We start from the raw sequence: 115,343 nt of genomic DNA, 5'->3' as shown, positions 1-115,343 counted from the left end.
TTAGATCAAAAATCAAAACGATTAGCACAAGAAAATAAAAGTGCCTCTAAGCGTCAAAAAACATTGGAGCGGGAGCTAGAATGGGTACGTCAAGGTGCAAAAGGACGTCAAACTAAACAAAAAGCACGTTTAAAGAATTACGATAAATTATTAAGCCAAGACCAAAAACAACTTGACGAAAAGCTGGAAATTTATATTCCTAACGGCCCACGTTTAGGAACTAACGTTATTGAAGCTAAAGGCGTAAGTAAAGGGTATGGTGATAAATTGTTGTACGAAGATTTAAACTTTAACCTGCCTCAAGCAGGAATAGTTGGTATTATTGGACCAAACGGTGCCGGTAAAACCACTATTTTTAGAATGATTATGGGTGAAGAAACACCAGATAAAGGTGCTTTTGAAGTGGGGGAAACTGCAAAAATAGCTTACGTAGACCAAAGTCACTCTAACATCGATCCCGAGAAAACCATCTGGCAAAACTTTAGTGATGAACAAGAATTGGTTATGATGGGTGGCCGACAAGTAAATTCAAGAGCATATTTAAGCCGATTTAATTTCTCTGGGAGTGAGCAAAACAAAAAGGTTAGCCTGCTTTCAGGTGGTGAGCGTAACCGTTTGCATTTGGCTATGACATTAAAAGAAGAAGGTAACGTATTATTACTTGATGAGCCAACAAATGACCTTGATGTTAATACTTTAAGAGCCCTAGAAGAAGGTTTAGAAAACTTTGCGGGTTGTGCAGTTGTGATCTCCCACGACCGTTGGTTTTTAGATAGAATTTGTACGCATATTTTAGCGTTTGAAGGCGATAGTCAAGTGTATTTCTTCGAGGGGAGTTTTAGTGATTACGAAGAAAATAAAAAGAAACGTCTTGGAGGCGATGTAATGCCTAAAAGAATAAAGTATAAAAAATTAGTGCGATAAATAAATAAAGCCTGTCTAAAAAGTCACATTGTTGTCAATCTGAACTTGTTTCAGATTCTAATGTGTTTTGAAAATCTATTTTTTAAGATTCTGAAATAAATTCAGAATGACAGATTTTACACTTTTTAGACAGGTTCTTTTTTTATTTGTTTATTTCAAGTTTTAATTTTAATACTTTTAATTGTTTTTTAAGTTTGTAAACTTTTAATAAGTTTATAACAAGTAAGGCTATTAAAGTAACGGTTACTACAGATAAAATGCTAATAATAGTTCCTAAATTATTGGTGTGATTTAAAGTGTTCAATTTTTCAAGTGTATTCAAATCCTGAAGTAAAGATAAAATTATTGTCATGTCTAAATGCTTTTATATTTTTTAGGAATAGAGATGATTATTACTTAGTTCAAAATTATTTTTTGAGATAATGTCTTCAATTTTTTCTAAGTTTTCTTCAAAGTTATCAAGTTTTTTTCTAATAGCCGCGTCGTGCTCGTGTATATATATAAAACGTTTGCTTTTAACGACACAGGGAATAAAAATTAGAAAGAATATTAAAAATGCTAATTGTATCCATAGATCAACCTTTTTTAGGTTCTTGATGGTTACCACCATACAAATGACCTTCTGTAAAATCTCGGTAAGGTTTTTCACTTTCTTCTTCAGCAGCATTGTTTAGCGCTTCTAGTCGGTCGTTTTCCTTCTTTAATTTATACGATTTTAATACACCTAAAACCAATAGAGTTGCAAAAAAAAGTCCAACTACAATTAGCGTAACTGATAGAAAACTCATTTGGTTATCAAAAAAAAGAGGAAAAACTAGCGTAAACATAGTGTTAATTAGCATAAAGTAGGTTGCTATTTGGGATTGTAGCTACACAAATATAATATAAATTCTTATGGTTAAAAAATATTTTATGGTTTTGGGTACCAATCTAAAATAGTTACTTTAATATTAGTATTATCTTCGGTAACAATGGTTTTAAATTTTTCAACATCGCTAAAACCATTAGAGCCTCTAAAATGATATGGGAACACCTCCTTAGGCTTAAATTCTAAAACAGCGCTTGCTGCACTTTCAACTGTCATAGTGTATGGTAAGTTCATACAAACAAAAGCTTTATCTATATTTTTTAAAGCACGCATTTCTGGGATATCTTCTGTATCACCCGAAAAATAAACACGTTCGTCACCAAAAGTAAATACATAACCATTACCGCGACCTTTACTATGAAATTTTAAAGCCTCTTCGCGTAAATTATACATCGGGATAGCTTCAATTTTAAACGTTTCAAAATCTTGTATTTCGCCATTGTTTATTGTTTTAACCTGTAATCCTTTTGGAAGTTTTTCAGCAACAGCTAAAGGTGCAATTATGGTGGTTTCTGATAAATCGAGCGCTTTTAAAGTTTCTAAACTTAAATGATCGCCATGAATATCTGTAATAACAATAAAATCTGGAGATTTAAAAGATTGATATTTCAATGCATCACCCGTTGGATCAAGAAATATTGATGTATCGCCATAAACAATAACAGTACTCGCATGTTCTATGGGTGTAATTTTTAATTCAGGAGTTACTGGAGTTTCTGTTCTTACTTCAGAAATTAATGGTGTTTTTTTCGACTGTTTACAACTTAAAAATAAAGCGGTTAGTAAAATTAAGGTAATTTTTGCCTTCATATTATTCAATGAATTTATAAAATTAGAGTTTAAAACAGTGTAAGGTTTTCACTTTAGCATCGCGTTGATACCAATCGTTATACACTAATTCTAGTTGATTTACAGTAAATTTACCAAAATTGTGAGTTTTATAAGTTTCAATTTTGTTAATAAAATCGGTTTTATTGTTAAAATTATGTCTTAGTCTAAAAATTGTTGAGTGCGCTGTTTGTATGGCATATCGTTTATCAATAGAGTGTTCTAAATTGCTGTTTTTGAAATGATTTCTTAAGTTGTTTCTTATAAGTTTTAGTGTGTTATCGTCTAAAAAACCTTGAATCATTAAGCAGGAAGGAGACGCGGTAAGCCCTTTAAATTGAATATTAAAAGAAGCGATGTCAACTAAGCTTTTTTCAATTATGGCAATGTATTCTTCTAAATTTATATTAGAAAGATTAAAGTCATTATAGCACGAAATTATTGACATTACGGTAATATGAATATCGGTTTCAGGATAAAAATACTGGTTTGATTCAATGCGTTTTAGGTCGTTTAAGAAGCTAGAAATTTGTGCCTTAATTTCTTTTGGAGGCCTAATTAGTAAAGTAATACCGTAACGATTATCTAATTCAGAATCAATATTATTGTCAACCTCGTAGGTGTCATTTTTATATACTGAAATGGCATGGTTATAAAGGGAAAGGTAGTGGGCTTGTAAATTCATTAAAACTAAATTGTTAAGGTAAAAGTAGAAATACCTAATTATAAAACACCTATCTTTTTGTTAAATGTAACATTTTTAAAATTTGATATACTAACAAGTGTAAGCAATAATCGAAAACACAAAAACTTAACTTTCTTTTACTTTTAGAAACCATTTTTTTTATCGAAATTGCTTGTCAGTAAAATTGTTCAACTTAAACACTAACCATTACTATGTCTGATGATTTTGATTTATTAGAGACCTCTTCCAACGAAAAAACCGAAAAAGTAGATGTTAATTGGGGAAAAGCCATTGACACTATGAAATCTAAACTATCGCAAGAAGACGATCCAGAAGTACGCCAAAAAATACTAAATGCCACGCTTGATGATGTGGTACATATGGCCGAAAAGGATAGAACTACGCTTCTTGATGCGATAAAGGATTTAACCGATTATCAGGATGAAGTAGGTATTATTTTCGAAAAATTTTCATCATTAAATGCTACCGAGCAAAAAGTTATAGACGATGCGCAAAAAGCCCTAGAGCGTGCTAAAATTGAACTTGAAGATGCCGAAGCGAAACCAGACACGTGGTGGAATAACCTTTGGGGAAGAAAAAGTAAAATAGCAAAAGCGCAAGAAGCCTTATCTGTTGCCGAAAAAACACGTGCTGCTGCCGATAATAAAGCAAAAGCGATGTTTCAAGAGCGTATTGAAAGTGCCGATGTACAAACCTTGTTAAGCGAGTTATCATACAAATCGCAAGCTGCTGTAAAACGCTTGAAAGATCGTGAGGTTGAAATTAAAGAAGTAGAAGATAAGCTGCAAGATGCCATTGTTGAAGCGACTAAAAATCACACAAAGGCTTTAGAGAAGAAAAAAGAAGTTGAAGTGAAGCTTGAAGAGCAATATGCATTGTTAAAACAAGCGCGTCAAGAACTTGAAGATATAGCCGATAAACAATCGGCCGATTATGCGCAAGCCATTGGTAAAGTTACAGAACTTGAGCAAAAAGTTGAAGAGCTTGAAGGTTTAAAAAATGCCTACACCACGTTAGCTGCCAGTAAAGATAGCTTTGTACACAAACATAATTTAACAATTAAAGTATTAACCTCGTTACGTAGTAATTTACAAACGCATCGTGCGAAATTAAAAAGTGATACCGAAGAGCGTTTGAAATATTACGATGGTTATGTGGTAGCTTTAAAGGCGAGAACCGACCAAGAGTTTGCTGCTATTTTAGAGCATTTAGGTGTGAAAACCGATGAGCACATTGGTCAAACTTTAGCATCAATGCATACGGCAAGTGCTAAAGCGCGTCAGGAAATGATGGACAACATTCCAGTACACGAAAAAGTGATGAATGGTGTTTACAGCAGTTATGCTGAAGCGTTACAAGAAATTCGTGCTAAAGATGGCGAAATACAAAAGAATTTTGCTGAGCGCTACGGTATCGATATGAAAGAAATTTTTGAAGATTACTATAAAGCGGATGCTACAAAACCTTCTGGCGATAGCGAACCCGTTGGAAAACCAAAACCAACTGCAACCGACGATGATTTATTAAGTTAACGTCATTGCGAGGAGGTACGACTTGGCAATCTCTTAATTATTTATTGCCACGTTTAAATTAACTTGTCTTTGCGTTAGGGATTGAAGCGGCATCCTTTTTATGTTTGTTCGAGTGATGCGTAGCATTATATCGAGAACACATAAAAAGATATAGCGAAAAGCCCGACCCTTTAGGGTAACGCCCAAAATATGCATTAAATAAAAATTAAAAGGAATACTTTTTAATGGCTTTAAACCAAATTGTAACCCCTTTAGATTCGGCAACTTTAGATTCTAAAGAGCAATACGAATTTTACCATAACATGATAGATTTTGCTTTTAAACAGCTTATTGTGGCTGTGCAAAGGCAAGCGATTTGCAACAAGCAAGAAGTGTTGCTTTTTAAGCAATATTGCGATTTGTTGTTGTACTCTATTGATGCGATGCGTATAAAGTACAAGTATGACGAGGAAGATAATATGAAGGTAGATTTAACCGATTCTGGTTTTCCGAATTATTTGGAGTTTCGCTATTTGTTTAACGATTTGGAGCTGCGTGGTGAGTATTTGGATAAATTAACGCCTATTGACGATTTAAAAGCTGAGTTTTTACATACGCTCATGCACAAAAAGCAGGCTGTAAAACAGAGTAAGTTATTTCAAGCGGCGTCGATTGTGTATTACTCGTCGGTTAAAAAACAGTTCATTTTTAATCGTTTTGTTCAAGGGAAAATTATTAAAAATGAAGGTGATGCTCAAGCTAATTATGTAACCAGTTGGAGTTTTTACGATGTGTCGCATAACCGTCCGTTTATCTGTTTCATGTATTTTAATTATGATGGAAACGATGCTAACGATTATAAAACCGAGATTTATGAGGTTTTAAAAACCGTTGCTGATCGTGATATGAGTCTAGATATGATGTCGCATACTATAGACAGAAAATTGCCAAAAGTATTACCAAAGCTTATAAAACGTATCGATTTAGGACCAATTCACAACGTTTTTGCAAAGGATGAAAATCAAATTACACACGCCATTTTACAAGGTATTGGTAAAAAGGAAATCGCTTTAGAGGCTTACGCTATTTCTTTGAAAATAGACGAAGTACAATCGGAAAATGAATTTAAAGAAGGCGGATTTTTCAGCAAGCAAACCCTTCAAAAATGGGGAGATGTTTATAAAAAACGTTACGTTTTTGCTCCGCATAGAATCATTCAGTTATTGCATAACAAAACCCCCGAAGTTTTACATAAATTAGAAAAAGCGCCTATTGAGGTAGCGGAGTTTAAAATTGACATAAAAAAGTAAACAGTCGCAGTCACGGTTTTCAGTACTGCTTACTGAGACTGCGACTGAAAACTAAAAAAAATGGAACACAACACAACATTCCCTATAAAACAAAGTGAACTCGATGTATTGCGTGATGAAGCATCATCGTATTTAAAAAGTGTACAATGGGAGCAAAGCGCTAGAGCAAAAAATAGAGATAAAGATGGTAAAGACGAGTCTATTTTACTGTATTTATCACGAGCAAATAACGGTAGTAATGTAGAAATTACATCGGTTTCTAAAACTATTTTAGCTTTAAAAAAACGATTATTGCCCGATTCGGTAGCTATTCCTATGTATTTAAATCAGACGCTTTATGCGGTTCAAGAAGGTTTAACGCTTGGGATTTGGATTAAAGATAGCTACTACGATTCTTCTGGATTAACCAGTTTAAATCAGAATAAATCCGCTTTAGATGCCAACGGAAAACGCGAGTACGAAAGCAAAATGCACACGGCCACAGCTTATATGCTTTTTGCGACTGCCTATAAAATTTTAAACGATTTAAAACCACTTGCTTCAGACGATTTAAGTGTTATGAAGCAAAAGTTTGCAGGCATTCCAGAAGTGTCTTTATTGTCGCCTATAAAAGGTATTTCTTGTGCTTTATTTTATTTTGATAAATATTTAGGTCATCCAGAAATTGTAAAAACCGATAAGGATGTTATTGATTTTTCGGTGGTGTATTTCGAGGCGTTGATTGATGAAATTCAGTTACGAAAAAGCACTCTAGAATATACCGAAACCATTGAAGACAGAACCTATAAACTAGAAAACTCAGAATTTGCAGTTTCAGGTTGGAACAATATGTTTCAAGGTACAGCGAAGAGCGTTGAGTTTAATAAAATTCAGTTTGAGCAAATTGTTGGTAACCGCGATGCGAAGCACTTTGCACGTCGATTAACCGAACGTATGTTAAGCTACGATTTTGAAGCTAAAAAGAATCCGTTTCAAGAATTAGGCGGGTTTATGCCTGTGTTTATGGGCTACGGCATTCCAGGAACAGGTAAAAGTATGCTTATTGCGGCCATTGCTACGCGACTCAAAGAGCATTGTGATACCTTGGATATTCCATTTTTGTTTCACCCGATGCCAGATACGTTAATTAGCACGTTTCAAGGTGGTTCTGCCGAAAAAATGGTAGAATGGATGAAGCCTATGCAAGATCCAACAAAGCTCATTTTTGCCCCTATTGATGATGCTGAAAATAATCTACAAGAGCGTACAGCGCAAGGTGTTTCGGCAGGTGTGAAAGAGGTTATTGGCGTGTTTTTGCGCTATACCGAAGGTGCTTATGCGGTAAATTATGGTAACAGTTCTATTGGTTTATTTACCAATTTACCCGAAATGCTTGATAAAGCTGTGATTTCGCGTGTGCAAGGGCGCTTCAAAATTGATGGTGCAAGAACAGAGCACGATTTTTTAGATCAAGATCATCTGTGGTGGCGCAAATTAGACGATACCATGCCCGATTTTGTAAATATGCAAGGGCCAGAAAATTACAGCTATCTTCAAAATCAAGGATTGGCTAAAAATATGGGCGAAATTTTAAATCAGGTAGAAAAGCCTTCTGAAGCTCGTGTTCATGCGATTTATGATGAAGTTGAAAAAAATTTCAGCACTAATCAGCATTTATTCTTTGCGAATTTATACAAGGCGATGCAAGATGCTTTTCCGTTTTTCTCGTCGCGTGATGTAAGAAACATACAAAGTGCTATTTCGTTGCGTTTAACCGATTTTGATTTGGAAGAAGATTGGTTTAGTAATCCCGAAATTTATTTTAAAAAGGATTACGACACCAAATTTAATATGTTGCAAGAATTGATGCGAGCCAATATGAAAGGTTTAGATTTTTCCGAAATTCGCCGTCAAGAAGTGGTACGCTATTTAGATAATGTGGCCACTATTGCCGATACCGATTTTAAACGTAAAGTTGATGCACGAGTAAATCAATTAAACATTGAAACCGCTGCTAGAAAAACTTTTGAAGGTTTGTAAATCAAATAGAGTAAATTTAACGTGTAAATTTTAAAATTTAAAATAGAAGTTTCTTGTAAAAAGGAAATGAGATTAACATGGAAGATAAATTAAGAAACATACAAAAAAACATATTAGCAAACGAATGGGCAACCTTATATCGCGTAGATTACGATTATAAATTCGAAAATGGCGATTGGCGTACCTTATCGCGCGAAAGTTACGATCGTGGTAATGGCACAGGAATTTTGTTGTATAATAAATCGAAAAAAACGGTAATTTTAACCAAGCAATTCCGCATGCCTGCTTATGTAAATACACCTGCCGATGGTATGTCTATTGAAGTTTGTGCGGGCGCATTAGATAAAGATGAAGCACCCGAAGTTTGTATTATTCGTGAGGCAGAAGAGGAAGTAGGCTATAAAATTGAAAGTGCTAAAAAAGTGCTAGAATGTTACACATCGCCTGGAGCAGTAACCGAAAAAATGTTTTTGTTTATTGCCGAATATGATGATAGCATGAAAATAAATGATGGAGGCGGATTAGAAATTGAAAATGAAGAGATCGAAGTGTTAGAACTTCCATTTGATAAAGCTATGGAGATGATGCATAATTTCGAAATTATTGATGCAAAAACAATTATGTTATTGCAGTACGCAGAGATAAATAAATTAATTCCTGCGTAGGAAGGAATAAGAAAAATGAACAAACTAAAAACAGCCAATTTATACAGAAGTGAACTTATTCCGGTAAGCGGTAAGTTAGTTGAGCGTTACAATAAATGCTTGATTAAACTTGGGTTTACCGAAACTAAACTCAAAACTTTTAGTATTGATGGTGTAGGCTGGAGTCCAGAAATAGCCGAAGAAAAAAACGATCTAAATTACTTGAATAATGGTGAAGCAAATCCGCATGGTATTTTAATTTCACCACAACAAAAAGGGAAGCCTGTGTATTTACCGTTTCATACCTTCGATAAGGATATTATGAAACAAGTTTTTAAAATCTATGGCGAACAAATTAAAGATATTACTCGCGATTCTGCGCTGTGTCTGGATTTCGATCAAGGTATCGACGCGTTTTATGAACCTTTGGATGTGCTGCGATACAGTAAATTGCAAGTCCATTTTCATTTAATAGATAATCTTAAGAGCGTTCAACAAGAACAACTTGAACTCATCGAGGTTTTTAATCGTGGTAATAATTTTATCGATGAGTCTATTCATAAGAAGTTGCTCGATTCCGCGAAAGCGTATGGCGATTTAAGACATAGAAATTTAAACTTACCACCATTAGAATATCAAACTAATTCGTTTTATACCAGGGCATTTGGAGGTGTTTATGTGTTACGCGATTTTATATCGCCAATTGTGGTATTTGAGGATGAAAAATGGCACAAAGAAGGCATAAAAGATACCAATTACGATGTGTTAATTTATCATATAAAACAGCCAGAATTAATGGATAAATTGCGCGACCACATGATAATTGAATGTCATTTAGAAGATGTTGTAAAAACCAAGCGTTACGACCGCATAAAAAAGTTTGAAATGGCGCAACTTTTAAAGGAAACACAACACCCTATAAAAGATATTCTAACCGATTCTATTTTAACAAAAAGCTATTTAAATAAGCTAAATATTGAAGATAGAAAGCGTTTAATGAGCGTAGAGCGCTACCTTGAAAAATTGGAAGTAAGTAACCAATTTAAACGTGCTGATGTGGTTGATGATGCTCTTTTTGAAGCCCTACACAAACCACATTCCTCACTGGAAGCTGCGCATCAAGATTTAATATGGCAATTACTGGTTAATGTAGCACCAAAAGATGTGTTGTTTTGGTATTGGTATGATAAACCGGCATTTTACAAAGTTTTCGAGACTTGGGATGAGTCTTTTAAAGATTGGGTGATTGAAGTGATTAGTAACAATATTGAATAATTGGAGACAAATAAGTAAAGTATAATAAATTTTGAGATCTTGAAACGAGTTCAGGATGACAAACCATAAAGCGCAAGGTAATTTAACAAACGTTAAACTTTAAAACCATGACACTAGAATTAATAATTTTCATTGCTTCCATTTTATTTGGAGCTTTAATTTACTGGCGCGAATCGCATAGTAATAAAGTGTACCGATTTTTTAATAAAATCATGTATTCAAAAGATTTACAAATGAAAGCTTCCGATAAAAAGGGCTTTGTGTATCAGCAAAAATTTATTGTCCGTTTGTTGTTCTTAGGATTTTTATTCTTGGTAGGTATTGTAATTGTTCGTTTTTTAATTCCTATAAATTTAGCTACCATTTCGTTATTTGCATCCATGTTAGTAGGAACTTTAGCTGGAACGTATTTGGCGAATTTTATCTTTAAATCTTCCGAAGTTATTGAAGAAAAAAGCGACTCGCTCGAAGATATGGTTCAGGATACCATCGAAAAAGGTAAAGACTTTATCGAGGATCTAAAAACCAAAGACACAGAAGCTACTGAAGAAATAAAAGAAGCACCAAAAACTAACGAAAAAAGCGCAAGAGAACGCTTAAAGGATAAGGGGTTGCTTTAATATTGTCACACTGAGCGCAGTCGAAGTGTCTTGAAAATGAAAATTAATTTAAAATGATTCCTGGTCTTCTCAGGAATAATAAAAACATGATAAAAAACTACTGGAAAAAAGGAACCAAACAAAAAGTAATTACCATAATTATTGCTTTAATCTTACTTATTGTTTTGTTTGTATTACGAGACGATTATCAACCTGCGTTGTTGTTTGTTCGCAAATATATTTTTGTAATTCTATTAAGTGTTATCGTATTATTTTTAGGCTTGCGAAAATTTAGAAACAGCGCCAGTACAGGTAGTCGTTTAGGTATTTTAGCATTATCAATTGTTTTCTTCGGATTGCTTTACGTTGTAGGTTGGCATTTTAAAATGTACGATTACATGAAAACGTACAATGTATTTAATCATTTAAATAAAGTAGAAATCCACGAATTACCACTTACGCAAAATGAACGTATTCAACCGTTACGAAATGTGTTTTCAATGGCTAATGAAAGTGTAGGCGAAACCAAAGATGTTTCGTTACCGCATTTAGTGCGTATTGGAGATGAAAATAAATGGACGATGGCCATCCAGCCAACCGAAAAATACATGTGGCAAGGTATGACTGATAATACCGAAGAAGTTTTCGCAGTTTCAAGTACCACACCATTCCCGAGATTTTCCAACGAAAACCGAATTTCGGTAACATTTTCTATTGGAGAATCTTTAAAATTCAGCAGAAACACCTACAATGCCGTAGTGCAACGTTTCAATATTTTTCAACTGTTTACCATGGAACCTAGCGACACCTATTACATGAAAAACGACGCTGGAAAATGGGTAGAAGTGGTAAGTTTAATTAAATGGAAAGGCTTTTTATTTCCGTATCCAACCTTTGGTGGTGTAATGGTTATTGATAGCGGCGAGCATGACGTGAATGATTATATCGAACGTATTTTAATAGGAAAAGGTACGTACGTGAGTCCCGAAGAAATGAAAAATCATGAGTATTTAACACGCCAAAATACATTGGCAGAATCGGTGTCTCGTTTACAAGCAGAATCATTAAAATTTTTAGGCGGATTTAGCGATCCGTTGCCATGGAATATGGAAACCGCGGTTAAAATTCCAGAAATGCCAAAAGATCAAAATCAGCAACCCTACGTTACAGATTTCGATTTCACTGAAACTGAAACAGGAGCTTACAGTGGTTTATACCATTGGTTTGGTTTAGAACCCGTAGGCGAGGAGCGTACCAGCTTAAGTTTTAGTGTGTTTGTACCTGCCGATGGTACCGATAAGTTATACTATTACAATCATGCCGCAAAAAAACAAGGTTACGCAGGTGTTTCGGCAATGCCTTTAAAAGTGCAAGAATCGCGCAAAGAGTACGATTGGTCTGCAAATACACCGGTGGAGTTTCGTCCGTATATAAAAAATATAGCAGGAAAAAAGCGTATGTTTTTCATGGGTACGGTATCCTCTATAAGTGATACCAATTCTAAACAATTTGATGGTTCGGCAACACCAGATTTAGTTTTAATAGATAGCGAATATCGCGATGTTATTTGGATAGATGTAAAACATCCAAGTCAATGGGATAGAACCGTCTATGATCAATTAAACGAAGCGTGGCGCGCTAGCGAAGGCATTGGTTACTATTATGCTGAAGAGAAAAAGGAAATCGATATTGCCGAGGCGGTAAAAGATTCCATAAGTAAATTAATTCCTGTGCAGGATGATAAAGCGGCACTTCTAGAAAAGCTTCAAAAGCAAATTGATTCATTAAAGGCAATATCAAATTAATTTAATTAAAAATTGAAATTTAACAAAATTTTAATCAACCTGTAAATTATTGATATTTATGGGTTTGAGGAGAAATAGTAGTCTTTTTAAACATCGATATAATTAATTGTAACATCTAATTATTTTAAGTTGACGTATATGTTGTAAATGCTTAAATATAAAATTTGTTGCAAAAATGTAGATAAAAAGATGGTTTTTGGTAACTTTTTTAACTTTTTTCAAATAAATTAAGGTTATTATTGAACTTCTTATATTTTTGTGACTTATAAAATGTATTTAGCATCAAATCAAATTATTAAAACGGATTAATAGAATTAATTATGGAAAACAAAAGTAGCAAAGGACTTAAAATAGCATTAGGCTTAGCCGTTGTGTTATTTCTAGCAACTGGTTTTTATGCCATGAATCTTCATAAAAAAGCCAGCGACGAAAAAAAGGAATTAACTGAGCAAAAGCAGTTAGTTATGAACGATTTAAACGCGATGGCCAAACAATATGATGAAGCCATTGGTGAAAACGAAATTAAAAACAACAATTTAATTGAAGCAAGAGCGCGAATTCAAGGTTTAATAGATTCGCTTAAAATTTCTGAAACAAACGTAAAAAGTTTATGGCGTTACAAGCAAAAATATGCTTCTTTACAGAAAGAAATGGATGTTTTACTAGCTCAAAACGATTCTTTACGTATTGAAAACTCATATTTAGCAACGTCATTAGACAGTACTCGAATCCGTTTAGAAGAGCGTGCTATGTTTACCGATTCTTTATTAGTACAAAACAATGCTTTAGCCGAAGTAGTATCTGACGCATCTGTATTAAGTGCGGTAGATTTAAAAGCTTCAGGAGTTATTGTTAGAACCTCGGGTAAAGTTATTCCAACAGAGCGTGCAGGACGTAGCGATAAAATTAGAGTATGCTTTATTGTTGCAAAAAACAAATTAATACAGGCAGGTGAACAAGAATTATATGTTCAAGTTATAGATCCTAAAGGAAATACATTAGGTTTAAATGAACAAGTAACTTTTGATGAGAAAACCATCGGATATAGTTTAATAAGTAAATTTAACTACGAAAACGCCAACTTAAATATTTGTGAGTTTGTAAATGCTGCCGAAGATGTAGATTTTGAAAAAGGTAGTTATATCGTAAATGTTTTTAACGAAAAGGACTTGGTATCTACTTCAGAATTTAGTTTAAGATAATTTTTTTTAGAACTATAAAACTTTTTAAACCTTACTATTTAGTAAGGTTTTTTTGTTTTAAGGATTGTTTTTCTTCAATTAAATAAGAAGAAATTAAAGAAGCATTTAAGTTTATTTGTTAATTAAATGTTAAATCGTATATTTGGATTCTAACTCTATACAAATAAAGAATAGAAACTAACTAACTAAAAAAAGCAGGTATTTATTTACCTGCCTTTTTATTTACTTATAGTAAGTAATTATTCTAACTATTTTAGGCTTCCTACCATGTCTTCAGGTTTAACCCATTCGTCGTACTCTTCGGCAGTAACATAACCTAAATTTATAGCTTCTTCTTTTAATGTCGTGCCATTTTTATGAGCTGTATTTGCTATTTCAGCAGCTTTGTAATAACCAATTTTAGTGTTTAAAGCGGTTACTAGCATTAATGAGTTATTAAGTAACTTGGTAATTACTTCTTGGTTAGGCTCAATTCCAGCAGCACAATTTACTTCAAAGCTCACACAAGCGTCACCAATTAACTGTGCCGATTGTAATATGTTTGCGGCCATTACAGGTTTAAAAACGTTAAGTTCATAATGTCCTTGTAACCCTCCAACAGAAACGGCTACATCGTTACCAATAACTTGGGCACAAACCATAGTTAAAGCTTCACATTGCGTTGGGTTTACTTTACCAGGCATAATAGAACTTCCTGGTTCGTTTGCAGGAATAATAATTTCACCAATACCACTTCGTGGGCCAGAAGCCATTAAACGAATATCATTAGCAATTTTATTTAACGACACGGCAAGCTGTTTTAATGCACCGTGAGTTTCAACTACGGCATCATGCGACGCCAAAGCCTCAAATTTATTTGGAGCCGTAACAAAAGGTAATTTTGTAAACTCAGCAATATATTCCGCAACGCGTTTGCTATAACCTTTTGGGGTGTTTAATCCAGTACCAACAGCTGTTCCTCCTAAAGCTAATTCGCTTAAATGAGGTAAAGTGTTTTCTAAAGCACGTAAACCATGATCTAATTGAGCCACATAACCCGATAATTCTTGCCCTAAAGTTAAAGGTGTTGCATCCATAAGGTGCGTTCGTCCTATTTTTACCACATTTTTAAAAGCTTCGGCTTTTTTGTTAAGTGTATCGCGTAATTGCTTTACGCCTGGAATAGTAACTTCAACTATTTTTTTGTACGCTGCAATGTGCATACCAGTAGGGAAGGTATCGTTCGATGATTGCGATTTGTTAACATCGTCGTTAGGTTGAATAGTTTTTTCGCCTTCACCAATTACTTTTCCAGCCAATTGATGTGCACGGTTTGCAACCACCTCGTTTACATTCATATTACTTTGCGTACCCGAGCCTGTTTGCCAAATCACTAATGGAAATTGGTCGTCGTGTTTGCCTTCTAATATTTCGTTACAAACATTGGCTATTAAATCGCGTTTTTCAATTGGTAATACACCTAATTCGCAATTTGTGTAAGCCGCTGCCTTTTTTAAATAAGCAAAGCCATAAACAATTTCTAATGGCATAGAGGCTGGTGCTCCAATTTTAAAGTTATTTCTAGAGCGTTCCGTTTGCGCGCCCCATAGCTTATCGGCAGGTACTTTTACCTCGCCCATAGTATCTTTTTCTATTCTAAAACTCATGTTTAATGCATTTTAATTGTAATACAACAAAGTTACTGTTTACTCTTTTTTCTATCTATTATTTTGTTGACTTTTTTAACAGATAAATAACAATAAATATTTTTTAAAACCTATTAAATCTATTAATTTAGTAGGGGTAAAAATAACTAAGATAAATATATATTATGGCAACAATAAGATTAGGAGATGAAGCTCCAAATTTCAACGCAAATTCCACCGAAGGAACTATAAATTTTCACGATTGGTTGGGTGATAGCTGGGGGATTTTATTTTCGCATCCAGCTGATTACACACCAGTTTGTACAACAGAATTAGGTACGGTGGCAAAATATAAAAGTGAATTTGAAAAACGTAACGTTAAGGTAGTCGCTTTAAGTGTTGATGGGTTAGAATCTCATAAAGGATGGATTAACGATATAAACGAAACTCAAAATACTACAGTAAATTTCCCAATTATTGCAGATGAAGATCGTAAAGTTTCAGAATTATATGACATGATTCACCCAAATGCAGATAGTAAGCTTACAGTACGTTCGGTTTTTGTTATAGGTGATGATAAAAAAGTGAAGCTAATAATTACGTATCCAGCATCAACCGGAAGAAATTTTGATGAGTTGTTACGTGTTATCGATTCGTTACAACTTACAGCATATCATAAAGTAGCAACACCAGCTAATTGGAAAAACGGAGAACATGTAGTTGTTAGTCCAGCAATTTCCACAGCTGATGCTAAAAACATTTTTACAAAAGGTGTAGAAGAGGTGAAACCTTATTTAAGATTAACACCACAACCTAATTTAAATTAGTTAAAAACTCTGTTAATAATTTTTAATTTGATATTGTTTAAAAAGTCTCTTTACATTATCTTTGCGAACAGTTATTAATAGAAGACACATATAAATTATGTTTGATTTTGACCAGTATTTAGGCTTTTTAGCATTTTTAACCATTTTAACCATTGGGTTTTGGTTAATGATATTTTTATTAACCTTCGTTATTCCTTACTGGATTGGAGGTGCTTTAATTGAAAGATTAAAAGAAATTAAAGAAGAGAAAAAAGCAAAGCGTAACGCCAGCTAATCAAGCTTAATTTAAAAACAAAAAAAAGGGAAACTATAATATAGCTTCCCTTTTTTTTGTGTTTTATTTTTAATTTGATAATTTAAAAATAAAAAAAGCTGCTTAAAGAGGTTAAACTTTAAACAGCTTTAAATTTTTATTAAACAAGTGTATTAGCCTTCAAACTCAAAATCGTCGTCACCACCACCTTGATTTTCGCGTTCGTTTTGTTTTTTGTGATGCTGATTAAATCTGTAACGTAAAGACAGGTTAATTTGGCGTTGTCTCCATTGAAATTCGCCATAGGTTTCGTAACTATCTGTAAATGTTGTCGATTTACGTTTTCGCGAGTTAAGTAAGTCTCTAACATTTAACGAAATGGTTGCATTATTATTAAACAATTCTTTACTAAAAGCTAAATCTAACGAAAAAATGCCATTGTCTTCACCTTGAGCGTTCTGTCTTGCTCCTCTATAAAAAGTATTTGTTTGCCAATCGATTTTCGATGGTAAGGTTACTTTACTACTTAAACGAGCAAACCAACTGGTGTTTTTAGCACTATAGTCAACACCATTAAATTCTCCATTAGTGTTAAATTGAAAAAAGTTAAAACTAGAATTTAAGCGTAACCATTTTACTGGATTATAAAGTACGCCTAGTTCTGCACCAGTACGCTCGTTTGTAGATAAGTTTACAGGAACGGTTCTAATAATATCGATACCATCCGATGTTTGTCCGCCAGTATTTTCTTGAATTCGCTCAAAAGAATCGGTTTCATGTTGATAATAAACAGATGTTGTTAACGTAAGTTCGTCCCAACGTTTTAAATAACCCAAATCGAAAGCGCTGGCAAAAGCAGGTTGTAAATTAGGGTTTCCTTGAAATACATTTGTACGACTTGAACGCGATGGAAACGGATTAATAAACCAACCTCTAGGACGATTTATTCTACGATTGTAACCAAAAGTAATACTTTCTTCAGAATCTTCATCATCACCCGATAAATTGTAAATTACGTTTACAGTAGGGAATATACCGAAGTAATTATTATCGAAATCGGTATCAATTGGGAAACCATAAAATTCCTCTAATTCTTCAGGAGTTAATCTCGATTCTATGTTTCCTTTTAATTGAGTGTTTTCTAAGCGAAGTCCTAATAAAAATGAAAATTGGCCAAATTTAGTACCATATTGAGAATATAATGCATTAACATTTTCGGTATAATCAAAAATATTTGATAAGGCATCATTTACTTCTAAATTTCCATTATCAAGGTTTTCTTGCTCTAATAAATAATCGGTAATAGAATTTTCAAAATTTCCTCTATATCCAGCTTCAAACCTTGCATTCTCACCAATAGGAAGCACATAATCTATTTGGAATAATGATTCGTTTTCATCATCATTTTGCGTAATGTTTTCAATTTGAAAAGGGTCGGGATCAACTTGATTGGTAAAATTATAATCTTCATTATAGTAGGTAAACTGTTCTTCACTTCCTGTTTCTATTTGAATGTCGGCAGTAAGTTCATGACCATTATCATCGAATTTTGTAATATAATTTAATGCAAATTGAAAGTTTCCACCATCTTCATTTTGTTTTTCAATACGCTGGGTTTGCTCTACATGATCGGCATCAATGTAGCGATCACTAATATTTAAACCAGAATCTCTGTCTTGTCCGTAACGATAAAAAACGGTTCCTGTTAACGAGGTTTTTTCCGAAAGGAAATACTCCATACCCAAACTAGCGTTATAATTTCTGTTTAAACGTTCTACTTCGGCATCTTCGCGCACTCTATTAACTTCATCAGGTTCAGTATCAAAATACTTCGTGTCACTAAAGCTGTTTCTTGGAGAGTTAAAATAACGAAATCCTAAATTTGAAAAGAGATTAAATTTTTCGGTGCGGTAGTTTAAATTTGTCGAGAGCCCTAAGTTATCGGGATTTCCAACCGTTGCATTTATAGAGCCGTTAAAACCTAATGTTTCTTGTTGGCGTAAAATAATATTTAATATTCCGGCAGTTCCTTCGGCATCATAGCGTGCCGATGGAGATGTAATAACTTCAACACGTTCAATGGCCTCGGCAGGTAACTGACTTAACACATTGGTGTCGCCAAAACCAGCCATAGCCGATGGTTTTCCGTTAATTAAAATTCTAACATTTTCGTTTCCACGTAAGCTAATAGCGCCTTCAACATCAACCGAAACCGATGGTACATTGTTTAAAGCATCGCTTACCGTACCGCCAGCAGTTGTTAAGTCTTTACCTATGTTGTAAACTTTTTTGTCGAGTTTAATTTCAACTGTAGTTTTTTCGGCAATAACTTGTACGGCGTCTAGGGTAGCCATATCTATTGCTAACGCAATGGTTCCTAAATTTTCGTTGCCATCAATTTTACGATCATTATACGTAATGGTTTTATACGAGATATATTCAATTGAAATGTTGTAAACTCCCTTACTTACAGAGATATTAAAGTTACCATTAGTATCGGTAATACCGCCTTCAACTATTTTATTTTCAGTTTTACTAAAAAATGAAATTGTGGCGTATTCTAAAGGGTCTTGCGTTTCGCTATCTATAACTTTTCCTGAAACCAAAACAGCTGGTTGCGATGCAGGTTGGGCGTAAACTAATATTGAAAATAGCAATAAAAAGGCTAATGAAAGGTTTGATTTATTCATTAAAATATTTTTGAGTTGATTTGATGTTTAGACCGCAAAAATATAGTTTGGTTTAGCCTTTATTGGTTAAAATTGTGTTAATAGAAATTTTATTACGTTAAATGATGTCTTTTATAAGCTCGGGCGGTCTGCCAACTACTGCTTTTTTGTTGTTAATAACTATTGGCCGTTCAATGAGTTTAGGATTTTGAACCAAAGCTGAAATTATTTGGGAATTTGATAACGTTTTACCTTTAAAATTATCTTTCCAAATGGCTTCATTTTTTCTAACTAAATCAATTGGTGTAATATTTAAAAGCTGAATAATTTCAAGTAGTTCTTCTTCAGTTGGGGTGTTTTCAAGATATTTAACAATTTTAAATTCTTTCCCCGATTTTTCAAGTATTTCTAAACCTTCACGCGATTTTCTGCAGCGATTATTGTGGTAAATGGTTATCATATTATGTTTATGTTAAACGGTTTTAGTTGCTCAATTAATTTTTCGGGCGATTCAAAATGAATCCCATTAATACCTAAATTATTCGCAGCATTTATATTTCTATGGTTGTCGTCAATAAAAATGGCATTTTCTGCTGTAATGTTGTAACGCTCTAAACAAATATTGTAAATATCATCAAACGGTTTACGTGTTTTTTCATCACCAGAAACCACAATGCCTTCAAACCATTGTAAAAATTCATAACGTTGTAAAGCAATAGGGAATAATTCGGAACTCCAATTGGTTAAAGCAACTACTTTGTAATTTTCGTTTTTTACAAAATATTCTAAGATTTTTACTGTACCTTCAATTGGCCCAAGAAGCATTTCTTCCCAACGCCCGTAATACTGTAAAATTTCAGTTTTGTACTCAGGATATTTGGCCGTTAAAACTTTATTGGCTTCTTCAATGGTTCGTCCGGCATCTTGAGCTTCGTTCCAATCGAGTGTGCAAATATTTTGAATAAACCACTTGGCTTTTTCGGCATCGCCATTAAAAACTTTAGTAAAAACGTGTTCGGGGCTCCAGCCAATTAAAACGCCTCCAAGATCGAATATTATAGTATTTATTTGTTTCATAATTGATTGTTGTCTTCGGTTTTTTGCCCCATTAACATTAAATACGATTTTAAAAAGGCATCAATATTACCATCCATTACGGCATCAACATTTCCGGTTTCGTAACTAGTACGCACATCTTTTACCAATTTATAAGGGTGCATTACATAATTTCGAATTTGGCTTCCCCATTCAATTTTCATTTTACCAGCTTCAATATCTTCACGTTGGGCTAATTGCTTTTGTAGTTCTATTTCATATAACTGCGATTTAAGCATTTGCATAGCTCTGGCGCGGTTATCGTGTTGAGATCGGGTTTCGGAACATGAAATTTGAATACCTGTTGGTTTATGCGTAAGCTGTACTTTGGTTTCAACTTTGTTTACATTTTGTCCACCAGCTCCACTAGATCGTGCTGTTGTAATTTCAATATCGGCGGGGTTTATTTCAATTTCAATAGTGTCATCAACTAGCGGGTAAACATACACCGAAGCAAAACTTGTATGGCGTTTGGCATTGCTATCAAAAGGGGAGATGCGTACCAATCGATGCACGCCATTTTCACCTTTAAGCCAACCAAAAGCAAAATCGCCTTCAATTTCTAGAGTAACAGTTTTTATACCAGCAACATCGCCTTCCTGGAAGTTAAGTTCTTTTACTTTAAATCCGCTTTTTTCGGCATACATTAAATACATGCGCATAAGCATGCTTGCCCAGTCGCAACTTTCGGTGCCACCAGCTCCAGCTGTAATTTGCAATACGGCACTTAGGCTATCGCCCTCGTCGGAAAGCATGTTTTTAAACTCCAGTTTTTCTATGGCTTCAAGTGCTTTTTGGTAGCGACTTTCAACATCTTCGGCAGTGGCTTCGTCTTCTTTATAAAACTCGTAAATTACTTCTAAGTCTTCAGCTAAAGTTTTTGAAGTGTCGTAGTCTTTAACCCAACTTTTCTTTTCACGAAGCGATTTCATTACCAATTCGGCTTGTTTAGAGTCGTTCCAAAAATTGGGGTCGAAGGTTTGTTCTTCTTCGTTTTGTATTTCTATAAGTTTAGCTTCTATGTCAAAGATAGTGCCTTAGTTTGTCAAGGCGGGTGTTTAGATCTTTTACTTGATCGAGTGTAATCATAATCATTTAAAATTTGCTATAAAAATACTATACTTTTTATAAAAAAAGCTATGATTTACCTTTTATTGTTGTTGGGAATTTTGATGACTTTTAGAATGATAATTATTTGAAGAAATTAATGTTTTTACAGGAAGACAATCGTTAAAAGTTGCGCCATGAGAAATTTTAATATAATTGCTGTTAATACCTGATTTGTTAATAACATCGAAACCAATCCAACCAAAACTAGGTAAGTAACAGGTTGCCCAAAAATGAATTTTAAAAGAGTTGTTTTGATGAAAATAGCCAGAAACAAACCGTGTTGGGATATGGTTTAATTTTGATAGATAACAGAATTGTTTGAGTTTTTCTTCTGAAGATTTTAATGCTTTAGAGAGATTTGTTGCGTGCATTAAGCTTTCTAAATTTTTAAAAATAGATATGTCTTGGTTGAAGCTATAAGTCTCATTATTTAAAGATTCTTCAGGATTTAAATTTAAAAAAAGTTTGAATTTTTGCTTAAAAGCTTCCGATGAAATGGTTTTGTAATTTAAAGCTATTTGTTTAGTTGTAAATTCAAAATTATGTGATAATTTATTCTTTATTTCAACTTTAAATTCAGCTTCAAAATTTAAATAACTCACCATTTTATTAGGTTTTATAGTTATTGTTTTATGTTTTGAATTATTAAAGTCTTCTATTAAATTTTTATTAATAATTACTTTAAAATGACTCGAAATTAATTTTTGTGTGTTGTTATTTTCAGGTGTTACTAAAAACGACCAAGCAGCTCCAGAAACGGGCTGCTTGAAAGTTTTGGCATAAGCGTATGTTATGGTGTAAATTGTTTTCACACCTAATTGGTTTTAGTAGTTAAAGTATTCTTCTTCTAATTTAGAGCTTATATTCATTAAGCATTTTAGCGTATCATCTATAAATTTACCTACGTTACTTTGTATTTCATTAATAGTTTTAAACTCGTAGTCTGCGCGCATTTTACCTATTAAAAATGCAGCAGAATTAACGGTTTTAACTTTGCTTGCATCTATATTGCATATATGAAAGTAAGTTTGGTTTAAACTATTCATTACCGATCGTGGGCAATTAGGATTTAATATTAAAAAGTTTAGCGTATTTAACTGTGCAGGAGATTTTCTATATAAACTACGCATCATATCATAAGACTCTGCACATTTAAGTAAAGTAGTCCATTCGTAACTGTTTCTAATAGGTTTAGAATAGCTACTTATAGCTTTTTTGGCATCAAATAATTTTGTTTGAATAATTCTAGTTATTTGTGTAGCGCGTTCTATATTAATACCTAACATGATTAAAGCAAAAATATCGTTATGCAATAATGTGCCTCGTATTTTACCACGTAAAATAGCCGTGTTTTCGGTAACGCTGGTAGTAAAGTCGTAAAGTCCATTTTTAACAAATCTATCCTTAGGATAATTCATTACAAAATGATAGAATTTATTGATGGCTTCGTAAAACTCTGTTGAAATTAAATCGCGTGCGTTACTGGCATTTTGTCGAGCTATTTTTATACAGCTTAAAATGGAATACAATTTATCTGGATTTAGGCCTACATTGTAAAGTACTTCTTCTTCAACTAATGTGCTTTCGTCTTCAACACGATCGTCTACCATTCCGTAAATAGAATTTAGTACAAATGGTCTAGACTGCGATAAAATATTGGGCGCATCGAGCGAAGAAAAATAGTTAACATTTAAAAATCGTGCCGTATGTTCGGCACGTTCAATATAGCGTCCCATCCAGAACAAATCGTTTGCAACTCTTGCTAGCATATAATTTTGTTTATTTTTTTAGTACCCAAGTATCTTTAGATCCGCCACCTTGAGACGAATTCACTATTAAATTTCCTTTTTTTAGCGCTACTCTAGTTAAGCCTCCTTTTAGCACAAATTCTTGATCTTGCCCTAACAAGGTATATGTTCTTAAATCTACATGGCGTTGCTCGAAAGAAGAGGAGTCTTCAATATAAGTGGCATGCACAGAAAGCGACATAATAGGTTGTGCTATATATTTTCTTGGGTTTTCTTTAATTACAATTTTTACTTTTTCTATTTCGTCTTTAGTAAGTTTACTTCCTATAGAAATGCCATAGCCTCCAGCTTCATCAACAGGTTTTATTACGAGTTTATCAATATTTTCTAGAATATATTTTAAATCGTCTGGCTTGCTACAATGATAGGTGTGTACATTGTTTAAAATAGGTTCTTCTTTTAAGTAATACCTTATAATTTCAGGCATGTATGTATATATGGCCTTATCGTCTGCAACACCAGTTCCTGGAGCATTTGCTAAAGTTACATTACCATTTATATAGGCTGAAAATAAACCTTTTACACCTAAAACAGAATCTTTATTAAAAACATCAGGATCTATAAAATCATCATCAATTCTTCTGTATATAACATCAACACGCTTTGGGCCGTAAATTGTTTTCATGTAAACAAAATCGTTTTCTACAAATAAATCACGCCCTTCAACAAGTTCAATGCCACTTGTTTTTGCTAAAAATTGATGCTCGTAATACGCAGAATTGTAAACACCAGGTGTTAAAATAACACAAGTAGGCGAATCTACGTTTTGTGGTTTTACAGATTCGAGCATTTCTAGTAAGTTTTCAGAGTAATCTGTAACGTTATGTATTTCATAATGATTAAAAACACCAAATAATGCACGTTTTAAAGCATTTCTATTTCCAACCACATAACTCACACCCGATGGGCAGCGAATATTATCTTCTAAAACATAGTATTTTCCATCGGAATGTTTAATTAAATCGGTTCCAGATATATGGTTATAAATTTTATTTGGCGGTGTAAAATTCATCATATCTTTAAGGTAATTCCCTGAAGAATTTATAAGCTCAATAGGCACAACACCGTCTCTAATAATATTACGATTATGATAAATATCCCATAAAAACTTATTTAGAGCTCTACACCGTTGTAATACCCCAGATTCGATAGTTTCCCACTCTTTGGCTTCAATTATTCTTGGGAATAAATCGAATGGGAATATTTTTTCTTGCGCTTTTTCGTCGCTATATACTTGAAAAGTAATGCCTTGATTGAAAAAAGAAGCCTTAGCTTTTTCGTTTAATGCAGCAAAATCTTGAATTGAATGATCCTTATATAAATCTAGAATTTTTTGATAAGTAGGCCTTACTTTATGATTTTTATCAAAAATTTCATCAAATAATGCCGTATTATTTTGATAGGAAGAAAATATAGGATTTGTAATCATTACGCTATCTAATTTATTTTTACCAAATTACATAATTATTACATTTTTAGAGATGATAATTACTTATTAATATGATTATTTTGTTATTAAAATATTATTTTTTTGTATTCAAAATTGTCATAATTTTAATTTGTAGTAAAATTATAGGTGAATTATTGACGAGGTTTTAATAAACTTAAGTTTTAAAGTCTTAATAAACAGTTTTTTATGATTATAGATTTAAGAAGCGATACGGTTACAAAGCCATCTAAACCAATGCTAGAAGCTATGCTGCAAGCGCAAGTAGGCGACGACGTTTTTCGTGAAGATGTTACTGTAAATAAATTAGAGCAAAAAGTAGCTTACCTATTTGGTAAAGATGTGGCCTTGTTTTTTCCAAGTGGCACTATGGCGAATCAAACAGCTATGAAATTGCATACAAACCCTGGTGAGCAAGTTATTTGTGATAAATATGCGCATATTTTTAATTACGAATCTGGTGGTGCATCATTTAATAGTGGTGTGTCCTGTAATTTGTTGGATGTGAATAATGGTTTTTTTAAGGCTGAAGATGTGGAAAAAGCTATTAACCCCGATGCCTATTATTACAGTAAAACAAGCTTAGTTGAAATTGAAAATACAGCAAATAGACGAGGAGGATCGTGTTGGGACTTTAACGAAATTGAAAAAATTAAAACTGTTTGTAAAAACCATAATTTAGGTTTTCATCTTGATGGAGCACGTTTGTGGAATGCCTTGGTGGCTAAAAACGAAACCACAGCCCAATACGGAGAAGTTTTCGACACCATTTCGGTGTGCTTAAGTAAAGGTTTAGGGTGTCCTGTAGGCTCGGTTTTAGTTGGCGATGCCCATATTATGAAGGATGCGCTTAGGATTCGAAAGGTTTTTGGTGGTAATATGCGACAAGCTGGTTATTTAGCTGCAGCCGCTATTTATGCTTTAGATAATAACATAGAACGGTTAGCTGATGATCATAGAAGAGCCAAGGAAATAGGGGACGTTTTAACTAAATTGACAGTTATTAAATCGGTTGAACCTATAGAGACAAACATTGTGATTTTTGAGTTGAATGATGATGTAAACGAAACGGAGTTTGTTAAGAAATTAGCCAGCAATAACATTCACATTATAAGTATGGGCGGTAATAAACTACGAATGGTAACACATTTAGATTATACCGATACAATGCATGAGGAAGTAATACAAGTACTTAGCCAATTATAATGAAATCAAAAAAAAGAGCATTCAAAAATAAATGCTCTTTTTATATTCTATTTAAACAAATCCATTCCAGGAATATTTGGCATCCCTTCTTTAGCTACAGCAGCGAGTTCTGCTTCATTTATTTTTGTAGCTTTTTCAATGGCCTTATTTAAGGTAATGATTAAATAATCTTCAAGTTCTTCTTTATCTTGCAGTAATTCATCTGCAATTTCAATAGATTTTATCGTTCTGTTCGCGGTTAAAGTGATTTTTAATTTATTATCGCTACTACTTTCATCAACTAAAACCGTATCAAGTCGTTTTTTCGTGTCTTCTACTTTTTGTTGGGTTTCTTTAAGTTTTCCCATCATATTCATCATATCTCCAAACATGTCATTTAAATTTTATATTTCGGTTACAAAACTATTTAATTTTTCTATTTTTGAGGGCTAAAATTCTAAGATTTATTTCCTTTTGAAAAAAGATATTCAAGCTCCTGTAGCTAAAAAAATAGCGAAGTCCTTACAAATTCATAACGATGTTAGAATCGATAATTATTATTGGTTAAATGAAAGAGAAAACCCAGAGGTAATCAATTATTTAAATGCTGAAAATGATTATACTAAAAGTATGATGGCGCATACCGAAGATTTTCAAAAACAATTATTTGAGGAAATGAAAGGTAGGATTAAAGAAGATGATGCTACAGTACCTTATAAACTTAATGGTTATTGGTATATTACACGTTTTGAAACAGGTAAAGATTACCCAATTTATTTACGTAAAAAGGAAACGCTTGATGCTCCAGAAGAAATACTTTTCGATTGTAATGTTTTGGCAAAAGATCATGCCTATTTTAACTTAGGTAGTATTTCGATTAGTCCAGATAATACCATGGCAGCTTTTTCAACCGATACGGTAAGCCGCCGACAATATAACATTCAAATAAAGAATTTAGTAACAGGCGAAATTCTTGATGATAAAATTTTAAACACCACAGGTCGTGCCACATGGGCGAACAATAATAAAACTTTGTTTTATACCAGAAAAGACGAGGTAACCTTACGGTCGCATAAAATTTATAAGCATAAATTAGGTGAAAATGTAGCAGATGATCAAGAGGTGTTTTACGAAACCGATGAAACCTACAATACGTTTGTTTACAAAACAAAATCGAAAAAGTACATTATCATAGGTTCATCTAGTACGCTAACTACAGAGTATCGTATATTAAATGCAGATACACCCGATGGCGAGTTTAAAATTTTTCAAGAGCGTACGCAAGAATTAGAATATTCTATTGCGCATTATAAAGATAGCTTTTACATCATTTCTAATGCAGATGGCGCTCAAAATTTTAAAGTTTCTAAAACTAGTGAGCTTAATACGGAATTAAAGTATTGGGAAGATGTAATTCCACATCGTAAAGCGGTTTTAATTGAAGATTTAGAGATTTTTAAAGATTATTTAGTCATTAATGAGCGTGAAAACGGATTGAACAAATTACGAATAATGAGCTGGAATGGTGACGAAGATTATTATTTACCATTCAACTCAGAAACCTATACCACATATATTGGTAATAACCCTGATTTTAATAGTAATGAGTTACGCTACGGGTACAATTCGTTAACGTCACCAAGCTCGGTAATCGATTATAATTTCAAGACTAAAACGAGCGAAATTAAAAAGGAGCAAGAGGTTTTAGGCGGTAAATTTAAAAAAGAAAATTACGAGTCTAAACGTATCTGGGCCACGGCACGCGATGGTGTAAAAGTACCTATTTCGTTGGTTTACAAAAAAGGTGTGAAGCTAGATGGAAGTAATCCGTTGTTACAGTACGCTTACGGATCTTATGGTTCGACTATAGACCCGTCGTTTTCAACCATTCGTTTAAGTTTGCTCGATCGCGGATTTATTTATGCCATTACACATATTCGAGGTGGAGAATATCTAGGGCGCGATTGGTATGAAAACGGAAAATTATTAACCAAAAAGAACACGTTTACCGATTTTATAGATTGCTCAAAACATCTTATTCAACAAAATTATACATCAGCTAAACATTTATACGCTTATGGAGGTTCTGCTGGCGGATTATTAATGGGAGCAGTCATTAATATGAACCCTGAATTGTACAATGGAGTATTGGCAGCTGTACCTTTTGTAGATGTGGTTACAACCATGTTAGACGATACAATTCCTTTAACCACAGGAGAATACGACGAGTGGGGAAACCCCAACAATAAGGAGTATTACCATTATATGAAGTCATACTCACCTTATGATAATGTTGAAGCTAAAGCTTATCCTAATATGTTAGTTACTACTGGCTTACATGATTCGCAGGTGCAATATTGGGAACCCGCAAAATGGGTGGCTAAACTTCGAGAGTTGAAAACAGACAATAATAAATTATTACTGCATACCGATATGGATTCTGGTCATGGCGGTGCTTCAGGACGTTTTGAAAGCCTTAAAGAAGTGGCTTTGGAATATGCCTTTTTGTTAGATTTAGAGGGAATTTATGGTTGATAAAAAAAAAAGTTATACTTTTGTCGGGTTATAAGCTGCTTTTTTTACACTTATTAAAAGTAGCTTAAAAATAACTTTTATGAAAAACAGAAATCAAGTATTTGATAATGTATTAGATTTAGTCGGTAATACACCACTTGTAAGACTAAATAAAATTACTTCGGATTTTGAAGGAGATTTTTTTGCAAAAATAGAATCTTTTAATCCAGGTCAATCATCAAAAGACAGAATAGCACTTTATATTATTGAAGAAGCCGAAAGAAAAGGTATTCTTACTCCAGGCGACACTATAATTGAAACAACCTCAGGAAATACAGGCTTTAGCATAGCTATGGTAAGTATTATTAAAGGTTATGAGTGTATTTTAGCGGTTAGTTCAAAATCATCTGCCGATAAAATAGATATGTTAAAAACCATGGGTGCTAAGGTGTATGTGTGTCCAGCACATGTAAGTGCCGACGACCCAAGATCGTACTACCAAGTTGCAAAACGTTTACACGAAGAGCGTAAAGGTTCGGTTTATATCAATCAGTATTTTAACGAACTAAATATAGAAGCACATTACCATTCTACCGGACCTGAAATATGGAATCAAACAGGTGGAGAAATTACACATTTGGTAGCTTGTAGCGGTACTGGTGGAACAATATCTGGAACAGCGCGATATTTAAAAGAGCAAAACCCTAATATTAAAGTTATTGGTGTTGATGCATTTGGTTCGGTAATTAAAAAATATCACGAAACTAGAGAGTTCGATGCCAAAGAAATTTATCCTTATCGCATTGAAGGTTTAGGAAAAAACTTAATTCCTTCAGCTACAGATTTTGATGCCATAGATGAATTTATAAAAGTAACCGACGAAGAAAGTGCGCATACAGCAAGACAGATTGCAAAAACCGAAGGAATCTTTGCAGGCTATACATCAGGTGCTGTAATGCAGGCAATTAAGCAATTAGGTGAAGCAGGTAGGTTTAAAAAAGGTGATAAAGTAGTCGTTATTTTTCCAGACCACGGCTCGCGATATATGAGTAAAGTTTACAGCGAAAAATGGATGAGCGATCAAGGATTTTTCGATAGCGTTAACGAAGCGTCTACTCAAAAAATTGAGTATATAAAATAAAAAGATGCATTTTATTGCATAAATGGTGTTTTACCTAAAAGTAGAGCACCATTTTTTGTTTATTTTAAGAATAATTGAACCTTAAAAATTATGTTCAATACTTTAAAATATGTAATTTTGCGTCCACTAAATAAAAACGATTTCAATATTTTATGTCGTAAAATTTGAATTGTTTTAGTTATAACTTTAATAGCCATAAGAATTAATTAATGAAAGATTTATTTGATAAAATTTACAGAGATAAAGGGCCTTTAGGAAAGTGGGCTTCTCATGCTGAAGGATATTTTGTGTTTCCTAAATTAGAAGGAGAAATTTCAAATAGAATGAAGTTTCAAGGTAAAGAAGTTATAACATGGAGTATTAATGATTACTTAGGGTTAGCTAACCACCCAGAGGTTAGAAAGGTTGATGCTGAAGCTGGTGCAAAATACGGTTCGGCTTACCCAATGGGAGCTAGAATGATGTCTGGTCATACCGATTTACACGAGCAGCTTCAAAACGAACTAGCAGCTTTCGTTAATAAAGAAGCTGCTTATCTATTAAATTTTGGTTACCAAGGTATGGTGTCTACCATTGATGCCTTAGTATCAAAAAACGATATTATTGTTTACGATGTCGATGCACATGCCTGTATTATAGATGGTGTTCGTTTACATCACGGTAAGCGTTTTACTTATAAGCATAACGACGTTGAAAGTTTAGAAAAAAACTTAGAGCGTGCTACTAAAATGGCAGAACAAACTGGAGGAGGAATTCTTGTAATTTCTGAAGGTGTGTTTGGTATGCGTGGTGAGCAAGGTCGTTTAAAAGAAATAGTAGCCCTTAAAAAGAAATTTAAGTTTAGATTATTTGTTGATGATGCTCACGGTTTTGGTACACTTGGCGCAACTGGCGCAGGTGCAGGTGAGGAGCAAGGTGTGCAAGACGATATTGATGTGTACTTTGCAACTTTTGCTAAATCTATGGCAAGCACAGGTGCATTTATTGCCGCTGATCAAGAAATTATCGATTATTTAAAATACAACTTACGTTCGCAAATGTTTGCTAAATCGCTACAAATGCAATTAGTAGTTGGGGCATTAAAGCGTTTAGATATGCTTCGTACTATGCCTGAATTAAAGCAAAATTTATGGACAATTGTTGATGCGTTACAATCTGGATTAAAAGCACGCGGTTTCGATATTGGAACTACACAAAGTTGTGTAACACCAGTATATTTAAAAGGAAGTATTCCAGAAGCTATGGCATTGGTGAAGGATTTACGTGAAAACTATGGTGTATTTTGTTCTATTGTGGTGTATCCTGTAATTCCTAAAGGATTAATTTTATTGAGAATGATTCCTACGGCAACACATACATTACAAGATGTTGAAGATACACTTAATGCTTTCGATGCTATTAGAGAGCGTTTAGATAATGGTACTTACAAACGTTTATCGGCAGCTGTTATGGCCGCTATGGAAGATAAATAGTTTTAAAAATAAAATATATAATTTCCTGTTTGATTTTTTTAGTTGTCATTCCGAAACAATTTCGGGTTGACAAATAAAAATCAAACAGTTTTTTTATAACATCTTTTTATAAGTACGTCGGCGTTTAATAATCTTAGGATTAAAGTTTTTCCAAATATTTTGGATGGCTTTATTGTCTTCTAATTCTGGAGTTCTGTGGCAATTTTCAACGCCTCTCGCTTTAAAAATAGGGTAGTAATCGTTAAATAAAATGGCATGAACGCCTTTTCCTTGAAAATCTTCACGAATACCAATTAAATAGAAAATAACATCTTTACTGTGCTTTTTGGCGTGTAATAAATGCCTAAATCCAAATGGAAATAACTTACCGTTTGTTTTTTGAAGTGCTTCGGAAAAAGAAGGCATAACAATAGAAAAACCTACTAAATCTTTATTTTTATCAACTACAAACTTTATATATTCTGGGTTTATAAAGCTGATAAATTTTTTCTTAAAATAATTCTTTTGTACATCATTTATAGCTACAAACGACGATAACTTAGCGTAAGTTTCATTAAATAAATCGAACATTTTATCGACATGAGGCATCAAATCTTCAGTTTTCGTAAAATTTAAAGCCTCTAGTTTATAGCGGCGTTTTATTAGGGATTGAATTTTAGTGAAATTATCTGGATCTACATCTTTAAAAGAAAATACACTTTCAATATATTTTTTTTCGGTGCTATATTTTGCGGCTTCGTAATGTTTAATATAATATGGATGGTTGTACCAAGTTATCATGCTCGAAATGGTATTAAAACCTTCGCTCATTACACCAACTTTATCTAAATTAGAAAAGCCAACAGGTCCTTCAGTATATTCTAAATTGTGTGCTCTCCCAATTTCTTCAACTTTATTTAATAGTGTTTGCGACACCTCTAAATCATCAATAAAATCGAACCAACCAAAACGCATTTTTTTCTGGTTTAGCTCTTTTACTTCTTTCCAATTTACAATGGTAGCAACGCGTCCTACAAGTTGGTTGTTTTTATAGGCTAGAAATAATTTTGCTTCGGCATCAAGAAAAACAGGGTTTTCTTTGGTGTCGAACGATTTCATTTCTTGTTTAATTATAGGCGGTACCCAATATGGCGAGTCTTTGTATAGTTTAAACGGAAATTTTACAAATGTTTTTAAATCTGTTTTAGTGCGAACTTCTTTAAGTATAGTTGTATTCATATAATTGTTAAGCAAAAAGGCTTATTTAGAAATCTATAGATTGTTTTTGTCTACGTTTTGGTGCTGTATCGTTGGTTTTACTTTTTTTGTTTTTTGATTTGCCACCGCGTCTTTTCATAATATCTTTTTTGCTATTTCCATTATTTATCTCTTTATCACGATGAAAATCTAATCGATACGATGCTCCTATGGTGGCATTAAAAACCGATGGTGTGTCTTTCATATTTAATGTTACCGCTGTGTCTAACTGAAAATTTTTACTTAACAGGTAAGCGCCACCAGATCTAAATAAATTATCGGCGTAAAAATCGCTTTTAATGCCTTGGGTTTCAATAAAAGCAACCCATTTAGGGCTAAATGAACGAGTTAAAGTTAAAATGTATTGAAAATCGGATTGATCTGTGCCAATTCTATCTTTAATTAAATTCATTACAAAAACAAAGCCGCTAGTAAAATTATGTTGGGTAGCAATCATTATTTTAGGGCTAAAACCTTCAACACCAGCTGTAATATAAGGATTGTCTTCTGTGTCGTAATTAGCTCCTACATACACCGATACTGCTGGGATTAGCGATTTCCAATCGAAACGTTGGTTGGCTTTCCAACTGTATAAATTAGGCTTCTTGTCTTCAGCATTTTTATATGGGTCGTAAACCAAATATTTTGCACCAACCGCTAAAAATTTAAAATTACCTCGTTTATCATCGGTTGCAAATTGCGATTCAAATTTTTTGGTATCGCGTTGAAAAGTACCTTCAATATTTAATTCTAATTCTTCCCAAAGCAAACCATAACGCGCAGCAAAATCAACTCCAAACCCCGAGACTTTATAGGCAGGCGAAGGTGTGCGTTTTTCGTTAACCATATACGGGCCAACCTCAAGTTGTGCCACGTTGGTGCCTACCGAAAAGGCACTTCTCGAAACACCTGGGCGGTTAGAGTTTATAACATCGGTGTACTGGCTATAGCTTAAACTACAACAGCAAACCAGTAAAAAAAATAAGATAGATTTATTTGGGCTCATAATTAATAAAAAGGTGTAATTATTGGTTGTGTTCTTTATAGGTGCTTCAAATATAGAGATTTTATAAATTTTTTATCATTTTTCACCGTTTTTTAAATATTTAGAATTGTATTTTTGTTAAAAAATTAGTTTTATGCAATACGCATCTGTAGTTGGTTTAGTAAGAACGTTATTAATTATTCTATTGGTATACTTTGGAATAAAAATATTAGCGCGTTTATTTATGCCGTTTTTTCTGAAATTTGTAGCAAAAAAAGCCGAAGCTCGTTTTGGTGGACAATTTTCGCAGTATCAGCAACAACAACGAAATCAACAAAAAACAACAAAAGAAGGTGAAGTAATTATCGATAAAATACCAAATACTAAAGCTTCGAATAAAGATGTTGGAGAATATGTAGATTTCGAGGAAATTGATTAATTTTCAAATCCATATACAATTTATCTAAATGACCTTTTCTTTTAAAAAAATCCTTCCTCATGTATTAGTTTTAATTGGATTTGTAATTGTTTCGTTAGCTTATTTTAGTCCGGTTTTACAAGGTAAAGCGATTTACCAAAACGATATTGTGCAGTATATTGGTATGAGTAAGCAGCAAACCGATTTTAAGGCAACTACTGGCGAAGAAACCTATTGGACAAACAGTGCTTTTGGCGGTATGCCAACCTATCAATTAGGAGCACGATACCCTCATAATTATATTAAAAAACTCGATTTAGCACTACGATTTCTACCACGACCAGCCGATTATCTGTTTTTATATTTAATTAGTTTTTATGCGCTGTTATTGGTGTTAAAAGTCGATTTTAAACTTGCCGCTTTAGGCGCTTTAGCCTTTGGATTTTCAACCTATTTAATTATTATTTTAGGCGTTGGCCACAACAGTAAGGCGCATGCTATTGCTTATATGCCATTGGTTTTGGCAGGTATTTTACTTGTTTTTCAAAAGAAATATATTGGAGGCTTTTTACTTACTACCATAGCTATGGGGTTAGAGTTGGTTTCAAACCATTTCCAAATGACTTATTATCTCATGTTTTTGGTGGTTATTCTTGGTGTTGCCTATTTAATTGATGCTGTAAAAAAGAAAATATTACCGCATTTCTTTAAATCGGTTGCTATTTTGGTTGGCGCCGTGGTGTTGTCGGTAGCTTTAAACGCAACCAATATTTTAGCGACGCAAGAGTACGTAAAAGAAAGTAAACGTGGTAAAAGTGAATTAACAATAAATGGTGATGGCTCTCCAAAAGCAGTAACATCTGGTTTAAGTAAAGATTACATAACGCAATTTAGTTATGGTATTGCTGAAACATTTAATTTGTTTATTCCGCGTTTTATGGGGGGTGGTAACGGCGAAAATGTTGGTAAAGATTCTGCGACTTATGAAGCTGTTAGAAAATTAGGTGCTTCAACTACCGAAGCTGCCGAATTTGCACTAAGCGCACCTATGTATTGGGGCGATCAACCCATTGTTGAAGCACCAGCTTACATTGGTGCAGTAGTTGTCTTTTTATTTGTTTTTGCTTTATTTTTAGTAAAAGGCCGCTTAAAATGGTGGCTTGTTGGTGGTGCAATTTTCTCATTACTCTTATCCTATGGGAAAAACTTAGGGTTTTTAACCGATTTCTTTATCGATTATGTGCCGCTTTATAATAAGTTTAGAGCTGTGACTTCAATACAAGTTATTTTAGAGTTATGTGTGCCTGCATTGGCCATATTTGGTTTGGTGCGATTGTTTAATAATTTTGAAAAAGATGAAGAAAAGCTAAAGGCATTAAAATACGCTACAGCTATTACAGGTGGTTTAGCGTTGTTGTTTTTACTGTTAAAATCGACGTTGTTTGATTTTGTTGGAGTTAACGATGGGTATTATCGTCAAAATTATGGACCAGTCTTTGTTGATGCATTAAAAACAGATAGAAAATCATTATTTACTCAAGATACGCTTCGCAGCTTTATATTGGTTTTACTGGCGGCTGCAGGTATTTTTTACTATTTAAAAAACAAATTAAAAGAGCGGTGGTTAATTGCGGTTTTTGCAGTTTTAATTTTGTTTGATTTGGTAGGTGTGGACAGACGTTATGTTAACAACGACGATTTTGTGTCGAGCATCGCTATGAGTAAACCTTTTAATGCAAATCCTATTGATAATGAAATTTTAAAGGATAAATCGCATTTTAGAGTGTTCGATTTAGTTTCAGGGCCATCAAAACCTTCTTATTTCCATAATTCGCTAAACGGTTATAACGCTGCCGAGTTACGCCGTTACAGTGAAGTATTCGAGTGGTATGTATCTAAAAACAATATGAATGTGCTAAATATGCTTAATACCAAGTATATTATTGCACAAGACCAAGAAGGCAAAATGTTTCCTTATAAAAATGATGAAGCTAACGGTAATGCTTGGTTTGTTGAAACATTAATCAAAGTTGATTCGGCTAACGAAGAAATTAAACTACTAGATAGCTTAAGTAATAAAAAGGAAGCGGTTTACACTGCTAAAAATGCGTTAACCAATATTAAAGCGAATTATGTGGTTGATTCTTTAGCTAAAATAGAAATTAAACAAGTTACTCCAAATTATTTAAAATACGAAAGCACTAATACAAATGATGGTTTTGCAGTGTTTTCGGAAGTGTATTATCCGCATGGTTGGAAAACCTTTATCGATGGCAAGCAAGTTGAACATATGCGTGTAGATTATGTATTACGTGGTTTGGCTATTCCTGCGGGAACTCATACTATTGAGTTTAAATTTGATCCAGATGTTGTGAAAACAGGAAGTAACATTACTTTGGCGAGCTCTATTTTATTGGCGGTTTTACTTTTAGGCGGATTATTCTATCAATTTAAAACCAGAAATTTGCTCGAAACCAATGAGTAAAAAAAAAGTTTTAATAATTGCATATTATTGGCCGCCTGCGGGTGGTCCAGGAGTGCAACGTTGGTTAAAATTTGTAAAATACCTGCCAGAATTTAATATCGAACCTATTGTTTATGTGCCAGAAAACCCCAACTATCCCATAATTGATGAAAGTTTGTTGGCGGAAATTCCTAAAAACATTACCGTTTTAAAACAGCCTATTAAAGAACCTTATAAACTAGCTGGGTTGTTCTCTAAAAACAAATCGAAAACCATTAGTAAGGGCATTATTACCGAAAAAGAAAACCAAAGTTTTATTGAAAAGTTAATGCTTTTTGTTCGAGGTAATTTTTTTATTCCAGATGCACGAAAAAATTGGGTAAACCCTTCATTTGTATTTATTAAGAATTATTTATCTAAAGTAAAAATTAAATCGATTATTACTACTGGGCCACCACATAGTTTGCATTTAATTGGCTTAAAATTGAAGCAAGAATTAGGTGTGCATTGGATTGCTGATTTTCGGGACCCGTGGACAACCATCGGTTACCATAAACAGTTAAAACTTTTAAAATCTTCAGCAGAAAAACATAAACAATTAGAACATGAAGTTTTAAATGAAGCCGATAAAATATTAGTCACCAGTTTTACTACCAAAAAAGAGTTTCAGAATATAACTAAAAAGCCAATTGAAGTCATTACAAATGGTTACGACGACGAAAAAGTGGAAAGCACGACGTTAGATTTTAAGTTTACCATTTCGCATATCGGCTCGTTATTATCAAAACGGAATCCAGAAGTGTTATGGCGTGTTTTGAGTGATTTGCTTAAAGAAAACGACGCTTTTTCAAAGGATTTACAACTCAATTTTGTTGGACTTTTAAGTGAAAATGTGTTAGAATTTTTAAAAAATTATAATTTAAGTGATTGTATAAATAATGTAGGTTATGTTTCGCATAATGAATCTATTAAATTTCAAAAAAAATCACAATTACTGTTGCTTATTGAAATTGACTCCGAAGATACAAAGTGCATCATTCCAGGAAAACTGTTTGAGTACATGGTCGCCCATCGGCCTATTATAGCTATTGGTCCAAAAGGTTGGGATGTTGAAACTATAATTACCGAAACTAACACAGGAAAATATTTTACTTATAGCGATTACGATGCGCTTAAAACAACTATATTACAACATTATAAAGCGTATAAAAACAATACGTTACATGTGAATCCAATTGGATTTCAAAAATATCATAGAAAAGCACTAACCGAACAATTAGCGAAGTTACTATAATGGGTATTGTTGCAAATCAATCCTTTAAAAACATTATTTTAACCTATTTGGGTTTCCTAATAGGCGGTATAAATACCTTGTTTTTATATACCAAGTTTTTAAGCACGCAACAATATGGCATGGTAAATTATATGTTGTCTTTGGCAACAGTTTTAACACCGCTAATGGCTTTTGGTGTGCATAATACCTTAGTGAAATTTTATTCGGTGTTTAAAACACGTGTATCATTAAATAGTTTTTTAACCTTAATGCTATTTTTGCCACTTATTGCTGTAATTCCGGTTGTTGGCGCTACTTATGTTTTTAATGAAAGTATTAGTGATTTTTTAGCTATTAAAAACGAAATTATTAAAAATTACATTTGGCATACTTGTATTATAGCCGTGGCTTTAGGGTATTTTGAAGTGTTTTTTGCTTGGATAAAAGTACAGATGAAAACCGTTTTTGGCACGTTTATGAAAGAGGTTTTTCATAGGGCAGGAGCTATGGTGTTACTTATTTTGCTGTATTTTAAACTGATAGATTTAGACCTATTTATGAATGGTTTAGTAGCGGTTTATACACTAAAAATGCTGGTAATGAAGGTGTATGCTTTTAGTGTTAAATGGCCAGTGCTTACTTTTAAGCGCTTAAATAATATAAGTGCGATTTTAAAATACTCAATGTTAATTATTATTGCGGGCTCGATAGCAACGGTGTTGTTGGATGTCGATAAGGTAATGATGGGTAGTTACATAAACATCGAAAAAATAGCCTATTACAGTGTGGCGGTTTATATTGCGGCAGTAATTGCGGTTCCGCAACGTGCTATGCATCAAATTTTAATGCCACTTTCTGCTAAATATTTAAACGATAAGGATTACGGTTCATTAAAAGAATTATACCAAAAAAGTTCACTTAATTTAGTTATTGTTAGTGGTTTAATATTTTTATTAATTGTGCTAAATATCAATCAGTTGTATTTGCTTATGCCAAACTCTAATGCGTATAGTTCAGGACTTTTTGTACTGATTATTATTAGTGTGGTTAAACTTTACGATGCGCTTTTGGGGAGTAATAATGCCATTTTGTTTAATAGCGATTATTACCGCGTGGTATTGATTTTAGGTGTTATTTTAGTGCTAGTTATGGTGGTGTTAAATATGGTTTTTATCCCCATGTTAGGTATTAATGGAGCCGCCATGGCTACGTTTATTGCGGTGTTTTTATACAATACCGTTAAAATTAGCTTCGTGTATAAAAAGTTTAAAATGTTGCCTTTTTCGAAAGCTACAGCTAAAACCTTGGGCTTAATTGTTGTTTTTTCTGTGTTATTTTATTTTTGGGAATTTCCTTTTCACCCAATACTTGCGATGACTTGTAAGTCGTTTATTGTAACTGTTTTATATGTTTTTGTGGTATACCGATTTAATTTTTCTAAGGATATAACCGAGGTTTTAAAGCGGTATTTAAGATTTGTAAAATAATAGAATCATAAACAATCTACTTAAAAACAGAATATTAACAACAAGAATAAATGTGTAAAACCCAAACCTTAACCTGTTTAAAATCTTTTTTATTTATCCTTTTTATTCAATTAGGAATACATACGCAATTACATGCTAGTTCGGTGTCGTGTATTGTAAAAGCAAACATCGATAGCGTTTTTAAACTTCAAAAACCAATAAAAAATGAGGTCATTAAGCTTATTAGTTGGAATATTCAAGATTTTGGCCAAACCAAAGACGACAACGAAATTGCAATTATGGCCAACCTTTTAAAAGATTACGATATTATTGCGATACAAGAAGTAGTTGCTAAACACCCCGCAGGTGCGCAAAAAGTAGCGCAATTGGCAGACGAATTAAACCGAAAAGGTGCCAAATGGGATTATAGCATTAGTAATCCAACAAAAAGTCCGTCGGTGTATATGAGTGAGCGTTATGCATTTATTTTTAAAACCAGTAAAGTACAACTTTTAGGCAAGCCGTTTTTAGATGCTGAAGTAGCTTCACAAATAGTTCGCGAACCATTTATTGCACGGTTTAAGGCTAAAACGACTCAAAAAACATTTACTGTAGTTAATTTTCATTCCAGAAAACACAGCGATCATCCAGAGCTAGAGATTATTCATTTTAAAAATTATTTAAAACGATTTAACACAGCGCATTTGTTAATTGCTGGCGATTTTAACCTAAACGAAACCCATAATGTCTGGCATAGCTTGTATAATCAAGGGTTTGCATCGGCTGTAAAAAACACAAAAACCACCCTAAAACGCAAATGCAGTAATGGTGTTTATCGCAATCATAGCATCGATAATATATTTTATAGTAACAAAATTACATTTGTAAATGCCAATGCGGTCGATTTTGTAAAATCCTGTCAAAATTTACTAACCGCACGTTCCATTTCCGACCATTTACCAGTGTTTTTAAGTTTTTCAATTAAAGATTGATATAAATAAAAATGAAATAAACGTATGGGCTTATTCAATAAAATTTTAGGAAACGCGAGCGAAGTTTCAGCCGAAAAACTAAGCGAAAAATATGGGCGATTATTAACGAGCAACGAGCAAATAGAATTAGGCTTTAAATTACTTCGCGATGTGTTTATGTTTACAAATAAACGCTTAATCCTTATCGATGTGCAAGGTTTAACAGGAAGTAAAGTAGAATATAAATCGTTGCCATACAAAAGCATATCGAGGTTTCCGTTAGAAACTTCAGGGACCTTCGATTTAGATGCCGAACTAAAAATCTGGATTTCGAGTGAAAACTTACCATCTGTAAGCAAAAAATTTAATAAAAGTATCCATGTTTACGAAGTGCAAAAGTATTTCGCTGGTAAAGTGATGTAATTATTAGAAGCAAAAAATAATTTAATTAGTTTTTATATATTTATTTTGAATTAAATTATAGGTCAAGAAGAATAATTTCTTTATCGTGACTATAATAATTAAAAACGCTATGAACTATAAATCTATGAAATTTATATTTTTAAATATTCTGTTATTTTTTTTTGCTATTAACTTATGTGCTCAAAAAATGTCTTTGAGTAAACTAGAAAATATTTGTAATAAAGAAAATTGGGAGGACGTAAACCAAATTTTAATTTCTAACGGCTGGGAATATTATGAGTCTTCAAAAGGAGATTCTGATCGCTATAATACAATTACATGGTCTTTTAACAAATCAAAATATAACGATAAGGCATCAGGATGGTTTTATTTATATACGTACGAAGGATTTCCCAATAAAGTCGGGTATTCTGTATTTAATACAACAGAATACACATCAATTCAAAGTACCTTACGATCAAAGGGGTATAAATTAAAAAATAATGAAATTAGAGATGATGAACTTATTTCTAATTATTCGAATAAAAAATTTCTCCTAACTATTAGTACCGAAAAAAGAAAAAAAGACGAGTATTCTAGTTTGGAAAAAAGTTTTACTGCATATCATTTTGATTTAATTAAAAAATCCGGAATTTATGACCCTAACAACGGTTTCAAAACATTTTATTTTGAAGATTCTGATCAAATTGAGACACAATATAATATTGTAGATGGTAAAATCGAGGGAGTTGCAAAAGAATTTAACAGAAATGGAACACTAAAAACCGTAACCCCATATATAAATGATAAACGCCATGGAGAAGAGGTTAATTATTTGTATGATAATGAAACAGGTAATGTAAATGTGAAATTAATAACGAGTTATGTTAATGGTGCTATTGAAGGGTATACAAAAATAATTTTTTTAGATAATAAAAATAAGGAACATATATTATCAAAAGTTTATTATGAAAATAATTTAAGGCAAGGTCCAGCACAAGAAATCGCTAGTGATTCTTTGATTTTTTCGAATTATAGAGATGATAAACTTAATGGTTCTTATAAAATATATAGAGATTTAAATAAATTATTATTGGGAGGCATTATTAAAACAGACTCTACAAAACTTTTGCTAACAGATAGTGGTTCTTACGAAGATAATTTGAAAACTGGATTTTGGAAGCATTATAGTCTTTCAGGTGCATTAAGTGAAGGTAACTATAAAAAGGATCTAAAATCTGGGCTTTGGAAATTTTATCATCCAAAGTTTTTGAATGGTGATATTGAAGCTTCTTATTCGCAAGAACTTTTTCTTACAGAAAATTATAGCAATGGTATGAGAAACGGAGAAGTAGAGTATTTTTCTCAAATAAATTATACTACTTATAAATGTGAAGAGCATGATAATAGAAGTAAATCTAAAGATTCTTGTAGTAAACGTGAATATAAAAAAATACATTTATTGGCTAACTATATGAACAATGAGCTGCATGGAGCTTATGTAATGCATGACAGTTTAGGAATTTTAAGGTACAAGGGTAAATATAATAAAGGTAAAGAGGACGGTGAATGGATAGAATCTTATACCATTGAAACGGTGAAAGCCCCAATGTATGTGTTTAGAAAAGGAAATTACGAAAATGGCGTAAAACAAGGAAAATGGATTGAATATGTAAATGAGGATTTACCACTTTTAGAGATGAATTATGTTAATAATTCTTTAAATGGAAATTATATTTCATATAACTTAAATGGTACTAAAAAATATATAAAAAAATTTATAAAAGGTAACCTTGAAAGTGTCAAAGTGTTTGATTCTTTGGGCACAAAAATAAACAAAGAGTATGAAGTATTAAAAGAAACCTATAGTAATTACTCGGTTCGATACACTATAAATCTTGAAAATGGCGGTAAAAAGCAGGTTGATTATTATGTATATAAACCACAAAAAGAAATTTCTCATTTCGACTTTATTGATTTATTTAATCAGCAATTGCAAGAAGTTGGAAAAAGCTATAAAAACGGTATTTTTTTAACGTTTTTTCCTGATGGTAGTTTGGAAACTAAAGGTAATATGTTTAAGGGAGAAAAAACGGGTAAATGGGAAAATAATTACCCAAAACAAAACGTTAAAGTTATTACAAACTACAAGTCTAGAAAGGGTTTAATTTTATCTGAGTTTTATTATAATTTACAAACCAATAAATTTTTTAGTGGAGATTTTATTTATCGCAATAATAAAACAGGTGATTATCAAATTAGACGAATTAAAAATGGATATAGAAATGGTTTTACAACCTATTTCAATAGAGATGGTTTAAAGTTGAAAAAAGAAAAATATAAAGATGGAGTATTAAAAGAATAAATATTCTATAATTTCTTCTAAATTTATAAATCGAAAATGATTCTATCAAACTTCAACTTTTTAAAATCTTTGTATATCAATTTTTTGGGTTAGCATTTTTTCTGGAAAAAAAGGTTTTCAAGACCCGAGTGCTTCACTAACTAAAGTAGGTATACTTTCTGAAAAATTAGCGAGATATCTTATCGATTAAGAAGCGTTCAAGTAATTTATAATAAGAGACGAATATTACGTTAAAAAATTTTAGAATGACAAACTAGTACTCTTAGCTAAATTATTTCAATTTCTCCTACAATTCTAAAATCAAAGCCTTTAGAAGTCAATTTAGAGGACTGAAGAATACTGAACTCTTCATATGTAGATTAATAAAGATTTTTGTTTAAACTGCAACTTTTGAGCATGATCTATGATTCGCCTTTTTTTATGCGTTTCGCTATAGAGCAACCTTTGGCAAAACACATAAAAAAAAGCCTAATACATTCGTATTAGACTTTTACTGTTGTAGCGAGATCGAGATTTGAACTCGAGACCTCTGGGTTATGAATCCAACGCTCTAACCAACTGAGCTACCTCGCCATTTTTATATTTAGCAATACGGTAACAAGTTTAAACACTAGCTACATTGCTGTATTGCGGGTGCAAATATAATAACATTTATTAGGTTTGCAAATACTTATTTCAGAAAAAATTTATAAAATTTATTATTATACTAATTAACAAATTTATATATTAGGCAGCATAATCCTTAAACAATCCTATGGACGACAAAATTAAATTTAACATTGAATTTCCAATACACGCTTCTCCGCAGTTATTATACCAGTATATCTCAACACCTTCGGGTTTATCCGAATGGTTTTCAGATAATGTAAACTCTCGTGGTGAGTTATTTACCTTTATTTGGGACGACAGCGAAGAACAAGCAAAATTATTAAATAAAAAAAGTGGCGAACGTGTTAAGTTTAGATGGCTGGAAGATGAAGAGGACGGACAATCGTGTTATTTTGAAATTCGAATTCAGGTAGATGAAATTACCAAAGATGTATCGCTAATTATTACCGATTTTGCTGAAGAAGACGAGGTAGATGAAGCTAAAATGCTTTGGGATAATCAAATTTCGAGTTTAAAGCACGTTTTAGGTTCGGTATAACCAAAAAAAAGTTTAATTAAAGTATATTTGTCCCGCTAAAAAACAGCGGGATTTTTTATGATTAATTTTAACGGTACGCTACAAAACGAAAACAATATTTTAACACCCGAAAATAGGGGGTATGCCTATGGCGATGCGCTTTTTGAAACCATTAAAGTAAGTCATGGGAAAATTTTATTTTGGGAAGATCATTACTTTAGGTTAATGGCCTCAATGCGTATTTTGCGCATGGAAATTCCTATGCGTTTTACAATGGAGTTTTTAGAAACCGAAATTTTAAAAACGCTTGAAGCTCAAAATTTAAAAAGCAGCACTGCGCGTGTAAAATTATTGGTTAATAGAGTAGCTGGAGGTTTGTATTTGCCAAACAATAATGATATAGATTACATTATTACAGCCAAAGCTTTACCAACCGATTTTTATACTTTAAATGAAAAAGCATACGAAGTAGAGTTGTTTAAGGATTATTATGTGGCACCAAGTTTATTATCTACTTTAAAAACAAACAATAAAGCAATTAATGTGGTTGGAAGTATTTTTGCCAACGAAAACGGGTTTGCAAATTGTTTACTTTTAAATACAAATAAACAGGTGATTGAAGCATTAAACGGGAACTTGTTTTTAATAAAAGGAAGCACCATTAAAACACCTCCTTTAGCCGATGGTTGTTTAAAAGGAGTGTTGCGCACCCAAATTTTAAATATTTTAAAAGATTTACCAGAGTTTACTTTTGAGGAAGCGTCAATTTCGCCATTCGAGCTTCAAAAAGCCGATGAATTATTTATAACTAATGTTATTACTGGAATTCAACCCATCACGAAATACCGAAAGAAACAGTACAAAAATGAAGTCGCAAAATCACTGCTTCAAAAATTAAATGTAAAAGTAAGGTTAGGTTAATTGTAGCTTGGGTGTTCTGGTGCGTTAGACCAAATACTATATTCGCCACCAAGTTCAATCATTTTTTCTTTCCAAAAGGTTTCGTAGTCTTTTTCAATAATATTTTTTTTGTAAATATTTTCGGTGACTACCCAGCTACTAGCTTTTAATTCTTTTTCTAATTGATGCTCGCCCCAACCCGAATATCCAAGAAAAAAACGGATATCCGTTTCTTTTATGATGTTGTTTTTAATAAGTTCGGCAACTTTAGTAAAATCGCCACCCCAGTAAATGCCCAATGATATTTCAATACTATTAGGTATTAAGTGCGGGACTTTGTGAATAAAATATAAATTATCTTGTTCTACTGGCCCGCCATTGTAGACTTTAAAATTGGCGTCTAAATCGGGAATTAAATCATTTATAGTAAAATCTAGAGGTTTATTAAGAATAAAACCAATGGAGCCTTCGTGGGTATGGTCTGCTAAAAGAACAATTGAACGGTTAAATGAAACATCGCCAATAATTGCAGGTTCGGCTATTAATAAATTACCTTTTTGAGGGTTTGATGTTACCATATTTTAAGGTATTAATAACTAAAGCTAATATATATTTACCAAAAAAGCAACTCTTTAATAATATAAATAAAAAATGCCTTCTTAAATAGAAGGCATCTCAATCATTTATTTTGTAATAAATTAGTTTACTGCGTCAGATAAATCAGATCCAGCTTTAAACTTTACAACGTTTTTAGCTTTAATTTTGATTGTCTCTCCAGTTTGTGGGTTTCTTCCTTCTCTAGCCGCTCTTTTAGAAACTGACCAAGAACCAAAACCTACTAAAGAAACTCTGTTTCCTTTTTGTAAAGCTCCTTCAATTTCAATTAAAGCGCATTCTAAAGCTTTTTTTGCAGCTGCTTTAGTAATTCCAGCGTGTTCTGCCATCGCGTCGATTAAATCTGTTTTGTTCATAATGTGAATATTTAATTATTAATAAAGTGGTTAAACATTTCGTTAAATCCCTTACAAATTTATACGGATTATGCAATCAGGCAAGTAATAGCAAGGGAAATCCGTATTTTTGTTAATAACTTGCTTGATTTGTTGATAAAGCCTGTGTATTTCATCGGTTTTTACGTTAATATATAGTAAATATAAGGGCTTACAGCATTTTAGCGTCATCATTAAAAGCATATCCGTTAAGTAACGATTTTATATCCATTAATCGTTTTCCTGGAAGCTTTATTGTGTCAATTATAATAAATCCGTTTTTTACGGCTACTTTTAATTCTTTTTTGGTAGCTATTATACGGCCAATTTTATAATTATGGTCTTCAATTTCTTTATTTACAGCATAAAGTTTAACGTCAAGTGTTTCGTTGCCATTTACAAGCTCGCTCCAAGCAGCAGGATAAGGACTTAAACCTCTTACTTGGTTATAAATGGCATCAATGCTATTATTCCAATTAATTTTACAATTATCTCGATTTAACTTGTATGCTGTTTTTATATCTACGTTTTCTTTTTGTTTTTGGGTTTTTACAGGTCCTTTTTCTATGGCTGCAACGGTTGTTAATACTAAATTGCTTCCTAAGTGCATGAGTTTATCGTGTAAGCTTCCTGCGTTTTCGGTAGGTTCTATATTAATTTCTTCTTGTAAAATCATATCACCTGTATCAATTTTTTCATCTATAAAAAAGGTTGAAACCCCAGTTTTTGTTTCTCCATTAATTATGGCCCAATTTATAGGCGCGGCACCGCGGTAGTTAGGTAATAAAGATGCATGTAAATTAAATGTACCATATTCGGGCATTTGCCAAACCACTTTTGGTAACATTCTAAAAGCTACTACTATTTGTAAGTTGGCGTTTAATGCTTTTAGTTCTTCAATAAAATTGTCGCTTTTTAAATTGGTAGGTTGTAAAATGTTTAAATTTTGCGATTTTGCATATTGTTTTACGGCGCTTTCGTTTAATTTTCGTCCGCGACCTGCTGGCTTATCGGGAGCTGTAATTACGCCAACGACATTATAATTATGTTCGATAAGTGTTTTTAAAGTGGCCACAGCAAAATCTGGCGTGCCCATAAATACAATTCTTAAATTCCTCATTGTTTGCTGTTTTTTATAAATGACTTAGTTTATAAGTATTTGTTGCGGTTATAGTTATAATTTGTTGTTCTAAAAGCTGTTTTAAGGCTGCTTTTAAATCGGTTTCGTTACATTTTAAAGTTTCAATTAATGCTCTAGACGATAAATTTTTTGTTTGTAGCAATTCAATAATGCTATTTTTAATCGGTTTAAGATCTTTGTTTTTAGATGTTTTGTTTAGATTTAAACACACCGAGCAAATGCCACAAGGTTCTGTGTTTTGTTCTCCAAAATAGGAGAGAAGCTGTTCGCTTTTACAAGTGGTTTCGTTTTCAATATAGCTAAGCATTGCAGAAACTTGTTTTTCTTTTTGCTTATTTTGTTTTGTAATAGTTTTTGCAATTCTGTTGATAGTTTTATCATCCTCACGCGGCTCAATAAATGTAATTTGAGCATCGGTTTTGCTTAAATTTAAGGTGATGATTTCATCACGCTCTAATTCTTTTAAAACAGTTATTATGTTTTCGGCGGAAGCTGACGATTTATTAACAACTTTATTTAAATCGATGGCGGTTTCGTTATCAAACACACCGCCATACATGCGTAAAATAGATTTTACGATAATATCGAAACTACTATGATGCTTTAAATAGTTAAAAAGCGCATTATTTGAGGTGATAAACTGAAGCGTAACTTTGTTTTTAAACTGCCTTGAAAGCGAAATTATGCTGTTCCTGTCGAGTAACAATAGCGCATTATAACAAAGTGTTGAGCTAAAATTATAAGTTTTACTAAAGGTGTAAAAATCGAAATCGAAGGTTAAATACTCGCCTTCGCCGTACGAAATTTGAAAATAGTTACACAGTTTTCGGTATACTAGCTTTATAAAATCAATAGGAGGCAACACTTTTAAAAACTGATTTTTTATTAAAACCTCGTCGCTATTATTTTTTAAAATAACCGCAAAAGCTTTGTTACCATTTCTACCAGCACGACCTGCTTCTTGAAAATAGCTTTCAATACTTTCGGGTAAATTTATATGTATTACGGTTTTAACATCGGGCTTGTCAATACCCATTCCAAAAGCATTTGTGGCCACCATAACCTGACTTTGGTTATTTAACCAAGCCAACATGTTATTATTTTTTGCATCGTTTGTTAGTCCGCCATGATAAGTGGTTGCTTTAATGTTTTTAGCGTTTAAAAACGTGCTAATTTCGTTGGTTAGCTTACGGTTTCTAACGTAAATAATTGACGGTGCTGTGTGTTTTTTTAAAATGGCTTCGAGTTTGTAAAGTTTGTCATCTTCATGAAAAACCATATATGCCAAATTGCTTCGAAAAAACGATTGTTTAAATAGTTTCGGATTAATAAAATCGAGTTCCTTAACAATATCATTAACAACTTCTGGGGTTGCCGATGCTGTTAAAGCCACCACATTTACTGTGGGCTGAATTTGTCTTAAAACAGCAATGTTTTTATATGCCGGACGAAAATCGTTTCCCCATTGCGAAATACAGTGTGCTTCATCAACCGCAATTAAGTTTACATGCATTTGCTTTATGCGGTTTTGCACAATTTCTTGCTGTAAACGCTCGGGCGATAAATATAAAAATTTGTAATTACCATAAACACAATTGTCGAGCATGGTATCGAGGTCGCTATAACTAATACCACTAGTTAAAGCCATGGCTTTAATGCCTTTGTCGTTTAAGGCTTTAACTTGGTCTTTCATTAAAGCAATTAAAGGCGAAATAACAATGCAAATACCATCTTTAGCCAAAGCAGGCACTTGAAAACAAATAGATTTTCCGCCACCAGTGGGCATAAGAGCAAAAGTATCTTCACCTTCTAAAACAGCATTAATTATGGCTTCTTGTTGACCTCTAAACGAGGTGAATTTCCAATAACGCTCAAGTATGTTAATGGGGTGATTCATTTACACGCCTAATACTTTTAGTATAAAATTAGTGCGGTTTTCAACCGTATCAAAAGGGACGTCAATTAATGTGTAGTTGTACTGTTTGTAGGTGTTTACTAAGTTATCGTGTATTTGTAAGGCTTGGTCAAAATTTTCGTAACGCTCGCTGTCGCTTGTGTAAATTTCTTTCCAAGGTTTTAAAATAAAAACAGCATCGTAAACAGCATCGTTACAAGCATCAATAAAACTTTGTGGGTATGTGTCACCAATATAATCCATGTAAGCCAAAATATCTGGAATACCTCGATCGAAAAAAACGGTTTTATTTTCAAAATTATTAGCTTCAGTAAATTGTTTTTGGCGTCCTTTTAAAAGCAGTTCGCTAAACAAAAGCGGATTGGTTAAAAACAGTTGGTCTATGCCGTCTTTTTTAGCTTCAATAGTAACTTGTCTCGAAATTTCTTCAAGGCAAATAAAATCTCTTTTAATAAGGTCGTTTATAATGCTAGATTTACCAGTTCCTGGGCCACCGGTAATTACAATTCGTTTGGTGTTCAATGCTTAAATTTTTGGTAAAAATCGTAATAAAAGAGCTATAAAAAAAATGGAAACAAAACTCTATATTTGCAACTTATAAAAATAACTATGAGCGCAACACCAAATTCAGAAGAATTTTATAAAAAATTAAAAGCACAATTACACGACACGGCTTTGTGGCCATCGGAGTATTTATACAAGTTTATAGTAAAAACCGATGCTAACAAAATAGTACAAGTAGAGAATATTTTTAATAATATGGGCGCTGTTATAAATACGGTTGAGTCTAAAAACGGAAAATATACTAGTGTTTCTATAAACTTAGTGATGAAAAATCCTGATGCTGTAATCGAAAAATATAAAGAAGTAGCAGAAAAAGTAGAAGGCGTCATTAGTCTTTAGTTTTTTTTCGTACTTTGCGATTGCATAATTACTACGTGCAAAAATTTAAAACTTCACATTTATTTTGATAGATAATTTAGAATACAATACCGAACGCGAGCATTTAATCATTCCGGAATACGGACGACATATGCAGAAAATGATTAATCATGCGAAAGCCATTGAAAATAAAGAAGAACGCAATAAAATAGCCAAAGCCATCATAGCTGTTATGGGAAACATGCAACCACATTTACGCGATGTACCCGATTTTCAGCATAAGCTTTGGGATCAATTATTTATTATGTCTAATTTTGAATTAGATGTAGATTCGCCTTACGAAAAACCTACCAAAGAACTTTTTGATGAGCGCCCAGAGCCTTTAAAATACCCACAAAACCATCCGAAATATCGTTTTTACGGTAATAATATTAAAACAATGATTGATGTGGCTAACACTTGGGAAGATGGCGATTTAAAGGAAGCCTTAGTGTATACTATTGCAAACCACATGAAAAAATGTTTTTTAAACTGGAATAAAGACACGGTTGAAGATGATGTCATTTACGATCATTTATTCGAACTTTCTGGCGGAAAAATTAACCTTAAAAACTCTGATGAAGATTTAACCGATGCTTCAAGTTTAATGAGAAATAAAGGAAAATTCTCGAACAACAAAAAAGGAGGACACCACAAAAAGAATAATCGTCAAAGAAAACGCTACTAAACTTTATGGGAACATTTAAAATTGAAGGCGGCCATCAATTAAAAGGCAGCATTCAACCACAAGGCGCAAAAAACGAAGCTTTACAAATTTTATGCGCTGTTTTGTTAACACCAGAAAAAGTTACCATTAACAACATACCCGATATTGTTGATGTTAACAAACTAATTAAGTTACTAGAAAAACTTGGTGTTAAAATTGAAAAACTTAGCAAAAGTACTTATACATTTCAAGCCGACGAGGTAAACTTAACATATCTGGAATCCGAACAATTTAAAATAGATGGTCGTGGTTTACGAGGTTCTATAATGATAGTTGGGCCACTTTTAGCACGTTTTGGTAAAGGTTACATCCCAAAACCAGGTGGCGATAAAATTGGTCGTCGACGATTAGATACCCATTTTGAAGGTTTAATAAAACTAGGTGCTAAATTTGGTTATAGCAAAGAAGAGCAATTTTATGGTGTTGAAGCTAAAAGACTAAAAGGTACTTACATGTTGCTTGAAGAAGCATCGGTAACGGGAACAGCCAATATTGTAATGGCTGCTGTTTTAGCTGAAGGACAAACCACTATTTATAATGCTGCTTGTGAACCCTATTTACAACAGCTTTGTAAAATGTTGAATCGAATGGGTGCCAAAATTAGCGGTGTTGGTTCTAACATGTTAATTATTGATGGTGTTGATAGCCTTGGTGGAACAGAGCACACCATGTTACCAGATATGATTGAAATTGGTAGCTGGATTGGTCTTGCTGCTATGACTAAAAGTGAATTAACCATAACTAATGTAAGTTGGAACGATTTAGGTTTAATTCCTGAAACTTTTAGAAAATTAGGAATTACAGTTGAAAAACAAGGTGATGATATACACATTCCTGCGCATACAAATGGTTACGAAATCCAAAGTTTTATTGATGGTTCTATTTTAACCATTGCCGATGCTCCATGGCCTGGTTTTACACCAGATTTATTGAGTATTGTTTTAGTTGTAGCGACACAGGCGAGGGGTAGTGTATTAATTCATCAAAAAATGTTTGAAAGTCGCTTGTTTTTTGTTGATAAATTGATTGATATGGGAGCAAAAATTATACTTTGCGATCCGCATAGAGCCACAGTTATTGGGCATGATTTTAAATCGACGTTAAAAGCCACAACTATGACATCGCCCGATATTCGTGCAGGTGTGTCGTTGTTAATTGCTGCATTATCAGCTAAAGGCACATCAACTATTATGAATATTGAACAGATTGATAGAGGTTACGAAAATATCGACGAACGTTTACGAGCCATTGGCGCAAAAATTGAGCGTTTAGATTAAGTGCTAGTATCTCAATAAAATTTATAAAATAAAAATCCTGAAAGCAATTAAGTTCTCAGGATTTTTTGGTTTTGGTTGATAGGTTATGGTTGAATAACTCCAGTAAAATTAGTATTTGAAATTACCTAAATCAATACGGTATTTTACTGATTTTTAGGGTTATATGTAAAATAGCAAAACACAAAAACCGAATTATGAGCAGTTTAGAGAAGATTTGTGAAATTTATTACAAACATAAAAATGCGTATAAAAACAGAAAACCCCTCGACGTTGCTTTGAGGCAAACTTATCGAAGGGCTTTCTTAACTAACCAACCAAAATTGTTACGATCGTCGTCGTGTTGATGTCGATCTTGTATTGTTTCCAGAATTACTTCTGGTACTTTTCTTTATAGTAGCGCTTCTATTTTGAGAACTTCTGTTTACTGTGCGCTGCGCTGTTTTATTCGTTCTTTGTGGGGTTCTTGTTACCACACGTTGTGAACTTTTATTGTTGTTTCTAGAGTAGTTACGATTATTAGTTGTGTTTGGTTTTCTCGTATTTGTTATATTTCTGTTAATAACTGTTCTAGATTTTGAGTTTGAAACCTTAGGTGTTGTTCTGGTAACCGTTCTAGTATTTTTTGTAACTGTATTTTCGTTTCTATTAACCTGTGTTTTAGTGTTTCTAGTAACGGTGTTATTTCTATTGGTTGTGGCTCTATGAGAATTTACGGTAGTATTTCTTCTAGTTGTAGCAACATTATTGTTACGAGACTTATTATTTCGAGACGTGTAATTTCTGTTTGCGTTCGTATTTATACGAGTAACATTTCGTTTGCTTCGGTTTACAGTAGCATAACTACGGTTTCTTGCAATGGTATTTCCGCGTCTGCTATAAACCGCTGTTCTTGGTCTGTAATTGTTATAAAATGGTCGGGTATAAACATAACGAACGGGAGTGTAATATTGTCTGTATGGTCTGTTAAAAACTACACAGTGGGCAATAGGAGGAACTACATAAAAACGATGCCACGGACGGAAAATATAACCTCTGTTGTAAACATTAATAAAGCCCGTACAGTGTGAAAAAGCATTATACCTGTTGTAGTGCACATATAAACCACCTACGCGCGAAACAAAACCAAAATTGTTATAGTTTATATTAACGTTTCCTATCTGGTTTACACGCCCGTAATAATCGTAGTAAATTGGGGTGTTTTCAATTTGAATTATAGCACCATACTCGTCGTATTGTACATAAGGATTGTAATCGTAACCCGAATTAAAGCTAATATTTACGTTTGGCGATCCTACCGAAACACTAAAACGTGAATTCCCTTGAATGATATTAAAATCGAATTGACCATCGCGAAAAACCGAAAATTCAATACCGTTTTCAACAAAAATAAATGAATTGCCGTAACCACCATAAAATGCAGTAGCATTTGTGTTAGTACTCTTGTTAGTAGTAGCCGCATTAGCACCAAAACTTACTAGTAATAAGCCTGCTAATATAAATATATACTTTTTCATAATCTTGAATGTTTTTGTTATTCAGTTTAGTAATTACAAACAGCGTGCCAAAAACAAGCAGTAACACGTAACTGTTTTGTTGTTAGTTGTTTAAGTGTGGTTTAAAAAAAATAAAACCCCAAAAATCAATTATGATGTTTGGAGTTTTTGTTCAACTAATAAAAATCTATCTTCTGTTTTTCTTTTGCTTTTTTACTGTACCGTTTTGTTTGTAGTAGTAATAATTATCGCCGTTGTAATAATCATTTTCATTATACCTATCGTTGTTAGAAATTACATCGTAATTACAATTTCTATTATTATAATTTACATAACCTCTTGTGTTTATAATTTCGCCCCAACGGTTGTAATTAACATATAAACCACCAACTTGTGTTAAGGTTGCATTTCTGCCACGACCATAGCGAATAAAAACCGATCCTGCTCGCGTAATGTTACCATATCTATCGTAATTAATAAATACGTTTCCAATTCGTCTTACTTTACCATTTCGGTCGGTAACAATATTTACGCCACGATTACCACGATTTGTTGTAAAGTTCACATTTACGTTTGGACCGCGATACGAAGCGTTTATGCTACTGCGCTTCGAGTTACTTTTAAAATACACATCATCATTATAGAAATCATCAAGAATATGTGTGTTAAAATCGAAACTTCCGTCAGGAAAAATTAAAAATTCTACACCGCGTTCAATAAAAGTTATTGGTTGCGCATAATGGTAGCGTTTTGCATTATTTGTGGTTTGGGTTACAGCTTGATTGTTTAGTGTTGTTGCGAATGCAGAAGTACCAATAAATAATCCTGCACATAATAATAATACTCTTTTCATAATCTTTCAATTTTAATTTAATAATCCTAAAATTTTTCGATTTAAATTATTTAAAACGAATAGCATTTAGGCTCATGCTGTTGCTAAATGGTTTTCAATTTGCGTGCCAAAAATGTAAATATTTGTTTGTGAAGGAGTTATGTTTTGTGTGTTTACGGTTTGTTTTATTACTTTTAAATAGTCAATCAAAAAAAATAATGCATGAGTGAACTTTTAGAAACTTGTAAAAATTGTGAAAAGGTATTTTATTCGGCTTATAAATTTTGTCCGCATTGTGGGCAACAAGCAAGAGACAAGCTAACTGTTGGCGTATTATTTGCAAATACCATTCAAAATTATTTTGCTTTCGATGCACGTTTTTTCAAAAGTTTTTTTCCGTTGTTATTTAAACCAGGCTTTTTAGCGAGTAAGTTTGTTGCTGGTAAACGCTTGTTATATTTGCATCCGGCGCAAATGTATTTGTTTGTAACTATTATATTTTTCTTTTTATTTTCATTTATTCAACGAAAACAGGTTGAAAACTTCGATAAAAAATTTGCTAAAAAAATTGAAGCAAATACAGATAAGTCAATTACATACGAACAATTAAAAGATTCCATTGAGCTAAAAAAAGAAATGCTGGAAGATTCCATTGCTAAGGCCGAATTAAAAAAAGCGTTATTAAACACTCAGGAATTAACGAATCTTTCCGAGGAAAAAATAGATTCTATAGCTATTGATGCTACTAATAAAACAAAATCACCCATAAGCTTTAGTTTTAATGAAGCAGAAATAGATTCACTTATAGTTAAAAATGCTTCAGATAAAGAAATTTATAAAAGCATGGGAATGGATGACGATGATAATTGGTTTAGTAAACGCATGTATGCCCAGGCATTAAAATTTTATAAATCTAGGCGAGGAGGTAGTATTTTACAAGCTTTTTTCGATACTATTCCTATTGCGATGTTTTTTTTACTGCCAATTTTTGCCTTTATGTTAAAACTATTTTATTGGAAACGAGGTTTATACGCACATCATTTGGTTTTTAGTTTTTACTTTTTTTCGTTTTTATTTGCAACATTTAGTATTATGCTTGCTGTAAATTTTGTGTTTTTGTTGCCAACAGGTACTAATTTATTAATTGCACTTTCTACATTTATATATTTGGTTATCGCTTTAAAATACTTTTATAAGCAAGGTAAGTTCGTGAGTTTTGTTAAAGGTAGTGTATTAACTTTTTTATTTATGTCTATTGTAATACCTGCAACAGTTGTTGTTTTAGGCTTGTTCTCGTTTCTGTTTTATTAAAATTAAGCGTGTAGTATTGAATAGTTTTTAAATTTTTCGTATTTAAATGTATTTATCGTACTTTTAGTAGGTAATAATTTAAAATTTTATATCATGCGAAAGTTTAATGTACTAATCTCCCTTAGTCTAATTAGTATGATATTTACGTCTTGTGGCGGTGTAAGAGGTGGCTATATTGGGGCTTCGGAATATTATAGGTACGACAGCTTTAATGTTTCTTCTATGGCAAAATCAACCCAGGCTAAAACTAACACCAACGCTATGGCCGAATTCAAGAATACCACAACTAGATCGGGCTTTTTTATAGGATATTATTTAACTGATATTGAAATTGCCGACAAGTTTGAACTACAACCAGAAATTGATTATATTCATATTGAAGATTTAGGGCAAATTCAACTACCAATATTAGCGAAGTATGAGGTGATTGAAAATCTTAACGCTTTAGCTGGTCCAAATATTGGATATATTATAGATCCACCAAATGGCATTAAATCTTTTAATTTTGGTGTAGATATTGGAGCTTCATATAGTTTTATTGAAAATTTTAATGTTAACGCAAGGTATAACCTAGGTTTAGCCAATTTAATTGATGATTCCTCTGGAAATCAAACCTCCAGGTTGCGAGGTATACAAATTGGAATAGGCTACGAATTTTAAATGAAAATAACTTTTTAAGAAGCTTGTAAAGGGTTGTTTAACAAAAACTAGGCAGGAATTGTTAAACAACCTTTTAAATTTTATCTTTTAAATATTTACCAGTTTCAGAAGCTTTTACCTTCACAATAGCTTCAGGTGTTCCAAAAGTGACCAAATTACCACCATTTTCACCACCTTCTGGCCCTAAATCAATAATGTGGTCGGCACATTTAATTAAATCTAAGTTGTGTTCTACGACAATAATAGAGTGTCCGTTTTCTATTAAGGCATCAAACGATTTTAGTAATTTTTTAATATCGTGAAAGTGAAGTCCTGTTGTGGGTTCGTCAAAAATAAAAAGGGTGTTATCCTTATTACTTCCTTTGCCTAAAAATGAGGCCAGCTTAATACGTTGTGCTTCGCCACCAGAAAGGGTAGAAGAACTTTGTCCTAAAGTAACATAACCTAAACCAACATCTTTTAAAGGTTGGAGTTTCTTTTTAATTTTTGACTGCTTGGTTGTTTCAAAAAAGTCAATAGCATCATCGATGGTTAAGTTTAAAATATCATCAATGTTTTTGTTGTTAAAATTAACTTCTAAGACCTCTTTTTTAAATCGTTTTCCTTTACAAGTTTCACATTCTAAATGTACATCGGCCATAAATTGCATTTCAATGGTTACTTCACCTTCGCCTTTACAAGTCTCACAACGTCCACCATCTACGTTAAAACTAAAATGTTTTGGTTGGTAGTTTCGTATTAAACTCAATTTCTGTTTCGAGAAGAGCGAACGAATATCATCATAAGCCTTAACATAGGTTACAGGATTAGATCGCGAAGAGCGTCCAATAGGGTTTTGATCCACAAATTCGATGTGTTTTATATTGGTGAAATTACCTTTAATTTCCGAAAATTGTCCTGGTTTATCACTAAAATCGGTAAGTTTTTTTTGTAATGCAGGAAAGAGTATTTTTTTAATTAATGTACTTTTTCCACTTCCAGAAACACCAGTAATAACAGTTAGCATGCCTAAAGGAAAACTAACATCGATGTTTTTTAAATTGTTTTCACGAGCCCCAATAATATCGACACTGTATTTTGATGTTCTTCGTTTTTTAGGAACTTCAATTTTTAAATTTTCATTTAAATATTTAGCGGTAAGCGATTCGGAATTTAAAATGGCACTATAATCGCCTTTTGCAACTACATTACCACCAAAAGTACCTGCTTCGGGACCAATGTCAATAATACTGTCGGCAGCTTTCATAATATCTTCGTCGTGTTCTACAACAATCACTGTGTTTCCTAAATCGCGTAACTGTTTTAATACTAAAATAAGACGCTCTGTGTCTTTTGGATGCAGCCCAATACTAGGCTCGTCTAAAATATACATCGAACCAACCAAACTGCTACCCAATGATGTAGCTAAATTTATACGCTGACTTTCACCACCTGAAAGTGTGTTCGATTTTCGGTTTAAGGTTAAATAATCTAACCCAACGTTGCTTAAAAATGATAAACGACTGTTAATTTCCTTTAATAATCGTTTTGCAACCGTGGTATCATAATCGTTCAATTCTAATTGATTAAAGAAATTTGCTAGCTTATTTAAAGGCATTTCAACCAAATCGGTTAGTGTTGCCCCAGCAATTTTAACATAATTAGCTTCTTCGCGTAAACGTTTGCCATTACAGGCTTTACATTTAGTTTTTCCGCGATAGCGTGATAGCATTACACGGTTTTGTATTTTATAGGCTTTCGACTCTAATTCTTCAAAAAAGGCGTTTAACCCTTCAAAAAAGGAATTGCCATCCCAAACGAGTTGTTTTTGAGCTTCAGATAATTCAAAATACGGTTTGTGTATAGGGAAATCGAATTTATGTGAATTGTTTACTAATTGATCTTTGTACCAACTCATGCTTTCTCCGCGCCACGGAAAAATAGCATTTTCGTAAACCGAAAGCCCTGTATTTGGTATTACTAAGTCTTCATCTATACCAATAATATCGCCATATCCTTCACATTTTGGGCAAGCGCCATAAGGATTGTTAAAACTGAATAAATGTATGTTCGGCTCAAGAAAATTTAAACCATCTAACTCGAATTTATTGCTAAAATGTCGTTGTTTATTATCGTTTAAAGTTTCAATAATACATTCACCTTTACCTTCAAAAAAAGCGGTTTGTATGGCGTCGGCCAAACGATTATAGAAATCCTCATCAGTTTTTGTAATAATTCTATCTACAACCAATAAAACGTGGTCTTTTTCAGAAATACTATCTGCTTCATCAATTCTTAAAACAGCATCATTTACTTTAATTCTGGCGTAACCTTGCTGGTTTAATACTTTAAGTTTATCGTTTATCGAGCGACCTTCTTCAAGGTAAATAGGAGCGAGAAGTAGCATTTTTTCACGCTCGGGGTAAGTTTTTATATGATTTATAACATCGGTAACCGTATCTTTTTTTACCTCATTGCCAGAAATAGGCGAGTAGGTTTTACCAATTCTAGCGAATAAAAGTTTGAGGTAATCATATATTTCTGTAGTTGTACCAACGGTTGAGCGCGGGTTTGTAGAGTTTACTTTCTGTTCGATTGCAATGGCAGGAGCAATGCCTTTTATATAATCTACTTTAGGTTTATTTAAACGTCCTAAAAATTGACGTGCATAGCTCGACAGACTTTCAACATAACGACGCTGCCCTTCCGCGTAAAGCGTATCGAAAGCTAAGCTAGATTTACCTGAACCCGATAAACCAGTGATTACCACTAATTTATTTCGTGGAATTACGACATCGATATTTTTTAAATTGTGCAGTTTAGCACCTTTTATAATGATGTTTTCTTTAGGATTTACTTCGGAAATATTTACGCTCATAAACTTTAAAAAGGATAAAAAACAAAGATACTATTAAGTCATTACTTAGCTAAATTATTAGTATTTAAAATAAGCAGACCAATGCTAGATAAGCCATTAAACACCTTAAAATGCGCATATAAATCGTTAAAAACCATAAATTATGGGGTTTATCCTGAAAAAAATAATTAAAAATTGTTTTTTAGGAACGATTGTTGTTATATTTGGCAATGTATAATCGTTTTAACTAAACACTTGCCTATAGTTTAACATTACTTTTTTAAACATTTAACCCCAAGCAAAGAAGCAATTTCTTTGAAAAAAAGTAATGATTATGCAAGATCAATTAATTCCTGATGCCACATTAGTAAGTAGCTATATTAAAGGCCAAGAATCGGCTTTAGAAACATTAATAGTTAGGCACAAACAAAAAGTTTACAGTTTTATTTACTCGAAAGTTTATGATAAGGATGTCGCTGAAGATATTTTTCAGGATACGTTTATTAAAGTTATAAATACCTTAAAAAGAGGTGCGTATAATGAAGAAGGAAAGTTTTTACCATGGGTAATGCGTATTTCTCACAATCTTGTTATTGACTATTTTAGAAAAAATAACCGCATGCCAAAATTTGATAATGCGGGTGAGTTTAGTATTTTTTCGGTATTGAGCGATACGAGTTTAAATGCTGAAAAAAGTATTATTAAAGAACAGGTGGAAAGCGACGTACGTCGCTTGGTTGAAGAATTACCCGACGATCAAAAAGAAGTGCTTTTAATGCGAATATACAAGGATATGAGTTTTAAAGAAATATCGGATAAAACCGGTGTTAGCATTAATACTGCGTTAGGAAGAATGCGTTATGCGCTTATTAATTTGCGTAAAATTATAGAGAAGCATAATATAGTTTTAACAAATTAATACAATAAAGTAATTTTTGCCACGTTATTCATCTGAAATAACTTTTAAAATAAAAAAATGGCAAAACTTTACTCTGAACAAAAATCATTAAATGAAATGCAGCCCCAAGAAGAAACGGTTAAATTTCTTCTAAATTACTCTAAGGCTTTAAGTGTTATAAATTATAAAAAAATGAAGTTTGAAGCGCTTCTAAATTAAATGAAAAGTCCTGATTTATCAGGACTTTTTTGATTTGTAGTAATCATCTAAAACCGATTTTCTTCCTATTGTTTTAGTAATGATGTCTTTTTCTAAATTCCAACCACGAGCAGGCGAGTACTCGCGACCATACCAAATAATTTGTAGGTGTAAATCGTTCCATAATTCTTCTGGAAATAAACGTTTGGCATCTTTTTCGGTTTGCACAACGTTTTTGCCATTACTTAAATTCCAACGATACATTAATCTGTGAATATGCGTATCGACCGGAAAAGCAGGTATGCCAAAAGCTTGCGAAAGTACTACTGCCGCGGTTTTATGTCCAACAGCTGGTAAAGCCTCAAGTGCTTCGTAGGTTCGAGGTACTTTTCCATCATATTTTTCAATTAAAATTTTAGATAAACCATGAATACCTTTGCTTTTCATTGGAGATAAACCAACAGGTTTAATAATATCTCTAATTTCTTCAACCGTAAGTTTTACCATATCATATGGATTGTCGGCACTTTCAAACAGAAGCGGTGTTATCTGGTTTACACGAACATCGGTACTCTGTGCAGACATTAATACAGCAATAAGTAATGTATATGGATCTTTATGATCTAGAGGGATAGGTATTTCAGGGTATAATTTATATAAGGTGTTTATAACAAAATTTACCTTTTCGTTTTTTGTCATTATTGTATTTTTGTAGTGAAAAAATCAAAGTTACTATTATGAATACATTAAAACAAGGCGATGCTGTTCCAAATTTTTCGGTAAAAGATGAAGCAGGAAATGTGGTGTCGTTAAGCGATTATAAAGGAAAAAAGTTAGTGGTGTTTTTTTATCCAAAAGCAAGTACACCAGGTTGTACAGCCGAAGCTTGTAATTTAAGAGATAATTATAAAGGCTTACAAGAAGCGGGTTATGAGCTTTTAGGTGTTAGCGCCGATAGTGAAAAACGTCAATCGAACTTTAAAAACAAATATGAATTTCCGTTCCCTTTATTAGCTGATGAGGACAAAACAGTTATTAATGCATTTGGGGTTTGGGGGCCTAAAAAGTTTATGGGACGTGAATACGATGGCATACACCGCAAAACATTTTTAGTAGACGAAAATGGTATTGTAGAACGTGTTATTGATAAGGTTAAAACTAAAGATCACGCTGCTCAAATTTTAGAGTAACAGGTAGTGTATAAAAAAATATGTCATTTTAAGCTTATTGAAAATTGGCTTAAAATGACATATTGCATTTTAAAGAAAGTGTTTTTATTATTTTAAACGTTTCCGGTTTAAAGTAAGTGGTTTACGGGTGTAACCAAATAAGCGGTAATCTTTAATTAATTCGGCTGTACCTTCAGGAACCATATCTTCCCAACCAGATTCACCATTGGTAATCATTTTTAATATTTGACGAGAGAAAATATTCATAATACTTTTATCGTATTCTTCAATATCTATCACTTTTCCGTTGTATTTAAAGAATTTAAATAGCTCTTTCATTCTTGGATGAACTTTTAAATTCTCACTGTTTATTAACTCACCAGAATCGGTATCGAGCATTGGGTATAAGTAAACTTTTAAATCTTTAAAGAATAGTTTACCAAAAGCTTCAAGTATACCGCCGCTTATATGGCGATAGTATTTTTCATCAAAAATATCAATCATATTGCTAACGCCCATAACTAAGCCCATTCTAGCTTTGGTGTAGTTCGAGAAATATTCAACAACTTTGTAGTATTCTTGAAAATTGGAAATCATAACCGAATGCCCTAGAGAGCAAAGTAAATCGGCTCTATCAATAAAATCCTGTTCATCAATTTCACCTTCGGCTCTAAGATTAGATAAGGTGATTTCAAAAACTACTTCGGTTTTTTCTTTTGAAACTTTATTTTCATTAATAAACATCTCGTACGATTTCTCATACATCGCCATGTTTACCTTAGTTACAGGCCTAAAGCTTCCACGAAGTGCTAAAATATTTTTCTTGTAGAAAATTTTTGCAGGTAAAACGTTGGTACCATCAGGACCAAACATTACAGCATCGGTCATGCCATTTTTAACCAGTTGCAAACTCATTAAACGGTTGTCTACATTTTTAAATACTGGCCCAGAGAAGTTTATTGTGTCAATTTCTACTTGATCTTTATGTAAGTGATCGTACAAATAACGTAGTAATTTTTTGGGTTCGTTGTATTTGTAAAAAGCACCGTAAATTAAGTTTGTACCTAAAATACCTAAGGTTTCTTGTTGTAAACGTGCATCGGTTTCTTTAAACCTAAGGTGTAAAATAATTTCGTTATAATCGCCCGTAGCTTCAACTTGATATCGAATACCAACCCAACCATGTCCTTTAAATTGTTTTGCAAAATCAATAGTTGCTACGGTATTAGCATAGGTAAAAAATATTTTATTAGGGTTTTTTTCGCGAGTAATACGGTCTTCAATTAAGTTCATTTCATGGGCCAACATTTTGCGCAATCTGGCTTCTGTTACGTAGCGCCCATCATCTTCAGTCCCATAAATGGCATCACTAAAATCTTTATCGTAAGCCGACATTGCTTTTGCAATAGTACCCGAAGCACCACCGGCTCTAAAAAAATGTCTACATGTTTCTTGACCAGCACCAATTTCGGCGAAAGTTCCGTAAATGTTTTCGTTTAAATTAATACGAAGCGCCTTGGTTTTTAATGATGGTACGTTATCGATTTCTTTATCTCCTTTTATGGTGATTTCCATAGTATATATAGGTTAAAACAGTTTCACACAAAGGTATTAAATAAGTAAAGCAAACAAAAAAATAAGTTTATTTTTGTAGCAAACTTTAATATTACTTTGAAAATTACATTTTTAGGTACTGGCACATCTCAAGGCGTTCCAATAATTGGAAATACGCACCCGGTTTGTTTAAGTACTAATAAAAAAGACAAACGTTTACGAGTTTCAATTTTGGTTGAGTGGGATAGTTTTTGTTATGTTGTTGATTGTGGTCCCGATTTTAGATATCAAATGTTACGATCGGGCTGTACAAAACTAGATGGAATTTTATTTACACACGAACATTCCGATCATGTTTTAGGTCTCGATGATATTCGCCCATTTTATTATATGAATGGCGATATGCCTTTATATGCCCACAAGCGTGTTTTAAATGAGCTTAGAATACGATTTAATTATATTTTTGAAAGTAAAAATAAATATCCTGGAGCTCCAGCGGTTATTGAAAATGTGGTTGAAAACAAACCGTTTAGGTTGCAAAACCTTGAAGTAGAACCGATAAACGGAATGCACGGAAACCTACAAGTTTTTGGCTATAAGTTTGGAGACTTTGCATATCTCACAGACATGAAAACTATAGAAGATGACGAGGTGGAGAAGTTAAAAAATATTGATGTTTTGGTTGTTAATGCGTTACGAGATCAGCCGCATCATTCGCATTTTAATTTAGAGGAAGCATTAGCTTTTATAAAACGTGTAAATCCTAAAAAAGCCTATTTAACGCACATTAGCCATTTACTTGGTTTTCATGATGAAGTTGAAAAAACATTACCCGAAAATGTATTTTTGGCTTATGATGGTTTAGAATTATTTATTTAAAAAACAGAAAAGAAAAAATGAAACAGAGAATTTTTATGTACCTATTTGTTTTTGCCGTATTGTTAGTGATTTTTCAATATGTAAATGCAAAACGCGTTTTTGAAGATTTAAATAAAAAAAACGAAGGTTTTAAAGTTCAAGTTGAAAAATATAAAGATTCGGTAGTAGGCTTGCATCATAAATTACAGGATTATTCTGGTTTTAGTTTAGAGCAAAATGAAGATGCTTTAAGTTATTTTGAAGCAGACGGTTATAAAGTTGAAGCACTAATTCCGTATATAAAAGATAAATTATATGAAACTAATACCGTAAAAGGAGAACACCCACTTGTACCATATACTTCGAGCGACGGTAGAAAAATGCTAATAAACAACGTTAAGTTTTTAAACCATAAATGGTTAATTGCTAACTTTTCCGATGGTGAATTTTGGGGCGAAGTATTAGTAAAATACTTTGTAAATACAGATAAATCAGTAGATTTTGAATTATCGGAGGCCTTTTTATATCCGGTTAATTGAAATTATTTCGCTTTATAAGCGATGCCTTTTTGCTTTTTAGTTTCGCCAACATACGAGTATTCGTAGGTGTAAGACGAATCGGTGGTTGTTAGAATTTTTAAATGAACATCTTTGCGTTCTGCTCTGTTTTTAGGGTTTATGGTTTTAAAAATAACTTCACAATCATTAATCCATCGGAGTTTTGAAGAGTCAATTTTGTTGTTATATATTTCAACCTGTAAATCTTCAGTTCTATAAAAATTGGATTTATATAAAGTTCCGTTAATATTAACTTCACTGTAAAATTCCCCTATTTTAAAATCACTACAATTTCTAGTCGTATTATAACAGCTAAAAAGTGATACACATAAAATTAAATATAAAAATCGCATAAGGTTTAATTAAAATTCTTAGCAAAAGTAGAAAGATATTTTAATTAGTTGTTGAAGTTTTTAAAAGTTCCATCGGTGTAAAAAATAACGATGCGTTCAATAGTTTTGCCTTTTTCTTCAAAACTCGTATTGATATTAGCTTGCTTTTTTTCTAATTCGCTATAGTTTGCCGAAAACAAATCTTCTTTGGGTAATTCCTTTTTAATTGATTTATTTTCATCTTCACCAAAAAACTCACCTTTACCATTAAAAAGCCAGTACAAATTTATTTCGGGGTAAGTATGTAAAATTTTTAAAATAAAATCTAAGCTGGGTTTATTTCGTCCTGATAGAATATGAGAAATGCTTGAACGTTGCACTCCAATTTTTTCAGCAAAAGAGGAGGCTGATTCGCCATAATATTCGATGACTTTTTGAAGCCGTTTAATAAAATTTTCATTGTTTATCATTGTAAACAAAATTATAAAAAAATAAGTTTACAAAAGTAAATAGGTTAAAATAAAAATGAAATTTACAAAGCCAAAACACTAAATATATTTAAATAATTACTTTATGTAAAGTTTATTAAATATCTCATTTACACAATTTAATTAACTTGGTTGTTTTGCTAAGAAATAAATTGTAACTACTATTATTAAGTATGACTAATTTCTGTTTACAATTGTATCAAACTTCAATATTTTTGTTGTTTACATATGTAACTTTAATATTGTTTACATTTGTAACTCAATAAAAAAACATGAATACTGCACAAATAAGAACACTGTTTAAAAAAAACAAAGAGACGAGTTTATCGCATCGATATATAATTAATAAGCACATAGAGCCATTAATTAAAAATTTAGATAGTAGTATTGTTGTTGAAACAATAGGAATATCGGTTTTAAATAAGCCTATTTATGGTCTAAAAATAGGATCTGGTGAAAAGCGAATTTTAATGTGGTCACAAATGCATGGAAATGAATCGACTACAACTAAGGCTATTTTCGACTTATTAAATTCTTTTAAAACCGAAGAATATTTAAAGGACATTTTAACTAAATGTACCTTATATATAATACCAATTTTAAATCCTGATGGCGCCGAGGCCTATACGAGAATAAACGCTAACCAAGTTGATTTAAATAGAGATGCTCAAAACTTATCGCAACCGGAAAGTAAATGCTTAAGAACCGTTTTTACTAGTTTTAAGCCGCATTATTGTTATAATTTGCATGGTCAACGAACCATTTTTGGGGCTGGAAATACAGGTAAATCTGCAACAGTATCGTTTTTGGCTCCAGCACAGGATGAAGCATGCACTGTAACAGACAATAGAAAAGTTGCTATGGAAATTATAGCAGAAATGAATGAAGCCTTGCAAGACGTAATTCCAGAGCAAATAGGAGTGTATGATGATGCTTTTAATTTAAATTGCGTTGGAGATACTTTTCAAAGTGAAAATATACCAACTATATTGTTTGAAGCTGGTCATTTTAATAACGATTACGGAAGAGAGTTTACTCGCGAACTAATTTATTTATCTTATGTAAAATCCTTGGTTTATATTGCAAATAATGATGTTTCAGGAGGTTTGTATGAAGAGTATTTTAAGATTCCAGAAAATGAAAAAAGTTTTTTTGATGTCATCATTAGAAATGCAACATTTAATAATGAAGTTTTAGATATCGCTGTTCAATATCAAGAAGTTTTAGAAGAAGAGGAAATTAAATTTAAGCCTAAAATTGAAAAAATAGAAGATTTATGCGCGTTTTATGGACATAATGAAATGGATGCTAAAGGAGGTATTGTGTGTGACGAAAATGGTGAAGTAGTGAAAATAGGTTACGAAAACGTTTTCGTGATAATGAATAATGAAAAAACATCATTAATACCGAAATAAAACGTACTTTTTATGTGTTATTTTTAATAAAAATGTATTAATTTTACTTTTTGTTTAACAAAAATTAATTATGGGAAAAATTAAACTGGACGAAATCGATCATCAAATTCTTGATATGTTAATAGATAACACAAGAATACCATTTACAGACATAGCAAAAAAATTATTAATATCGGCAGGAACAGTGCATGTTCGTGTAAAAAAAATGGAGGAATCGGGCATTATTAAAGGTTCTTCGTTAATGTTAGATTATAAAAAATTAGGATACTCTTTTATTGCTTATGTAGGTGTTTATTTAAATAATACTTCGCAAACTAAATTTGTTTTAGAGCGTATAAACGAAATTCCTTATGTTACAGTAGCACATATCACAACAGGTAAATTTAATATTTTCTGTAAAATTAGAGCTAGAAGTACTGAGCATGCGAAAGAAGTTATTTTCTTGTTAGATGATATTGAAGGTGTTTACAGAACCGAAACCATGATTTCGCTAGAAGAGAGTATAAACGATAAAAAACGTTTAATGCACTCTATTTTTAACGATTTATAAAATAAAAGTTTATTTATAAAAGCTCTCTTTCGAGGGCTTTTTTTGTTTAAAAGTGTAGATTACAGTAGTATTTGGTAATTTAAAGAATTTTTTTGACCATTTAATTTCGAAAAATGATATTTACAACACATTTTGTTGTACCCATTTCTAATACATTAATAATGAAAAAACTTAATCTAAATTTCAAACAATTTTTAGTCATAATTTTAGTTTCTTTTTGTTTCACATCCTGTGTTACAAAGAAAGATGTTGTTTATTTTCAAAATGCCAAGGACTTTGAAACCATGGTGGATACCGATACTTTTGAAGCAAAATTAAAGATTGGCGATATTGTTAGTGTTTATATTTCTACATTAAACCCTGAACTTGCTCAACCTTATAATGTAATGATTCAATCAGGTAGTGGAGGCAGTTTGGTAGAATATATTATTGATGTTGATGGAAATATAGATTTTCCTGTGTTGGGTAAAGTAAAACTTTTAGGTTTAACTGTAGAAGAAGCAAAGGAATTATTCAAGAAAAAGTTTAAAGATGGTAACTTGTTGAAAGATCCAGTGGTTATTATTAGAATTTTAAATTACAGAGTTACAATTACTGGAGCTGTAAATAGTCCAGGGGTTTATGAGGTTCCAAATGGTAGAGTTACTATACTAGAAGCACTTGGAATGGCAGGTGATTTGAATATTAATGGTAAACGTGATAATGTTTTGGTAATTAGAAACCAAAACGGAACGAAAGTTTATACAAGGGTTGATTTAACTAGTAAAGAAATTTTTAATTCCCCAGTATTTTATTTAACTCAAAACGATTATATTTATGTGGAACCTAACAATTCGGCTATAAGTAGTGCTTCAGGGGATAGACGTTTAAATACTATAATGACAATAACTTCATTTTTGTTAACCACAACACTTATTTTTGTTACAGTAAATTAAATTTAAAATTTTATTTTATAAATGAAAAAACTCCACTAAAAAAAGTGGAGTTTTTTATTGCTTTAAGGTTTTAGTTGTTTTTTGTTAGTTCGCGTAATAATCAAAAGCATTTAAAATAATACTTTCATCCACAATACAATCTATTTTAGGTTTTCCAATAGCTTCTAATAACACAAAATTGATATTACCGTGGCTATTTTTCTTGTCGTACTTAAGTAATTCAAGTATTGGTTTTATGTCAGCTTTTTCGATGGTAGTTTTTCCGTAGTAACTAATAAATAAATCTTTTATAAAATCTCGATCAGTTTTTGGGAAATTGGTTAGTTCAGTTGAAATATAACTTGCTAAAATCATTCCAATTACAATGGCTTCACCATGTAAAAGCGTGGTTTTAGCCTTGTTACCTAAAAAATAAGTTTCAATAGCATGGCCAAGTGTATGTCCAAAATTTAAGGTTTTCCGCAATCCGTCTTCTCTAGGATCTTCTGTAACAACGTTACGCTTTATTATTACAGATTCATAAATTAATTCGTCTAAATCGTCTAATGAAAGTTTCGATAAATCACTAAACTTATTCCAGTAATTAACGTCGCTTATTAAACCATGTTTTAGCATTTCAGCTAGACCAGAGCGCATTTGGTTACTTGGTAAAGTATCTAAAAAATTAGTGTCAATTAAAACTAAATCAGGACTATCAATAACACCAATTTGATTTTTTAAATGACCTAAATCAACTCCAGTTTTTCCTCCAACCGATGCATCAACCATAGAAAGTAATGTTGTTGGTACGTTTACATAGGCAATGCCACGCTTAAACGTACAAGCTACAAAACCACCTAAATCTGTAATTACACCACCACCAACATTAATCATTAAACTTTTTCTGTCGGCATCTAAGTCGGACAAGGTATTCCAAACCCCAACACAAGTATCAATGGTTTTGTTTATTTCACCGGATTCTATTTCAATAATTTCAAGGCTAATAGTTGTTTCAAGCTTTTCTAAAAAACTTGCTAAACAAAATTGATGTGTATTTTCATCAACTAAAATAAAAATTTTAGAAAAATTATTCTCTTTAATATGCTTGTTTATAGCGTTGTAACAATTGGCATTAAAATGTATCGTGCTGTTATTTGCGATAATTGAATCCATGAAAATGAAATTAATTTTTTGAGGATGTGAAATTAAGGAGATTTTGTAAAAAAAGATAGCTTCGGTATAATTATCTTTGTCAAAATTTTTTCAAAATATGAATACCGATTTAATTTTTAATAACACCGAAATAGCCTTTGCTCTTAAAAATGATTCTGAATTAGAGCGTGCTTATTTTTTGTTTAAAATGATATCTATCGAACCTTTAGTAAAAATAGGAACCGCAGCAACTAATTTTGCACTAAAAGCACATTTACCTATTGAAGGCTTAATTCGTTCTACAGTTTTTGATCATTTTTGTGGTGGTGTAAATGAAGAAGATTGCTTGCCGGTAATTGAAAAAATGTACACCAAAGGCGTGAGTTCGGTATTAGATTATTCGGTTGAAGGTAAGGCGAACGAAAAAGAATTTGATGCTGCTCGAGATAAAATTATTAAAATAATTGAATTTGGTAAAGATAACAAAGCGATGCCAATCGCTGTGTTTAAACCTACTGGGTTTGGTCGCTTTTATCTATATGAAAAACTAGGAGAAGGTAAGACATTAACAGTTGAAGAACAGGTCGAATGGCAGCGTGTTGTACAACGTTTTGATGCTGTTTGTAAAGTAGCGAAAGCATGTGATGTTACAGTTTTAATAGATGCTGAAGAAAGCTGGATGCAAACAGCTGCCGATGATTTAGTAACACAAATGATGCAAAAATACAATACCGACAAACCTATTGTTTTTAATACGGTACAAATGTATAGGCACGATAGATTGGATTTTTTAGAGGAAGAATTTAAAAAAGCTAAATCGGGTAACTATTTTTTAGGTTATAAATTGGTTCGAGGTGCTTATATGGAAAAGGAAAATGACAGGGCGGAGGCAAGAGGTTATAACACGCCAATTTGCGAAAGTAAATTTGCAACCGATCAAAATTTTAATGCTGGTTTACATTTCATAATGAATAATCTAGAAACCATACATCTGTTTGCAGGAACACATAATGAAGATAGTTCTTATTTATTAATGCGGTTAATGCAAGAAAAAGGTTTAGATAATAACGATTATAGAGTTTGGTTTGGTCAGCTTTACGGCATGAGCGACCATATTAGTTTTAACCTTGCGGCTCAAGGTTATAACGTTGCAAAGTATGTGCCTTTTGGACCGGTAAAAGATGTGATGCCATATTTAATTCGTCGTGCTGAAGAAAATACTTCGGTTGCTGGACAAACTGGTAGAGAGTTAGCGCTTTTAGGAAGAGAAAAACGCCGCAGAAAAGTTTAAAATTATAGTAAACTATATAAAATATCCTTAATCTCTTTTGCTGATAAAGCTAAATCCATTTGATTTAATTTTGAAAAATCGATTGGTTTAATTTTACGTTTAGAGTTTTCTACAATAAAAATATCAGGATTTTTTGAAGGGTTTAATTTTTCATAGTTATTAATAATCTCTTCATTCAGTTTTTCACCAGGGCGTAAACCTGTTATTTTAATCGGATAATTTTCGTTTAGTTTGGCTAAATGAATCATTCGTTTGGCTAAATCAATAATTTTAATCGGTTCCCCCATATTAAATGTAAAAGTGTTACTAGAATTTTCGGTTTCTGCAATTTTTAAAATTAATGCACAAGCACTTTCTTTACTAATAAAATATCTGGAAATTTCTTTATTTGTTACGGTTAGGGGTAAATTGAAATCTATTTGCTTTTTTAAAAGCGGCACAACAGAACCGTTGGAACCTAAAATATTTCCAAAGCGTGTTATTAAAAATTTTGTGTTTTTATTTTCTGAAAGGAAGTTTAAGTAATGTTCCGCTATCAATTTAGTTAAACCCATAATACTTATTGGGTTTACAGCTTTGTCGGTAGAAATAAATATGAATTTTTTCACCTTAAATGTAATAGCTAAATCTGCTAGTAACTTGGTACCAAAAATATTAAGTTTTACGGCTTCAAACGGATTACTTTCCATTAAAGGCACGTGTTTGTATGCCGCTGCATGAAATAATATGGTTGGTTTATATTTTTCAAATACCTTTTTTAAGGAAGCTTCATCAGTAATATTTAAAATTACAAACTCCATATTTAAGGTGTTTTGGTTTTCTAAGTCTTTAATGAGTTCGTATAAAGGCGATTCAGCAATATCAACAAGTACTAGTTTTTTGTAAGTTGAATTTGTAAGTTGTTTCGCTAATGCGCTTCCAATAGAGCCAGCAGCACCCGTAATTAAAATAACTTCTTCGGTAAAATTACATGGAATAATATCTTCGTTAGAAGGTTTTGAAAACACTTCAGCACTTAGCAATAAATTGTCTATTCGGTTAGCAGTTTTATTATCCATGAAATTTATGCCAAATTTGATAAAAAGATTTAATTATGATACTTGCAAAGTAAGCAATTTAGCGGTTTACTTAAAAATGCTAAAAATTGTTTTGAATATAATTTTTACATCCAGAAAGAAACTTTGAGTTTCAATATATATTTTATTGAGTCTAATTTTGTCTGGCAAAATAGTTGTAATATAATAATGCTCTGGGTTTTCTGCGGCCTTTAATAATTCATCTTCATTTTTATATTTTAAGGAAGCTAAACCGGTTAAACCAGGTTTTACTTGTAGCACTTCTAAATCGGTTCCCGAATATTTATTTATAAAATAGCGTAATTCTGGTCGTGGGCCAACAAAGCTCATATCACCTTTTAAAATATTGAGTAGTTGCGGGAGTTCGTCTAATTTAAATGTTCTTAAATAATAACCAACGTTGGTAATGCGAGTATCTGTATTTCCAATGGTTAAGCAGGAAGATGGGTTTTGCAAAGTGCGCATAGTTCGGAATTTGTACAACGTAAAATTGGAGTTGTTTTTACCAACACGTTCTTGTTTAAATATTACCGAGCCTTTAGAGTCGAGCTTAACAAGAATAGCTACACAAACAAGTATTGGAAATAATAAAATGAGTCCTGTTATTGAAAATAAAATATCAAAACAGCGTTTTATCATGTTATTTAATTTTCAATTGAGTAATTGTTGCAATACTATCACAGTTTTCAATTGTTAGCGTAATAGTTTTATCATTTAAAACATTTTCTAAATAATAAGTAGCGCAAGGTTCTTTGCGGGTTTCACTTTTTGAGAAATTAATATTACCATGTTTAATAGCATTATTAACCTGCGAGGTGTCTAAGTTATTTTGGTTTAATACTGAAAACACATTACTAGTATAAACAAGTTTTTTTGAGTTAATATTTTTTATAACTCTGGCTTCTGGACCATAGCTGCAAGATGTTTTTTTTCCACTTAAAAAAAAGGCTAAAACAATTAATCCTATTGAAAAACCACCGAGATAATACCCGAGTCTGTGAATAAACTTCATTTAAAATTTAAATTGAAAAAATCGGCAATTAAAAAATAAGCAAATTAATATCGCTACAATCTAAATCGAACCAATCTGCTACCGATTTACTGGTTAAAATTCCGTGGTAAAAATACAACCCATTTTTTAAACCTCTATCAAAACGTAGGGAATTTTCCAATCCGCCATCTTCTCCAATTTTTAATAAATAAGGCGTAAATATATTACTTATTGATATTGAGGATGTTCTTGGGTAACGCGCCGGAATATTTGGTACGCAATAATGCACTACATCATGTCGTAAAAAAGTTGGTTTGTCGTGGTTTGTTACTTCACTGGTTTCAAAACAACCACCCATATCTATACTAACATCAATAATAATACTACCTTTTTTCATGGATTGCACCATTTGATCGGTCACTAAAATAGGAGAGCGGTTGGCACCACGAACAGCTCCTATCACAACATCACAACGCTTTAAAGCTTTGGTTAAATTTTTAGGTTGAATAGTTGATGTGAAAATTGGGCGCCCCAAATGGGCTTGTAAACGCCTAAGTTTAGTAAGTGAATTATCAAAAACCTTTACATTAGCACCTAAACCTAAGGCACTTCTTGAGGCAAATTCACCAACCGTTCCTCCACCTAAAATGACGACTTGAATTGGTGGAACACCACTAATATTACCAAACATTAGGCCATTACCATTTTTTGTATCCGAAAGTAATTCGGCCGCAATAAGTACCGATGCTGTTCCTGCAATTTCACTTAAAGATCTAACAGCAGGGTAATTGCCATCGTCGTCTCTAATGAACTCGAAAGCCAATGCTGTGACACGTTTAGCTGCTAAAGCTTCAAAATATTTTTTTGATTGCGTTTTTATTTGAAGCGCAGAAATAATAATGGTTTGCGGATTAATAAGCTTTATTTGTTCTAAAGATGGTGGCTCCACTTTTAGAATCATTGGGCACGAAAACACTTTAGCTGTGTCGTTGGTTACTTCGGCGCCAGCTTCACTATAATCTCTATCGCTAAAATTGGCATTTTCGCCAGCACCAGCTTCAATCAAAACACGGTGCCCATTACTAACTAAGGCATATACCGCATCGGGTGTTAAACATACTCGTTTTTCTTGAAAAGCGGTTTCTTTTGGAATTCCTATAAATAAATCTCCTTTTTTCTTAAAAACTTCAAGTTTTTCTTCTTGTGGAATAAGTTGTTGCTTGGTAAAAGGCGATAAGGACTCTGGCATAGTAAGTGTTTTAATAAAAAATTAAATTACAAATAAATTTTTAATTGATAATGAAAGCTGTTATAAATTGCACATTATTCTTTTTATTTAAATTAGAAATTTTGCTAAGCATTTCCATCAAATTTTAAATGATACTACGTTAACACGTTATAATGAAAAATAAATTTTTGTAAGATAATTCTTTTTTATTTGTGTGGTTTTTCAGAAAAATCATAATTAATAAATATTTCCACCTATAAGTTTAAAAAAAAAATTAATTTAGTGTGCTATTAAGCCAAATATTAGGGCTTTTTTTTACCTTTAATAGTACAGATGATTAACAAGTTAACGCACTTCATTTTTTTATTATGTTCAATTTTAAGTTTTTCTCAAGAATTTAGTTTATCAGGTGTTTTAAACGATATTAATAATGTTGTAATCCCATATGCAAATGTTGTACTATTAACCAAAGATTCAAAAACACCGTTAACAGGAAGTACAACAAATGAAGAAGGACAATTTTTAATAACTCAAATAAAAAATGGCGATTATTTTTTAAAGATTAGTTATTTAGGGTTTGAAACATTTGAGAAAAAATTTTCTATAAGTAACGATATAAACTTAGGTGTTATTATACTTAAAGAAAATGTTGAAAATCTCGATGGTGTTACAGTAGTTAGTAAACGCCCAACAGTAAAACGAACCGTAGATAGATTAATTTTTAATGTTGAAAACTCCACCTTATCCAATCAAAATGTTTTTGATGTTTTAAAACATACGCCGGGTGTTATTGTACAAGATGAAAAAATTACAGTAAAAAATAGCCCGCCAGTTATTTATATTAATGACAGGCGTGTACATTTATCGGAAACAGAAGTAGTACAATTGCTAGAAGGCACACCCGCAAGTAATATAAAATCTGTTGAAGTTATAACCAATCCACCAGCTAAATATGATGCCGAAGGTGGTGCTGTTTTAAATATTGTAACCAGTAAAAATATAATTGCAGGTTACCACGGCAGTATTTTTGGGAATTTTAAACAAGGCTTTCAGTTTCCTAAATATTCGGCTGGTACTAGTCATTTTTATAAAGCAAAAAAACTTGGTGCGTATTTAAGTTACAATGTTAGTCCTAGAAAAGATTATCGTTACCAATACCAAACTGTTAATTTTATTGAAAATAATCAAACGGAAACAAGTTGGGAAACCGATTATGAACGTGTTCGCGAATCGGCCAATAGAAATATAAGCGCTAACATTGATTATGAAATAAACGATAAAAACTCCATTGGTTTTACCTCCAATGTTATGTTGCAACCTAGGCGTGGTACGCAAACAGATATTTTTTCTTCAACACAAGTATTTGATGCAAACAAAAATTTAGACTCTATTTTTGATACTTCAAACGAAGCCGTAAGCGAAAAATTTAATTTGGCGTTCACACTCGATTATGTGAAAAAGTTTAAAAAAGAAGGCGAGAAACTTTCTGTAAGTTTACATCATACGTATTTTGATGATTCTAATTTCCAAGATGTTAATACCGATTATTTTTATCCAAACACCGTTAATGCTTTTAGAGAAAACAAGTTTCAAACTTATAACAGTCAAGTTATTAGGTTAAGTACAGGGCAAATAGATTACGAGTTGCCTTTAAATGAATCAAAAATTGAAACAGGTATTAAATTGTCGCATATTAATTCCGATAGTGAAATAGATCAATTCATTTTTGTAGATGGAGAAAAAGAAGAAGATTTTAATAATTCCAATGTATTTTTATACGATGAATTTAACTACGCCGCTTATTTTAGTTATGCTAAAGAATGGGCAAAATGGAGTTTAAAGTTAGGGTTGCGTTCGGAGTTTACACAGTTGGAAGGTATATCGGTTTTCGATACCAATACAAATAACAAAGACTATTTTAAATTGTTCCCAACGTTTCATCTGTTGCATGCTTTTAATGATAATAATCAAGTTTATTTACAGTATAACCGACGCATTTACAGGCCAAGGTTTGAAGAGTTAAACCCGTTTAAGTTTTATTTAAACGACAATACTTATATTGTTGGAGATCCAAATTTGTTACCACAAATTGACGATTCGTTTATATTGGGTTATACTTTAAAGAGTAATTATACCTTTGAACTCTATTATAGAAATGAAAACAATCCGTTTTATGAAATTAAATTTCAGGATAATCAAAATAACCAAATGCAATATGTTTACGCAAATGTAAACGATGCGGTTTCGTATGGTTTAGATTTTATGACGTATACACCAATAGTAAATAGGTGGAATTTATATGTGTTGTCTTCGTTGTTTTATTACGAAAGTACGTTTAAAACATTTGATACTAACACGCCTTACCTTAATAAAAAGTGGTCTTTTTATTTATTAATGTACCATTACTTTTCGTTGTTAAAAGATCATAGTTTGTCGCTCGATGTGTCGTGTACTTATTTATCGGCAAATGTAGATGGACCATCGAATGTGAGCGGACGAGGAAACCTAGATATTAATTTAAGAAAAACTTTTTGGAATAATAAAGCTTCATTAGGAATAGGGGTTACCGATGTGTTTAATACCCAAAACTTTAACGAAAGCACTCAGTTTTTAAACCAAAGTTCGTATTACGACTCAAAAATGGAAAACAGAATGTTTGTGGCTAGTTTTAATTATAAATTTGGGAACTACCGTTTAAGCACAAACAAAAGAAATATTGAGGTTGAAGAAAGAGAGCGACTAGATTAAAAGTAATCTTTAAACTTTCCCCAAAAGGATTTAGGTCGCACTTTAAATTCTTCTTCAAGTTCTTCCAAACTTTTAGTTGCTTGATTAATTTGGTCAAAAATTCTAGCTCTAATAAGATAAATAGAAGGTATAACAATAGCCATGATAGGTAATAAATAAATTAATTGATTAGAGTCAACAATTGAAAAATCTTCATTTAAGGTTGTGAATATTTGGTATATGTACATAGCAATTGGAACTAATAAAACATGATACCACCAATGTCTGCAAGTAAAAAACCATATAAATAGAAGAAAGAGAGGTATTAATTTACTTGTTAAAGTCCATGCTAATACAAAAACACTTTCATAATAATTACTTTTAATTGTAAATAAAAAAGTGTCCCAAACCTTTTGGTCTGGAACACTTTCATATAAGTAAAATAAATAAGGAGTTGAAGCTATTAATGTAGCAACTAAACTTCCTATTATATATATTTTCTTATCCGTGTGTAGGAACCTTGATTCTTGCTTTTTCAATTTTTGCTGTTTGTTCTGCATTTTGGTTGTACTGGTTAGCAGCTTGAGCTAAAAATAACACTCCTCCGAAAATTGCGATTGCAACTAAATACTTTTTTGTTTTCATTGTTATAAGGGATTAAATTAATTATACCCCAAACATAAGGCAAAGCACTTGTTGAAGTTTTGCTAAAATGTTAAAGTAATGTTAAAACAGACGATTTTTTAAAAAACCGTTACGGGTTTCCCGTAAAACTTCAATTTTCGTGTGTTTTTTGTTATTTTTTTCTCATAAGCAAAGCTATTAGTCAGTTATTTTAGGTTTAGTATTCTGTTTAGTTTTTGGTCGGTTTCAATTACTATTTTATCGCATTCATCAAATAGAATAGATTCTATTTTTTGAGGCCATTCAATAAATTTCCAATCGTTTGTATTTAAATAATCTTCAATTCCGAAATTATATAATTCTTCTTCATCATTTATTCTATACAAATCAAAATGAAAAATTTTCTCGTTTTTAATTTGGTACTCATTTACAATAGAAAACGTAGGGCTGCTTACTTCGTCATGGCTACCTAAAATTTTTACTAAGGTTTTTATTAAAGTAGTTTTACCAACTCCCATATCACCATAAAACAAAATAGTTTTAGTTTTAAGGTTTTCAACAAGCTTTAGGGCAACTTGTTCAATATCATTTAGTTTATATTGTATTTCCAATGTTTTTCAAGAAAATTGCTAACAATAATAATTATTATATTTTATAATTCCTAAAAAAACACGCTATTTATCGAGGTTTTTTACGTTTAGTAGATTATTTAGGCGAAAACACAACAAATGGAATAATCATTTCTTCAAGCGAAACGCCTCCATGTTGGTATGTGTTTCGGTAATAGCTTACATAATGGTTGTAATTATTGGGGTATGCAAAGAATAAATCATTTTTAGCGAAAATAAAAGAGCTACTCATATTAATTGATGGCAGGTAAATTTCGTTTGGGTTTTTTGCAACCAATACATCTTTATTTTCGTAGGTTAAACTTCGCCCGGTTTTATAACGTAAATTCAAACTAGTGTCTTTATCTCCAATAACTTTCGATGGGTTTTTAACATTAATAGTACCATGATCTGTAGTTAATATAAGTTTAAAGCCCATGCGTTGTGCTTGCTGAATTATATCTAACAGCGGTGAGTTTTTAAACCAGCTAAGTGTAAGCGAGCGGTAAGCTTTATCGTTTGATGCGAGTTCTTTTACTACTTCCATTTCGGTTTTAGAGTGAGAGAGCATATCAACAAAATTATAAACCACAACAGTTAAGTCGTTATTTTTTAAAGATTTGAAGTTTTCAGCAAGTTTTTTTCCTGTTTTTAAATTGGTTATTTTATGATATTCGTAGTTTAAATGGTTTAAACCTAAACGTTTTATTTGCGTTTCTAAAAAATCGGCTTCATGTAAATTTTTACCACCTTCGTCGGTATCATTTTTCCAAAATTGGGGATATAACTTCTCCATTTCACTTGGCATTAAGCCCGAAAAAATGGCATTTCTGGCATATTGTGTTGCGGTTGGTAAAATGCTAAAAAAGGCATCTTCGCTATCTTTTTTATAATAGTTGTTTATAATAGGTTCGAAAACTTTCCATTGATCGTAACGCAAATTATCTATTACAACTAACAACGTTGGTTGTTCGATGTTAATTTCGGGCACTACCTTTTCTTTAAATAAGGTGTGCGACATAATTGGGGCATCGGCATCTCTGTGAAACCAATCGGGGTAGTTTTTATCGATAAATTTTCCAAATTGCGAATTAGCTTCAACTTTTTGCGACTCTAAAATCTCGAACATACTGGCATCTTCAATATCTTCTAGCTGTATTTCCCAATAAATTAGCTTTTGGTATAAGCTTACCCAATCTTCATAGCTGTTTACCATAGCTAAATCCATAGCTATTTTTCTAAATTCTTGTTGGTAATTTAAGGTGGTTTTTTCGTTTACCAATCTGGAGTGATCTAAATTCTTTTTTAAGCTTAGTAAAATTTGATTAGGATTAACAGGTTTTATTAGGTAATCGGCTATTTTGTTACCAATAGCTTCTTCCATAATGTATTCTTCTTCACTTTTGGTAATCATTACCACCGGTAGGGTGTCCTTTTTCTCCTTAATTTCGTTTAGCGTTTCCAGGCCCGTTAAACCTGGCATATTTTCATCTAAAAAAACAATATCGAAATTTTCTTCATCTAAGGCATCAATAGCTTCGGTACCGCTTTTACAAGTGCTTACTTTGTAATTTTTTTTCTCAAGGAATAAAATGTGTGGTTTAAGTAAATCTATTTCATCATCAACCCAAAGTATATTTATCATAATGTTTAGTCTTTATTTCGTGCCCGTTGTAGAGCGATTGTTATATTTGTAATTATTTAAAAGATTATAGTTTGAATAAACTTAAAATATTAAACGATCCAATTTACGGATTTATTACGATACCAAATTCGCTAATATTCGATTTAATTCAGCACAAATACTTTCAGCGATTACGTCGCATCACCCAAATGGGTATGTCGTATTTAGTTTATCCGGGAGCACATCACACACGTTTTCATCATGCTATTGGTTGCATGCATTTAATGCAGCAAGCCGTAAATGTACTTCGTTTTAAGGAGGTTAGCATTTCTGAAGATGAAGAAATGGCTCTGTATTGCGCTATTTTGTTACACGATATTGGTCATGGGCCATTTTCGCATGCCATGGAACATAGTATTGTAAACGATGTATCTCATGAAGAGATTTCACTAATTTTTATGGAGCGTTTAAATGAAGAATTTAACGGAAGTTTAACGCTTGCAATCGATATTTTTAAAGGGAATTATAAACGTAAATTTTTATGTCAATTAATTTCTGGGCAAATAGATATGGATCGAGCCGATTATTTAAAGCGAGATAGTTTTTATACGGGTGTTGCCGAAGGAAACATAAATAGCGAGCGTTTAATTACAATGCTAAATGTGGTTGATGATAATTTAGTAGTTGAAGAAAAAGGTATTTACAGCATTGAAAAGTTTATAATTGCAAGACGTCTAATGTATTGGCAGGTGTATTTGCATAAAACCAGTTTAGTGGCCGAACAATTATTAATAAGAGTTTTAATGCGAGCCAAAGAGTTAAATGACGCTGGCGTTACTATCACGGCTAGTAAGCCAATATTGTATTTTTTAAATAATAAAATAAATCTCGCTAATTTTAATAATGAAACAATTGAGGTTTTCTCGAAACTAGACGATTACGATATTATTTCTGCCATGAAACAATGGCAAGATCATCCTGATTTTGTATTGCGTTCACTTTGTAATATGATAATTAATAGAAATTTATTAAAAATTAAAGTGAAAAAGAAGCCTATTAAGGTGTTAACATTAGAAAAACACAAAAAAGAAATAATTAACACATATAATATTACAGAAAACGAAGCTGAATATTTTGTTTTTACCGGAAGCATGTCTAATCAAGCTTATCAGTTAAATACCAAGGGAATTAACATTTTACATAAGTCTGGAAAAATTGAAGATATTGTAAAAGCTTCCGATCAACTGAACCTAAAAGCACTTTCAAAACCAGTAACAAAATATTATATATGTTACCCCAAGCAAAAACTTTAGTACATTTTTTATATTTTTGCGTGAATTAAATAAGAACTAACTTAATTATTTGTGAAATTTACTGCACAACAGATAGCAAGTATTTTAGAGGGTGATGTTGTTGGAAATCCTGATATTGAAGTATCTAAACTTGCTAAAATTGAAGAAGGGCACGAAGGTGCTTTAACATTTTTGGCAAATCCAAGATATACATCCTATATATATTCAACAAAGGCTTCTATTACAATTGTAAATAAAACATTCGAGCCTGAAAACCCAATTGAAACTACGCTAATAAAAGTAGATGATGCTTATAAATCGTTTTCAAAATTATTAGAGTATTACAACCAAGTAAAAATGAACAAAACGGGTATTGAAAACCCGTCGTTTATTTCAGAAACTGCATCTTACGGTGAAGATATTTATGTTGGAGCTTTCGCTTACTTGGGCGATAATGTTTCTATTGGTAATAACGCCAAAATTTATCCAAATGCATATATTGGCGATAACGTTAAAATAGGCGATAATGCTGTGGTTTTTGCAGGTGCTAAAATTTATTCTGATTGTATTATTGGTAACAACTGTGTTATAAATTCTGGAGCTATTATTGGTGCCGACGGATTTGGTTTTGCACCCAATGAAGATGGCGAGTACAATAAAGTGCCTCAAACCGGAAACGTGATTTTAGAAGATAATGTTGATATTGGAGCAGGAACAACTATTGATAGAGCTACACTCGGATCAACGGTTATACGTAAAGGTGTTAAACTTGATAATCAAATACAAATTGCCCATAATGTTGAAATTGGTAAAAACACGGTTATTGCAGCTCAAACTGGAGTAGCAGGTTCAACCAAAATTGGCGAAAACTGTATTATTGGAGGGCAAGTGGGTATTGTTGGCCATATTACCATTGGTAACAATGTTAAAATACAAGCACAATCGGGTATTGGTAGAAATATTAAAGACAACGAAGTATTACAAGGGTCGCCAGCGTTAGGTTATGGCGATTATAATAAATCGTATGTGTATTTTAAAAACTTACCCAAGATTGTTAAAAATATAAACGAAATCGAAAAAAAATTAGATGGGAATAATTAATACCGAAATAAAACAAAAAACCATAAATAAAGCCGTTACCTTAAAAGGCGTTGGTTTGCATACAGGTAAAGAAGTTACCTTAACTTTTAAACCTGCTGCAGGAAATGCTGGTTTAGCTTTTAAACGTGTAGATTTAGAAGGCGAACCAATAATTGAAGCCGATGCAAACTATGTTACAAGTACGCAACGTGGTACCTGTTTAGAGAAAAACGGAGTGTCAATTCAAACATCTGAACATGTTTTGGCTGCTTTAGTAGGTCTTGATGTAGATAATGTTTTAATTGAGTTAAACGCTTCGGAACCGCCAATTATGGACGGATCGTCAAAGTTTTTTGTTGAAGCTATTGAAAAAGCTGGTATTGTTGAGCTTGAAGAAACTCGTGAAGAATTTGAAATAACAGATATCGTTTCATATATAGATGAAGCTTCAGGTAGCGAAATTTTAGTAATGCCAGCAAAAGAGTATCAAGTAACTACTATGGTGGATTTTGGTACAAAAGTTTTAGGCACTCAAAATGCAACTTTAAATCATATTTCAGATTTTAAAGAAGAAATTTCAAACTCAAGAACCTTTAGTTTTTTACATGAAATTGAAATGCTTCTTGAAAACGGATTAATAAAAGGAGGCGATTTAAATAACGCCATAGTATATGTAGATAAACCATTATCAGAACAAACTATGGCAAAATTAAAAGATGCTTTTAAAAAAGACGCCATTGCAGTTAAACCAAATGGTATTTTAGATAATTTAACGCTTCATTATCCAAACGAAGCTGCAAGACATAAATTATTAGATGTTTTGGGCGATTTAGCTTTAATTGGCACACGCATTCGTGGTAAAGTTATTGCTAATAAACCTGGACATTTTGTTAACACACAATTTGCTAAAAAATTATCGAAGCTTATTAAAAATGAGCGTCGCAACAATGTACCAAATATCGATTTGAATCAGCCACCATTAATGGATGTTACTCAAATCATGGCAATGTTGCCTCACAGACAACCATTTTTATTAATCGATAAGGTTTTCGAACTCGAAGAAAGTTACGTTACAGCAACTAAAAATGTAACCATGAACGAAGAGTTCTTTAAAGGTCATTTTCCTGGCGCTCCTGTTATGCCTGGTGTTTTAATAGTTGAAGCTATGGCCCAAACAGGTGGGATTTTAGTATTAAATACGGTGCCAGATCCAGAAAATTATTTAACCTTTTTCATGAAAATGGATAACGTGAAGTTTAAACAAAAAGTAATGCCTGGTGACACTTTAATCTTCAAATGTTCGTTAATTACACCAATACGTCGAGGTATTTGCCACATGCAAGGTTATGCTTATGCTAACGGAAAATTATGTGCAGAAGCAGAATTGATGGCCCAAATTTCAAAAGTAAAATAACATGAACCAACCTTTAGCATACGTACATCCTGGAGCAAAAATTGCAAAAAATGTGGTTATTGAACCCTTTGCAACCATTCATAATAATGTAATAATAGGTGAGGGGACTTGGATTGGTAGTAACGTAACCATTATGGAAGGTGCCAGAATTGGTAAAAATTGTAATATCTTTCCTGGTGCAGTAATTTCTGCGGTTCCTCAAGATTTAAAATATAACGACGAAGATACCACTGTAGAAATTGGTAACAATGTAACCATTCGTGAGTGTGTAACCATTAATCGTGGCACAGTAGATAAAATGAAAACTGTAGTTGGCGATAACTGTTTAATTATGGCTTATTGTCACATTGCACACGATTGTGTGGTGGGAAACAACTGTATTTTTTCAAACAACAGTACTTTAGCAGGACATATTACAGTTGGCGATTATGTGGTTTTAGCGGGTATGACGGCGGTTCATCAGTTTGTGTCTGTTGGTAATCACGCCTTTGTAACTGGAGGTTCTTTAGTACGTAAAGATGTGCCTCCGTTTGTAAAAGCGGCTCGCGAGCCGCTTTCGTACGTTGGAATCAATTCTGTTGGATTACGTCGTCGAGGTTTTTCAACCGAAAAAATTAGAGAGATTCAAAATATATACCGTATTCTTTACCAAAAGAATTATAACAATACGCAAGCTTCAGAAATTATTGAAGCTGAAATGGAAGCTACACCAGAACGCGACGAAATTCTTCAGTTTATAAAAGATTCGCAACGCGGTATAATGAAAGGATATTTCAAATCAAATTAAAAATAAGTAAATTAAAATAGTATAATGGCAACAACCAGTGATATTAGAAACGGATTATGTATTCGCTATAACAACGATATTTATAAAGTGGTGGAATTTTTACACGTAAAACCAGGGAAAGGTCCTGCGTTTGTAAGAACAAAGCTTAAAAGTGTAACCAACGGAAAGGTTATCGATAATACTTTTTCTGCGGGACATAAATTAGACGATGTTCGTGTAGAAACACATAAATTTCAGTATTTATATAATGATGGTGAATATTTTCATTTTATGAATGAAGCCGATTATACACAAATTCAGTTAACAGAATCTGCTTTAGATCGTTCAGATTTAATGAAAGAAGGTGAAATTGTGACGATTCAAATTAATTCTGAAGATAACATGCCACTTTCTGTTGATATGCCTGCAACCGTTATTTTAGAAGTAACACATACAGAACCTGGTGTAAAAGGAAATACAGCAACTAACGCTACTAAACCTGCGACGGTTGAAACAGGTGCCGAAGTTAACGTACCACTTTTTATAAATGAAGGTGATAAAATTAAGGTGGAAACCGAAAAAGGTACTTATAAAGAACGCGTTAAAGAGTAAAATCAGTTCGGGGTTTACAGTATTAATTAGTAAAAACACTAATGCAGAAGATTGTATACCGAAGACTGAAGACTGAATAGATGAAATTTCCTAAACCATTTTCTTTAAAAGAAATAGCCAGTTTAATCGATGTTGATTATGTTGGTGTCCCTGATTTTGAGGTATTAGGCATGAACGAAATTCATGTGGTAGAACCTGGAGATATTGTTTTTGTAGATCATCCAAAATATTACGAGAAAGCTCTAAATTCTGCGGCAACTATTATTTTAATCAATAAAAAAGTAGAATGTCCAGAAGGTAAAGCGTTGTTGATAAGTGATGATCCGTTTAGGGATTTTAATAAGTTAAGTCTTCATTTTAAACCTTTTGTAGCTTCAAACGTGTCTGTTTCGGCTTCAGCAAAAATAGGTGAAGGAACAATTATTCAACCCAATACATTTATTGGGAATAATGTGGTAATTGGTGAAAATTGTACTATTCATGCCAATGTTAGTATTTATGATGATGCTGTAATTGGAAACAATGTAACCATTCATTCAGGAACTGTATTAGGTGCCAACGCGTTTTATTACAAAAAGCGTCCGGAAGGATTCGATAGACTTATTTCTTGCGGCAGAGTGATTATTGAAGACCATGTTGATATTGGTGCTTCATGTACCATTGATAGAGGTGTTACAGGAGATACAACCATAAAACAAGGTACAAAAATTGATAATTTGGTTCAAGTTGGGCACGATACCATTATTGGAAAAAAATGTTTAATCGCTTCACATGTTGGAATTGCAGGATGCGTGGTGGTTGAAGACGAAGTAACCCTTTGGGGTCAAGTAGGTACAACAAGTGGTATTACAATAGGTAAAGGTGCTGTGGTACAAGGGCAATCAGGAGTTACAAAATCCATTGAAGGTAATACGACTTATTGGGGTACACCCATTCAAGAAGTGCGAACAAAATTAAAGGAAATGGCAATAATTAAACAGTTGCCAAAATTAATCGATACTTTAAAAAAAAATAACGAAAAGTAATTGTGTTTTTGTTTTAAAAATATAATTCAAAAAATTACTTTTGTTTTCAACATATTTAAACAAACGAAAATATAGACAAATGAGCGTTTTAGTAAACAAAGATTCAAAAATAATAGTTCAAGGTTTTACTGGTAGTGAAGGTACTTTTCACGCAAGTCAAATGATTGAGTATGGTGTTGATTTTAAAAATGAATATTTAGTTGGAGGTGTAACTCCAGGTAAAGGAGGACAAGAACACCTTGAAAAACCAGTTTTTAATACGGTTGCCGAAGCTGTTGAAAAAGTTGGTGCAAATACAAGTATTATTTTTGTACCACCTGCATTTGCTGCCGATGCTATTATGGAAGCTGCCGATGCTGGAATTAAAGTTATCATTTGTATTACAGAAGGTATTCCGGTTGCAGATATGATTACTGCATCAAACTACATAAAAAACAAAGAGTGTCGTTTAATTGGTCCTAATTGTCCTGGTGTTATCACACCTGGTGTTGCAAAAGTTGGTATTATGCCTGGTTTTGTATTTAAACAAGGTAAAGTAGGTATTGTATCAAAATCAGGTACATTAACCTATGAAGCAGCCGACCAAGTTGTAAAACAAGGTTTAGGTATTACAACAGCAATTGGTATTGGTGGCGATCCTATTATTGGAACCACAACTAAAGAAGCTGTTGAATTGTTAATTAACGATCCTGAAACCGAAGCTGTGGTTATGATTGGTGAAATAGGCGGACAATTAGAAGCCGATGCTGCAAAATGGTACAAGGAAAGCGGAAGTAAAAAGCCTGTAATTGGTTTTATTGCTGGAGAAACTGCTCCTGCTGGTCGTACTATGGGGCATGCTGGTGCTATTGTTGGTGGTAGTGACGATACAGCTCAAGCAAAAAAGAAAATTATGAGTGAATGTGGTATTCACGTTGTAGATTCTCCTGCAAAAATTGGTGCTAAAGTTGCCGAAGTTTTAGGATAATAAACACATTTAAAAATATTAAAACCTTGCATTATTGTAAGGTTTTTTTATTTGTAATATTTGTATTTATTATCTTTGAATTAAATAAGAATAATAAACTAACTTGATATATAAATGAAATTATTAGAAGGAAAAACCGCCATAATTACTGGTGCGAGCCGTGGTATTGGAAAAGGTATTGCTGAAGCATTTGCTAAACAAGGAGCCAATGTTGCTTTTACGTATAGTTCGTCGGTTGAAGCTGCTAATGCACTTGAGCAAGAATTAAATGCACTTGGTGTGAAAGCCATAGGTTACCAAAGTAATGCGGCTAGTTTTGATGAAGCTCAAAAATTAGCCGAAGAAGTAGCTAAAGAATTTGGTAGTATTGATGTCTTAATTAACAACGCTGGTATTACAAAAGATAATTTGTTAATGCGCATAACCGAAGATGATTTCGATAAAGTTATTGAAGTAAACCTTAAATCGGTGTTTAACATGACAAAAGCTGTACAGCGTACGATGTTAAAACAACGCAAAGGTTCAATTATTAATATGAGTTCTGTTGTAGGTGTAAAAGGTAACGCAGGACAAACTAATTATGCTGCCAGTAAAGCTGGAATTATTGGTTTTTCTAAATCGGTAGCTTTAGAGTTGGGCTCTCGTAATATTAGAAGTAACGTAGTTGCGCCAGGATTTATCGAAACCGAAATGACGGCAAAATTAGATGAAGAAGTTGTAAAAGGTTGGCGTGCTGGTATTCCATTAAAGCGAGGAGGAACTCCAGAAGATGTAGCTAATGTTTGTGTGTTTTTAGCAAGCGATATGAGTGCTTACGTTACTGGTCAAACTTTAAATGTTGATGGCGGAATGCTAACTTAATTTGTTTAAGTTTTAATGCAAGTACAAACAACCGTTTTATATATTGTTTTAGCTGGAATTATAGCCTTATCACTCGCTTTTTTTCAGTATTACAAAAAAAAGGATAAAAGCATGTTCAAATTAAACATGCTTTTTTTGTTTTTGCGTTTTGTAACCATATTTTCGGTGTTGGTTTTGATAATTAATCCGCAATTTGAGAATAAAACGGTTTATAGCGAAAAGGCGAATTTAATTGTAGCGGTCGATAATTCTAATTCCGTTCAACATTTAAAACAAGAGCAATTAGCTTCAAATTTGGTTAAGAATTTAAAAGAAGATGCTCAACTCAATCAAAAATTTAATTTAAAATTTTACAGTTTTGGAGAAAATTTATCGGAATTAGACAGTCTAACTTTTTCCGAAAATCAAACCAATATTTCTTCTGCATTTAATCAATTAAATCAAGTTTATAAACAACTTACAGCGCCAACAATTTTAATTACCGATGGTAACCAAACCTATGGTAACGACTATCAATTTATAACAAATTCGTATAAGCAACCCATTTTTCCAGTGGTTTTGGGTGATACAATAACGTATACCGATTTGAAAATCGAACAACTTAACGTTAATAAATATGCGTATTTAGATAATAAATTTCCTGTTGAAGCGATTGTGGTTTATAATGGTGCCAACGATGTAAATTCTAAATTTTCAGTTTATAGAAATAATCAAGTAATTTATACTACAACTCTTAGTTTTTCAAAAAACAATAATTCTAAAGTTTTAAACTTTACGCTTCCAGCAACTGCAGTTGGGTTTGGCAATTACAAAGCGGTTGTTTCGCCTTTAAAAAATGAAAAAAACACTATAAATAACACAAAGAATTTTACCGTAGAAGTTATTAACGAAAAAACAAAAATTGCTATTGTAAGTGCTATTAGTCATCCGGATATCGGACTTCTTAAAAAAAGTATTGAAAGCAATAAACAGCGAGAAATTGAAATAATTTCACCTGAAAATTATATTAACCAAAACAATGATTTTAAATTGGTTGTATTGTTTAATCCGAATGATAAGTTTAAGGGTGTTCTTGATAAAATAAATCAAACAAAAACAAACAAATTAGTTGTTGTTGGAACAAAATCAGACTTAGTCTTTCTTAATAATATTCAAAATAATTACGAGTTTGAAATAACCAATCAAACCGAAAATTACCAAGCAGAATTAAATAGAGGGTTTTCACCTTTTATTGTAGATGATATTAATTTTGAAAGTTTTCCTCCGTTACATTCAAATTATAGCTCCATAATTTTCAATACGCCGTATCAAGTTATTTTAAATAAAACATTAAATGGTGTTTCTGTAAATGAGCCGCTTTTGGTTACGCTCGAAAACGACAAACAACGTGAAGTATTATTGTTAGGTGAAAATATTTGGCAATGGCGCGCACAAAGCTATTTGAATACGCAATCGTTCAATGCATTTGACGATTTTGTAGGAAAGCTTATTCAGTTTTTAAATACGAATCAAAATAGAAGCCGATTAAATATTGATTACGAAACGTTTTATAACAGCGGAAGTAAAATTATAATAAAAGCCGAGTATTTTGATAAGAATTTTGTTTTCGATGCTCGTGAAAGTCTTAATATCACTGTAATTAATGAGGCTTCAAAGGAACAAAAAACGTATCCTTTGGTTCTTAAAAACAATAATTATCAAGTTGATTTGAGTAATTTAAATGCGGGTGAATACAGTTTCAAAATTACCGCTTCATCCAATAATTTATCAAAATCAGGTCGTTTTGAGGTTTTAAACTATAATGTTGAGCAACAATTTTTAAGCGCTAATGTAACAAAGCTTGAGCAAATTGCTACAAAGAGTAATGGAAATATGTTTTTTGGTGATAATACCTCAAAATTATCATCTACCTTAATTAACGACAATCGTTTCACGCCAATACAAAAAAGTAAAAAAGAAACCATACCTTTAATCGATTGGACGTATTTACTAGCCATAATCGTCTTAAGCTTAGGTTTGGAGTGGTTTCTACGGAAATATAACGGATTAACATAAACTAAATAACATGGATAAATTACCAAAAATTGCATTCCCTGTAATAATTGCAGCGGTTATACTTATTATTACTTTATCAAAATCGGCAGTAACTATTGGTTCTGGTGAGGCTGGTGTTTTGTATAAAACCTTTGGAGGTGGTGTTGTTACTGATGAAGCGCCTTTGGGTGAGGGATTTCATATTGTCGCACCTTGGAACAAGGTATATGTTTACGAAGTAAGACGCCAAGAAATTTTTGAAAAAATGAAGGTGCTATCGTCTAACGGATTGGATATTCAATTAGATGCCTCAGCATGGTATAAGCCTGCATATAGCGACTTAGGGAAGTTACACCAAGAAATTGGTGAAGATTATTTAAGTCGTATTATTTTACCAACAATTCGTTCGGCGGCACGTAGCGTTGTTGGTCGCTATACACCAGAGCAACTATATTCAAGTAAGCGTGATGCAATACAACGTGAAATCTTTGAAGAGACTAAAAAAATTGTTGATGAACAATATATTGTTTTAGATGAAATTTTAGTTAGAGATGTAACATTACCACCAACTATAAAAGATGCTATTGAGCGTAAATTAAAACAAGAACAGGAGTCGTTGGAGTACGAATTTAGATTAGTAACAGCGCAAAAAGAAGCCGAACGACAAATTATTGAAGCTGAAGGTAAAGCGCAGGCTAATAAAATTTTAAGTGCCTCGTTAACCGATAAAATTTTACAAGATAAAGGTATTGAAGCAACCAATAAATTAGCCGAATCGCCAAATAGTAAAGTAGTTATAATTGGTTCTGGTGATAGCGGAATGCCAATTATTCTAGGAAATCAGTAAAGAATTAAGATAAATATTTTACAAAAACTTAAAAATTGTAAAATGTTTTAATAAAAGTATTTTAAAGTTTGAAATATTACTTAAAATATAGATATTTGCCACAAGAAATAACAAAGACATGACTTTTATTCAATTTCATCATCATTTTCATATTTGCTCTCAAGCGAAGTGAAGATGTATTGAATAAATTCAAAATATTTAACCCGTTTGAGAAAATCAAGCGGGTTTTTCTTTTCAAATTGTATTGTAAACAATTTGAAATAGTCCCCGCGAAAGTGGGGATCTCAAAGTAGTATCAACTACAACTTAATAGTACGAAATTAAAAATGAGTAAATTAAAAATTGCAGTTCAAAAATCTGGACGATTAAACGAAGAATCGTTAGACTTACTTAAAAATTGTGGTATTTCCATCGATAATGGTAAAGACCAATTAAAAGCCAAAGCTCGAAATTTCCCTATGGAAGTTTTGTATTTACGTAATGGCGATATTCCTCAATATTTGCGCGATGGTGTTGTCGATATCGCAATTTTAGGTGAAAATACGTTAATTGAAAAGGGAAGCGATTTACCAATTGTAGAGCGTTTAGGATTTTCAAAATGTAAGGTTTCTATTGCTATTCCTAAAGGTGAAAGTTACAATTCTATTGAAGATTTACGCGGAAAAAAAATAGCAACCTCTTACCCAAATACGGTAAATCAATATTTCGAAAAGAAAGGTGAAAAAGCCGATATTCATATTATTAATGGTTCGGTTGAAATTGCACCAAACATTGGATTATCTCACGCTATTGTTGATATTGTTTCCAGCGGAAGTACGTTGTTTAAAAACAATTTAAAAGAAGTTGAAGTGCTTTTTAAAAGTGAGGCTGTATTAACTTCAGCACCACAATTATCTGAAGATAAGCAAGCCATTTTAGATAAGTTGTTATTTAGAATGAAAGCCGTTTTAAAAGGTAACGATTCGAAGTACGTATTACTGAATGCACCAAATGATAAATTAGATAAAATTGTAAGTTTATTACCAGGTATGAAAAGTCCAACCGTATTACCATTAGCACAAGAAGGCTGGAGTTCGGTACATTCTGTAATTAACAAAAATGATTTTTGGGATGTTATCGATGCTTTAAAGGAAAACGGTGCCGAAGGTATTTTGGTTTGCCCAATCGAGAAAATGGTACTCTAATCAATACTTTTTACATTTCCGTGAAAACGGAAATCTTAAGTTATTTTAAAGGATTAATAATGCCATTCAGAGGAACGAACGACCGAAGAATCTGAAAGTTTTAAAAGATTCATCACAGCGTTCTGAATGACACAAAATAATTTTCCGCTTTTACGAAAATGAAGAAATGAAAGTTTTATGCAAATAATAAACAATCCAGATAAAGCCACTTGGACAACCATTTTAAAACGTCCAACGCAAACTGTTGGTGATATTGAAGGCATTGTTAGCGAAGTGTTTAACGATGTGCAAAACAATGGCGATAAAGCCATTAAAACATACACTGAGAAGTTTGATAAAGTTGCTTTAGAAACTAATTTGGTATCTGCAAACGAAATTGAAGAAGCTGTTAAAAGCATTCCTGAAGCTTTAAAAACCGCAATTGCAAATGCAAAAAGTAACATTGAGGCTTTTCATAGTGCACAAAAAACACAAAAAGTACAATTAGAAACTACAAATGGTGTACAATGCTGGCAAGAAAAACGAGCCATTGAAAGTGTTGGTTTATACATTCCTGGAGGAACAGCACCTTTGTTTTCTACGGTTTTAATGCTGGCAGCTCCTGCTCAAATTGCAGGTTGTAACGAGATTGTATTGTGTTCGCCACCAAATAAACAAGGGAAATTAGCTCCTGAAATATTGTATGCAGCAAAACTTTGTGGCGTTACCAAAATATTTAAAGTTGGCGGCATTCAAGCTATTGCGGCTTTAACCTTTGGCACAGAAACTATTCCGCAGGTTTATAAAATTTTCGGACCAGGAAATCAGTTTGTAACTGTGGCAAAACAATTGGCAACAAAATATGGTGTTGCTATCGATATGCCTGCTGGTCCAAGTGAATTGCTAGTAGTTGCTGATGATAGCGCCAATGCAAGTTATATCGCTTCCGATTTGTTAAGTCAAGCCGAACACGGTGTAGATAGTCAAGTGATTTTAGTGGCAACTTCAAAAGAGCTGATTGCTAAAGTTTCTGAGGAAGTTGAAGGACAATTACAAGTGTTACCACGCAAGGGAATTGCCGAAAAAGCTATCGCGAATTCAAAATCTATTTATGTTGAAAATGATGAAGTGGCTTTAGATTTAATCAATCAATACGGGCCAGAACACTTCATTATTTGTTCGAAAAATGAAGATTTCTATGTAGATAATATTAGAAATGCAGGTTCTGTATTTATAGGCGATTATACACCTGAAAGCGCAGGCGATTACGCATCAGGAACCAATCACACATTACCAACAAACGGATTTAGTAAAGCTTATTCTGGTGTGAATTTAGATAGTTTTATGAAGAGTATGACGTTTCAAAAAATATCAAAAGCAGGTATTTTAAACATTGGTGAAACTATTGAATTAATGGCTGAAGCCGAAGGATTACAAGCACATAAAAATGCGGTAAGCATCCGTTTAAAAGATTTAAAATAAACGTGTTGTTGTCATACTGAACTTGTTTCAGTATCTCATTAAAACAAAATAAACAAGTATCGTTATGTCAGGTTGAGCGCAGTCGAAGCCTTTTAGAAAATAAAACTGGAATTAATAAAAACACTTCGACTGCGCTCAGTGTGACCATTCCGAATAAATAAAATGAACAACTTCAATTTACAAAATATAATTCGTGAGAACGTAAAAGCAATGAAAGCCTATAGTTCGGCACGAGACGAATATGTTTCCGATGGTTCTAAAATGATTTTTTTAGATGCCAACGAAAATCCCTTTGAAAATGGTGTAAACCGTTATCCAGATCCGCTACAACGTTCGTTAAAAACAGTTTTAGCGGAGCAGAAAAGCATTTCTGAAAATCAGATTTTATTAGGAAATGGCAGTGATGAAGTTTTAGATTTGCTATTCAGAGCTTTTTGCGATCCTAAAAAAGACAACATTATAACCTTGCCGCCAACATACGGCATGTACACGGTTTTAGCGAATTTAAACGAAGTTGAAGAACGTAAAGTTGAATTACATAATGATTTTCAACCGAATGTTGATGCTATTTTAGAAGCCATTGATGATAATTCTAAAATGCTTTTCATTTGTTCGCCAAATAACCCAACTGGAAATTTAATCACTTCAGAAAAAATCAAAATACTACTCGAAAAATTTAATGGTCTGGTGGTGATTGATGAAGCGTATATCGATTTTTCAAATCAGCAAAGTTGGATATCAGAATTAATTAATTATCCAAATTTAATTGTTACGCAAACGCTATCAAAAGCCTACGGTTTAGCAGGAATTCGATTAGGGTTGTGTTATGCTTCCGCGGAAATTACTTCAATTTTAAATAAAATTAAACCGCCGTATAATGTCAATGAGCTCACACAAAAACGAGCTTTTGAGCGTATTTCTGATTTAGAAGTGGTGAAAAATGAGGTTAATTCGGTTTTAAAAGAGCGCAATATTTTAATTGAAGCTTTAAATAACATCAATTTTGTAGAAACTATTTTCCCAACCGAAGCTAATTTTGTGTTAGCACGTGTTGATGATGCTACAAAACGTTACAATCAGTTACTCGAAAAAGGTATTGTAATTAGAAACCGAACCACACAACCACTTTGTGAAAACACATTGCGTTTTACTGTTGGAACAGACACTGAAAATGAAGTTTTAATTAAGGCGTTAAAAGAATTAGACTAACATGAGCAAAACAAAAGTATTATTTATAGACAGAGACGGCACTTTAGTACTAGAGCCACCTGTAGATTATCAATTAGACAGTCTTGAAAAACTAGAATTCTATCCAAAAGTATTTCAATACATGGCTAAAATAGCCAGCGAATTAGATTTTGAATTGGTTATGGTTACAAATCAAGATGGTTTAGGAACCGATTCCTTTCCGGAAGACACGTTTTGGCCTGCGCAAAATAAAATTATTGATGCGTTTAAAAAAGAAGGTGTTACGTTTACAGCTATTCACATTGACAAAACGTTTCCGCATGAAAATGCCGAGACTCGCAAACCAAGAACGGGTTTATTAACGCAGTATTTCGATAAAGAAAAATATGATCTAGAAAATTCGTTTGTTTTAGGTGATAGAATTACCGATATGGAGTTGGCTAAAAACCTTGGCGCAAAGGGTATTTATTTGTCTGAAGATCCCGAATTAGGAGCCGATGAAATAGAATCTTCTAAACAAGATATTTTAGATTGTATTGCTTTAACGAGTACCGATTGGAAAGAAATCTATGAGTTTTTAAAGTTAAAAGACAGAGTTTCAGAAATTACACGTAACACCAATGAAACTCAAATTTACATCAAATTAAATCTTGATGGTTCGGGTAAAAACGATATTGATACAGGTTTATCGTTTTTCGATCATATGTTAGACCAAATTGGGCGTCATGGTGCTATGGATTTAACCATAAAAGTAAATGGCGATCTAGAAGTTGACGAACACCATACTATTGAAGATACCATGATTGCTTTGGGTGAACTATTTCACAAGGCTTTAGGAAATAAATTGGGTATCGAGCGTTACGGTTTCTGTTTACCAATGGACGATTGCTTAGCGCAAGTTGCGGTAGATTTTGGTGGCCGAAACTGGCTAGAATGGGATGCCGAATTTAAACGTGAAAAAATAGGAGATATGCCAACCGAAATGTTTTATCACCTATTCAAATCCTTTACCGATGGTGCAAAGTGTAATTTAAATGTAAAGGCCGAAGGCGTTAACGAACATCATAAAATTGAAGGCATTTTTAAAGCCTTTGCCAAAGCCATGAAAATGGCGGTAAAACGTGATGCCAACAAAATGTTTTTACCTAGCACAAAGGGAATGTTGTAAAATACAATATTAAATATTAGAGGAATAAAGTAAGAACTGACTTTTAACTTCTGATATTTAACTTTTAATATTTAGAATTTTGAAATTAGTTATAATAGATTACGGCGCAGGAAACATAAAAAGCATACAATTTGCTTTTAAACGTTTGGGTGTTGATGCCGTTTTATCAAATAATGCTGAAGAAATTAAAGCAGCCGATAAAGTGATTTTTCCAGGTGTTGGCGAAGCAAGTTCTGCGATGAAAATGCTTAAAGAAAGTGGCTTAGACACTTTAATTCCGAATTTAAAACAACCGGTTTTAGGTATTTGTTTGGGTATGCAACTTATGTGTTTACATACCGAAGAAGGCAACACAAATGGTTTAGGCATTTTTCAAACTAATGTAAAACGCTTTTCAAATAATGTAAAAGTGCCTCAAACGGGCTGGAATGTTATAAAAGATTTAAAATCTGATTTATTCAAAGACATTAAAGAAAACGAATATATGTATTTGGTACACAGTTTTTATGCTGAACATTGCAACGAAACCATTGCCGCTACCGATTATGAAATTAATTATGCATCTGCATTACAACATGAAAATTTTTACGGAGTTCAATTTCATCCAGAGAAAAGCGGAAAGGAAGGTGAAAAAATTTTAAAAAACTTCTTAAAGTTAGAGGTTAAAAGTTAGATATTAGTAGTTAATGAAATTTTGAAACTTATTTCTGAAGGAAAGCAATTACTGGCCATGACAGTGGCTTCTATTAATACTGCTAAGCAAAATCAGAATAAAAAATAATAAAATGATTTCTAAATTAACTTTTAATATCAGACTTCAAATATTTAATATTAGAACATGAGAATAATACCAGCCATAGATATTATAGACGGTAAATGTGTTAGATTATCGAAAGGTGATTATAACACGAAAAAAATATACAACGAAAATCCGTTAGAAATAGCGAAACAATACGAAGCTCATGGTATTGAATACTTGCATTTAGTGGATTTAGATGGAGCTAAAGCAAGTCATATTGTTAACCACAAAGTTTTAGAAACTATTGCGACTAAAACCAATTTAAAGATTGATTTTGGTGGCGGACTTAAAACCGATAATGATTTAAGAATTGCGTTTGAATCAGGCGCAAAACAAATTACAGGCGGTAGTATTGCTGTTAAAAAACCAGAAGTTTTTGAAAGTTGGTTATCTAAGTACGGTAGCGATAAAATTATTTTAGGCGCTGACGCAAATAACGAAAAAATCGCCATTAGCGGTTGGTTAGAAGAAAGTGATGAAGAACTTATTCCGTTTGTTCAAAATTATATGAGTAAAGGTGTAAGCTATGTTATTTGTACAGATATTGCTAAGGACGGTATGTTGCAAGGTCCTTCATTCGATTTGTATAAAAAGATGTTGAACGAATGTCATTCAGAGCGAAGCGAAGAATCTTTAAAATTAATCGCCTCTGGAGGTATTTCAAAATTTGATGAATTACCAAAACTCGCCGAACTAGGTTGTGAAGGCACCATCATAGGAAAAGCGATTTATGAGAATAAAATCAGTTTAAAACAGTTAGAAGAATATATTTTAAATAATTAACGTCACTTCGAGTGATTTTGAGGTACGAAAAATTGTATCGAGAAGTCATAGTTCTCGATACAATGCTCATAAAATCGCATCACTCGAACTAACGGAGATGTAAAAATTATGCTCACAAAAAGAATCATACCCTGTCTAGATATTAAAAACGGTCGCACCGTAAAAGGCGTAAATTTTGTCGATTTACGTGATGCGGGCGATCCTGTAGAACTCGCTAAACAATACGCCGAAGTTGGTGCAGACGAGCTTGTGTTTCTAGACATTGCAGCAACTTTAGAAAACAGAGGAACCACTTTAGATATGGTTACTCATGTTGCCGAACAAGTTAATATTCCGTTTACGGTTGGTGGTGGTATTTCGTCTATTGAACACGTTGATGCCCTTTTAAAATGCGGTGCCGATAAAGTATCTATCAATTCTTCAGCAGTAAAACGACCAGAATTGGTTAACGAATTAGTTAACAAGTTTGGTAGTCAGTGTGTTGTGGTTGCTATTGACGCGAAGCAAGTTGATGGAAACTGGAAAGTGCATTTAGCAGGAGGCACCATTCCAACAGAAATCGATTTATTTGAATGGGCAAAAGAAGTTGAAACCCGTGGTGCAGGAGAAATTTTATTTACTTCAATGGATCATGATGGTACTAAAGCAGGTTTTGCAAACGAAGCTTTGTCACAATTGTCTGAAAACTTAAATATCCCTATTATTGCATCGGGTGGAGCAGGAAATGTACAGCATTTTGTTGATACATTTAATGAAGGCAAATCGGATGCTGCTTTAGCGGCTAGTGTGTTTCATTTTGGTGAAATTCCTATCCCAGAATTGAAAAAAGAATTAAAAAAACATAATATTGAAGTGCGATTATAAGTCATTACGAGGAAGTATGACGACGTAATCTGTTTAATAGATTGCCACATCGCTACGCGATTCGCAATGACAATAACGATTAAAATGACAATAAAATACGATAACAACGGCTTAGTACCGGCAATAATTCAAGATGCTACAACAAAAAATGTATTAATGTTGGGTTATATGAATGAAGAAGCTTATCAAAAAACTTTAAAAACTAAAAAAGTAACTTTTTTTAGCCGAAGTAAGCAGCGTTTATGGACGAAAGGTGAGGAGAGTGGTAACTTCTTAAACTTGGTGGATATTAAAAATGACTGCGATAACGATTCGTTGTTAATTCAAGTCAATCCAGTTGGTCCAACGTGTCATACCGGAACAGATACGTGTTGGAAAGAAAAAAACACATCAAACTTCGGATTCTTTTCAACCTTAGAAACTGTTATTGCAGAACGTGTTGCTAACAAAGACACCGCAAAGTCTTATGTGGCGAGTTTATTTTCAAAAGGCATAAATAAAGTTGCACAAAAAGTAGGCGAAGAAGCTGTTGAAACGGTTATTGAAGCTATGGATAATAATGATGAGTTATTCTTATATGAATCGGCCGATTTATTATTCCACTATTTAATGTTATTACAAGCAAAAGGCTTTACTTTAAAAGATATTGAAGCAGAATTAAAAGGTAGACACAAATAGGTGCAGTTTCAACCAAAAAAATATTATTACTTAATAAATTTTCAATATTTAGGGTATCGGTTTCATGGTTGGCAAAAACAACCGAATGTAAAAACCTTACACCTTATGGTCGATAGAACCCTAAATTACATCCTTGAAGGTAAGTATTTTAAAACTTTAGTTTCAGGAAGAACCGATGCGATGGTTTCAGCTGAAAATGCAACGTTCGAGTTGTTTCTTCGGCATGAGATTGAAGATTTAGACGTTTTTTTAAATCTTTTCAATTACAATCTTCCGCAAGATATTCGTGCTTTAGCTATTAAGGAAGTTGATGAGAAATTCAACATTATTAATCATCCAAAAACAAAAGAATATCTGTATTTATTCACTTATGGTGAAAAATGTCATCCGTTTTGTGCGCCCATAATGACAACTATTTTAGATGATTTAGATATTGAAATTATGAAACAAGGCGCAAAGTTGTTTGAAGGAGAACATTACTTAAAAGCCTATTGCTATAAACCCACCGATAAAGGAATTTATACCCGAATTATAGATACTTGCGAGCTTATTGAAAACACTATTTATACGGCTAATTATTTTCCTGAAAAAACTTATATTTTACGGGTTCGTGGTAAAGGATTTATGCGTAATCAAATTCGGTTAATGATGGGGACTTTATTCGATTTAGGAAAAGGAAAACTATCTTTAAAAGATATAAAAGCGAGTTTAGAACCCAATAATACAGTAAAAATGAACTTTATTGCGCCAGCTTCAGGGTTGATTTTAAATAAGGTTGATTTTTTATAATTACTTCTCTATACAAATTCACTCGAAGAAACGTTTTTTATCAATTCCTAAATCCGATTGAATTTTAGAAACATTTAAATTATTTAAAATGTCAATTAAATTGGGGTACCAGTTTTCATGATATCCAAATTCTGATTTTCTAAATTCGTTAATGGCATCTGTTTTACTCCAATTTTCAAAAATTATTCTGTATGCAGCAATCATGACTCCAGTTCTGTCGGATCCGTGCCAGCAATGAATCAGTAAAGGTTTTTCAGCCTTATCAATAATTTTTAAAACTTGTAAAACTTCAGCTTCAGTTAGTGTTTTAGATTTTAGTTTTACGTGCTTTAAAATTAAATCCGTGTGTTTTGCTTTGTTGCTGTCGTCCCATTTTCGTCTAAAATTTAAAACAGTTTTAATTCCCATCGTTTCAATTTCAGAAAATCCTTTTTTACTAGGTTGTTCCGATCGGTAAATACTATCCGAAACCTTATAAAATCGTTTAAAGTTTCTTGATTCTTGTTTTACAGCTTCAATATGTTGCGCATTCATCATAAAAGTAAAAGCGGAAAAAACAGCAGCAAACAATTGATGTTTCATAAATGAAAATTTAGATGATAACGAATTTATAGTGCTAAAATTACTTCTTTTAATTCATCTTTTTAAGTTATTACAATAGCAATTATCACTTTAAGAGCTATAAGAGATTCTTCTTAAATAAATTAACAACTCCAATTTTTATTAACATAATTTAAGTTAAATAAAACTTAATGTCGTTAAAGGCTGTTAAATGCCTTGACAAAATTACTGTTGAACTTATATTGATAACAGTTGAACAAAAAAAACAGAAAATATTATGAGTTATTTGAATATGAAAGATGAGGAATTATTAACTGTTGTTGTAGAACTAAATATTCTGCTAGCAGATTATCATATTTATTATCAGAAAATTAGAAGCAATCACTGGAATGTTTTAGGAAAAAATTTCTTTGATCTGCACGTGAAGTTTGAAGAGCTTTACAATGATGCCCGCGTAAAAATTGATGAAATCGCTGAGCGTATTTTAACGCTTAGATATCATCCAATGAGCAAGTTTAGCGATTATTTACGAGTCTCGTCAATTGCTGAAGTCGCACCAATTAAAACCGATATGGATATGGTTACTGAAACCATAAACGACCATAAATTGATTTTAAAACAAATGGGGAAGGTTATTGAAGTTGCCGAAAAAGTAAACGACGAAGGAACTATCGATTTAATTGGAGCTTATATTCGTGAGCTTGAAAAATCGAGTTGGATGCTGGATGCGTGGAGTAAAAGCACCTCACAAACTTTAGAATCCAGATTAGCCGAAGTTGAATAATGTTTTCAGTTTATTAAAACGAAAACAAATACTCAAACACTAAAATTTCCAAATTATGCAAAATACAATTTCAGAAGCATTTACCAATTTAATTAATAAACTCCAAGGTTGGTTAAGTGCTATAATACAAAACATACCAAATTTAATTTTAGCCATTGTAGTAATGGTGGCGTCTTACTTTATTGCGACTTACATTAAAAAAATAGTTTTAAAACTTGTAAATAAGCGCGTAAAACAACAATCAATTTCAAATATGATTGCTAAAATTTCTGCTGTCATTATTGTTTTAACAGGCTTGTTTTTAGCCTTAGGTATTTTAAATTTAAGCAAAATGCTTACCTCGTTACTAGCAGGTGCTGGTGTTGCTGGTTTGGCTATTGGTTTAGCTTTACAAGGTACTCTATCAAACACTTTTGCGGGTATTGTAATCTCTTTTAGAAAACGTATTCAAATTGGTAATTGGGTAGAAACTAGTGGTTATTCAGGCGAAGTTATTGATGTTAATCTAAAAGAATTCGCTTTAAAAGAAGCCGATAATAATATTGTAATTATCCCTAACAAAACCATACTTGAAAACCCATTGAAGAACTACTCGTTAACCACTAAAATGCGTGTGTTTTTAAATTGTGGTGTGGGTTACGAATCGGATTTAGAATTGGTAGAAAAACTCACAAAAGAAACCATAGCAAATACATTTAGTCAAGTTAAAACACCAGAAAATGTGGAGTTTTATTATACCGAATTTGGTGATAGCTCAATAAACTACTTGTGTAGATTTTGGATTGATGCCGAAAGTATGCTAGAAAAATTAAAAGCAAAAAGTAAAGCTATTATTGAAATTAAAAAAGCTTACGATAAAGCAGGTATTAATATTCCGTTCCCAATTAGAACGCTTGAGTTTAATAACAAATTAAATTTTGATGATGCTGTTTTAGACAAGCAATTTTCAAATAACTAATAAGCTTCTTAAAGTATTTAACATTTGTTGTGAGCTAATCACAAAGTATGTTAACAAAGCATCTGCCAGATATCTTAACCTCGTAAATATAGCAAACCACTGGTTCTTAAACAGAAACAAAGTATAGCTATTTAATTACAAATTCTCTAAAAATTAGAGTAGAGTTGAAAACCTTCAGCTTATTAAAATTAATTCACTAAAAATTAAAATTATGTTACGTTGGACAATCACATTTGTAATCATTGCACTTATAGCCGGAGTTTTAGGTTTTGGCGGTATAGCTGGAGCATCAGCAGGAATTGCTAAAATATGCTTCTTTATATTCTTAGTGTTGTTTGTTTTATCCCTTTTAAAAGGATTAGTTAGAAAGTAAAAACAAACCACAAAACACAATCAATTATTAACCATTTAAATTTAAAAATCATGAAAAAATTAGTTATAGTATTCGCCTTATTATTCTCAGTATCAACTGCATTTATTGGATGTAGAGACGAAAAAAGTACTGGAGAAAAAATTGAAGAAACCGTTGAAGATGTTGCCGATGATGTAGGTGATGCCGCTGAAGATGTTGAAGATGAAGTAGAAGATATGGTTGAGAAATAATAGTTTCAACACTATATTAAATTATTAATCTCAAAAGAAAAGAAACATGAAAAATATAATGTATTTGTGCGCTATTTTGTTAACTACAACAGCATTTGCACAAGAAAAAAATAATGAAGCCAAAGAGGAAACCGAAGTTAAAATCGTTAAAATTAAAGATGGCGAAAAAACTACAGAGAAAAAAGTAAAAGTCGTTACACGTGAAACCGCTCAGGTAGTACTTGATGATAAAGATAAAAACAAGGTAAATCAAGATCGTGTAAACTCGGTTTCTAAAGTAGAGAAAATGGTAATGGTTGATGATGATGGCGATGATAACTATGAATTATTAACCAAAAAAACATTTTATAAAATTGGTGATAAAGACTATTTGTTTAAACCAAATGATAGAGGTTTTGATATAGCTTTTAACTCGGAAGAAAACAAGTTTATTAAAACGAGTTCAGCTTTTAACACTACAAATGGTAATTATTTAATCGATCACGAAAATTATGCAGGTATTGGTTATTTTAACCCTAATGGAGATTTCGTAATTCAATATTACGATAAAAATACCGATAAAATTGTAACCAAAACTTATACAATTTCTGCAACTAGTTTGTAATAAATACACTCAAATTAACTTTAAAAAGTCCTGCGTTTTGCAGGACTTTTGTATTTTTAACAACAACTAAAAAAATATGAGCATCACTTTATCTAATTCTGTATTCGAGTTTTTAAATAAGTTAGAAAACAACAATAATCGCGACTGGTTTAACGAAAACAAACCAGAGTTTAAAGCCGTGGAAAAAGAAGTTAAAACCTTTTATAATGCGGTTTTTAATAATTTAAATATGCACGACGAAGTAGATAAGCTTAAAATATTTAGAATTTATCGCGATGTGCGTTTTTCTAAAAATAAATTGCCGTATAAAACGCATTTTGGAGGATCGTTTCATCGTGTAAAACCCCAATTGCGTGGTGGTTATTATCTGCATTTAAAACCTAACAACGAAAGTTTTATTGCAACAGGATTTTGGGAACCTGCAAAAGAAGATTTATTACGTATTCGCAAAGAGTTTGAAATGGACGATCAAGAAATACGCGATATTCTCGCAAATAAGGATTTGAATAGTGTTTGGGGAAATTCATTTGTAGGCGACGAAGTTAAAACTGCACCAAAAGGTTTTAGTAAAGAACATCGCGCAATAGATTTAATAAAGAAGAAACAATACATTTTTACTAAAAACTTCACAGATAAAGAAGTTTTAAGTAATAATTTTATAGCTGAAGTAGATTCTGCTTTTAAAGCTGTTCGTCCGTTTTTCGATTATATGAGCGACGTGCTTACCACCGATTTAAACGGCGTATCGCTTATTTAATTTCTTGAATAACATATTTAGTTTGGTTAAATTCAAACGTATCATTTACCTTTTTATTTCTAAGTAATTGGCCTACTGGAGAACTTAAAGATATCGCATAAAATTCTTGATGTTCGCATTCAATTTTACCCAAGCTAATAGCAATATAAAAGGTAATGCTGTCAGTTTTTACAATACTACCCAAAACCGCTTCGGTAAAGTTAATATTGGTTTTAACAAGCTTTAAATAATCTTTAGTTTTAAAAGCATCATTTAAGTAGCTCATATTCTTTTCTAAATCATTAAAGAGCTTACCATTTCCTGAATCATCATCTTCATCCGATGATTTATCTGCTTCTTCTAAAGCTTCTTTTAGTAAATTAATTTCCTCTTTATAATCGCTAATACGTTTTTCTACACGTTTTACACAAACTTGTAGAAGTTGCTCTTTTAAAGTCATTAAAACTTAAATAGCTGTAAGCAGGTTAGGTCTCTCGAATAACTGAATATTACTCAGCAAACGTTCTTTTACAATATTCATCATACGCTTATTTAAAGCCGAAGAATTTTTAATGTAAAGCAAATATTCATCCGTAGTAAACTGCCCAATTACCATGCCTTTTAGCGAATTTCGAAACTTCATATCTTTATGTATGGCATTCTCAATATAATCGGTACGTTTTTCAAGTGTTAAACTGTAAAATACATTTTTGTGTTTTGCAATATAGTTTCTAAAAACTTCAATAAACAAATCATTTTGCAGTTTAATTACGGGTCGCAAAACTATATTTTGAAAACGCTCGTCAGAGCTCATATTGTCGTTAATAGTTGTGGTTGAAACATCAGGGCGAATGCGTTGGAGGTTTAAATCTCTAGTATTCATATTGAAGAGTTTTTAATAAAATTATAAATTAAACTCCCGTTAATGCGGCTACTTAATTTTAATTATTAACCACCTTATTAACAATTCATAATTCATATCTTTATTCAAAAAAATAAAAATGAAGTTTGGCAGTGTAGAAAACCCCGAAATTATTGATTTTACTTTACCTAACGATCATCCAGATACTAAGCGTGTATTAAATATAGTGAAAGATGATAATATTCCCGAAATTTATGTGGGTTGCGCCAAGTGGAATAGAGCCGATTTAAAAGGGTTTTATCCTCGTGGCACCAAAGACGAACTTGCATATTATTCTTCGCAATTTAATGCTATAGAATTAAACGCTACGTTTTATAGAATTTTTCCAGCAGAACAGTTTGCTACTTGGTACGATAAAACACCCGATAATTTTAAATTCTTTCCAAAATTGAATCAGGAAATCAGTCATTGGAAGCGTTTAAATGAAACCGATCAAGTTGTTGAAAATTATTTATACAATGCCAGTAATTTAAAAGAAAAGTTAGGCACTGTGTTTTTACAAATGCATAACAATTTTGCACCTAAAGATTTTGATAGGGTAGTTGCGTTTATTGAAAATTGGCCAAAAGAAATACCATTGGCGGTAGAGTTTCGTCATACCGATTGGTACAACGATAAGGCTGTGGCCGAAGATTTATTTCAGTTACTTGAAACCAATAACATTTCTAATATTATTGTCGATACCGCTGGCAGACGCGATTTAATGCACATGCGTTTAACTAATGCTACGGCGTTTGTGCGCTACGTTGGCGCAAATCATGAAAGTGATTACAAGAGGTTAGATGATTGGGTAGCCCGTTTAAAGACTTGGAAAGATCAAGGTATTAAAGAAATTGATTTTTTTGTACATCAAAACATTGAGAAGGAATCACCGTTATTATCTGCATATTTAATTAAGAAGATTAATAATGAAATGGGTTACAACCTAAAAATACCCAACGACGATAGTAACGGACAGCAAAATTTATTTTAAATCATATAAAACTTCAAAATATAAATCATGAGATTTCACACCAGAAAATGGATTAAACCTGAAGATTTAAACGCAAATGGCACGTTGTTTGGCGGACGATTACTAGAATGGATAGATGAAGAAGCAGCTCTTTATACGATTATTCAGTTAGAAAACAGAAAGGTTGTTACCAAATATATCAGTGAAATTGATTTTAGAGCTTCGGCACGCCAAGGCGATATTATTGAAATTGGTATCGATGTGGTAAAATTTGGTAAAGCATCACTTACTTTAAGTTGCGAAGTACGGAATAAAATGACAAGAGAAACCATCATTACCATATCCAATATTGTTATGGTTAACTTAGGTGAAGATGGAAAAGCCTTGCCACACGGGAAAACAAAGATAGAATACGTGTCTAACAGATTAAACAATGATTAAAAATTATTGCCAAATTTAAATATCTGTTGAAAATAATGCAGTTTATGCAATTTCTTTTGGTAATTTTATAAAAGTTACATAACAAATCCAACTAAAGTTTTAAATAAGTGTAATAAAACCTAAATTTGTTGACCTTTTTTTGAGATATTTTCATGTCTTTAAAAACAGTACAATTAAAATTTCTAAAAAAACTAATTATTATAATATGAGCAAAACGTTGTTTGACAAAGTATGGGATTCCCATGTTGTTAGAAAAATAGAAGATGGCCCAGATGTATTTTTCATCGATCGTCATTTTATTCATGAAGTTACCAGTCCTGTTGCTTTTGTTGGATTAAAAAGCCGCGGTATTGGCGTAATGTACCCAGAAAAAACTTTCGCTACAGCCGATCACAATACACCAACTTGGGATCAGCATTTACCAGTTGCCGATCCGTTATCAGCAAACCAGTTAGAAGCCTTAGCTAATAACGCTGCAGAATATGGTATCTCTCACTGGGGGTTAGGACATAGAAATAACGGAATTGTTCATATTGTTGGGCCAGAAAATGGTATTACGTTGCCAGGCTCTACTATTGTTTGTGGCGATTCACACACATCAACGCACGGTGCTTTTGGTGCTATTGCATTTGGTATTGGTACTTCGGAGGTTGAAATGGTATTGTCTACACAATGTATCATGCAACCTAAACCTAAAAAAATGCGCATTAATATTAATGGTGAATTAGGTTTTGGTGTTACTCCAAAAGATGTGGCACTTTATATTATATCGAAACAAACCACTTCTGGTGCTACGGGTTATTTCGTAGAATATGCAGGTGATGTTTTTGAAAACATGACCATGGAAGGTCGTATGACGGTTTGTAACCTATCTATTGAAATGGGTGCTCGTGGTGGTATGATTGCTCCAGATGAAAAAACATTTGAATACATAAAAGGAAGAAAACACACACCAAAAGGAGCCGATTGGGATAAAGCCATGGCTTACTGGGAAACCTTATACACTGAAGAAGGTGCTGAATTTGACGCCGAATTTACATATGATGCAGCCGATATTGAGCCAATGATTACTTATGGTACCAATCCAGGTATGGGTATTGGTGTTACTAAATCAATTCCTTTAGCTGAAAATGTTGAAGGTGGTATTGCGACTTACAAAAAGTCATTAGGCTATATGAAGTTTAATGAAGGGGAAAATATGATTGGTAAAACGGTTGATTATGTGTTCTTAGGATCATGTACAAACGGTCGTATTGAAGATTTTAGAGCATTCTGTTCTATTATTGAAGGTCGCCAAAAAGCACCAAATATTACCGCTTGGTTAGTTCCAGGTTCTCATAAAGTAGTCGATCAAATTAAAGAAGAAGGATTAGATAAAATTTTAACTGATGCTGGTTTTGTATTAAGAGAACCGGGTTGTTCGGCGTGTTTAGCAATGAACGATGATAAAGTTCCTGCTGGTAAATTAGCAGTTTCTACATCTAACCGTAATTTTGAAGGGCGTCAAGGTCCAGGTTCAAGAACGCTTTTAGCATCGCCATTAGTGGCAGCTGCTACCGCGGTTGAAGGTGTTGTAACCGACCCAAGAACGTTATTAGAATTAGTTTAATAGTAAAAAAGTAATAAAAGTTAATAAAGTTTATAGGTGTTTTAAAATGAAACATTCAAACTTTTAACTTTAAAACAATATAAAAAATGGCTTACGATAAATTTGAAGTTTTAACAAGTACAGCTTACCCATTACCAATTGAAAACGTTGATACAGACCAAATTATACCTGCTCGTTTCTTAAAAGCAACAGAGCGTAAAGGTTTTGGAGATAACTTTTTTAGAGATTGGAGATACGATTCTGAAGGAAATCCAATTGCAGATTTTCCTTTAAACGATGCTAAATATGCTGGTTCTAAAATATTAGTCGGTGGTAAAAATTTTGGTTCAGGATCATCAAGAGAGCACGCGGCTTGGTCGGTTTACGATTTTGGTTTACGTTGTGTAATCTCATCGTTTTTTGCAGATATTTTTAGAAATAACTGTTTAAATGTTGGGGTTTTACCAGTACAAGTGTCAGCAATTTTTGCTCAAAAATTGTTTGATGCCATTGATGCCGACCCAAAAGCCGAAATAAAGGTTGATTTACCAAATCAAACAGTAACTTTAGTGTCTACAGGCGAATCGGAATCTTTCGATATTAATGGTTACAAAAAAGGAAATATGTTAAATGGTTTTGATGATATCGATTATCTTCAAAGCATGAAAGAAGATGTAGCTGCTTTCGCAGAAACTAGACCTTTTTAATTCATATTTGTCAACCTGAATTTATTTCAGGTTCTTAAAAATATTGAGGACTAAACATTAATGAGTAAGAAACATATAGAAATTATGGATACGACACTGCGCGATGGTGAGCAAACCTCGGGCGTGTCGTTTTCTGCTTCAGAGAAATTAACCATTGCTAAATTACTTTTAGAGGAATTAAAGGTAGATCGTATTGAAATTGCTTCAGCAAGGGTGTCGGAAGGCGAGTTTCAAGCGGTAAAAAATATTACTAATTGGGCAAGTGAAAACGATTATTTAGATCATGTTGAAGTACTCACATTTGTGGATAATGGTATTTCAATAGACTGGATGATTGAAGCAGGAGCAAAGGTTCAAAACCTGTTAACAAAAGGCTCACTTAATCATTTAACTTATCAATTAAAAAAGACACCTAATCAACACTTTAGCGATATAAAAGAAAATATTGCCTTAGCCAAAAGTAAAGGTATTGAAACCAATATTTATTTAGAGGATTGGAGTAATGGTATGCGCAACTCTAAAGATTATGTGTTTGAATTTTTAGAGTTTTTAGCAACACAACCTGTTAAACGTGTTATGTTACCTGATACTTTAGGCGTTTTAACACCAAGTGAATCTTACGAGTTTATAAAAGAAATTAAAGATAAGTACCCCAATACTCATTTTGATTTTCATACACACAACGATTACGATTTAGGTGTATCGAATGCCATTGAGGGAATAAAAGCTGGTGCCGATGGTTTACATTTAACCATAAACGGCATGGGCGAACGCGCTGGTAATGCACCTATGGCAAGTACTATTGCTGTAATAAACGATTATTTACCAGATGTTACCATAAATGCCAACGAAAAAGCACTTTACACGGTGAGTAAGTTGGTCGAGAATTTTTCGGGTATTTTAATTCCTGCAAATAAGCCTATTGTTGGCGCCAATGTGTTTACGCAAACCGCTGGTATTCATGCCGATGGCGACAATAAAAACAACTTGTATTTTAGCGATTTAATGCCAGAACGTTTTGGTAGAAAACGCCAGTATGCCTTAGGAAAATCGTCTGGGAAAGCTAATATTCAAAAGAATTTACAGGAGTTAGGGCTTCAATTAAACGATGATGCGCTTAAAAAAGTAACCCAGCGTATTATTGAGTTGGGCGACAAAAAGCAAGTCGTAACAAAAGAGGATTTACCATATATTATTTCGGATGTTTTAGATAGAACTTACGAAGAAAAGGTAACTGTAAATAATTATGTATTAACACACTCAAAAGGTTTAAAACCATCAACAACGGTTTCTATTACTATTGAAGGAGAAACGTTTGAAGAAAATGCACAGGGCGACGGACAATTTGATGCTTTTATGAATGCTTTGCGTAGCATTTTTAAGAAAAAGAAAATGGTTTTACCTGCATTAATTGATTATGCAGTACGAATTCCACCAGGAAGTAACTCGGATGCTCTGTGTGAAACTATAATTACTTGGAAATCGGACACTAAAGAGTTTAAAACACGTGGTTTAGATTCCGATCAAACAGTTTCAGCAATTATAGCTACAGAAAAAATGCTAAATATTATTACTAACTAAAAGTTTATTGTTAGTAATACAGCGCGTTAGGGATTGCAGCGACATCCTTTTTTTGTCAGTTCGAGTGTTTTACGAAGTATGAGTAAAATGTATCGAGAACAGCTCAAAAAAAGATATAGCGAAAAGCCCGACCCTATGTGGGTAACGCCCAAATTATAGACAAATTAATAAATAGATAAATAAACTAAAATGAAATTAAACATAGCCCTTTTAGCCGGAGACGGGATAGGACCAGAAGTTATAGATCAAGCCGTAAAAGTTAGTGATGCGGTTGCTGAAAAATTTGGACATGAAATTAACTGGAAACCAGCTTTAACTGGTGCTGCCGCTATTGATGCCGTTGGCGAACCTTATCCAGATGAAACTCACGAAATCTGTGCATCGTCTGATGCGGTTTTATTTGGAGCTATTGGTCACCCAAAATTCGATAACGATCCTACTGCAAAGGTGCGCCCAGAGCAAGGGTTATTAAAAATGCGTAAAAAATTAGGTTTGTTTGCTAACGTGCGCCCAACATTTGTTTTTCCGTCGTTATTAGATAAATCGCCTTTAAAAAAGGAACGTATTGAAGGGACTGATTTGGTGTTTTTCCGAGAGTTAACTTCAGGGGTTTACTTTGGTGAAAAAGGTAGAAAAGACGATGGTAATACAGCTTTCGATACCAATATGTATACCAAAGAAGAAATTACGCGTTTGGCTAAAAAAGGTTTTGAAGCGGCTATGCAACGCTCGAAAAAATTATGTTGTGTAGATAAAGCAAACGTTATGGAAACATCGCGTTTATGGAGAGAAACTGTACAAGGTATGGAAAAAGATTACCCAGAAGTAGAGGTAAGCTACGAGTTTGTTGATGCTGTAGCCATGCGTTTGGTACAATGGCCAAAAGATTACGATGTATTAATTACCGAAAACTTATTTGGTGATGTTTTAACTGATGAAGCTTCTGTAATTTCGGGTTCTATGGGATTAATGCCATCGGCATCTTTAGGAACTAGCATTTCGTTATTCGAGCCAATTCATGGGTCTTACCCACAAGCGGCCGGTAAAAATATTGCAAACCCAATGGCAACGGTGTTATCTGCTGCTATGATGTTTGAAAACTTTGGTTTAGCCGAAGAAGGTAAAGTTATTCGTGAAGCCGTAAATAAAGCTTTAGCTGAAGGTATTGTTACTGAAGATTTAGCTGAAGGTGGAAAAGCTTATGGTACTACCGAAGTTGGCGATTGGTTAGCTAAGAATATTTAAGAAAATAAAGAAAAAACATAAGGTAAACCTGGTAGCTTATTGAAGTTATCAGGTTTTTATTTTTTCTGAAACTTTAATCGGGTATTTTTTTATAAAATCGGGAAAAACCATGTAATATACCTTGGTGTGTAAATTTTGAATAACTACAAATTTGTTTTCAAATAAAAATTGATCTTTGGTAATGTTATTTTCTTTAGCTTCTTCAACGGGTATTAAATTACACTCGGTTAAACCAGCAACATTTTTTATTACATAATACAAGCCTAAAGCTTTAAATCGCCCAAGTATTACTTGTTCTGGTTTAAATATATTTCGTCTAATTTTAAGTTTATAAAATGGGTTTGATGTTGCAGGAACTAGTTCGTATTTTTTAGCTCGTTTTAAAGTACGTCTATACACTTCTAAACGGTTATTAACATCGGCTTCATCTAAATTAGTTATTGGTTGAGAGGCTTGTTTTAGCTGGACTATTTTTATACTGTCATCTTGAGCTAAATCTTTGTATAACAAAGTTTTTTGATAAAAAGGTGTAATACGCTTAATGTATTTATCTGGTCCTGTAACTATAAATTTCTCGGCGATTAATTCATAAACATATGGCGATTTTCCTTCGCTTTTAACCAATGCTTGGTTTCTAACTTCGCTAAATATAAAATCGTAATCTTGAGCAGGTAATGTAAGACAGTTAACAAAAAACAAACCCACTATATAAAAAACAGGTGCTTTTAAAATATTATATCGCAACATAAGCTATTTGGGTAGTTTAGATTTGGATTGCTGTTACTAACAAATATATATAATTAGTTTAAAAATAAGGTGTTGCGTTTTTTGTAAATTAAGATTTGAAAGTAATTTTTTCGATTAAAAGTGGAATTATCTTTAAAAAGAAGAAAAGAAGAAAAGAAGAAATAATAAAAAAAGCTGACTAAAGAGATTTTAATTCTTTAGTCAGCCTATTTTAAAATGATGAAACTTTAGAGTTATAGGTTAAATTAAATGCTTAACTCATTAAATAAAGTTTTAATTTTTTCGCTTGATGGTCTTGGTGCATCGGCAGAAACAATGTTCCCATCAGGGTCGATTAAGATAAAACGAGGAATACCGTTTATTTTATAGTTTTGAACAAAATCTGTTTGCCATCCATTTGGCGATAATATTTGAATGCCGCCAAGCGCTTTATCTGCAATCATTTTTTTCCAACCGGCTTTGGCTAATTCGGCAGATTCTTCCTTGGTATCTGCTCTATAGCCTCTGCCATCATCAACCGAAAGGCTTACAAATTGAATGTTTTTATCGTGGTATTCTGCTTCTAATGCTTTTAAAGATGGGATTTCGGCTTTACACGGCCCGCACCAAGTTGCCCAAACATCTACATAAACATATTTTCCTTTTAAATCGCTTAACGATGTGGTACCACCTTTTACATTCTCGAAATTCTCGAAAGTAGGCGAGGGCGCCCCTTTTGGTAAAGCTTCTTTTAAAGCAATCCCTTGAGCTAAATATCGCTTGTACGAATTTAGCATAGGCTCTAAACTTTTGTTTAAGTTGTTTGTAATTAAGGTATCAATATTTGAATTGGCTGTGTAAAAATCAGATAATTTTGTTTTTATACCGTTTAACTCTGTTTCGAGAGCTTCCATATTTAATTCGCCAAGTGCATCAATATCCAATAATTCTTCTTGCATCAAGGCATTTTTAGCTAAAAATGTACTGTGTTCAGCGCCAGAACCAGTGAATGTAATGGATTCATCGAACTCCTTTGTGTCTAAAGCAATATCAATTTCAAATCCGTTTTTAAGGAATATATTTGTAGATTCTGCACCATCAAAAAGGTTGTAAATCCCAGGTTCAACTTTTAAAGTATCGCTAAACGTGCCGTCATCGTTAACTTTAATAGTTTTAGAATAAGTTCTTGTTCTAATTAATAGTGAGTCGCTGTTTTTATCGGTGATTTTCCCAGAAAGGGTAACATAATCTTTGGGTTCTTGCTTGCAAGCGATTGCAGCTAAAGCAAATGCACCTAAAAGAATTTTTTTCATATTGTTTAGAGTTTTAGTTTTTAAAGGTAATTATTATGTGTAGGAAAACTATTTTTTTAATAAACATTAACATTGTAGTATCGAATTACTAAACTTTAAAAACCAAATCTTCATATTTGGCTATTTCAGGAATAATATCGAGTGCAAATAACTCCTTTTGGGTTTTCATTACTGTGTCCTTATCAATTAAATGTTGCGACCATTCGGTAATACTTAGCCATTCCTGTACATCTTCTAACTGCTGCTCGTAACGGTTTGCAATGGTTTTATCGATACTAGGTATATCTTTAAAATCGAGTGTAGTGTTATTAATGATGTCTAAAATGGCTTTTAATTCCTCAGGGTTATTCTCAATAAACTCTTCACGCGCCGCAATTACAAAGCAAGGCCAAGGTGTAGGGCAGTCGCCTATGCGTCTAAATGTACCATCATCAACTAGCGGTTTTGTTGTAAATTTCTCCCACATAAAATAATCGGCTACACCTTCCGTTAAGCCTTTTACGGCTCCATCTAAATCTTTTATAACTTCAAAATTTAAATCGGTTTTTAAATCCCAGTTATGATTTTCGGCATTTATATAAGCCATTAAATGTGATCCTGAACCGTAACGACTAATAGCAGCTCGAGTTCCTTTTATATCTTCAATGCTCTTAAACGACGAGTTTGCTGCCACATGAATACCCCAAACTAGTGGTGTTTGCACAAAAGTTTGTACAATTTTACTTGGGTTTCCATCTATAATATCTTTGATAATACCTTCGGTAAGAATTACGGCTAAATCTATTTCTTTGTTGCGTAATGCTTTACACATAGCACCTGTGCCACCGTAGTAATCGTGCCAACGTAAATTTATATTTTCCTCTTTATATTCGCCGTTTTTTAATGTTAAATACCAAGCTAAATTAAAGTGTTCTGGCACGCCGCCAATGTTTATTTTCTTCATTAAAACCGTAATTAGATTTGTTCTACAATCGTATTTAGTGTGTAAAGTATTAATTCTTCTATAACTTTTGATGGATTTTCACTAAAAGTTCCGCTTGGGCGATTCGCTATAATGGCATTTAGTGAAATGGCTTGATGCCCTAGAAGTGCAGCTAACCCATAAATACCAGAGGTTTCCATTTCTAAATTTGTAATTTTCAAATCTTTAAAATTGAATTTTTCTAATTTAGAATTAATTTCTGGATCTTGAATAGGCAAACGTAATACACGACCTTGCGGGCCATAAAAACCATTGGCAGTTACTGTAATACCTGAAAAAGTGTTGGTGTTTGAAAATATTTTGAAAAGCTTTTCACTAGATTTTATTGCAATGGGTTTTGATTTGTTTTTGTGCCATTGCGTTTGTTTAACAAATTCATTTTCGATAGATGAGTTGTTTATTTTATCCGTAATGTAATACTGAAGCGTGCCGTTTATATCCAAACCATATTCGCTAACTAAAACCGAGTTTACAGGAACTTCCTTTTGTAACGAACCAGAAGTTCCTACACGAATAATATTTAAGCTTGTAAGTGTTTTTTGGGGTTGTCTAGTTTGTAAATCGATATTAAAAAGCGCGTCGAGTTCGTTTAAAACAATATCAATATTATCGGAGCCTATTCCTGTTGAAATCACCGAAATACGTTTGTTTTTATAATACCCCGTTTGTGTTTTAAATTCGCGTTTATGGGTTGTAAATTCTATTGAATCGAAATGGCAAGTTACTTTTTCAACACGATCGGGATCGCCAACAAAAATTATGGTTTTAGCAACATGTTCGGGTTTTAAATTTAAATGATAAACACTGCCATCGGGATTTAATATAAGTTCAGATTCTTTAATAGGCATTTAAAGCAGATTTGATTAGCTTATTTTCGGTTTTGCTAAATTGATAATTTAAACGTTCTACGCCACCGTAATACATGTTGTCGTTAACCTCGTTTGAAACATTGTATTTGCCTAGTAAAGCTTCGTAACCTTTGCGAGTTAATTCAATTTTGGTATTTCCTACTTTGTAAAACAAATTGAGTTTATCAATAATTCTCGACATTTGTAAATCACCAAAACCATAGTAACCTTGGTAGTTTAAAGCATAGCCTAACAAGTGGTTTTTAGATTTAATTTCTTCTTCTTTAATAATTTTTAAAATATTTGTTTCTAAAATATTTAATCCTGTTTTGCTATCTGGAAAGCGCTCTAAATGAGCTTTTAAACAATTGTTTAAATATTTGAAGGACGACGATTTTACTATAAATGGCTTTAATAAATTATGATCGATACCACAATAAATACCCCAAACTGTTGTTGCTAAATCAATGTCTTCTGGGGTTAATAGCGTTTTGTTTTTGTAGTGTTTTTGTAATTGTTTGCTGGATAGTTCCGATAATCCTTTTAAATCTTTTTCGCCTTCAATTCTTCCGCTGCAAACTAAATAAATAGGAAGGTTAATTTTTTTCTGTTGTAATAAACTTATGGCTGCAACCATGTTTATATGGCAAAATAAATCGTATTCAAACCACAACACAATTTCGGAATAAGCATTGGTGTTATCAAGTTTTCCTAACTCTGAAAATATCCTATCTTCATCCACTTCAATATCGTAGGTTTCATCAAAAAAAGTTTTTCTTTTTTCTAAAAACTCCTCCGAATAAATAAATTCTTGAGTAGGCCCTTCGCAAAGCATTTCGTGCCATACTAGAATATCTCCTTCAATATTTAAATCGGTTAAAACTTGGGTTAATGCATCTCCGTTTGTAATGTGTAGTTGTTTTTTACTCATAATTTAGCCTCCAACGCGCTTTACTTTAAAGCCTTTATTTTTAAGAATAGACATGATTTTATCGCGATAATCACCTTGAATAATAATTTTATCATCCTTAAAACTACCGCCAACACTAAGTGCTGTTTTAATTTCTTTCGCTAGTTGTTTAAAGTCTTCGGTGGCTCCGGTGTAGCCTTCTAGTATAGTGGTTGGTTTGCCTTTACGTTTTTCGTATTTGCAAATTATAGGCTCGTCTTGCATCCAAATA

115 protein-coding genes and 1 tRNA gene (2 of these 116 cut by a window edge) are annotated in these 115,343 nt (G+C 32.6%); 70 read left to right on the top strand and 46 right to left on the bottom strand.

The features are described from left to right. Nucleotides 1-924, top strand: the 3' portion of a protein-coding gene (ettA, locus tag PK35_RS08305) for an energy-dependent translational throttle protein EttA (RefSeq protein WP_044626242.1). It extends 768 nt beyond the left edge of the window; the window shows 924 of its 1,692 coding nt (coding positions 769-1,692); the start codon falls outside the window, past its left edge; its stop codon occupies nt 922-924. A 142-nt stretch (nt 925-1,066) separates the two neighbouring features. Here the strand turns inward: ettA and PK35_RS08300 are convergent, their stop codons facing one another. The 4 genes from PK35_RS08300 to PK35_RS08285 all read right to left on the bottom strand — a co-directional run bounded on the left by PK35_RS08300 (nt 1,067) and on the right by PK35_RS08285 (nt 3,305). Further along, nucleotides 1,067-1,276, bottom strand: coding sequence for a hypothetical protein (locus PK35_RS08300; RefSeq protein ID WP_044626241.1), 210 nt, complete (start codon nt 1,274-1,276; stop codon nt 1,067-1,069). Nucleotides 1,277-1,499: 223 nt separating this feature from the next. Further along, nucleotides 1,500-1,712, bottom strand: a complete 213-nt coding sequence (locus PK35_RS08295; RefSeq protein WP_238320902.1) for a hypothetical protein — start codon at nt 1,710-1,712, stop codon at nt 1,500-1,502. 122 nt (nt 1,713-1,834) lie between these two features. Further along, nucleotides 1,835-2,602, bottom strand: coding sequence for an MBL fold metallo-hydrolase (locus PK35_RS08290; RefSeq protein WP_044626239.1), 768 nt, complete (start codon nt 2,600-2,602; stop codon nt 1,835-1,837). Between the two features lie 22 nt (nt 2,603-2,624). Further along, the gene (locus tag PK35_RS08285) at nt 2,625-3,305 is read right to left on the bottom strand and encodes a 2'-5' RNA ligase family protein (RefSeq protein WP_044626238.1); all 681 of its coding nucleotides are present in this window, start codon (nt 3,303-3,305) and stop codon (nt 2,625-2,627) included. 212 nt (nt 3,306-3,517) lie between these two features. Here PK35_RS08285 and PK35_RS08280 point away from each other — a divergent pair, with 212 nt between their 5' ends. The 8 genes from PK35_RS08280 (at nt 3,518) to PK35_RS08245 (ending at nt 13,691) form a co-directional block, all read left to right on the top strand. Beyond that, on the top strand, nt 3,518-4,858 hold the full coding sequence (locus PK35_RS08280; protein WP_044626237.1) for a microtubule-binding protein: 1,341 nt from the start codon (nt 3,518-3,520) through the stop codon (nt 4,856-4,858). A gap of 224 nt (nt 4,859-5,082) precedes the next feature. Beyond that, nucleotides 5,083-6,147 (top strand): hypothetical protein, encoded by a 1,065-nt coding sequence (locus PK35_RS08275; RefSeq protein WP_044626236.1) that lies wholly within the window; start codon nt 5,083-5,085, stop codon nt 6,145-6,147. Between the two features lie 60 nt (nt 6,148-6,207). Continuing rightward, complete coding sequence (locus PK35_RS08270; RefSeq protein ID WP_044626235.1) at nt 6,208-8,166, top strand: AAA family ATPase; 1,959 nt, start codon at nt 6,208-6,210, stop codon at nt 8,164-8,166. 77 nt (nt 8,167-8,243) lie between these two features. Then, on the top strand, nt 8,244-8,831 hold the full coding sequence (locus PK35_RS08265) for an NUDIX domain-containing protein (RefSeq protein WP_044626234.1): 588 nt from the start codon (nt 8,244-8,246) through the stop codon (nt 8,829-8,831). 15 nt (nt 8,832-8,846) lie between these two features. Next, nucleotides 8,847-10,085, top strand: coding sequence for a DUF6638 family protein (locus PK35_RS08260; protein ID WP_044626233.1), 1,239 nt, complete (start codon nt 8,847-8,849; stop codon nt 10,083-10,085). A gap of 107 nt (nt 10,086-10,192) precedes the next feature. Next, nucleotides 10,193-10,705, top strand: coding sequence for a hypothetical protein (locus tag PK35_RS08255; protein ID WP_044626232.1), 513 nt, complete (start codon nt 10,193-10,195; stop codon nt 10,703-10,705). Between the two features lie 86 nt (nt 10,706-10,791). Further along, complete coding sequence (locus PK35_RS08250) at nt 10,792-12,489, top strand: hypothetical protein (RefSeq protein WP_044626231.1); 1,698 nt, start codon at nt 10,792-10,794, stop codon at nt 12,487-12,489. A gap of 320 nt (nt 12,490-12,809) precedes the next feature. Next, nucleotides 12,810-13,691: a chromosome partitioning protein ParA gene (locus tag PK35_RS08245; RefSeq protein WP_044626230.1), complete on the top strand. Its 882-nt coding sequence runs from the start codon at nt 12,810-12,812 to the stop codon at nt 13,689-13,691. Between the two features lie 248 nt (nt 13,692-13,939). Here PK35_RS08245 and fumC read toward each other — a convergent pair whose 3' ends face one another. Continuing rightward, on the bottom strand, nt 13,940-15,337 hold the full coding sequence (gene fumC / locus PK35_RS08240; protein ID WP_044626229.1) for a class II fumarate hydratase: 1,398 nt from the start codon (nt 15,335-15,337) through the stop codon (nt 13,940-13,942). Between the two features lie 164 nt (nt 15,338-15,501). Between fumC and PK35_RS08235 the strand changes: the two genes are divergently transcribed. After that, nucleotides 15,502-16,143, top strand: coding sequence for a peroxiredoxin (locus PK35_RS08235; RefSeq protein ID WP_044626228.1), 642 nt, complete (start codon nt 15,502-15,504; stop codon nt 16,141-16,143). A gap of 97 nt (nt 16,144-16,240) precedes the next feature. After that, nucleotides 16,241-16,417, top strand: a complete 177-nt coding sequence (locus PK35_RS17740) for a hypothetical protein (protein WP_202903828.1) — start codon at nt 16,241-16,243, stop codon at nt 16,415-16,417. A 152-nt stretch (nt 16,418-16,569) separates the two neighbouring features. On the opposite strand, the gene PK35_RS08230 is transcribed toward PK35_RS17740, so the two are convergent. The 7 genes from PK35_RS08230 to PK35_RS08200 form a co-directional block, all read right to left on the bottom strand. Continuing rightward, nucleotides 16,570-19,086 carry a TonB-dependent receptor gene (locus PK35_RS08230; protein ID WP_044626227.1) on the bottom strand — a complete coding sequence of 839 codons (2,517 nt, stop codon included), beginning with the start codon at nt 19,084-19,086 and terminating at the stop codon, nt 16,570-16,572. Between the two features lie 97 nt (nt 19,087-19,183). Continuing rightward, nucleotides 19,184-19,525, bottom strand: coding sequence for an arsenate reductase (glutaredoxin) (arsC, locus tag PK35_RS08225; protein WP_044626226.1), 342 nt, complete (start codon nt 19,523-19,525; stop codon nt 19,184-19,186). Further along, nucleotides 19,522-20,142, bottom strand: coding sequence for an HAD family hydrolase (locus PK35_RS08220; RefSeq protein ID WP_044626225.1), 621 nt, complete (start codon nt 20,140-20,142; stop codon nt 19,522-19,524). The genes arsC and PK35_RS08220 overlap by 4 nt, the downstream gene beginning before the upstream one ends. Then, nucleotides 20,139-21,249 (bottom strand): peptide chain release factor 2 gene (gene prfB, locus PK35_RS08215; RefSeq protein ID WP_117624662.1). Its coding sequence is split into 2 segments (ribosomal slippage): nt 20,139-21,185 and nt 21,187-21,249, totalling 1,110 coding nucleotides; the frame shifts between segments, so codons are not numbered across the junction. Before prfB ends, PK35_RS08220 begins: the two co-directional genes overlap by 4 nt. 62 nt (nt 21,250-21,311) lie before the next feature. After that, nucleotides 21,312-22,082, bottom strand: coding sequence for a transglutaminase-like domain-containing protein (locus PK35_RS08210; RefSeq protein ID WP_044626223.1), 771 nt, complete (start codon nt 22,080-22,082; stop codon nt 21,312-21,314). Between the two features lie 12 nt (nt 22,083-22,094). Then, nucleotides 22,095-23,039, bottom strand: coding sequence for an alpha-E domain-containing protein (locus PK35_RS08205; RefSeq protein WP_044626222.1), 945 nt, complete (start codon nt 23,037-23,039; stop codon nt 22,095-22,097). 10 nt (nt 23,040-23,049) lie between these two features. Then, nucleotides 23,050-24,507: a circularly permuted type 2 ATP-grasp protein gene (locus PK35_RS08200; RefSeq protein WP_044626221.1), complete on the bottom strand. Its 1,458-nt coding sequence runs from the start codon at nt 24,505-24,507 to the stop codon at nt 23,050-23,052. A gap of 207 nt (nt 24,508-24,714) precedes the next feature. On the opposite strand from PK35_RS08200, the gene PK35_RS08195 reads away from it, so the two are divergent. Then, a complete protein-coding gene (locus PK35_RS08195; RefSeq protein WP_044626220.1) occupies nt 24,715-25,731 on the top strand; it encodes a threonine aldolase family protein in 1,017 nt (338 codons plus the stop codon). A 47-nt stretch (nt 25,732-25,778) separates the two neighbouring features. Here PK35_RS08195 and PK35_RS08190 read toward each other — a convergent pair whose 3' ends face one another. Next, entirely contained in the window at nt 25,779-26,102 is a 324-nt protein-coding gene (locus tag PK35_RS08190) for a YbaB/EbfC family nucleoid-associated protein (protein ID WP_044626219.1), read from the bottom strand. Nucleotides 26,103-26,184: 82 nt separating this feature from the next. On the opposite strand from PK35_RS08190, the gene PK35_RS08185 reads away from it, so the two are divergent. The 3 genes from PK35_RS08185 (at nt 26,185) to capB (ending at nt 30,837) form a co-directional block, all read left to right on the top strand. Beyond that, nucleotides 26,185-28,245, top strand: coding sequence for a S9 family peptidase (locus PK35_RS08185; RefSeq protein ID WP_044626218.1), 2,061 nt, complete (start codon nt 26,185-26,187; stop codon nt 28,243-28,245). Between the two features lie 79 nt (nt 28,246-28,324). Beyond that, a complete protein-coding gene (gene capA, locus PK35_RS08180; protein WP_044626217.1) occupies nt 28,325-29,365 on the top strand; it encodes a cysteate synthase in 1,041 nt (346 codons plus the stop codon). A 209-nt stretch (nt 29,366-29,574) separates the two neighbouring features. Then, a complete protein-coding gene (gene capB, locus PK35_RS08175) occupies nt 29,575-30,837 on the top strand; it encodes a cysteate-C-fatty acyltransferase (RefSeq protein WP_044626216.1) in 1,263 nt (420 codons plus the stop codon). Between the two features lie 93 nt (nt 30,838-30,930). Here the strand turns inward: capB and PK35_RS08170 are convergent, their stop codons facing one another. Then, on the bottom strand, nt 30,931-32,055 hold the full coding sequence (locus PK35_RS08170; protein ID WP_044626215.1) for a hypothetical protein: 1,125 nt from the start codon (nt 32,053-32,055) through the stop codon (nt 30,931-30,933). A 25-nt stretch (nt 32,056-32,080) separates the two neighbouring features. Next, entirely contained in the window at nt 32,081-33,079 is a 999-nt protein-coding gene (locus PK35_RS08165; RefSeq protein WP_044626214.1) for a transporter, read from the bottom strand. Between the two features lie 133 nt (nt 33,080-33,212). On the opposite strand from PK35_RS08165, the gene PK35_RS08160 reads away from it, so the two are divergent. The 7 genes from PK35_RS08160 to PK35_RS08130 all read left to right on the top strand — a co-directional run bounded on the left by PK35_RS08160 (nt 33,213) and on the right by PK35_RS08130 (nt 42,417). Next, a complete protein-coding gene (locus PK35_RS08160) occupies nt 33,213-33,497 on the top strand; it encodes a DUF4834 family protein (RefSeq protein WP_044626213.1) in 285 nt (94 codons plus the stop codon). Nucleotides 33,498-33,525: 28 nt separating this feature from the next. Then, on the top strand, nt 33,526-35,961 hold the full coding sequence (locus PK35_RS08155; protein ID WP_044626212.1) for a YfhO family protein: 2,436 nt from the start codon (nt 33,526-33,528) through the stop codon (nt 35,959-35,961). After that, entirely contained in the window at nt 35,954-37,234 is a 1,281-nt protein-coding gene (locus tag PK35_RS08150) for a glycosyltransferase family 4 protein (protein ID WP_044626211.1), read from the top strand. Before PK35_RS08155 ends, PK35_RS08150 begins: the two co-directional genes overlap by 8 nt. Next, nucleotides 37,234-38,700: a lipopolysaccharide biosynthesis protein gene (locus PK35_RS08145; protein ID WP_044626210.1), complete on the top strand. Its 1,467-nt coding sequence runs from the start codon at nt 37,234-37,236 to the stop codon at nt 38,698-38,700. Before PK35_RS08150 ends, PK35_RS08145 begins: the two co-directional genes overlap by 1 nt. Nucleotides 38,701-38,750: 50 nt before the next feature. Beyond that, nucleotides 38,751-39,671, top strand: coding sequence for an endonuclease/exonuclease/phosphatase family protein (locus PK35_RS08140; RefSeq protein WP_052825932.1), 921 nt, complete (start codon nt 38,751-38,753; stop codon nt 39,669-39,671). Between the two features lie 24 nt (nt 39,672-39,695). After that, nucleotides 39,696-40,073 carry a PH domain-containing protein gene (locus tag PK35_RS08135; protein ID WP_044626209.1) on the top strand — a complete coding sequence of 126 codons (378 nt, stop codon included), beginning with the start codon at nt 39,696-39,698 and terminating at the stop codon, nt 40,071-40,073. 109 nt (nt 40,074-40,182) lie between these two features. Further along, nucleotides 40,183-42,417 (top strand): toxin-antitoxin system YwqK family antitoxin, encoded by a 2,235-nt coding sequence (locus PK35_RS08130; protein WP_238320901.1) that lies wholly within the window; start codon nt 40,183-40,185, stop codon nt 42,415-42,417. A gap of 499 nt (nt 42,418-42,916) precedes the next feature. On the opposite strand, the gene PK35_RS08125 is transcribed toward PK35_RS08130, so the two are convergent. Beyond that, nucleotides 42,917-42,990 (bottom strand) — tRNA-Met (locus PK35_RS08125). 181 nt (nt 42,991-43,171) lie between these two features. Between PK35_RS08125 and PK35_RS08120 the strand changes: the two genes are divergently transcribed. Then, a complete protein-coding gene (locus PK35_RS08120) occupies nt 43,172-43,564 on the top strand; it encodes an START-like domain-containing protein (RefSeq protein WP_044626207.1) in 393 nt (130 codons plus the stop codon). A 57-nt stretch (nt 43,565-43,621) separates the two neighbouring features. Further along, the gene (locus PK35_RS08115; RefSeq protein ID WP_044626206.1) at nt 43,622-44,464 is read left to right on the top strand and encodes an aminotransferase class IV; all 843 of its coding nucleotides are present in this window, start codon (nt 43,622-43,624) and stop codon (nt 44,462-44,464) included. Here PK35_RS08115 and PK35_RS08110 read toward each other — a convergent pair. From PK35_RS08110 to PK35_RS08090, 5 genes are all read right to left on the bottom strand, one after another. After that, complete coding sequence (locus tag PK35_RS08110) at nt 44,461-45,021, bottom strand: YqgE/AlgH family protein (protein ID WP_044626205.1); 561 nt, start codon at nt 45,019-45,021, stop codon at nt 44,461-44,463. The genes PK35_RS08115 and PK35_RS08110 overlap by 4 nt on opposite strands. Before the next feature lie 120 nt (nt 45,022-45,141). After that, a complete protein-coding gene (locus PK35_RS08105) occupies nt 45,142-45,414 on the bottom strand; it encodes an HU family DNA-binding protein (RefSeq protein ID WP_044626204.1) in 273 nt (90 codons plus the stop codon). A 190-nt stretch (nt 45,415-45,604) separates the two neighbouring features. Beyond that, on the bottom strand, nt 45,605-46,552 hold the full coding sequence (gene fmt / locus PK35_RS08100) for a methionyl-tRNA formyltransferase (protein ID WP_082048552.1): 948 nt from the start codon (nt 46,550-46,552) through the stop codon (nt 45,605-45,607). 13 nt (nt 46,553-46,565) lie between these two features. Then, on the bottom strand, nt 46,566-48,470 hold the full coding sequence (locus PK35_RS08095) for a RecQ family ATP-dependent DNA helicase (RefSeq protein ID WP_044626202.1): 1,905 nt from the start codon (nt 48,468-48,470) through the stop codon (nt 46,566-46,568). Beyond that, complete coding sequence (locus tag PK35_RS08090) at nt 48,471-49,010, bottom strand: AAA family ATPase (RefSeq protein ID WP_044626201.1); 540 nt, start codon at nt 49,008-49,010, stop codon at nt 48,471-48,473. 87 nt (nt 49,011-49,097) lie between these two features. On the opposite strand from PK35_RS08090, the gene PK35_RS08085 reads away from it, so the two are divergent. The 3 genes from PK35_RS08085 to murA all read left to right on the top strand — a co-directional run bounded on the left by PK35_RS08085 (nt 49,098) and on the right by murA (nt 51,413). Further along, nucleotides 49,098-49,391 carry a DUF493 family protein gene (locus PK35_RS08085; RefSeq protein WP_044626200.1) on the top strand — a complete coding sequence of 98 codons (294 nt, stop codon included), beginning with the start codon at nt 49,098-49,100 and terminating at the stop codon, nt 49,389-49,391. A 64-nt stretch (nt 49,392-49,455) separates the two neighbouring features. Next, nucleotides 49,456-50,097 (top strand): DUF4290 domain-containing protein, encoded by a 642-nt coding sequence (locus PK35_RS08080; protein ID WP_044626199.1) that lies wholly within the window; start codon nt 49,456-49,458, stop codon nt 50,095-50,097. A 5-nt stretch (nt 50,098-50,102) separates the two neighbouring features. Further along, nucleotides 50,103-51,413 carry a UDP-N-acetylglucosamine 1-carboxyvinyltransferase gene (murA, locus tag PK35_RS08075; protein WP_044626198.1) on the top strand — a complete coding sequence of 437 codons (1,311 nt, stop codon included), beginning with the start codon at nt 50,103-50,105 and terminating at the stop codon, nt 51,411-51,413. A gap of 323 nt (nt 51,414-51,736) precedes the next feature. On the opposite strand, the gene PK35_RS08070 is transcribed toward murA, so the two are convergent. Next, nucleotides 51,737-52,927 (bottom strand): hypothetical protein, encoded by a 1,191-nt coding sequence (locus PK35_RS08070; RefSeq protein ID WP_044626197.1) that lies wholly within the window; start codon nt 52,925-52,927, stop codon nt 51,737-51,739. Nucleotides 52,928-53,093: 166 nt separating this feature from the next. Continuing rightward, nucleotides 53,094-53,759: a hypothetical protein gene (locus PK35_RS08065; RefSeq protein WP_044626196.1), complete on the bottom strand. Its 666-nt coding sequence runs from the start codon at nt 53,757-53,759 to the stop codon at nt 53,094-53,096. A 201-nt stretch (nt 53,760-53,960) separates the two neighbouring features. Between PK35_RS08065 and PK35_RS08060 the strand changes: the two genes are divergently transcribed. Both PK35_RS08060 and PK35_RS08055 read left to right on the top strand, forming a co-directional pair. Then, nucleotides 53,961-55,049: a DUF3667 domain-containing protein gene (locus tag PK35_RS08060; RefSeq protein WP_044626195.1), complete on the top strand. Its 1,089-nt coding sequence runs from the start codon at nt 53,961-53,963 to the stop codon at nt 55,047-55,049. 93 nt (nt 55,050-55,142) lie between these two features. Beyond that, on the top strand, nt 55,143-55,709 hold the full coding sequence (locus PK35_RS08055) for an outer membrane beta-barrel protein (protein WP_082048551.1): 567 nt from the start codon (nt 55,143-55,145) through the stop codon (nt 55,707-55,709). A 73-nt stretch (nt 55,710-55,782) separates the two neighbouring features. Here PK35_RS08055 and uvrA read toward each other — a convergent pair whose 3' ends face one another. Beyond that, nucleotides 55,783-58,566 (bottom strand): excinuclease ABC subunit UvrA, encoded by a 2,784-nt coding sequence (gene uvrA, locus PK35_RS08050; protein ID WP_044626193.1) that lies wholly within the window; start codon nt 58,564-58,566, stop codon nt 55,783-55,785. A 313-nt stretch (nt 58,567-58,879) separates the two neighbouring features. On the opposite strand from uvrA, the gene PK35_RS08045 reads away from it, so the two are divergent. Then, nucleotides 58,880-59,464: an RNA polymerase sigma factor gene (locus PK35_RS08045; RefSeq protein ID WP_044626438.1), complete on the top strand. Its 585-nt coding sequence runs from the start codon at nt 58,880-58,882 to the stop codon at nt 59,462-59,464. A 57-nt stretch (nt 59,465-59,521) separates the two neighbouring features. Then, nucleotides 59,522-59,662, top strand: a complete 141-nt coding sequence (locus PK35_RS17735) for a hypothetical protein (RefSeq protein ID WP_202903827.1) — start codon at nt 59,522-59,524, stop codon at nt 59,660-59,662. A gap of 18 nt (nt 59,663-59,680) precedes the next feature. Here the strand turns inward: PK35_RS17735 and PK35_RS08040 are convergent, their stop codons facing one another. After that, nucleotides 59,681-60,340, bottom strand: a complete 660-nt coding sequence (locus PK35_RS08040) for an endonuclease III domain-containing protein (protein ID WP_044626192.1) — start codon at nt 60,338-60,340, stop codon at nt 59,681-59,683. A 38-nt stretch (nt 60,341-60,378) separates the two neighbouring features. Here PK35_RS08040 and bcp point away from each other — a divergent pair, with 38 nt between their 5' ends. Then, on the top strand, nt 60,379-60,831 hold the full coding sequence (gene bcp, locus PK35_RS08035) for a thioredoxin-dependent thiol peroxidase (protein ID WP_044626191.1): 453 nt from the start codon (nt 60,379-60,381) through the stop codon (nt 60,829-60,831). An 87-nt stretch (nt 60,832-60,918) separates the two neighbouring features. Here bcp and PK35_RS08030 read toward each other — a convergent pair whose 3' ends face one another. After that, nucleotides 60,919-62,385, bottom strand: a complete 1,467-nt coding sequence (locus PK35_RS08030; protein WP_044626190.1) for a hypothetical protein — start codon at nt 62,383-62,385, stop codon at nt 60,919-60,921. Nucleotides 62,386-62,481: 96 nt separating this feature from the next. Between PK35_RS08030 and PK35_RS08025 the strand changes: the two genes are divergently transcribed. Further along, complete coding sequence (locus PK35_RS08025) at nt 62,482-63,243, top strand: MBL fold metallo-hydrolase (RefSeq protein WP_044626189.1); 762 nt, start codon at nt 62,482-62,484, stop codon at nt 63,241-63,243. Nucleotides 63,244-63,260: 17 nt separating this feature from the next. Continuing rightward, on the top strand, nt 63,261-63,761 hold the full coding sequence (locus PK35_RS08020) for a hypothetical protein (protein ID WP_044626188.1): 501 nt from the start codon (nt 63,261-63,263) through the stop codon (nt 63,759-63,761). Between the two features lie 2 nt (nt 63,762-63,763). Here the strand turns inward: PK35_RS08020 and PK35_RS08015 are convergent, their stop codons facing one another. Both PK35_RS08015 and PK35_RS08010 read right to left on the bottom strand, forming a co-directional pair. Beyond that, entirely contained in the window at nt 63,764-64,132 is a 369-nt protein-coding gene (locus PK35_RS08015) for a hypothetical protein (RefSeq protein WP_044626187.1), read from the bottom strand. Nucleotides 64,133-64,176: 44 nt separating this feature from the next. Continuing rightward, a complete protein-coding gene (locus PK35_RS08010) occupies nt 64,177-64,581 on the bottom strand; it encodes a helix-turn-helix domain-containing protein (protein WP_044626186.1) in 405 nt (134 codons plus the stop codon). 290 nt (nt 64,582-64,871) lie between these two features. Between PK35_RS08010 and PK35_RS08005 the strand changes: the two genes are divergently transcribed. From PK35_RS08005 to PK35_RS07995, 3 genes are all read left to right on the top strand, one after another. Beyond that, nucleotides 64,872-66,014, top strand: a complete 1,143-nt coding sequence (locus tag PK35_RS08005) for a M14 family metallopeptidase (protein ID WP_044626185.1) — start codon at nt 64,872-64,874, stop codon at nt 66,012-66,014. A gap of 70 nt (nt 66,015-66,084) precedes the next feature. After that, complete coding sequence (locus PK35_RS08000; RefSeq protein WP_044626184.1) at nt 66,085-66,564, top strand: Lrp/AsnC family transcriptional regulator; 480 nt, start codon at nt 66,085-66,087, stop codon at nt 66,562-66,564. A 161-nt stretch (nt 66,565-66,725) separates the two neighbouring features. Next, nucleotides 66,726-67,499 carry a polysaccharide biosynthesis/export family protein gene (locus tag PK35_RS07995; protein ID WP_044626183.1) on the top strand — a complete coding sequence of 258 codons (774 nt, stop codon included), beginning with the start codon at nt 66,726-66,728 and terminating at the stop codon, nt 67,497-67,499. Between the two features lie 84 nt (nt 67,500-67,583). On the opposite strand, the gene aroB is transcribed toward PK35_RS07995, so the two are convergent. Then, complete coding sequence (gene aroB / locus PK35_RS07990; RefSeq protein ID WP_044626182.1) at nt 67,584-68,651, bottom strand: 3-dehydroquinate synthase; 1,068 nt, start codon at nt 68,649-68,651, stop codon at nt 67,584-67,586. A gap of 97 nt (nt 68,652-68,748) precedes the next feature. Here aroB and PK35_RS07985 point away from each other — a divergent pair, with 97 nt between their 5' ends. Continuing rightward, entirely contained in the window at nt 68,749-69,921 is a 1,173-nt protein-coding gene (locus PK35_RS07985; RefSeq protein WP_044626181.1) for a proline dehydrogenase family protein, read from the top strand. A 2-nt stretch (nt 69,922-69,923) separates the two neighbouring features. On the opposite strand, the gene PK35_RS07980 is transcribed toward PK35_RS07985, so the two are convergent. The 4 genes from PK35_RS07980 to PK35_RS07965 all read right to left on the bottom strand — a co-directional run bounded on the left by PK35_RS07980 (nt 69,924) and on the right by PK35_RS07965 (nt 73,237). Beyond that, the gene (locus tag PK35_RS07980; RefSeq protein WP_052825930.1) at nt 69,924-70,979 is read right to left on the bottom strand and encodes an SDR family NAD(P)-dependent oxidoreductase; all 1,056 of its coding nucleotides are present in this window, start codon (nt 70,977-70,979) and stop codon (nt 69,924-69,926) included. A 66-nt stretch (nt 70,980-71,045) separates the two neighbouring features. Further along, a complete protein-coding gene (locus PK35_RS07975; RefSeq protein ID WP_082048550.1) occupies nt 71,046-71,636 on the bottom strand; it encodes a sugar transferase in 591 nt (196 codons plus the stop codon). A 1-nt stretch (nt 71,637) separates the two neighbouring features. Continuing rightward, nucleotides 71,638-72,009 (bottom strand): DUF4258 domain-containing protein, encoded by a 372-nt coding sequence (locus tag PK35_RS07970; RefSeq protein ID WP_044626180.1) that lies wholly within the window; start codon nt 72,007-72,009, stop codon nt 71,638-71,640. A gap of 28 nt (nt 72,010-72,037) precedes the next feature. Beyond that, complete coding sequence (locus tag PK35_RS07965; RefSeq protein ID WP_044626179.1) at nt 72,038-73,237, bottom strand: alanine dehydrogenase; 1,200 nt, start codon at nt 73,235-73,237, stop codon at nt 72,038-72,040. Nucleotides 73,238-73,549: 312 nt separating this feature from the next. Between PK35_RS07965 and PK35_RS07960 the strand changes: the two genes are divergently transcribed. Continuing rightward, a complete protein-coding gene (locus PK35_RS07960) occupies nt 73,550-75,964 on the top strand; it encodes an outer membrane beta-barrel family protein (RefSeq protein WP_044626178.1) in 2,415 nt (804 codons plus the stop codon). Here the strand turns inward: PK35_RS07960 and PK35_RS07955 are convergent. The 4 genes from PK35_RS07955 to porX form a co-directional block, all read right to left on the bottom strand. Then, entirely contained in the window at nt 75,961-76,482 is a 522-nt protein-coding gene (locus tag PK35_RS07955; RefSeq protein WP_117624664.1) for a hypothetical protein, read from the bottom strand. The two genes, PK35_RS07960 and PK35_RS07955, sit on opposite strands and share 4 nt — an antisense overlap. Next, nucleotides 76,445-76,588, bottom strand: a complete 144-nt coding sequence (locus PK35_RS17730) for a hypothetical protein (RefSeq protein ID WP_202903826.1) — start codon at nt 76,586-76,588, stop codon at nt 76,445-76,447. Before PK35_RS17730 ends, PK35_RS07955 begins: the two co-directional genes overlap by 38 nt. A 185-nt stretch (nt 76,589-76,773) precedes the next feature. After that, complete coding sequence (gene tsaE / locus PK35_RS07950) at nt 76,774-77,178, bottom strand: tRNA (adenosine(37)-N6)-threonylcarbamoyltransferase complex ATPase subunit type 1 TsaE (protein ID WP_044626176.1); 405 nt, start codon at nt 77,176-77,178, stop codon at nt 76,774-76,776. 94 nt (nt 77,179-77,272) lie between these two features. Continuing rightward, nucleotides 77,273-78,820, bottom strand: coding sequence for a T9SS response regulator signal transducer PorX (gene porX, locus PK35_RS07945; protein ID WP_044626175.1), 1,548 nt, complete (start codon nt 78,818-78,820; stop codon nt 77,273-77,275). Between the two features lie 71 nt (nt 78,821-78,891). Here porX and PK35_RS07940 point away from each other — a divergent pair, with 71 nt between their 5' ends. The 19 genes from PK35_RS07940 (at nt 78,892) to PK35_RS07850 (ending at nt 98,611) form a co-directional block, all read left to right on the top strand. After that, a complete protein-coding gene (locus PK35_RS07940; RefSeq protein WP_044626174.1) occupies nt 78,892-80,112 on the top strand; it encodes an HD domain-containing protein in 1,221 nt (406 codons plus the stop codon). A 51-nt stretch (nt 80,113-80,163) separates the two neighbouring features. After that, nucleotides 80,164-81,192, top strand: coding sequence for a UDP-3-O-(3-hydroxymyristoyl)glucosamine N-acyltransferase (lpxD, locus tag PK35_RS07935; protein ID WP_044626173.1), 1,029 nt, complete (start codon nt 80,164-80,166; stop codon nt 81,190-81,192). Further along, nucleotides 81,179-82,585 (top strand): bifunctional UDP-3-O-[3-hydroxymyristoyl] N-acetylglucosamine deacetylase/3-hydroxyacyl-ACP dehydratase, encoded by a 1,407-nt coding sequence (locus PK35_RS07930; RefSeq protein WP_044626172.1) that lies wholly within the window; start codon nt 81,179-81,181, stop codon nt 82,583-82,585. The genes lpxD and PK35_RS07930 overlap by 14 nt, the downstream gene beginning before the upstream one ends. Before the next feature lies 1 nt (nt 82,586). Next, nucleotides 82,587-83,372, top strand: a complete 786-nt coding sequence (gene lpxA / locus PK35_RS07925; RefSeq protein ID WP_044626171.1) for an acyl-ACP--UDP-N-acetylglucosamine O-acyltransferase — start codon at nt 82,587-82,589, stop codon at nt 83,370-83,372. Between the two features lie 24 nt (nt 83,373-83,396). Continuing rightward, the gene (gene efp / locus PK35_RS07920; protein ID WP_044626170.1) at nt 83,397-83,963 is read left to right on the top strand and encodes an elongation factor P; all 567 of its coding nucleotides are present in this window, start codon (nt 83,397-83,399) and stop codon (nt 83,961-83,963) included. A gap of 80 nt (nt 83,964-84,043) precedes the next feature. Continuing rightward, nucleotides 84,044-84,988, top strand: coding sequence for a UDP-3-O-(3-hydroxymyristoyl)glucosamine N-acyltransferase (locus tag PK35_RS07915; protein ID WP_044626169.1), 945 nt, complete (start codon nt 84,044-84,046; stop codon nt 84,986-84,988). A 79-nt stretch (nt 84,989-85,067) separates the two neighbouring features. Continuing rightward, nucleotides 85,068-85,955, top strand: coding sequence for a succinate--CoA ligase subunit alpha (sucD, locus tag PK35_RS07910; RefSeq protein WP_044626168.1), 888 nt, complete (start codon nt 85,068-85,070; stop codon nt 85,953-85,955). 114 nt (nt 85,956-86,069) lie between these two features. After that, on the top strand, nt 86,070-86,816 hold the full coding sequence (fabG, locus tag PK35_RS07905) for a 3-oxoacyl-[acyl-carrier-protein] reductase (RefSeq protein ID WP_044626167.1): 747 nt from the start codon (nt 86,070-86,072) through the stop codon (nt 86,814-86,816). 15 nt (nt 86,817-86,831) lie between these two features. Then, nucleotides 86,832-88,871 carry a hypothetical protein gene (locus tag PK35_RS07900; protein WP_044626166.1) on the top strand — a complete coding sequence of 680 codons (2,040 nt, stop codon included), beginning with the start codon at nt 86,832-86,834 and terminating at the stop codon, nt 88,869-88,871. 10 nt (nt 88,872-88,881) lie between these two features. Beyond that, on the top strand, nt 88,882-89,697 hold the full coding sequence (locus PK35_RS07895) for a prohibitin family protein (RefSeq protein ID WP_044626165.1): 816 nt from the start codon (nt 88,882-88,884) through the stop codon (nt 89,695-89,697). A gap of 326 nt (nt 89,698-90,023) precedes the next feature. Continuing rightward, nucleotides 90,024-90,881 (top strand): ATP phosphoribosyltransferase, encoded by an 858-nt coding sequence (gene hisG, locus PK35_RS07890; RefSeq protein WP_044626164.1) that lies wholly within the window; start codon nt 90,024-90,026, stop codon nt 90,879-90,881. A gap of 177 nt (nt 90,882-91,058) precedes the next feature. Beyond that, nucleotides 91,059-92,342: a histidinol dehydrogenase gene (hisD, locus tag PK35_RS07885; RefSeq protein ID WP_044626163.1), complete on the top strand. Its 1,284-nt coding sequence runs from the start codon at nt 91,059-91,061 to the stop codon at nt 92,340-92,342. 162 nt (nt 92,343-92,504) lie between these two features. Beyond that, nucleotides 92,505-93,551 (top strand): histidinol-phosphate transaminase, encoded by a 1,047-nt coding sequence (gene hisC / locus PK35_RS07880; protein WP_044626162.1) that lies wholly within the window; start codon nt 92,505-92,507, stop codon nt 93,549-93,551. A 1-nt stretch (nt 93,552) separates the two neighbouring features. Continuing rightward, a complete protein-coding gene (gene hisB, locus PK35_RS07875) occupies nt 93,553-94,698 on the top strand; it encodes a bifunctional histidinol-phosphatase/imidazoleglycerol-phosphate dehydratase HisB (RefSeq protein WP_044626161.1) in 1,146 nt (381 codons plus the stop codon). Nucleotides 94,699-94,777: 79 nt separating this feature from the next. Further along, entirely contained in the window at nt 94,778-95,371 is a 594-nt protein-coding gene (hisH, locus tag PK35_RS07870; RefSeq protein ID WP_044626160.1) for an imidazole glycerol phosphate synthase subunit HisH, read from the top strand. Nucleotides 95,372-95,536: 165 nt separating this feature from the next. Continuing rightward, the gene (hisA, locus tag PK35_RS07865) at nt 95,537-96,280 is read left to right on the top strand and encodes a 1-(5-phosphoribosyl)-5-[(5-phosphoribosylamino)methylideneamino]imidazole-4-carboxamide isomerase (protein ID WP_044626159.1); all 744 of its coding nucleotides are present in this window, start codon (nt 95,537-95,539) and stop codon (nt 96,278-96,280) included. A gap of 108 nt (nt 96,281-96,388) precedes the next feature. Further along, on the top strand, nt 96,389-97,144 hold the full coding sequence (gene hisF, locus PK35_RS07860) for an imidazole glycerol phosphate synthase subunit HisF (RefSeq protein WP_044626158.1): 756 nt from the start codon (nt 96,389-96,391) through the stop codon (nt 97,142-97,144). A 66-nt stretch (nt 97,145-97,210) separates the two neighbouring features. Next, nucleotides 97,211-97,822, top strand: coding sequence for a bifunctional phosphoribosyl-AMP cyclohydrolase/phosphoribosyl-ATP diphosphatase HisIE (gene hisIE / locus PK35_RS07855; protein ID WP_082048549.1), 612 nt, complete (start codon nt 97,211-97,213; stop codon nt 97,820-97,822). Beyond that, complete coding sequence (locus PK35_RS07850) at nt 97,823-98,611, top strand: tRNA pseudouridine synthase A (RefSeq protein WP_044626156.1); 789 nt, start codon at nt 97,823-97,825, stop codon at nt 98,609-98,611. Nucleotides 98,612-98,629: 18 nt separating this feature from the next. Here PK35_RS07850 and PK35_RS07845 read toward each other — a convergent pair whose 3' ends face one another. Then, entirely contained in the window at nt 98,630-99,193 is a 564-nt protein-coding gene (locus PK35_RS07845) for a phosphatase domain-containing putative toxin (protein WP_052825928.1), read from the bottom strand. A 256-nt stretch (nt 99,194-99,449) separates the two neighbouring features. Here PK35_RS07845 and PK35_RS07840 point away from each other — a divergent pair, with 256 nt between their 5' ends. The 6 genes from PK35_RS07840 (at nt 99,450) to PK35_RS07815 (ending at nt 102,878) form a co-directional block, all read left to right on the top strand. After that, nucleotides 99,450-99,956, top strand: coding sequence for a Dps family protein (locus PK35_RS07840; RefSeq protein WP_044626155.1), 507 nt, complete (start codon nt 99,450-99,452; stop codon nt 99,954-99,956). A gap of 55 nt (nt 99,957-100,011) precedes the next feature. Continuing rightward, a complete protein-coding gene (locus tag PK35_RS07835) occupies nt 100,012-100,914 on the top strand; it encodes a mechanosensitive ion channel family protein (RefSeq protein ID WP_044626154.1) in 903 nt (300 codons plus the stop codon). A 211-nt stretch (nt 100,915-101,125) separates the two neighbouring features. Beyond that, complete coding sequence (locus PK35_RS17385) at nt 101,126-101,287, top strand: DUF1328 domain-containing protein (protein ID WP_082048548.1); 162 nt, start codon at nt 101,126-101,128, stop codon at nt 101,285-101,287. Between the two features lie 50 nt (nt 101,288-101,337). Continuing rightward, nucleotides 101,338-101,517 (top strand): hypothetical protein, encoded by a 180-nt coding sequence (locus PK35_RS07825; RefSeq protein ID WP_044626152.1) that lies wholly within the window; start codon nt 101,338-101,340, stop codon nt 101,515-101,517. 46 nt (nt 101,518-101,563) lie between these two features. Continuing rightward, on the top strand, nt 101,564-102,121 hold the full coding sequence (locus tag PK35_RS07820) for a hypothetical protein (protein WP_044626151.1): 558 nt from the start codon (nt 101,564-101,566) through the stop codon (nt 102,119-102,121). Nucleotides 102,122-102,197: 76 nt separating this feature from the next. Next, entirely contained in the window at nt 102,198-102,878 is a 681-nt protein-coding gene (locus PK35_RS07815; RefSeq protein ID WP_044626150.1) for a DUF2461 domain-containing protein, read from the top strand. Here PK35_RS07815 and PK35_RS07810 read toward each other — a convergent pair. Both PK35_RS07810 and PK35_RS07805 read right to left on the bottom strand, forming a co-directional pair. After that, on the bottom strand, nt 102,871-103,317 hold the full coding sequence (locus tag PK35_RS07810) for a hypothetical protein (protein ID WP_044626149.1): 447 nt from the start codon (nt 103,315-103,317) through the stop codon (nt 102,871-102,873). The genes PK35_RS07815 and PK35_RS07810 overlap by 8 nt on opposite strands. Before the next feature lie 6 nt (nt 103,318-103,323). Further along, the gene (locus PK35_RS07805) at nt 103,324-103,740 is read right to left on the bottom strand and encodes a hypothetical protein (RefSeq protein ID WP_044626148.1); all 417 of its coding nucleotides are present in this window, start codon (nt 103,738-103,740) and stop codon (nt 103,324-103,326) included. Between the two features lie 118 nt (nt 103,741-103,858). Here PK35_RS07805 and PK35_RS07800 point away from each other — a divergent pair, with 118 nt between their 5' ends. The 6 genes from PK35_RS07800 (at nt 103,859) to leuB (ending at nt 110,293) form a co-directional block, all read left to right on the top strand. Continuing rightward, nucleotides 103,859-104,752: a DUF72 domain-containing protein gene (locus PK35_RS07800; protein ID WP_044626147.1), complete on the top strand. Its 894-nt coding sequence runs from the start codon at nt 103,859-103,861 to the stop codon at nt 104,750-104,752. Between the two features lie 27 nt (nt 104,753-104,779). Beyond that, the gene (locus tag PK35_RS07795) at nt 104,780-105,172 is read left to right on the top strand and encodes an acyl-CoA thioesterase (RefSeq protein WP_044626146.1); all 393 of its coding nucleotides are present in this window, start codon (nt 104,780-104,782) and stop codon (nt 105,170-105,172) included. A gap of 205 nt (nt 105,173-105,377) precedes the next feature. Then, the gene (gene leuC / locus PK35_RS07790; RefSeq protein ID WP_044626145.1) at nt 105,378-106,781 is read left to right on the top strand and encodes a 3-isopropylmalate dehydratase large subunit; all 1,404 of its coding nucleotides are present in this window, start codon (nt 105,378-105,380) and stop codon (nt 106,779-106,781) included. A gap of 86 nt (nt 106,782-106,867) precedes the next feature. Continuing rightward, nucleotides 106,868-107,467 carry a 3-isopropylmalate dehydratase small subunit gene (leuD, locus tag PK35_RS07785; RefSeq protein WP_044626144.1) on the top strand — a complete coding sequence of 200 codons (600 nt, stop codon included), beginning with the start codon at nt 106,868-106,870 and terminating at the stop codon, nt 107,465-107,467. Between the two features lie 60 nt (nt 107,468-107,527). Further along, nucleotides 107,528-109,048: an alpha-isopropylmalate synthase regulatory domain-containing protein gene (locus PK35_RS07780; protein WP_044626143.1), complete on the top strand. Its 1,521-nt coding sequence runs from the start codon at nt 107,528-107,530 to the stop codon at nt 109,046-109,048. 189 nt (nt 109,049-109,237) lie between these two features. Next, the gene (leuB, locus tag PK35_RS07775) at nt 109,238-110,293 is read left to right on the top strand and encodes a 3-isopropylmalate dehydrogenase (protein WP_044626142.1); all 1,056 of its coding nucleotides are present in this window, start codon (nt 109,238-109,240) and stop codon (nt 110,291-110,293) included. A gap of 48 nt (nt 110,294-110,341) precedes the next feature. On the opposite strand, the gene PK35_RS07770 is transcribed toward leuB, so the two are convergent. The 6 genes from PK35_RS07770 to PK35_RS07745 form a co-directional block, all read right to left on the bottom strand. Next, a complete protein-coding gene (locus PK35_RS07770; protein WP_131474401.1) occupies nt 110,342-111,040 on the bottom strand; it encodes a hypothetical protein in 699 nt (232 codons plus the stop codon). A 245-nt stretch (nt 111,041-111,285) separates the two neighbouring features. Further along, on the bottom strand, nt 111,286-112,332 hold the full coding sequence (locus tag PK35_RS07765; protein WP_044626140.1) for a TlpA family protein disulfide reductase: 1,047 nt from the start codon (nt 112,330-112,332) through the stop codon (nt 111,286-111,288). Between the two features lie 88 nt (nt 112,333-112,420). Further along, nucleotides 112,421-113,275: a substrate-binding domain-containing protein gene (locus PK35_RS07760; protein ID WP_044626139.1), complete on the bottom strand. Its 855-nt coding sequence runs from the start codon at nt 113,273-113,275 to the stop codon at nt 112,421-112,423. Between the two features lie 11 nt (nt 113,276-113,286). Next, entirely contained in the window at nt 113,287-114,162 is an 876-nt protein-coding gene (locus PK35_RS07755) for a nucleoside phosphorylase (protein WP_044626138.1), read from the bottom strand. Next, nucleotides 114,152-115,093 (bottom strand): DUF1835 domain-containing protein, encoded by a 942-nt coding sequence (locus PK35_RS07750; RefSeq protein WP_044626137.1) that lies wholly within the window; start codon nt 115,091-115,093, stop codon nt 114,152-114,154. Before PK35_RS07750 ends, PK35_RS07755 begins: the two co-directional genes overlap by 11 nt. Nucleotides 115,094-115,096: 3 nt before the next feature. Further along, nucleotides 115,097-115,343, bottom strand: partial view of a translation initiation factor gene (locus tag PK35_RS07745; protein ID WP_044626136.1) — the 3' portion only. It continues 83 nt past the right edge of the window; 247 of the gene's 330 nt are visible here — the last part of the coding sequence; its start codon lies off the right edge, out of view; it ends in the stop codon at nt 115,097-115,099.

It is taken from the genome of Neotamlana nanhaiensis, from assembly GCF_000943555.1.
In the GTDB taxonomy this organism is placed as follows: domain Bacteria; phylum Bacteroidota; class Bacteroidia; order Flavobacteriales; family Flavobacteriaceae; genus Neotamlana; species Neotamlana nanhaiensis.
The sequence above is the reverse complement of the archived record's forward strand: the minus strand, read 5'-3'. Positions and strand labels throughout refer to the sequence as shown.

What these genes read in the sequence shown, in the direction of transcription:
- PK35_RS08300 (WP_044626241.1), bottom strand. Translation starts at nt 1,276, where the DNA reads ATGACAATAATTTTATCTTTACTTCAGGATTTGAATACACTTGAAAAA.
- PK35_RS08295 (WP_238320902.1), bottom strand. Translation starts at nt 1,712, where the DNA reads ATGAGTTTTCTATCAGTTACGCTAATTGTAGTTGGACTTTTTTTTGCA.
- PK35_RS08290 (WP_044626239.1), bottom strand. Translation starts at nt 2,602, where the DNA reads ATGAAGGCAAAAATTACCTTAATTTTACTAACCGCTTTATTTTTAAGT.
- PK35_RS08285 (WP_044626238.1), bottom strand. Translation starts at nt 3,305, where the DNA reads ATGAATTTACAAGCCCACTACCTTTCCCTTTATAACCATGCCATTTCA.
- PK35_RS08280 (WP_044626237.1), top strand. Translation starts at nt 3,518, where the DNA reads ATGTCTGATGATTTTGATTTATTAGAGACCTCTTCCAACGAAAAAACC.
- PK35_RS08275 (WP_044626236.1), top strand. Translation starts at nt 5,083, where the DNA reads ATGGCTTTAAACCAAATTGTAACCCCTTTAGATTCGGCAACTTTAGAT.
- PK35_RS08270 (WP_044626235.1), top strand. Translation starts at nt 6,208, where the DNA reads ATGGAACACAACACAACATTCCCTATAAAACAAAGTGAACTCGATGTA.
- PK35_RS08265 (WP_044626234.1), top strand. Translation starts at nt 8,244, where the DNA reads ATGGAAGATAAATTAAGAAACATACAAAAAAACATATTAGCAAACGAA.
- PK35_RS08260 (WP_044626233.1), top strand. Translation starts at nt 8,847, where the DNA reads ATGAACAAACTAAAAACAGCCAATTTATACAGAAGTGAACTTATTCCG.
- PK35_RS08255 (WP_044626232.1), top strand. Translation starts at nt 10,193, where the DNA reads ATGACACTAGAATTAATAATTTTCATTGCTTCCATTTTATTTGGAGCT.
- PK35_RS08250 (WP_044626231.1), top strand. Translation starts at nt 10,792, where the DNA reads ATGATAAAAAACTACTGGAAAAAAGGAACCAAACAAAAAGTAATTACC.
- PK35_RS08245 (WP_044626230.1), top strand. Translation starts at nt 12,810, where the DNA reads ATGGAAAACAAAAGTAGCAAAGGACTTAAAATAGCATTAGGCTTAGCC.
- fumC (WP_044626229.1), bottom strand. Translation starts at nt 15,337, where the DNA reads ATGAGTTTTAGAATAGAAAAAGATACTATGGGCGAGGTAAAAGTACCT.
- PK35_RS08235 (WP_044626228.1), top strand. Translation starts at nt 15,502, where the DNA reads ATGGCAACAATAAGATTAGGAGATGAAGCTCCAAATTTCAACGCAAAT.
- PK35_RS17740 (WP_202903828.1), top strand. Translation starts at nt 16,241, where the DNA reads ATGTTTGATTTTGACCAGTATTTAGGCTTTTTAGCATTTTTAACCATT.
- PK35_RS08230 (WP_044626227.1), bottom strand. Translation starts at nt 19,086, where the DNA reads ATGAATAAATCAAACCTTTCATTAGCCTTTTTATTGCTATTTTCAATA.
- arsC (WP_044626226.1), bottom strand. Translation starts at nt 19,525, where the DNA reads ATGATAACCATTTACCACAATAATCGCTGCAGAAAATCGCGTGAAGGT.
- PK35_RS08220 (WP_044626225.1), bottom strand. Translation starts at nt 20,142, where the DNA reads ATGAAACAAATAAATACTATAATATTCGATCTTGGAGGCGTTTTAATT.
- PK35_RS08205 (WP_044626222.1), bottom strand. Translation starts at nt 23,039, where the DNA reads ATGCTAGCAAGAGTTGCAAACGATTTGTTCTGGATGGGACGCTATATT.
- PK35_RS08200 (WP_044626221.1), bottom strand. Translation starts at nt 24,507, where the DNA reads ATGATTACAAATCCTATATTTTCTTCCTATCAAAATAATACGGCATTA.
- PK35_RS08195 (WP_044626220.1), top strand. Translation starts at nt 24,715, where the DNA reads ATGATTATAGATTTAAGAAGCGATACGGTTACAAAGCCATCTAAACCA.
- PK35_RS08190 (WP_044626219.1), bottom strand. Translation starts at nt 26,102, where the DNA reads ATGTTTGGAGATATGATGAATATGATGGGAAAACTTAAAGAAACCCAA.
- capA (WP_044626217.1), top strand. Translation starts at nt 28,325, where the DNA reads ATGAAAAACAGAAATCAAGTATTTGATAATGTATTAGATTTAGTCGGT.
- capB (WP_044626216.1), top strand. Translation starts at nt 29,575, where the DNA reads ATGAAAGATTTATTTGATAAAATTTACAGAGATAAAGGGCCTTTAGGA.
- PK35_RS08170 (WP_044626215.1), bottom strand. Translation starts at nt 32,055, where the DNA reads ATGAATACAACTATACTTAAAGAAGTTCGCACTAAAACAGATTTAAAA.
- PK35_RS08165 (WP_044626214.1), bottom strand. Translation starts at nt 33,079, where the DNA reads ATGAGCCCAAATAAATCTATCTTATTTTTTTTACTGGTTTGCTGTTGT.
- PK35_RS08160 (WP_044626213.1), top strand. Translation starts at nt 33,213, where the DNA reads ATGCAATACGCATCTGTAGTTGGTTTAGTAAGAACGTTATTAATTATT.
- PK35_RS08155 (WP_044626212.1), top strand. Translation starts at nt 33,526, where the DNA reads ATGACCTTTTCTTTTAAAAAAATCCTTCCTCATGTATTAGTTTTAATT.
- PK35_RS08150 (WP_044626211.1), top strand. Translation starts at nt 35,954, where the DNA reads ATGAGTAAAAAAAAAGTTTTAATAATTGCATATTATTGGCCGCCTGCG.
- PK35_RS08145 (WP_044626210.1), top strand. Translation starts at nt 37,234, where the DNA reads ATGGGTATTGTTGCAAATCAATCCTTTAAAAACATTATTTTAACCTAT.
- PK35_RS08140 (WP_052825932.1), top strand. Translation starts at nt 38,751, where the DNA reads ATGTGTAAAACCCAAACCTTAACCTGTTTAAAATCTTTTTTATTTATC.
- PK35_RS08135 (WP_044626209.1), top strand. Translation starts at nt 39,696, where the DNA reads ATGGGCTTATTCAATAAAATTTTAGGAAACGCGAGCGAAGTTTCAGCC.
- PK35_RS08130 (WP_238320901.1), top strand. Translation starts at nt 40,183, where the DNA reads ATGAACTATAAATCTATGAAATTTATATTTTTAAATATTCTGTTATTT.
- PK35_RS08120 (WP_044626207.1), top strand. Translation starts at nt 43,172, where the DNA reads ATGGACGACAAAATTAAATTTAACATTGAATTTCCAATACACGCTTCT.
- PK35_RS08115 (WP_044626206.1), top strand. Translation starts at nt 43,622, where the DNA reads ATGATTAATTTTAACGGTACGCTACAAAACGAAAACAATATTTTAACA.
- PK35_RS08110 (WP_044626205.1), bottom strand. Translation starts at nt 45,021, where the DNA reads ATGGTAACATCAAACCCTCAAAAAGGTAATTTATTAATAGCCGAACCT.
- PK35_RS08105 (WP_044626204.1), bottom strand. Translation starts at nt 45,414, where the DNA reads ATGAACAAAACAGATTTAATCGACGCGATGGCAGAACACGCTGGAATT.
- fmt (WP_082048552.1), bottom strand. Translation starts at nt 46,552, where the DNA reads ATGAGGAATTTAAGAATTGTATTTATGGGCACGCCAGATTTTGCTGTG.
- PK35_RS08095 (WP_044626202.1), bottom strand. Translation starts at nt 48,470, where the DNA reads ATGAATCACCCCATTAACATACTTGAGCGTTATTGGAAATTCACCTCG.
- PK35_RS08085 (WP_044626200.1), top strand. Translation starts at nt 49,098, where the DNA reads ATGAGCGCAACACCAAATTCAGAAGAATTTTATAAAAAATTAAAAGCA.
- murA (WP_044626198.1), top strand. Translation starts at nt 50,103, where the DNA reads ATGGGAACATTTAAAATTGAAGGCGGCCATCAATTAAAAGGCAGCATT.
- PK35_RS08070 (WP_044626197.1), bottom strand. Translation starts at nt 52,927, where the DNA reads ATGAAAAAGTATATATTTATATTAGCAGGCTTATTACTAGTAAGTTTT.
- PK35_RS08065 (WP_044626196.1), bottom strand. Translation starts at nt 53,759, where the DNA reads ATGAAAAGAGTATTATTATTATGTGCAGGATTATTTATTGGTACTTCT.
- PK35_RS08060 (WP_044626195.1), top strand. Translation starts at nt 53,961, where the DNA reads ATGAGTGAACTTTTAGAAACTTGTAAAAATTGTGAAAAGGTATTTTAT.
- PK35_RS08055 (WP_082048551.1), top strand. Translation starts at nt 55,143, where the DNA reads ATGCGAAAGTTTAATGTACTAATCTCCCTTAGTCTAATTAGTATGATA.
- uvrA (WP_044626193.1), bottom strand. Translation starts at nt 58,566, where the DNA reads ATGAGCGTAAATATTTCCGAAGTAAATCCTAAAGAAAACATCATTATA.
- PK35_RS08045 (WP_044626438.1), top strand. Translation starts at nt 58,880, where the DNA reads ATGCAAGATCAATTAATTCCTGATGCCACATTAGTAAGTAGCTATATT.
- PK35_RS17735 (WP_202903827.1), top strand. Translation starts at nt 59,522, where the DNA reads ATGGCAAAACTTTACTCTGAACAAAAATCATTAAATGAAATGCAGCCC.
- PK35_RS08040 (WP_044626192.1), bottom strand. Translation starts at nt 60,340, where the DNA reads ATGACAAAAAACGAAAAGGTAAATTTTGTTATAAACACCTTATATAAA.
- bcp (WP_044626191.1), top strand. Translation starts at nt 60,379, where the DNA reads ATGAATACATTAAAACAAGGCGATGCTGTTCCAAATTTTTCGGTAAAA.
- PK35_RS08030 (WP_044626190.1), bottom strand. Translation starts at nt 62,385, where the DNA reads ATGGAAATCACCATAAAAGGAGATAAAGAAATCGATAACGTACCATCA.
- PK35_RS08020 (WP_044626188.1), top strand. Translation starts at nt 63,261, where the DNA reads ATGAAACAGAGAATTTTTATGTACCTATTTGTTTTTGCCGTATTGTTA.
- PK35_RS08015 (WP_044626187.1), bottom strand. Translation starts at nt 64,132, where the DNA reads ATGCGATTTTTATATTTAATTTTATGTGTATCACTTTTTAGCTGTTAT.
- PK35_RS08010 (WP_044626186.1), bottom strand. Translation starts at nt 64,581, where the DNA reads ATGATAAACAATGAAAATTTTATTAAACGGCTTCAAAAAGTCATCGAA.
- PK35_RS08005 (WP_044626185.1), top strand. Translation starts at nt 64,872, where the DNA reads ATGAATACTGCACAAATAAGAACACTGTTTAAAAAAAACAAAGAGACG.
- PK35_RS08000 (WP_044626184.1), top strand. Translation starts at nt 66,085, where the DNA reads ATGGGAAAAATTAAACTGGACGAAATCGATCATCAAATTCTTGATATG.
- PK35_RS07995 (WP_044626183.1), top strand. Translation starts at nt 66,726, where the DNA reads ATGAAAAAACTTAATCTAAATTTCAAACAATTTTTAGTCATAATTTTA.
- aroB (WP_044626182.1), bottom strand. Translation starts at nt 68,651, where the DNA reads ATGGATTCAATTATCGCAAATAACAGCACGATACATTTTAATGCCAAT.
- PK35_RS07985 (WP_044626181.1), top strand. Translation starts at nt 68,749, where the DNA reads ATGAATACCGATTTAATTTTTAATAACACCGAAATAGCCTTTGCTCTT.
- PK35_RS07980 (WP_052825930.1), bottom strand. Translation starts at nt 70,979, where the DNA reads ATGGATAATAAAACTGCTAACCGAATAGACAATTTATTGCTAAGTGCT.
- PK35_RS07975 (WP_082048550.1), bottom strand. Translation starts at nt 71,636, where the DNA reads ATGATAAAACGCTGTTTTGATATTTTATTTTCAATAACAGGACTCATT.
- PK35_RS07970 (WP_044626180.1), bottom strand. Translation starts at nt 72,009, where the DNA reads ATGAAGTTTATTCACAGACTCGGGTATTATCTCGGTGGTTTTTCAATA.
- PK35_RS07965 (WP_044626179.1), bottom strand. Translation starts at nt 73,237, where the DNA reads ATGCCAGAGTCCTTATCGCCTTTTACCAAGCAACAACTTATTCCACAA.
- PK35_RS07960 (WP_044626178.1), top strand. Translation starts at nt 73,550, where the DNA reads ATGATTAACAAGTTAACGCACTTCATTTTTTTATTATGTTCAATTTTA.
- PK35_RS17730 (WP_202903826.1), bottom strand. Translation starts at nt 76,588, where the DNA reads ATGAAAACAAAAAAGTATTTAGTTGCAATCGCAATTTTCGGAGGAGTG.
- porX (WP_044626175.1), bottom strand. Translation starts at nt 78,820, where the DNA reads ATGATAAATATACTTTGGGTTGATGATGAAATAGATTTACTTAAACCA.
- PK35_RS07930 (WP_044626172.1), top strand. Translation starts at nt 81,179, where the DNA reads ATGGGAATAATTAATACCGAAATAAAACAAAAAACCATAAATAAAGCC.
- lpxA (WP_044626171.1), top strand. Translation starts at nt 82,587, where the DNA reads ATGAACCAACCTTTAGCATACGTACATCCTGGAGCAAAAATTGCAAAA.
- efp (WP_044626170.1), top strand. Translation starts at nt 83,397, where the DNA reads ATGGCAACAACCAGTGATATTAGAAACGGATTATGTATTCGCTATAAC.
- PK35_RS07915 (WP_044626169.1), top strand. Translation starts at nt 84,044, where the DNA reads ATGAAATTTCCTAAACCATTTTCTTTAAAAGAAATAGCCAGTTTAATC.
- sucD (WP_044626168.1), top strand. Translation starts at nt 85,068, where the DNA reads ATGAGCGTTTTAGTAAACAAAGATTCAAAAATAATAGTTCAAGGTTTT.
- fabG (WP_044626167.1), top strand. Translation starts at nt 86,070, where the DNA reads ATGAAATTATTAGAAGGAAAAACCGCCATAATTACTGGTGCGAGCCGT.
- PK35_RS07900 (WP_044626166.1), top strand. Translation starts at nt 86,832, where the DNA reads ATGCAAGTACAAACAACCGTTTTATATATTGTTTTAGCTGGAATTATA.
- PK35_RS07895 (WP_044626165.1), top strand. Translation starts at nt 88,882, where the DNA reads ATGGATAAATTACCAAAAATTGCATTCCCTGTAATAATTGCAGCGGTT.
- hisG (WP_044626164.1), top strand. Translation starts at nt 90,024, where the DNA reads ATGAGTAAATTAAAAATTGCAGTTCAAAAATCTGGACGATTAAACGAA.
- hisD (WP_044626163.1), top strand. Translation starts at nt 91,059, where the DNA reads ATGCAAATAATAAACAATCCAGATAAAGCCACTTGGACAACCATTTTA.
- hisC (WP_044626162.1), top strand. Translation starts at nt 92,505, where the DNA reads ATGAACAACTTCAATTTACAAAATATAATTCGTGAGAACGTAAAAGCA.
- hisB (WP_044626161.1), top strand. Translation starts at nt 93,553, where the DNA reads ATGAGCAAAACAAAAGTATTATTTATAGACAGAGACGGCACTTTAGTA.
- hisA (WP_044626159.1), top strand. Translation starts at nt 95,537, where the DNA reads ATGAGAATAATACCAGCCATAGATATTATAGACGGTAAATGTGTTAGA.
- hisF (WP_044626158.1), top strand. Translation starts at nt 96,389, where the DNA reads ATGCTCACAAAAAGAATCATACCCTGTCTAGATATTAAAAACGGTCGC.
- hisIE (WP_082048549.1), top strand. Translation starts at nt 97,211, where the DNA reads ATGACAATAACGATTAAAATGACAATAAAATACGATAACAACGGCTTA.
- PK35_RS07845 (WP_052825928.1), bottom strand. Translation starts at nt 99,193, where the DNA reads ATGAAACATCAATTGTTTGCTGCTGTTTTTTCCGCTTTTACTTTTATG.
- PK35_RS07840 (WP_044626155.1), top strand. Translation starts at nt 99,450, where the DNA reads ATGAGTTATTTGAATATGAAAGATGAGGAATTATTAACTGTTGTTGTA.
- PK35_RS07835 (WP_044626154.1), top strand. Translation starts at nt 100,012, where the DNA reads ATGCAAAATACAATTTCAGAAGCATTTACCAATTTAATTAATAAACTC.
- PK35_RS17385 (WP_082048548.1), top strand. Translation starts at nt 101,126, where the DNA reads ATGTTACGTTGGACAATCACATTTGTAATCATTGCACTTATAGCCGGA.
- PK35_RS07825 (WP_044626152.1), top strand. Translation starts at nt 101,338, where the DNA reads ATGAAAAAATTAGTTATAGTATTCGCCTTATTATTCTCAGTATCAACT.
- PK35_RS07820 (WP_044626151.1), top strand. Translation starts at nt 101,564, where the DNA reads ATGAAAAATATAATGTATTTGTGCGCTATTTTGTTAACTACAACAGCA.
- PK35_RS07815 (WP_044626150.1), top strand. Translation starts at nt 102,198, where the DNA reads ATGAGCATCACTTTATCTAATTCTGTATTCGAGTTTTTAAATAAGTTA.
- PK35_RS07810 (WP_044626149.1), bottom strand. Translation starts at nt 103,317, where the DNA reads ATGACTTTAAAAGAGCAACTTCTACAAGTTTGTGTAAAACGTGTAGAA.
- PK35_RS07805 (WP_044626148.1), bottom strand. Translation starts at nt 103,740, where the DNA reads ATGAATACTAGAGATTTAAACCTCCAACGCATTCGCCCTGATGTTTCA.
- PK35_RS07800 (WP_044626147.1), top strand. Translation starts at nt 103,859, where the DNA reads ATGAAGTTTGGCAGTGTAGAAAACCCCGAAATTATTGATTTTACTTTA.
- PK35_RS07795 (WP_044626146.1), top strand. Translation starts at nt 104,780, where the DNA reads ATGAGATTTCACACCAGAAAATGGATTAAACCTGAAGATTTAAACGCA.
- leuC (WP_044626145.1), top strand. Translation starts at nt 105,378, where the DNA reads ATGAGCAAAACGTTGTTTGACAAAGTATGGGATTCCCATGTTGTTAGA.
- leuD (WP_044626144.1), top strand. Translation starts at nt 106,868, where the DNA reads ATGGCTTACGATAAATTTGAAGTTTTAACAAGTACAGCTTACCCATTA.
- PK35_RS07780 (WP_044626143.1), top strand. Translation starts at nt 107,528, where the DNA reads ATGAGTAAGAAACATATAGAAATTATGGATACGACACTGCGCGATGGT.
- leuB (WP_044626142.1), top strand. Translation starts at nt 109,238, where the DNA reads ATGAAATTAAACATAGCCCTTTTAGCCGGAGACGGGATAGGACCAGAA.
- PK35_RS07770 (WP_131474401.1), bottom strand. Translation starts at nt 111,040, where the DNA reads ATGTTGCGATATAATATTTTAAAAGCACCTGTTTTTTATATAGTGGGT.
- PK35_RS07765 (WP_044626140.1), bottom strand. Translation starts at nt 112,332, where the DNA reads ATGAAAAAAATTCTTTTAGGTGCATTTGCTTTAGCTGCAATCGCTTGC.
- PK35_RS07760 (WP_044626139.1), bottom strand. Translation starts at nt 113,275, where the DNA reads ATGAAGAAAATAAACATTGGCGGCGTGCCAGAACACTTTAATTTAGCT.
- PK35_RS07755 (WP_044626138.1), bottom strand. Translation starts at nt 114,162, where the DNA reads ATGCCTATTAAAGAATCTGAACTTATATTAAATCCCGATGGCAGTGTT.
- PK35_RS07750 (WP_044626137.1), bottom strand. Translation starts at nt 115,093, where the DNA reads ATGAGTAAAAAACAACTACACATTACAAACGGAGATGCATTAACCCAA.